Source organism: Azospirillum soli, from assembly GCF_017876165.1.
GTDB classification, from domain to species: Bacteria; Pseudomonadota; Alphaproteobacteria; order Azospirillales; family Azospirillaceae; genus Azospirillum; species Azospirillum soli.
Genome location: NZ_JAGINQ010000002.1, coordinates 112,254 through 223,875, shown reverse-complemented (window position 1 = coordinate 223,875; position 111,622 = coordinate 112,254). Strand labels below are relative to the sequence as shown.

The following is a 111,622-nucleotide window of genomic DNA, read 5'->3' as shown; positions in this document are numbered from 1 at the left end:
CCGCGAACAGCGGCAGGGCCAGGGTGGCGATGGCGCCCGTCTCGCCCCGCTCCACAAAGCGCAGGGCGGCCAGCGGCAGGGCGGAAATCCCGAAGGTGTAGGCCCAGTAACCGGCCCCGAACGGCTGTTCGCGCAGCCAGGGCAGCAGGCGCGTCATCACCGCCGCTTGAAGCAGCGCGTAGCCGAACAGCAGATGCGCCAGAACGTCCGGCGGTCCGCTGGTGGCGCTGAGATAAGCCACGCAGCCCACGGCGGGCGGCGCCAGATGGATCCCCAGCGTCGCCCGCAGCCCCACGGGCAGTGCCGGTTGCGTCAACAAACGCTGAACCACCAGGCCCTCCAGCACGATCCAGGACAGGAAGGCCGCGCCGAAGAACAGGATGCCCCAGTCGGCGTGGCCGAAGCTAGACAGGGCCATGGCGCTGACGAACCCGCCGCCCACCGTGGGCATGTAGAGCACGGGCGTCGTCGCGTCGTGGGACCGTCCGCCCTGCCACGCACCACCCATGGCGAAGGCGGCGAAGGCGACCTGCGCCAGCACGCCGGCGATCATCATGCCCCGCGCGACGAGCGGCAGATGGGGCGCCAGCAGCACCGACGCGATCATGGTGGTGACCGGCACCAGCGCCAGGAAGAAGCCCTGGACCGGATGGCGCGCCTCGGCCAGCGCCGCGTTGCGCGCCCACAGCCACTTGCCGGCGTACAGAACGAGCAGAACGGCCCAGATTGTGGCGGCAATCACCGCCAGCACCTCGCCGACGATACCCGGCACCGCGTCCCAGATGCGGGCGGCGGTGCGCCAGCCGTTCGCCAGCCCGCCGATCCCCAGGACCATGCCCAGCAGGGTGACGGGAATCCTCACGGCTTCACCAGTCCGCGCAGCCGGTACAGTTCCTCCAGCGCTTGACGCGGGGTCAGGCTGTCGGGGTCGATGGACTTCAGCGCCTCTTCCACCGGCGACGGTTCCGCCGCAACGGCCACCGCCGTCGGCGCGGCCGGGGCCGGGCGCTTCAAGGCGGCGCTGAACAGCGGCAGATCTTCGGCCAAGCGGTGGATGGCGGCGTTCTGCTCACCCGATTCCAGGATGGTCAGCACCTCCTCCGCCCGGCCGACGACGGCGCCCGGCAGGCCGGCCAGCTTGGCGACGTGGATGCCGTAGCTGCGATCCGCCGAACCCGCCGTCACCTCGTGCAGGAAGACCACGTCGCCCTGCCACTCCTTGATGCGCATGGTGTGGCAGCTGAGCGCCGGCAGCTTGGAGGCCAGCATGGTCAGCTCGTGGTAATGCGTGGCGAACAGCGCGCGGCAGCGGTTGACGTCGTGCAGATGCTCCACGCAGGCCCAGGCGATGGACAGGCCGTCGAAGGTCGCCGTGCCACGCCCGATCTCGTCCAGAATGACCAGCGCCCGCGCGCCGGACTGGTTCAGGATGGCGGCGGTCTCCACCATCTCCACCATGAAGGTGGAACGCCCGCGCGCCAGATCGTCGGCGGCACCCACGCGGCTGTAGAGGCGGTCCACCACGCCGATGTGCGCACTCTCCGCCGGCACGAAGCCGCCCATCTGGGCCATCACGGTGATCAGCGCGTTCTGGCGCAGGAAGGTGGACTTACCCGCCATGTTCGGGCCGGTCAGCAGCCACAGCCGGTTGTCCGGGGCGAGGTCGCAGTCGTTCGCCACGAACGGCCCGGCGTTGGCGGCGTCCAGCACCGCCTCCACCACCGGATGCCGGCCGCCCTTGATGGTGAAAGTGAGGCTGTCGTCCACCTGCGGTCGGACATAGCGCCGCTCCACCGCCAACTCGGCCAGCGAGGTCGCCACGTCCAGCGCCGCCAGCGCGTGCGCCGCCTGGGCGATGGCGTCGGCCCGCGTGGTGACCTCCTCCACCAGATCGTTGAACAGCCCCAGCTCCACGGCTAGCGCCTTGTCGGCGGCCTCGGAGATGCGGCGCTCCAGGTCCGACAGCTCCACCGTGCCGAAGCGCACGGCGTTCGCCATGGTCTGGCGGTGCATGAAGACCTCGCGCCCGGCACCGGTCATCAGCTTGTCCGCGTGGGTCGCCGTGACCTCGATGTGATAGCCCAGCACGTTGTTGTGCTTGACCTTCAGCGAGGGCACCCCGGCGAGGTCGGCGTATTTCGCCTGCAAGCCGGCGATCAGCCGCCGGCTCTCGTCGCGCAGCGTCACCAGCTCGTCCAGCGCGTAGGAATAGCCCGGCGCGATGAAGCCGCCGTCGCGGGCCAGCAGGGGCAGCTCCGCCGCCAGCGCTTGCGTCAACTGGTTGACCAATTCGCTGTGCTCGCCCAGCCCCTTGGCGACGGCACCCAGCCCGTCCGGCAAAGGCCCCAAGGCCCCGCCGTTCAGCAGCATCCGGATCGCCGAGGCCTGCGCCAGCCCATCGCGCACCGCCGCCAGATCGCGCGGGCCGCCGCGCCCCAGCGTCAGGCGCGACAGCGCGCGCTCCAGGTCGGGGCTGCGGCGCAGAAGCTCGCGCACGTCGGCGCGCAGCCGTTCCTCGTTCAGGGCGAACGCGACCATGTCGTGGCGTTTGGCAATCGCCGACGGGTCGGTCAGCGGCGCCGCCAGGTGGGCGGCCAGCAGGCGCGCGCCGGCTCCCGTCACCGTGCGGTCGATGGTCGCCAGCAGGCTGCCGCGCCGCTCGCCGGTCAGGGTGCGGGTCAGCTCCAGATTGCGCCGGGTGGCGGCGTCGATCTCCATGACGGCGCCGGGGCCGAGCCGGCGCGGCGGCGACAGGCGCGGCACGCGGCCCTTTTGCGTCAACTCCACATAGGCGACCAGGGCACCGGCCGCCGCGACCTCTGCCCGGCTGAACTGGCCGTAGGCGTCCAGCGTGCCGACGCCATAGACGCTCAGCAGGCGCTGCTTGCCGTTTTCGCTGTCGAAGCGCGGGTTGGGCTGGACGGTCAGCCGCTCCTTCCATTCGGCCCACAGCTCATACAGGTCCGGGCTCTGGCACAGCTTTTCGGAGACCAGAACCTCCTGCGGGTCGAGTCGGCCCAAGGCCGCGCCCAAACCCGGACGCTCCACCGGCTGCACCACAAGTTCGCCGGTGGACAGCTCCAGCCACGCCAGCCCCAGCCCGCCGGCCGTTTCCGCCACGGCGGCCAGCCAGTTGGAGGAGCGCGCGTCGAGCAGCGAATCCTCGGTCAGCGTGCCGGGGGTGACGATGCGGATGACGCCGCGCTTCACCACCGACTTGGCTCCGCGCTTCTTGGCCTCGGTCGGGTCCTCCATCTGCTCGCAGATGGCGACGCGGAAGCCCTGGCGGATCAGCCGTTGCAGGTAGGATTCGTGGCTGTGGACGGGGACGCCGCACATGGGGATGTCCTCGCCCAGATGCTGGCCGCGCTTGGTCAGCGCGATGTCCAGCGCGCGGGCGGCGTTCACCGCGTCCTCGAAGAACATCTCGTAGAAGTCGCCCATCCGGTAGAACAGCAGGCAGTCGGGATGGGCCTGCTTGATCTCCAGATACTGCGCCATCATCGGCGTGGCGTCAGGGGGAATGGCGGCGGCAATCGCTTCGGACACGGAACAGACCGGATGTGTGTTGGGATCAGGGCGGGAGGCGGCACCCTAGCACGGGACAGGTCCCGCGCGCACCGGCACCATGGCATCGCGAAGCGCGGTTCGTTAGACTGCGTTCGTCAAACTGCCCACGCTCATCGCGAAGTCTGCGGAGGAAAAGACCGTGACGCAACCGTCCGACAGCAACACCGCTCCCGATGGCGTCCGGCCCGAGGGTGTCCGGGAAGTGCGCGAGGTCGTCGCCCTGTTCGAGCGGCGCGAGGATTTCGACCGCGCGGTGGCCGCCCTGCTGGACGCCGGCTTCGAGCGCGGCGACCTGTCGATCCTGGCCAGCCACACCTCGCTGGAGGCCGCCGACCGGCGCCCGCCGACCCCGCGCGACGAGGCGCTGACCGGTCTGGTGGGCGAGCTGAAGTACGCCTTTCCCCTGACCACCGCCGGCCTGCTCGCCATCGTCGGCGGCCCCATCGCGGCACCCTTGGCGGCGCTGGTTGCGGCGGGCCTGGGCGGCATCGCCATCAAGGATTACCTGGACGAACTGACCAGCCACCCCGACACGGACGAATTCACCCGCGCGCTGGAAGCCGGCGGCGTGATCCTCTGGGTCCGCGTGCCCGACCGTTCGGCCGAGATCAAGGCCGGTTCCATTCTCGACCGCGAAGGCGGCAGGAACGTGCATCTGGCGGTGCGCGAGGAGTAGGGCGGGCGATGCCTGCCCCGGCCTGATCAGACTAATTTGTGATCAGGCCAATTTGGCCCGGCGCGTATCGGTTTGCGTCACGTCCGCGTTGCCGACGATGGCGCGCAGTTCGTCCAGGAACGCGCGGCCCTTGTCGGTCAGCGTGACGATCTTGCGGCGGCGTTCGCGCGGGTCTTCCTGGGCCTGGACGAGGTCCAGCCCGGCCTTGCCGAAGCTGTGCCAGCGGCTGAGCGCCGCGACGTTGCGCGAGGCGGAGGATTGGGCGATGCCCAGGCGTTCCGCAAGCTCGCCAATCGAAATCCCTTCGTTCCGCGCGATGGTCATGAACGACAGCGCGTATTGGATCGGCAGGTCGGGATCGAGCGTGCGAAACGCCTCAAGCACATGGACGACGGTGGCTACCTCGTCATGACGGACGCGGGCCGGCATCAGCAAGCCCTCCGGAACGAGGCCCCCATCGGGCCGGTGTGTAGATGATGTGCAGGCGTCCAAGCCATATCACGAATTCCCCGTTTTCCCGCCGAAGGTCGAAGAAACCTTCCGGAGAAGCCCAGAGGGCGTGCTCAACGAAGACTGATCGGCCGCAAAAGCCCAGAAAGACACTCATGGGATCCTCTCGATATCCGGAATTCACTCGACTGGCTGGGCCCTTGCGCATGGCGCGGGGTGGTATGGCGCGGAATAGCTCGCATCGCGGGATCGCCGTATCGGCGATTCCAGGTGGTAAGTACGGTGGCTTTCATGGTGGTCTCCATGGGTTGAAGGATGTGCCGGCTCACAGATTGCCGACGGAGTCAGCTATCGCCGGTCAGCGGTACGCGTGCAAGGTCAAAAATGTCCGGGCGTCCGAAAAGTTCCGTTCCCGGATGTGTTCGGCCCGATGATGGTCCCGAAGATGGTCGTTATCGGCGTTCATCAGGCCCACATCGCGCCGCAGGTGGTCGCACAGGTGCTCCACCCCGGCGTCATCGCCGGAATCGAGCCATCTCCGCCGCAAGGCGTTCCACAAGGTCTGCATTGGTTTTCTCCTGGGTTCCTCTCCCGTTTGCAGGAGAGCAATACATCCGTGATCGGATGATTTGCGTCAAGCCGCCCGTGTGGAGCTGACCAAAGGATTCGGGCCGCTCCGAAATCCGCGCAACCAATCCGAAGCTTCGTCGGCCGGCTGCGACATATGTGCAATGATGTTCGTCGGGAAGGCTTTTGACGGCCGCTGGGCCGGGACGACTCGGATCGGACCTTGGAGACGTCGTTCTGATCGCAACCATTCGGCCGGATCGCCGAATGGAGCGGGCGAAGGGATTCGAACCCTCGACCCCAACCTTGGCAAGGTTGTGCTCTACCCCTGAGCTACGCCCGCAATGTGGCGCGAGTGACGGGACTTGAACCCGCGGCCTCCGGCGTGACAGGCCGGCGCTCTAACCAACTGAGCTACACCCGCGCAATGGCTCCGGATGCTGGACTCGAACCAGCGACACGCGGATTAACAGTCCGCTGCTCTACCGACTGAGCTAATCCGGAACGGAGGCCGGCTTATACGGAGCCGCGGCCGCGGATGCAAGCACGAAAGTGATCGGGACCGAAAGAATGCTGCCTCGAAGCGCGAGCGCGGCCATCTGGACCTGGCGTCGCACCGTCCCCAAATTCAAGGAAACGTCCCAGGGATCGCCGGTGCTCACCGACGTGTCCATGACCGCGTCGAAGCGGTCGAAATCCTGGACAAGCCCCGCCCGCTCGTCCAAACAAAGGAGCCTCGCCGCGTCGTCCGGACGAAATCCCGCCGTGCCTTCCCGCGTCTTCCGCCCGCTGCTCACGGCTCTGCTGGTCGCTGCCCCGCTGATTGCCGGGACCCCGCCAGCGCTGGCCGATGCGCGTTTCGTGCCCGGCCCCTGCTGGTTTTCCGTGCCGGAGGGGGAAGCGGCGCTGTGCGGCACCGTGGCCGTGCCCGACCGCCGCGACCGCCCGGCGGCGCGGACCTTCCGCCTGCCGGTCGCCGTGCTGCTCAGCACCGCCCGGCAGCCGGCACCCGATCCCGTCCTGTTCCTGGAAGGCGGCCCCGGCGCCTCGCCCTTCGGCAGCGGCGAGGCCATCGAGGAGCGGATGGAGGTGTGGTGGGACCTGTCCGCCCCCTTCCGCCGCACGCGCAACGTGGTGCTGTTCGACCCGCGCGGCGTCGGCCGGGCGGAGCCGGACACCGACTGTCCCGAACTGGACGTGCTGGGCGCCTCGCCGCGCTCGCGCCCGGTGTCGCGGGAGCGCCGCGCCGCGCTGGAGAACGCGGCGGTGACCGTCTGCGCCGAGCGTTTCAAGGCGAACGGCCTGGAGGGTGCTATGTTCTCCAGCCCCATCGCCGCCGACGACGCCATGGACATTGCCAGCGCGCTGGGAGCCCAGCGGGTCAACCTGTTCGCTGTGTCCTACGGCACGCGCGTGGCGCTGGAGGCGTTGCGCCGCCACGGTCCCCGCGTGCGCACCGCCGTGCTCGATTCCGTCTACCCGCCCGACGTGAACGCGCTGGAGGAGACGCCCTGGCTGGCGCAACGCGCCTTCCGGCGCCTGTTCGACGACTGCGCGGCCAACCGGTCCTGCCGCGCCGCCTACCCGAACCTGGAGCGCCTCCTTCTCGATCTGGTGAACCGGCTGGATCGGGCGCCGGTCGAGGTTTCCATCGGCGACCCGGACATCCCGCAGTCGGTGCGCCTGGACGGTGGCGCCGCCCTGTCCGCCCTATTGGAGGCGATGGCGTCCGGCGATGCCGTGCCGCGCCTGCCGGCGCTGATCGAGCGTGCCTCGCGCGGCCGCTACGACCGGCTGGCGAGTTGGGTTCCAACCTCCTGGCTCGGCGACCCGGACACCGCCGACGGCCTCGCCTTTTCCATCGAGTGCCGGGAAACGGTGAACCCGGCTGATCCGGACAAGGTCGCCACCAACGCGCGCCGCTTCGCCCCTTATGGGAAGGTGATCACCGACGACCCCGGCCGGCGCGTCTGCGCGGCGTGGCCCGCCGCCCCCCAGGAAATATACGAGCGGCTTCCGGTGGCGAGTCCCGTCCCGACGCTTCTGCTGTCCGGCGCCTACGACCCGGTGACCCCGCCCGAGTGGGCCGACCGTGCTGCCGTCACCCTGCCGAGGAGCCGCCACATCGTCTTCCGCAACGCCGGCCATCTGGTGACCTCGGCGGAGGACTGCGCCATAGCCGCCGCCGCCCTGTTCATCGAGGCGGAAACCCTCGCCCCCAACAGCTGCCCCGGCGCCTCCAAACCCCCGAGGTTCGAGGGGCCTTAGTTCCCTCCCCCGCCGCAAGGTGGGGGAGGGTTAGGGTGGGGGCCCGCCGGCCGGCGCTTCACCGCCCCGGCGCGATCCGCCGGTAGCTCAGCGCCTCGGCGACGTGCAGGCGGCGCACGGCCTGACTTCCTTCCAGATCGGCCAGGGTCCGCGCCACCCGCATCACCCGGTGATAGCCGCGCGCCGACAGCTTCAGCCGCTCCGCTGCCTCGGTCAGCAGGGCGCGCCCGGCCTGATCCGGCCCAGCGACCTTCTCCAGCAGTTCGCCATCCGCCTCGGCGTTCGTCCGCACCTCGCGCCCGCCGGGATAGGGACCCAGGCCCGCGTAACGCTCCGCCTGGATCGCGCGGGCGACGGCGACGCGGGCCGCCACCTCCGCGCTGCCCTCGGCTGGCGGCGGCAGGCTGAGGTCGGCGGGGCTGACCGCCGGCACGTCGATGTGCAGATCGATGCGGTCGAACAGCGGCCCGCTGATCTTCGACTGGTACTCACCCGCGCATTTCGGCGCGCGGGCGCAGGCCAGCGACGGGTCGTCGAGATGCCCGCACCGGCACGGGTTCATCGCCGCGACCAGTTGCACGCGGGCCGGATAGGTGACGTGGGCGTTCACCCGCGACACGGTGACCCGGCCGGTTTCCAGCGGCTGGCGCAACGCCTCCAGCGTCTGCCTAGGGAATTCGGGGAGTTCGTCGAGGAAGAGAACTCCTTGGTGGGCCAAACTGATTTCCCCCGGCTTCGCCCGTGCGCCGCCGCCCACCAGCGCCGGCAGACTCGCGGAGTGATGCGGGTCGCGGAAAGGCCGCCTGCGAAGGAGCTTTCCGCCTTCCAGCTTGCCGGCGACGCTGTGGATCATCGACAGTTCCAGCGCCTCCGCAGCGTCGAGCGGCGGCAGCAGTCCCGGAAGCCGCGCGGCCAGCATCGACTTGCCGGATCCGGGAGGCCCGATCATAAGAAGATTGTGCGCCCCGGCCGCCGCGACCTCAAGCGCGCGCTTCGCCGTCTCGCGGCATGGTGGCGCAGACACACCCAGCCACACGGCGGTGCCTTGATCTAATCTGACCCCGGTTTGTTCTCCGGGGGGGGGCAGGTATGGACCGATCATGCGAAGGGTGTGGCTATTGGGCACCCCGTAACTCACGGGCACGGGGGCTGTGCCGGCGGAACGCACCGCGCACGATCATCTCATCCCTGGGTGAAGAACCTGACCTCCGCGCGGTGTGGCCGGAAACGGATGCCACGGATTGGTGCGGCCAATTCTGCCCCGTAGGTGTGGTCGCGTCACGTCATGCCGGGTAGCTCCCACCGCAAACCCTACGTTAAGCGAGAGCGTACGGGCGCGGCGAAACAAACCACCTCACTGTCAGTCCCTTCCAGCGAAATGTCCCTGGAGACGATGCTGGAGCGCCGCCGCGAGTTGGTCGGCCGCCTCACGGAGCTGCGCGAGATGGCAGAGCAGTGCTTGGCCAAGGTGAGGCACGTCGAAGCGACCATCATAATGCTTGCCCCTGGCTTTGAAATGGACGGTGAGGAAGCCGGCGGGATCGTGCCCTATGCTGCGGTGTTCCGGTATGGAGACATCTCCCCGACCGTACAGAAGGTCCTCCGCCAAGCAAAATGCCCAGTATGCACGGTGGAGATCATCGACGTGATCCTGGAGGAGCGGGGCCATCCTCGCCTGAGTCGAGAAGATCGGAAGCGGCTTTCGAGGGCCGTTTTTGCCGTGCTGAAGTGGTTTTTGCAGCGTGGGGATGTCGCGCGCAGGGGACGATTGAGAAAGCACGCCAAGGGTGCGGCCGGTTCCATGAGCTGGGTCTGGACCGGTGAAGGCCTGGATGCGAGACGGAGATATAGCGGGAAAGGCTGCGAATGACCGAAGAGACCATTGCCATCCTGGTTGCGCAACGTCGCGAGCTGCTGCGCGATCTTGCAACGCTTCAGATCGAGGCTCGCCGATGTGAGACCGCTATCGATCATGTCGAGGCGACCATCCTGCTGCTCTCTCCGGAGTTCGAATGGTCGGCGGCGGATGAGGCTGTTCGCGCTCTAGACGAAGTACTCTTTCAGCCAGGGGAAATCCCCTTGCTTGCGGCGGATATCCTCCGCGAATCCGATACAGCCTTGAGCACCTCCGATATCATCAACCGAATACTGGCCCGCAAGGGGATAGCCAAGTTAACTGTGGCGGAGCGGAGGAACGTTGCCAGACGGCTTCACTCAGTGCTCTCCGCGCGCGCGAATGACGGGGTGGTGCGGAAGGTTGGGCGAACGCAGGGCGGCGGCATGGGGCGGCCCGCATGCACCGTCTGGGCTTTGGTTGATGTCTGATGTAAGCGATCAGCAGTATGTTCTGAGGAGACATGACTTGCACATCGTGCATCCAGGAATTCCATAACCTGAGGCACCTGCCGTCTTGTTCTCTGAAGGGTCTTTTGCTGACGTGGTATGAAAATCATTGAGAGTTTTAACAAAACGTAATCCAAGAACAATTATCACCGCAAACCACCACGCAAGCATTCTAACATCATGAGTTGGGTGCATGTCTGATGATAAAAGATTGTTATACTTGGCTTCCGCTTCAGACGCCTCTTTAAGAGCCCTGAAGAAAATGGAAAATTCAGCATCAGCCAGACTTGTCGCATAATATTCGAGTGATGCAAGCTCTTGGGTATTGATAGGTCGCAGATTGGTTATTTTCTCTTCAAACTTTTTCAGCAACGAGCAAAGCTCTGCATTAGTGGAGTTTCGCACGCTCGGCCCGCAGTGCGATGCATGTACCTTCTGATAGTCACGGTCAGCATGCATAGAGTTATGCAGAGCAAGATGGGAGCTTTCCATGGCCTGCGTCACAGCAAGCTTGTATTTTAGATCATTTTCTGATTTTGCAGATGTGATTACAATTCCGACCGCAGCCACAAGCAGCCACGCCCCATCAAATGCCGCAAGAACCCTTTTGTTTTTTAGAAATTTATTCGGAGCGGTGTAGTATTCCATCACACATACAAATATAACCATTATGATAGCAGCCGTTATATTGGCGGATATTTCATCGAACACAGAAATTTTAGCAATAAAATCAACCACATCCCTCATGTAGTACATGTATGTGAACAGAATGACCATTGACGAAAAGGCCGCAATTCGAGAGACTTTTGTAGACATCACTTCCTCTTGACGGTGGTGTAGCTAGCGCGCATTCTTCGGGATAGTTATCGAAATTAGTTATTAAGCTTCATTAGCACATCCCGCATATAAGCCACGCAGTCACAAAGAGGGTCTGCCAAGCTTTCCATTGAGTACGTATCTTTGATAAATTGAGTAAGGCCAGCATCTGTATTATAGTAAATCCGATTTTGTTTGAGGCGCTCTTCCGTTGTCACAAAAAATCGTTTCGGCCCACAGCATTCCGCGCCGGGTTTGGCCCCCCGGTGAAACCAATGATAAGAAAGGTCTATTAAATATGGAGTGCCTTCATGCTCGACGCCAGCCCACGCATGAAAGCCTCCCGTCAAAAGGTTCGGAGACTTGACGTCGGGAGGCATGAAGTAGTGCCCGTCTGCTCGCCCTCGAATACCAAGCGCGATGCCGCCTACGGCAAGCCCACTTGGGCTATTGGTAAGAAGGTCGAGGATAGCTTTGGTCATTGTTGCGAAGAACAAGCATTTACCAAATTCTCCAGGGATACTCCCCCTTATGAATGGGCCAGTGACCCCCACTGGTATGTAGTTGTCCGACGTAAACAGCAGTGCGTCGTAGATTTCGCTCCACAAAGGCGGTCGTGGAAGACGGCAATTTCGCAGGCGAGCGTGATCTATTCGTAATTCCTCAAAAGAAAGGTCGATCAAATCATCGCCATTGAAGTCGACCCATGCAGTGGTATCCGTCAGCGACCCTGAAGCGCGTCGTCCTGCTCGTGATAATCGCCGAAAAAACGAATAAATATTCATTCTGTATGGCCTCGAACCTTTTCATTGACGTCGGAGGTGTTCTGTAGTCTCAAGCAGAGCCTTTGCATAGCTGGTCGAGCATCGCTGCACCCACGCCTCGCCAACCCAGAAAATCCAGCCGGCCAGCATGATGCCGACCGACCCACCAGCCACCAGCATCAACGCCGTCGGTTCGCTCGTGCCACACGCTGGGTCGGGCAGCCCGCGCCAGGCGATCGCGACAAGGGAAAGCAGGCAGATCAGAATGCCGTAGGGCTTGAGGCCGTACAGGTTGCGCGCCAAGCCGTAGTTGATGTTCTCGGTCAGCACGAGCGGATAGTCCTTCGCCGACCGCGTGGCGCTCCGCAGATAGTCGATGGCGCTTTCGTAAACCTGCATGGCCCCCCGTGGGTCGCGGCGTTCCTCCTCGGCGCTCGGCATCGGGTGTCCGAGTACCCCGGCCAGGAACGCGCGGTAGCGTTCCTTCGTCGGCACGGCGAACGTGGTGTCGGTGTGCCGGAGCAACAGCGCGGTCGGGTTCCCTCCCCACTTCGCCCACATCCGGTCCTGCTGCCGCTGGCCGACATACCGGGCGAACTTCGCCAAGACGATCTGGGCACCAACGGCGGTCGCGATGGTCAGCAGGGACTGCACGGACTTCCATTGCTCGGGCCCGGCGGCGGCCAAGGCGAGGGCGGCGGGAAGCAACGTGAAAAGCGCTGGAACTTGGCGCGCCGTGAGTTCGTACTTCATTGGTCGTCACCACCACAGGAAAGGGCAATCGCCGGCCACGGGCCGTCGGCCTGGATGAGCATCAGAGTGGGCATGCCGATGATTCGGTTGTCCGCCGCCATTGCCGACATGGTGACCACATCCTTGCCCGAGGGCCTGGGGCAGCCATCCGGGTGGCTGTGCCACGTGCCGACGAGGTGGAGCCGTCCGGCGCTCCGGCGCAGCAGCGCCGCCGCCGTCGGGCACTGGTCCACGCTCGCCAAAGCGAGGTCCGATGCCGTGCCGGAGGTCCCCGGCGGCGCCGGCGTCACCGCGACCACGGTCACGCGCTTCAGATCACGGTCCCAGCCGCCGAACAGGTAGCCACCGGTCTCGGCTGGAAGCGCGGCGCCGCGCAGGGTGCGGATCCGTTCCAGCGCCTCGGGATGGACGCGCACGGACCAGCCGATATCGGGCCTGACAAACTCATGGAAAGCCGGCACGTCGTACCAACGCCAGCCGCGTGGCTGCAGCCGGTCGTTCAAGGCGTTGATGCCGACCCCAGCTCCCGGAACCGCGCCTTCGGCACGCATCGCGTCGACCAGCGAGGGCATGAACGCCGTAGCGTGCAGGTCCACCGCCCACTTCGGCAAGCGCACCGTGGTCGACGCGCAGCCGAAGCCCACGATCATCTCTTCGAGTCCAACCTGGCCGGCGTGCTCATTCCGGAGCCATTCCTTCACGGCATCGTCGCGGCCGTACAGCGTGCAGAGCACATGGTAGAGGTCAAAGGGGTCCGGATTGTGCGTGGCGGCCCCCACGCACAATACCCCAAGGCGCCCTTGGTCGAAGATCTCCGCCCGTATCACCCGACGGGCCGGCGTCAAGGCGCACAGTCGCGACCGGACCAAGGCGTTGGCCGTCGCGTCGACCAGCACCCGGGCGGAGGTCAACTTCGACTTCAGCTCTTCGTCCGTCGCGCTGATCACGTCGAGAGTGTGCCCGCGCACCCAAAATTCAGCTTTACGGCCGAGGAGATCCGGAGCGCCCTCGGCGGCAACGGGACCGAGGGCCTTGGCGAAGCCTTCCGCCCATTTGGCCTTGGGACTGCCGATGTCGGCGAAGAGGGCGCCGTGGCGGGCAAGGTTGTGGGGCTCGATGAAGTCCTTGTCGAAAACGCTGAGGTCGTCGAGGCCCGCCCGCAGGCCGAGGTCGACTAGGGCGCTGCCCAGCGCGCCGGCGCCGAAGACCGCCACGCCGGCCAGCGGGGGCACGCCACTGGTGTGACGGAAGACAGCCGGGCTGGCCCACGACCTGGGCGCACACTGGATCACCGCGTTGGCTTCGTCGGCCATGCCACGCTCCGTGGGCCCCGTGATCAGATAAGCAGCAAGCTCGTAGGAGCGGGCGAGTGGGTCGGAGGACAGCCCCTGCATGCCCGGCATCAGCGGGCGCGGACGCCGGATGGCGACCAGCAACAGCATTGCCTTGTCATGGTTTTTGATCCGGCGCACGACGTTCTGGGCCTCGACGCTCACGATGGCCGCCGTCGCCCGCTCGCGCAGGCCAACCGGCGCGAGCCGCTCCAGCAGGTCGCCGAGCTTTTCCACGTAGCCGAAGGTCGGCGCTTCCGTCGCCTCGTGGTTCCACACGAGCGCCCAGGGAAAATGCTCGCACCGCAGGCCGGCCTGACGCTCGTCCTCGATGTAACGACTTCGGGCTTCGGCCAGCGGAGAAGGACAGCCGCGCCCTCCCTCCACCGCATGCACGGCCGGAATCGCATAGGTCCAGTGCTCGGTTCCACGCGCCACGCCGGCCACGAAGCCATCTGCCGCTCCTCCGGCGGCCAGTTCCTGGACAAAGGCCGGATCGACCAGGAGCGCGACGGCGCGGCGGCCCTGCGGCAACGACGCCAGGGGCACGGGGTGCCAGCCGTCGGCGTCCAGCGACCCGGCCGCCGCATCGACCAGCCATTGCCGCAAGCGTTGGACGACGCCGACAATGCCGAAACGCTGGTAGATGTCGTTTAGCCCGGCCAGGGAAAGGCAGAAGCTGGCCGGCCAGCCCTCCGGAAACGGGTTGAGATGCTTAAGGTCGCGCGGAAAGTCGTCACGCCCGCTCAGAACCACCGGGGCCATGCGCCCAACCTGCCCCGCATCGGACCAAGCCAGGATGATGGGCTCGGGGTTCTGGAAGGACACGACCGGCTCCGGCAGGCCCGGGGCGGCCATGCCGAAGCGGATGTGGAAACGCCCCCACGGCGCCTCCGCGTCCGCTTCGGCGCGCCACACCTCCGCCGTGCCGCTCACCACGCCGTCGACGCGCTCGATTCCGGCGATTTCGTAGCGGGCGGCCGCCGGCCACGCCTCCGGGGCGAGCTTCAGCCAGGCGTCAGCCATAGCCCCCACCCCGGCCGACCGAGGAGGCGACCGCCGGCGCGGCGACGGCCTTGGTTTCGGCTCGGAGGGACGGGCCGAGGATCGTCAGGTCGAACACCACGTGCTCGGGCGCATTCTTCGAGTCGCCGCCGGTGACCAGGAAGCGCTTGCGGTCCTCCTCGGTGACCTTCTTGAGATCGTCGGTGCGCGCCAGGATCTTGTGATACCGGTTGCGGGCGTGCGTGCTCGGCGGCGTGGCCCCCCGTCCGAACTTGCGGCTGGACGACACGATGAAACCGTTGCCCTGCTGGCGTCCGAGGGCGTCGAGCGCCTTTTTCGACTCCTCGAACTCCTCGTCCTTGTTGGGGTTCGAGACGCGCCCGATGGAGCGCCGCGAACAATGATGCGGGGCGAGGAGAATGTGCCAGTCCAGCGCATTCGGGTCTTCGGTGAAGATCTCGTCATGAATGCGTTCCAGGACGTCCACCGTGGCGTCGCCGAGCAGGAGGATCTTGTTCGCCCCGCCCCAGACGTTGACCGTCCACTGGATGCCGAGGCTGGTGCGGTTGCAACTCTCCCGCTCCTCGCCCTCCTTGGGCTCCGGGATGTCCGCTTCCGCTTTGGTGGGCGCGAGGACCCGCCACTGGGCGTTGCCGATCGTTCCGCTCACCTCCTCGTCGTCGACGCTGCGGATGGCGAGGCGATTGCCGTCCTTCTTGCCCTCCTCGGTGCCCATCAGCTCCTTGCGCCGCTTGATCTCCTTCAGCAGCGGCTTCGATTCGTCGGTTTCGTAAGCGCCGTTGGCCGCGTACGGGCTGCACCAGATCTCCTTGATGAGAATCAGGGGATCGCCCTCGTCGGGGTCCTCGTCCCAATCCTCAGGCTTGCCGAGATGGAAGATGTCGCCGGCGCCGCGCACATGGTCCTTATCGGGATGGGTCAGCACAAACAGGTCGAGTTTGTTGTCCGTGCAGGCTTCACGGATTTTCGGCGCAAAGTCCGGCTTCTCGTCGTCGTTCGGATCGGCGTTTCCCTTGCAGTAGTGGATGTCGGTCATGATCGTCGTGCCACCAGCCTCCAGCAGCACGCTGTCGCCGTTGCCCGATGCGAAAAAGCTCACCTTGTGGGCGGCCATGGTTGCTCGCTCCATTCGATTAAAAAGCCAGTTCGGTCTCAGGTTTCGGCGGGACGGTCAAAGGCCCGAATTAGGGCCGGCCCCTGATTTCAACCTGCCGGGCCACACAGTCCGTGAGCCCGGAAAAATCGACCGCGGTGGTCCTACCACCTTGGCGCGGAACATAGCAGCAACCTGGGCCGGCCGCAAGATGTTGAGTCTAGAGACGTAAGAACGGCACAACATATCGTGTACGTATCATACATTCGTATGTGTCGGCTGCGCGGCGCATACAAAATTCAGCAAGCGCCACCCGTCGCCGCAGCCCCACCGGACACACCCGGCGGCTTGTCAATCCCCGGCGCCCTCTTCTGCCAATACCCCTTCCATTCCCGGGACACTGGATGCGACAAAGCCATTTGCCCCAGTTCCGTATAGGTCGCACCGTTGTCGACACGCCGTCGGTCGGACCGGTACGCCATCTCGAAGGCGTAGCGATGCAGCAGCCGGCCACTGATCCGGTGATACTGGCCGATCTCCCCGCGGCGCATGCGCGAATGGAACGACTCGGCCTGGTTGGTCGAGACATCGCCCTCGGCGTACTTCAGGCGATGATTGATCCGGTGCATCTCGTAGCGGGCGTGCAGCGCGTCGTAGGAGCCATGCTCGTCGGCATAGACCTTGGTGTCCGGAAGCAGATGCTTCGCGGTGGCGGCCAGCACCTCTTCGGTGTTCTCCGATCGGACGACGACTGGCACGGTCGCCCCGCCGCGCGCAACCATGGTCAGCACGCACTGTTTGCGGGTCTTTGCGGTCTTTGCGTCGGGACGCTTGCCTTCACGGCCGGTGTTCGGCGGGCGCACATGGCCGCCGTAGTAGGCGCCGTCGATCTCCACCTCGCCGCCGAGTTTCAGCCCGTTGCGGGCGTGGTCTATCGATTCGCGCAGCTTGTGCAGCAGCACGAAGGCGGCTTTGTAGGAGATACCGATATCGCGTGAGATCTGCAGCGCCGAAATGCCCTTCACCGCGTTCACGAACAGGGCGATCACGCCCAGGTAGTCGCGGAGTTCGAGCTTGGCGGAATGAAAGATCGTGCCCGAGGTCACCGAGAAGGTCTTGCGGCAGGCCGAGCACTTGAAGATCTTGCGAGTCCGGATGTTGTAGCAGCGCGGGCAGTCGCAATGGGGGCAGACCGGCTCACCATTGGTGTCGGGCCATCGCAGCTTCTGAAATTCGGCGACGGCCTCCTCCTCGGTCATGCGCATCACGCGCTTGACCGAGAGGGTGCGGGCCTTGGCCGTTTTCAGGAAGTGCAGCGGCATCGGGCAGTTGGCGTCATCGATTTCGATGACGTTATACCGTCGTTCTCGTTCCGTTCCAAGTCCGAACGTCATCGATTTCGATGACGTTCGGACTTGCTCAGGAGGCCAAGCGTGGATCTCAGTACCCTTCCCGAGGATGCCTGGCGGGAGGCGGTGGTCAACTATCTGAAGGAGGCCATGCGCGCTAAGGGCGTCGACTACCCGGAGCTTGCCCGGCGGCTGAGCGCCGCCGGGCTGGAGATGGACCGGGTTTCCCTGGCGAACAGGATCAACCGTAAGGGGTTCACGGCTGCATTCTTGCTGCAGGTGATGGCGGCGCTCGACGAACGGCCAGAGTGGCTCGCTCAGGTGGCGGAGCACCGACCGCAGGATACCAAAACCTGACATGCTCAGCCCTCCGAATTGGTGCCGCTGGGGCGCGGTAAGCCCTGCGGCAAAAACGCCGAGAGTTCGGACACCACCTCGGTTTGATCACCATCGGCCCGAATGAGTTGGTACCGGTGACCGATCTGCTTGGCGAGGCCACGGCGGACGAGGCGCTGCATCACCTGAATCACCGTTGGACGTAGGGGATCGAGGCCATGGGACCTCAAGGTCCGCATCAGCTCGCTGACTGTGATCGGCTCGCCGAGGTCGCGCATGAGATCCAGAATCGGCCGTTGCGTCGGTTGTCGCTGTGAGCGGTATTCGCTGCGCGGCGGCGGTGAGGGCTCGCTGGCCGGAGGCGTGTCGCCCGCAGAATAGTTGGCGGCATAGTCGATCCCGGCGGCCATGCCCGCTAGGAATGTGCTGGCTTGGCGCAGCTCGTCCGCCACCTCCCGTAGCTTTGGCGGCTCGGCGCTCATGACCGCCTCCATGCGGCGACGCGCACAAGCGTGCCGGCGCGATCCGAGTCGTCGAACTCGATCGGCCCCTGCCACGCGATAAACGGGTATTTCCCTGGGTTTGCCAGTTTGGAGGCCCACGAAACACTGACCCCGAAGAACTCGGCTGTTCTGGTCGGCTGCCATCCCTTACGCCATGCCGCGCAACGAATCATTCCGACGAGTACTGGATTGGCACGGATTATTTTGGACACGGAACAAATACCTCCTCGGCGCGTCAAGCCGTAGACTTGACACGGCAGGTGTGTTCAGCGATTGTTCCGATTACGTAACTGACGCGTATCGGACCTTACCGCTTGGTTGAGGTCGGGCGAGGGCTGGCCGGTGGTACGGCTGGCCCATCTGCCTCCATGAGGCGCTGCTGCGCTCCGGCTCGGCTACATGCCGCCTCTCCTATATGTAAGGAAATCAGGGTGCGCACCGCTCACGGTGCGTGGCGGATTCTGACTGCGCTTAGCAATTGAAACAGCAGAAACGGCGTTTGTTAAGCCGAATCTTCGGGCATATCCCGCAATTTTTCAATCGTCAGCGCCGCGCTCACCCTCAATGACGTAATCTGCAAAGGCTTATGAGAGCCTGATTTTTGCAAATTTCACTGTTAGCGAGCGCCGCTCCGTCATGGGTATTGTACCTATGCGGGTATAGGAAATGCCACGTCTTAGAGACAGTCAATGGGATACTATCCGATACAGTGTTCGGAATGAACAAGGGATGGAAAAAGTGCGGCCGTGGCGAACGCCGTTCGCATGGGGCCAGGACGGCGATTGCCACATTGAATGGCACGCCGCCGCGACGGATATTGGAACGGTTTTGGGAACGGTTTTGAGACGTCGAAGGGAACGGTTTTGGAACGTCGAAAGGAACGGGAATGGAGACGGGAAAGAACGCCCACGGCTTTTCCCTCGCCGTTTTAAAAGAACCATCGTTTTGAGATCGCAATGAATGGTGCGTGCCGTCGCAACGCTGCGCTTGTTTCTTAGCGAATGTACGCTGACGGACCTGCTGGCATCGTTGCCAAGATGTGCAAGGATTCCTGAACTCGACGCGCGAACAATCTTCGGCAAAAGACGCCGCACACCCTAACCGATTCCAACGACTCCTCTTTCTCGACTCAAGGGGCTTGACCGTCGCAAGGAACGGAGTCACATCTAAGGCTGACTTGCTGAGTGGAGTTGTCAGGCATGTCGGGAGCCCCACAGAATACGACGCTGAACGAGCCCGTCAGCCCCTATGAGGCTGCGCTCGGCAAGGCGTTGGATGATCTGGCCCAGGCTCGCGCCGACATCGAGCGCGCGCAGGAGGAGATCGCTTTCGCAGAGAGAAGGCAGTCTGACCTCGCGCAGCTTGTCAGCCATCTGATTGAACTCATCCCGGCGGGTCGACGCGCTGCGTATCTGACGCGCCTCTCCGAGGTGAAGGGAGGCCAGCCGGCATCGGCTCCGCGGGGCGGCGCTGTTTTTGACAACGTCGTGCGTCTTTTCCGTCAAACCGACCAGCGAGAATGGTCGGTGACGGAGGTCAAGAAGGAGTTGGAAAAGCAGTCCGGCCCCGTCGATGCGAAGGCGCTGCACAACGTGCTCTATTACCTGTACCGTCGCGGCGATCTCCGCCGCGTCGGGCGTGGCATGTACCGCGTCATGAGCACTGGCGTCGGCGTCTACAGCGATGATCCGCTGCTGGACCAGATGACCCGGACGGAAGGAGAATTCGAAGACTGAAACGGCCAAGCAAGGTTGCCCTTGCTTGGCCGTCAACGAGATGCCGTTGCGTTGGTTCGAGCGCTTCTGACGCGACCGTCCCGCCCCTTCAGCAATCCCGTGGGTCGCATCACGAGAATTATGCCGAAGGTGCTTGGGGGGCAAGGGAAAATAGCGCTTACCACCCGTCCTAGAGGAGGGTCGCGTGAGCGATCTGCCCGAGGCGCCGCCCGGCAAAGTGTGGATTTGCCGGCCTTTCATTACCGTGAAGGGCCGTAGGATCTACGCCGCTGCTTATGGCAGGCGAGCTTTTTGCTTCCTGGTGGACGCATAAGGCTGACGGGGTGAGTTCCACTCACCCCGTCCCCCCGCCTGATCGCGAAACAGGTTGCGCGCTTCAAACCCGGCTAGGTTGGCCGGCTTGAGTCCCCGTTTGTCTCATCACCAAAGGTATGATCAATGGCAAAGCAGCCGAAACACCACGGGCAGCCGTGGACCGACCAGCAAGTGGATCAACTCCGCGACTTGGCGAAGGGGAACACCCCGACCCGCGTCATGGGCCTGAAGCTGGGGCGCACCCCTGAAGCTGTGCAGAGCAAGGCGACGCAGGAGGGGATCAGCCTCAAGCCGGTCAACCAGCGCCCCTACGGCACGAAACCCCGGTGAAGTAAGATCCCAGAACTTCATCTCGGTATCCCCTTCCTGTCCGTGCGGATAACGAGTACCGAGAACGTCAGACCATATAAGGCAAGGAATAAATCTAGATCAAGCTTGGTAAGATTGGGGCAATATCCGCCGCAAAATCAACAAGTAAACAATCATGAGCATTATAACCACAAAAGGTGCTTGACCATGGGCGTTGGCGAAGATTTTAAGTTCTTTTGTGACAGCATACGCATTGGTAGCGAAGAAAGGACAACGATATCAGATCGTTGCGGACGAATAACCCGTCGTCTCAATCTGGACTTCCGCTCGGCAGTATCGGATACTGCAAACAGCTTGTATGTCGGTTCATACGGGCGCGGCACCGCAATCAGTGGACTATCCGATGTGGACCTTCTCTACGAGTTGCCCAACGCAGTTTACCATCAATATGATAAGTATCAAGGAAACGGGCAATCAGCTCTGTTGCAGGCTGTTCGAAATTCCATCCTGAACACCTACGCCAATACATCTGTTGGCGGTGATGGGCAAGTCGTAGTTGTTAGCTTTTCGGATGGCATGAAGGTTGAAGTGGTTCCTGCATTCCTGAATCAGGATGGAACAAGCTTTACCTATCCAGACTCTAACAATGGGGGTTCTTGGAAGGTTACCAACCCACGCGCAGAAATACAAGCCATCTCGGACCGTGATAAGAGTTGCAATTGGAACCTTCGGGAACTCTGCCACATGGCGCGATCCTGGAGAGATTATTGCAGCGTTCCGCTATCTGGGTTGCTTATTGACACGCTTGCTTACCAGTTTATTGGGTCGTGGGAGTATCGAGATAAATCGTATCTATATTATGACTGGATGAGTCGGGATTTTTTTGCGTACCTAATGTCTTTGAACGGTGAGCAGCTCTATTGGCGAGCGCCTGGCTCTAATCAATATGTGTGGAGTCGAGGAAACTTTACTCACAAAGCAAAAACCGCTTACAATAAATCGCTTGAAGCAATAAAGGCTGCTTCGGACAACTATATTTGGACCGCACGGACACGGTGGCGAGAGATCTATGGAACAAGTTACCCCACGCCCTGACGAGGAGGCTGCGTACGACCTGCTGGAGCAGCAAGTGCGTGAACTTTATGGCCGAGTCATTTACAGTCATAAGACACACGAAAAGGCTGCCGAATCAGACCGAAACAAGGCCAACGCCGCTAAAGTGCTGCAGATTAGCCTTTCCGCACTCGTTACGGCTGGCGCCGTAACAGCCCTTGTGGTCAAGGATTGGGCTCCGATGGTCACGGCGCTGCTTTCTGCAACCCTGACAGCCCTCAACGCTTATCTGAAGAATCTTGATCCTTCAGCAAGCGCCCAGAAGCATCGGGGAGCCGCTGCGGAGTTGTGGACAGTTCGGGAAAGCTATCTCTCGCTCATCACCGATTTGGCAATGCGAACGATTTCCATTGATGACGCTCGCCGGCGGCGTGATGAGTTGCAAGATCGTTTGGGGGCAATCTACAACACGGCCCCACCGACGGACGCTTCTTCTTATAAGAAGGCGCAGAAAGGTTTAAAGCAAGCTGATGAGCTTACCTTCTCCGAGGAAGAAATTGACAAATTTCTCCCTCAGGCCCTCCGGAAAGCGGGACGTCAGCGCAAATAATAGAGAGCTTGGGAGGTCAATCGCTTATCAGGAAGAGCGCATATTGACTGTTTTGTGTGTGGCAATGCTGACGCCAGTATTCTATTTCTCATAGCATACAGGAAAAAAGGTGGGTAAAAATGCTCCAACAAAAGTCCGTTAAACTATCGATGGCGCAAAAATTCGTTCTAGCATTCCTTTGTGTTGTACTTGTTATGATAATGGCATTCGTTGTCAAAGAGCTTCGTGGATTTGTTTTTGCAATGCCCGGCGCTGTCGCGAGCGGGGTATTGATAGAAAACAATTGGGAGCCATGGCAGCTATATTTTGGACTGACAGCTTGCATTGCATTTATCGCTGCGGTTCTTTTTTTTATGAGCCGATACAAATACCTGGAATCGGTGTGCCTCGTCCCTGCGATGCTCATGTCGTTCTCGTCTGTGGCAGCCGTCCTGATTGTTGTAGCAGATTACGCGCTCTCGGAACGACCGGATGACATGGAGGTTGACATAACGAAAAAATATGCTTTCGTGTCCGTTAAGTATTCCCGTAGCACAGAGAACGGTTATCAGCAGCTGGTCTTCATCGGTCAGCAGCACATCGCCGATCTAGAGTATTATAGATCGCTTAATAGCGAGGTATCGCGGTTGTTAGCCGATGGATACGTCTTTTTTTATGAAGACACAGATGCGCTTGATGCGCGTCCTAGCGTAGCGGATAAATTCAACACCATTTGGTACAATGAATTATTCCGCCATCGCTTACGCATTGATGTGCTTCGTCAGCCTGTTCATTGGCCGGGTATGGATATGGCGCGATGGGTGAGAAGGGATTTGGGAAAAAGCTCTCCAGAGGTTGCCTCTCTTTCATCAGATCTGACCGACAATGAGTGGTGCGAGGCCGTTTTTTCGGCGCGTGATAATTTTCTTCTTCAAGGGATTATTAACAATAAAGAGAAAAAACTTGCCATCGTTTATGGGTACCATCACTTTCATATGTTGCGCAATCGACTTGCTGCGGGTGGTTGGGTTGAAGAACAGCCACCTCAATTGCGCCCAGAGGGAAGAATAGAACCTAAAGTTGATGAAAAGTATTGTAAAGGCATATAGAATTCTGAGCTCTGAACGTGTCGAGAACTGGCTTGCTCATATCCGATAAGGTTGATTTGTCATGAAACAATGGCGGTAGATGTAAATGGTTTTGACGTCTTCCTCTGTTCGATTCTTCGGTCCGCTAACCACACCTACGTGTGAACCGGCGACCTATGGTGTCGATGCCGGTGAAGTTCCGGCCCCTCCCCAACCCTGGTGGTTAGGTTGATGCTGCTTTGTTGCTCTCGGTTTTCCAATAATAATGGAGTTTCCAGCCATGCGAATTTCGAAATGGATTGCGCTCGTTTGCACATCGCCAGGGAAGAGTGAGGCGGGTTTTATCCTGTGCGTGGCGATTGTCGCGTTCTTCGGTTGGTCCTGGAAATTTTTGGTTTTTCCTTTTTTGCTGATGGTTGCTTTTGAAGTTTCCAAATACTGGCCACGGCGGATGAGCAAGGAGATGTCGGAAGTCGTCATGAAGCAGCCGGTCGTCCATTTCACGACACCAGCGCAGGCACTGAAAATGGCTCGTGACGGTGCCAGCCTTCCGGGCGGCAAGCCCGGTTGGGTCCATATCCGCCCATCGGCGGGCAGATTGGATGCGGTGGGACTTGGCGGCCGGAAAGCCACCTACGCCTTCTCCGGCTTTCCGACCCCGAACGTTTGGCTCCGCAACGTCGGCAAGCATGCTACAGCGGCCATCGTAATCCAGCCCTCCGCCCTTAAGGAGGTGAGATACCGCACCGGTGACGGTGGCCTCATGCTCCTCGGCGGATATCATGGCCCCGCCGAGATACGGATGGTCCGGCCGGACCGAAAAGGTCAGCGCATGGTCTTGGAGCCCACCTGATGCGGAATGCCGTTCGTCGCACGCCCAAACCTACGGACCAAAGCATGCCAGCACCCTATCCATCTCCCACCCCCATTGCCCTGATCCGCGAGCGCATGCGTGAGTGCCGGGTCTCGTTATTGGACACGGAGGTCATGCTCGACAGCTACTCTCCGGAGCCATTCAGCCTAGGGGCATTTCGGGAACTCGTGCACCATCCTGGTGCCCCTGTGCTTTGCGGCTGCATCGATGTTCCAATCCAGGCTGTGGTCGCGCTGGGCAGGGCGGACAAACTTCTGGGGAACCGGGACACTTGGCGGACGATCGTCAACAAGGGGGTTCACGGCCGCGGCTGGACCCATGGCGTCTTCGACTATTTCGACGGCGACATCATGGATAAGGATTTCCCCGCCGACGGAGCGACGGGAATGCTGAAGCTTTCCTGCATCGGCGGCGCCGTCACGTGTGCGAATGGCAACCATCGCCTGGCGGGGGCCGTGGCCTGGATCGCGTCCACCCGGCCGCACGATTCCGTGCTCCGTAAGGTGTGGGTTGACGCGACTCCGGTCCGGCGAAACCTCGTCGCCAGCATCCTTGAACTCAGATCCCGCGGCGCGAAATTCGCATGCGCCCACGGCTTTGTGGAGGGGCGCCATGAATACGTTCTCCGGGTGACGCGATGGGGCATTGCCAGGACCTACTGCATCCGCGGAGGCGTGCTTGAACGCTGCTACGACTGGCGGGAGCGTTCTGCTCGGTGGCGCCGTCCTCTTGACCATGAAGGAAGCTGGCACTGGTGGGCGATTCCGGACTCGGTCCTGAACGCCTGGTCCAACAGCAGTTGGCTGGACCGGCAGGCCGCGAGCCTGAGCGAGAGAAAATACGCCTGATCGGGTAGGCGATCGTGCTCTCGATGCTCAGGCAGCCTTAGCCGTGTTGCCGCTCCGTCTTGATGCCGCGTCTTGGGCTCGATGCAGGGCGGCGATCAGAACGCAGCCCGACCCCAATCAGGTTACGGGCGCCCCTACGGGGACGGTGGAAGCCGACGGAACGATCGGGGCCACGTTCCAGTAATGGGCGGCGAACTGGAGCGCCCGGATCGTCGGGAACACCTCCGGCACTGCTGCGTGCTCGATTGCCCGGCCCGAGAGCGCGATGCGGATCTCGGCCATGAACTCGACCATCGGGACGATACGACCGCCGCCGATGGTCCGCCGGTTGGCCGTCGAGCCATAAACGAGAAGCGCCACTTGCTCGATGTCCTCGGGTAGGTCCATCCCAGCGAACAGCCGGGGGATGTGGCGTCGCCCGGCTTCGAACTTCTTCGCATACCGCTCCTCGCGCTTGGCCCAGCTGTTGCTGTCCATGGAGGGCTCGACGTGGACCAGCCTGCGCTTGCCCGGGTGGTAGGCGACAACATCGAGCTCGCAGTCGTGGCCGCCGTTTGGGCGCGGGCCCACGAGGACGTTCCGGCGAACGAAGTAGCCGGAAAACTCGAACCACTCGGCGACGAGGGTCTCGAGAAAGTTGGACATGACGGCTCCGCCTTGATTACCGGCTTTTTTTACCCTTCCAACGGCGCCGGGGCGAGGGGCTCGGCCCAACGTTTGCGTGCTGCGGCAGATCCGGTCCCTGCAACCGCCCGGCACCGGCGTCCTGAACGACTGGTCTGCACGCTGAACGCCGCGTTCCTGGCCTTGCGGTCACAAACACCGCAGCTACCGTTGGCGGTCGTCCTGCACCCGCTGCCTCCCGGAACCCTTGCGATGCAGAAGGTGAAGCCCTTCGATCAGATGAAGCGCCACCTCCGCTTCCAAATCGGAAAGCCCCCGAACGGCGTCCCGGATGCGGGCTTCAACGTCGGCCCTGGCCGGCGTGATAGTGAAACCGTCATCGAAGAAATCTGAGATCGGCGCGCCCAGGAACCGGGCGATGCGTTCCAGCGTGTCGACGGCCACGAGCGTTTGACCGCGCTCGATGTTGCCGACGGTCTCCACGCTGCGGTCGATGCCCTCGGCAAGCTGCTCCTGCGTCAGCCCCCGCCGCTCCCTGAGCGCGCGCACCCGCCGCCCAATGCGCAGTTTCAGGTCATCACTCATCGGCGGGAGTGTCGCCGCCGGCCTGCGCCTTGACCACCAAAGACCTTACAGAAATCGCGCGTAATCTGTATGATCTTGCAGGCGCGGCGGGAGATTCCGTAATTCGATGCCGCCCCCGCGGGTGGCCGCCGCGCGGCACGGTGAGGGAGTCCTTGGCATGACCATCGAGTTTTGGATTCTTCTGGCGTTCGTGTTCGTCCTGTTTGGCCTGGCGCCGAAGATCAATCGCGATGGGCTTCCCACGTCGGTCCCTTCGAGCCGACAGACGCAGCGGGTCGAAGCCGACCAGGACGACGATGACGACGAGGTGATCTGGCACACCCCGGTGTCGGGAGCGCCTCGCCACCACATGAGCCCCGGCGCCCGCATACAGGCGATGAGCTCGGACAGTCTGTTCCATTGACCGGCCGTGGTTGACCCCTTGGCGGCGATCATCAGGCGTCCGATCAGGACCATGCGGTTGCGGATGAGCGTGCTCGCGCTCTCGGCCGCCGCGGCCGGTTTGGCGGGGTGCGTGACCCGCGGGAACGAAGGGCCGGCGTTGCGGGCACGCGACGCGCGGGAGTCGGAGGCGCTGCAGCTTGTCAGGGCGGCCGACCTGCTCGGGCTGAGGGATGCCGACGCACCGAAGGACACCGCGGCCCCGGGAGGCGGTTCGACCTTGCCCAGCGCCGCCGTGTTCGGCGGACTGAACTACCTGAGTCCGCCTCCCGGGTTCACATCGGCAGCGGCTGGCGCCCTTGGCTTCGCCACCCTCTTCTTCGCCGGCCCCACCCCGGAAGACGCGTCCCGATACACGCGGCTGCTGGTCTGGATGCCGCGCGAGGAAGCCGGCACGGCGGAGGAGGCCCGGCGGAAGCTGGACGAGTTGGTGCAGCGCGAGCTGACGGCCGTGCTGGCTGAGGTCGCGCTGCCTTCGGGCTATCGGCTGGAGAAGGACCAGCGTCCGTTCACCGCCCATCGGCCGGACGGCGGCTTGATAACCACGCGCTACACCACCACGCAAACCATCTGGCGCATTCGTGGCGGCGAATGCGACGAGCCGAAGGTGACGTGCCAGTATCAGGTGTCCATGCCGTTGCCGCCCGTTGAGGGGACGGCGCCGACGCTACTCGGCGGCTATCCCGCGTGGACCTACGTCCGGACCGAAGGGCTGACGGGCATTTCGCCGTCCTTTATCGACCGCCGGCCGTTCCAGGAGACACGCCGTGCCGCCTTCCCGGACATGGAGGTGCTGCGCAAGCTGTCCGCGCGCTTACCAGCGTGGACGGCGATCTACGTCGCTCCGGGGACGATGGCTTACCTGCACGACGAGTCCGGAAACCCAGCACTGCTGGGCTACCCGGTGGTGCTGCGCGGCGGGACCGTTTCCTATTTCGTCCGGCACCAATAGGGTATCCATGATGACCCCTGGGCGCTGTGCGGCGGTGTACCCCAGCCGGGCGCTTGGGGGCTTGTAAAGGCCCTGCCGTTTCGGCAGGGCCATTCTTGTGGACGGCGGCGGATTCGGCCACGCCGGTCGTTCACGAGGTCGGTTGCGGCTGAAGCTGGACCGAGATCGGGCAATGGTCGGACAGCAGTTCCTTAGCACGCGGCCCGCTCTCCGAATAGACAAGCTGGCGGAAGGTCTGCGCCCCGACCAGCGATGCCGCCTTGGGGCTGAGGACGATGTGGTCGATGTACTTCGGATACTCGCCGCCCCAGCACTCCGAACGCCGGCCCTCGGTCACGCGGACGAGTTGGGCCTGCGGCGCACCGATCGCCACCCAAGCCGGGTCCGGCTGACCCTGAGGCGTGGGCTCGAATCGGCGGTTGAAGTCACCGAGGATCGCGAACGGTATGCCTTCCCGCGTCCGTTCGGCGATCCAGGTGCGCAGCACCGGAAGCTGGCGGCTCAACGAGCGGCAGGCGTCGGCCGCGCTCGTGATCGGTGCGTCGAAGCATCCGGACTTCAGATGCACCGCCAAGAGTCGGAGGGGTTGGCCGTTCAGGTTGACCGTCACATCGACCCCACGGCGCAGTGAGCCGGTTGGATCGAGCCCGACCACATCGGGATTGCGCGTGTAGGAGAGGCCATTCCGGATCGCGAATCCGACGCGCTGGACATCCCGCTCGTCAGCGATCTCGATCTTGTAGTGGCTGGGATTGAAGACACGCGCCGCGTTCTCCGCACCATCGACCTCCTGGAAGGCCACGATGTCGCCGTTGAGCTGGGCCGCGTACCGCTGGAGTGCGTCGAACGCTGCGGCGGGGCGCGGGCGGACGTTGGAAGGAAGACCCTGCTGTCGAGTGGTTAGCCACTCCAGGTTCCAGGTGGCGAGGGTGAGCGCCGGTGCCGTGCGGGCGATCCGCGCCGCCGCTTCCGGCTGGGGTGCCGTTGGGGATGCCGAGGGCGGTTCAGGTTGCTGCGCGCATGCGGACAGCAAAGCCAGGGCGACAAGCGTTGCTCGAAGTGGAAGACGCATCGTGTATCCCCCCGATGTTGTGCCACACGCTCTGAAGATTGAGCGCGCCTTAGGGAGGATGCTTCAAGCAACCGGGAGGTAACAATTACCAACAAGTAATAAAGAGTAATTCTCTATGAATGCAATCGTGTGTTACGCCCTGTTTTTCAGGCGCTCCTGAAAATCAAGGTGGCCTGCGGTCGAAAACGCGTATTCGCTGATTAGACATGCCCAGGTTGGTTGGTTGATCCTCAGGCGAACCTCGGCCCCAACACATAATCAGTTCAAAGCTGCTTCGAGGAAGTTTATGGCGGACCATTCTGGGCGAAATTCGCGGATTCATCAAGTGGTCAGAAAATTGGCGGGCCACCGATCTCCTTCCAAAGTTCAGATACCAATACCCGTTTGATCTAGCCCATTATATTTATTTCCTTATATTGCTCCTTGATCATATTCAAGAAAGCGGAAATGGACTGGAAGTCCGTAATCCATAATGAGCGATTTTTACGGAGGGCTCAATGTCTGGCGCTGCAATTATTTTAATATTAGCGTCGTTTTTCACGTATGTTGCGATTACGATCCTCGCACGCTACATATTAATATGGATATTTCCTGCTCTGCAGGTTAGGCCTCTCTTGGCGATTATCGCTGCATCCTCGCTTGTTAATGTTTGGCTTGTATCGGCCTTGATTTTGAATGTTACAGTTGATAGAGCGCCTCCGCCAAATTCTGTTGAATCATCCAGTGTAGAGCCTCATACGGCTGATCTCGTTTTCATAGTTCCTCCCAAGTTAAACAAAGATGACCAACACGATGCTCGAGCTAGGCTCAGCGTTAATGTGCCTGCAATAGAAATCGAACGGGCTTTGTTGGCGGAAGGGCGTCCTGATGTTGAATATAAGTCTATTGTTGCTAAAGTGCGAACCGAGATGGTGATGGCAGCGGAGCTAAGCGGAGGTAAAGTTTTCGATATTGAACCAAAGGGGCAGCAGCTGCGTGAGTTTGGAGTCACTGGCGAGGCGGACTGGGCTTGGCGCATTACACCACTCAAACGTGGTGAGCATTACTTGACATTGACGGTTCTTGCAATGGTGCCTGGACATACTTCAGGCCTTCCACGATTCCATAGAGTGCTGGAACGAAAAATCCTCGTCGAAGTTTCTCCGTTGGAGCGTGTCGGAGAGTTTCTCGAAGAGGTGACTAAACCGCTCGGCAATTTGCAGTCGCTTTGGGCCGCTATGATTGTACCAATTGGAGCCGCCTTGTATGGATTCTATCAATGGCTCAAAAGGCCAGCCAAAAGAAAGCCGAAAAATGGCCCTAAAAGTGGACCAAAACGCCCGCGAAAATGAAGTTATTGATGTCGGAGAGGCGCTCCAGATTATTGATGGCGACGACGATTGCTCAACGCTTTGCACGGGTCGCCATATACATTTGTTCATTGTAGTGGATTGATGAGTGTCAGGCAAAAGTGATCGCAAATCTGGACGCTACAATCCGGTTTCAATTAGTGAATTGGCACTATACCAGCCAACATGCACCTGCTCGATCGATGATCAGTGATCGTTCGAGGCCGCCAGAAACTCTCTCCATTGTGCCTGCATCGACCACAGCTTCCGATCTGCGAATATTTTTTCATGTTCCCTTTACACAAGCTCCCAGATCACAGAACGATTGCTTCCCTGGACACGGCCATTTTTGCGCAGCATGCCGATGCGGAACTTTGAATTTAGTCGTGCGCTGACCTTTCGGTTCAGGGTCTCGAACTGATGGCGGGTCACCTGCGGAGAGCCTTTCTTCTGCAGAATGGCCTGGGTGATCTCGGTCGTGCTCATCGGGCGGCGGTTCTCCCGGAGCACGTCGAGGGCCATCACGGATGCCTCCCCTGGACGGAAGATCTGATCCTCCTTGTAAGGGCGCTTCGGCGCGAGCCCATCCAGGGGGTAGTGGGGATCGAGAAGCCGAATCGTCTCGTCGAGGTGCTCGATGGCCTTTTCGTGGTCCTTCAGTTCGGCCTGAAGCACTTCCATCTCGCGCATGATGGTGCGCCGACGGTCAACGAGCGTAGTGATTGCGTGGGACGTCATCGGCCATATCTCCGGAATCGATCCGGATCAGGCTACAGCGGGGCCGGCTCGCCCTCACCAACTTGCTGGGTGCGTCTGCGCCACCATGCCGCCGTCTCGTTGCCCTTCACGTCGCGAAGGTCGAGACGCGCGCCCTCGTCGTCTTCCCGGATGCGGGGCTTTGGCCGGGTGAGGACCTGCGTACCCTTGAAGTGATTGATTAGGCTAAGCAAATTTGCAGGCGCGATCACGTCCAGACCATCGCCCGCCCAGGCGGCTTCCCCGCCACACCCTTCCGGGCAGATCAGCCCACGGTCCTGCGCCAGCGCGTTAATCGCCGCCGGCAGCACCCCCGCCACCGGTGTCAGCGCTCCGTCCAGCGCCAGTTCCCCCAGCGCGCAGTAGCGCTGCATCTCGATGTCGGGCAGCACGCCCATGACGGTCAGCAGGGCCAGCGCGATGGGCAGATCGAAGTGGCTTCCCTCTTTGAGCACGTCGGCCGGTGCCAGATTCACTGTGATGCGCTTGGCCGGTAGGGCGAGGCCCAGCGCGTGCAGGGCGGCGCGCACCCGTTCCCGGCTTTCCGCCACCGCCTTGTCGGGCAGGCCGACCACCGTGAAGGCGACGATGCCGCCGGACATCTGCACCTGAACGTCGATGTCCAGAACCTCGATGCCCTGGAACGCCACCGTCTTGATCCGCGCAACCATGCCGAACGCCACCCGATTCGAGATGCACGCGACTGTATGCGATGCCCAGAGGATATGCCAGCGGTGCGGGCGGGCGGGCCAAAAACCGCGGGGAGCATCCCGTTGAACGCGTGTCGGAACCGGGGCGATCTGCCCTAAACTCTCTCCCGCACACCAAACAAGAGGGACAGGGACCGTGCAGCTTCTTCTCAGCACCTGGGCCGAGGCCGAGGCCTATTTGAAGACGTCCAAGGGCATCATCATGCCCATCGGCTCCACCGAGCAGCACGGGCCGAACGGGCTGATCGGCACCGACGCCATCTGCGCGGAGTTCATCGCGCGCCGGGTGGGCGAGGCGACCGGCGCCATAGTCGGCCCGACGATCCCCGTGGGCATGGCCGTGCACCACATGGAGTTCCCCGGCTCCATGACGCTGAAGCCCTCCACCCTGCTGGCGCTGCTGCGCGACTACGTGTCGTCGCTGGCCGAGCATGGGTTCGAGCGCTTCTTCTTCATCAACGGCCACGGCGGCAACATCCCGACCGTCCGCGCCGCCTTCTACGAGATCTACGCCGAACAGCGCGCGCTGAAGGGCAAGGACGCCCCCGACCTGCGCTGCACGCTGGTGAACTGGTGGGAAAATGCCGACGTCGGCCGCCTGTCCAAGGAGCTGTTCGGCGCCAGGGAAGGCTCCCACGGCACGCCCAGCGAGGTGTCGGTAACCCAGTACGCCTATCCGGAGGCGATCAAGACGGCGGCCATGGATCCGGAAACCGCCCCGGCCGGCAGCTTCTACGACGCGCGGAATTTCCGCAGCCGCTACCCGGACGGCCGAATCGGCTCCGCCCCCGGCCTCGCCAGCCCGGAGCACGGCCAGCGCCTGACCGAAGTCGCGGTCAGCGCCATCGCCCGCCAGTACAAGTCCTTCATGGACGAGGCGTAACGACGCCGCGTGGGCAGGGTGGGCCGGGCGAGCGCTCGGCCCATCTCGCACTATAAGGCCGCAGTCCCGGCCGGTTCACCCTTCGTTTGTCATTCTCTGCTAGGCTTCGACGCATCGACGGCCGGACCGTGCCTGCATGACCCCACGCAGCATTCCCTGAAACTGTGTTGAAGCCATGCAGCTTGCGCATCCATTCGCGCACGATTGGTTGTGCAGCCGATGCACAATGGACGTTTGCGAACAAATCGTCGCAACCCGCTGATTTATCTTTGCGAACGGCGGATTTTCGCCATTGTGCAGATCCGCGCCCCTGCACAATCCGCGCAACGCGGCACCATGGCGTGCCGACAGCGGCCACCCCGGTCATGCGATGAACGCAAGTCAGATGCGGTCCAAATATGATGCCTTTGTAATCTAATATATCGTCTTTGACAAAAAAATCGCACGATTCCGTCTCCGAACCGCCATCGCACGCTGGCGGGGAGCGGCGGAGCGGGCTAACATCGCCGCCCTGCCGCCGGCACCCCTTCAGAAAAAGACCGGCGCATCAGCTTTCCTCAGGATGCGAACTCCCATGGCCGAACCCGATACCAAGCGCGTCACCGACGAAGAAGCCCTTCTGCTGCACTCCTCCGGCCGGCCGGGCAAGCTGGAGATCACGCCGACCAAGCCGCTGACCACCCAGCGCGACCTGTCGCTGGCCTACTCGCCCGGCGTGGCGGTTCCCTGCCTGCGCATCGCCGAGGATCCGTCGCTGGCCTACGACTACACGGCCAAGGGCAACATCGTCGCGATCATCTCCAACGGCACGGCGGTTCTGGGCCTGGGCGACCTCGGCGCGCTGGCCGGCAAGCCGGTGATGGAGGGCAAGGCCGTCCTGTTCAAGCGCTTCGCCGACGTGGACGGCATCGACCTGGAGGTCGACACCAAGAACGTGGACGAGTTCGTCAACTGCGTGCGCTTCCTCGGCCCCAGCTTCGGCGGCATCAACCTTGAGGACATCAAGGCCCCGGACTGCTTCATCATCGAGGAACGGCTGCGCGAGCTGCTGGACATCCCCGTCTTCCACGACGACCAGCACGGCACCGCGATCATCGCCGCCGCCGGCCTGATCAACGCCTGCGACATCACCGGGCGCAACATCAAGGACGTGAAGATGGTGGTGAACGGCGCCGGTGCGGCGGGCATCGCCTGCGCCGAGCTGTTCACCGTCATGGGCGTGCCGCGCGAGAACATCATCCTGTGCGACACCAAGGGCGTCGTCTATCGCGGCCGGACCGAGGGCATGAACCAGTGGAAGTCCGCCTTCGCGGTGGACACCGACCGGCGCACGCTTGAGGAGGCCGTCGCCGGCTCCGACGTGTTCGTCGGCCTGTCGGCCAAGGGCGCCATGACCCAGGAGATGGTCAAGTCGATGGCGGCCAAGCCGATCATCTTCGCGCTGGCCAACCCCGACCCGGAGATCACACCGGAGGAGGTGAAGGCCGTGCGCAGCGACGCCATCGTCGCCACCGGCCGCTCCGACTACCCGAACCAGGTCAACAACGTCCTGGGCTTTCCCTACCTGTTCCGCGGCGCGCTCGACGTCCGCGCGACCACGATCAACGAGGCGATGAAGGTCGCCGCCGCCAAGGCGCTGGCCGCACTCGCCCGCGAGGACGTGCCGGACGAGGTGGACGCCGCCTATTCCGGCCGCCGCCTGCGCTACGGGCCGGAATACATCATCCCCGTGCCCTTCGACCCGCGCCTGATCGTGACGGTGCCCGCCGCCGTGGCCCAGGCCGCCATGGAATCGGGCGTGGCGCGCAAGCCCATCGTGGACATGACGGGCTACAGGGCGACTCTGCGCACCCGCCTCGACCCGACCGCCGACAGCCTTGAGCTGATCCTGGAGAAGGTCCGCGCCAACCCGCGCCGCGTCGTCTTCGCCGAGGGCGAGGAGGAACGGACCATCCGCGCAGCGCTCGCCTTCCGCGCCGCCGGCTTCGGCACCCCGGTGCTGATCGGCCGCGAGGCGATCATCAAGGAGCAGCTGGCCGCCATGGGTCAGCCCGGCGTTTCGCTGGAAATCCACAACGCCCGCGTGTCCGACGCGAACCGGCGCTACACCGATTTCCTCTACCGCCGCCTTCAGCGCAAGGGCGCCCTGTTGCGCGACTGCCAGCGCATGGTCAACCAAGACCGCAACGTCTTCGCCGCCCTGATGGTGGCGCAGGGCGACGCGCACGCCATGGTGACGGGCGTCACCCGCACCTTCGGCGTGGCCTTTGAGGAGATCCGCCGCGTCATCGACGCCAAGGCGAACGAGACAGTATTCGGCCTGCACGTCTTCCTGACGCGCAACCGCACGGTCTTCATCGCCGACACCACCGTGCACGTCCGCCCGGACGGCCAGACGCTGGCCGACATCGCCATCGGTGCGGCGGCCAAGGCGCGCCAGATGGGGCACGAGCCACGCGTGGCGCTGCTGTCCTTCTCGAACTTCGGACAGAACCCGCATCCCAACACGGACCCGCTGCGCGAGGCGGTGTCGATCCTCGACAGCCGACGCGTGGATTTTGAGTATGATGGCGAGATGTCGGCGGACGTCGCGCTCGACTACCAGCTGATGAAGCGCGTCTACCCGTTCTCCCGCCTGTCGGGTCCGGCCAACGTGCTGATCATGCCGGGCCTGCACTCGGCCAACATCTCCGCCAAGCTGCTGAGCAAGATGGCCGGCGGCCAGATGATCGGCCCCCTGCTGATCGGCCTCGACAAGCCGGTGCAGATCGTCACGATGGGCTCCGCCGTCGGCGACCTCGTCACGGCGGCAGCGTTGGCCGCGCACGACTCGCTGCCCTGGTAAGAAGAACCTGTCCCCTTCCCCGTGTCGCTGCGGGGAAGGGGACGTTCCCCCAGTAACGAATGAATGCAAGTGTATGCATTGGGCGAGCAAAGCTCTTAAATATTTCTTGTCATTTCAATTCCGCAACAACGTCCGATCCTGAATATTACAGGATTGGCGCAACAATGTTGTTGACCGAATCCGCTTATCTCTGGCGCCATGACGCTCGTTCCGATTGTCTCGGCGCGAAAAGGCACCGCTTACCCGTGTTGAACGGGGCGGCCGAAAACGGGGATGGAGGACGGTCTTGGCTATCATCAACGGAAACGAGTTCGCCAACTGGCTCGTCGGAACGGCGGATGCCGACGAACTGTACGGCTTCGAAGGCGCCGACACGCTGGACGGCGGTCTCGGCGCGGACACGCTGGTCGGCGGGCTGGGCGACGACGACTATTATGTGGACACGCTTGCCGACGTGATCGTGGAGGATGCGGTTCCCGGCATCGACGAGGTGTTCACCGCGCTGAACCAGTACACGCTGTCGGCCAACGTCGAGAACGTGATCTTCACCGGCACCGGCAACTTCATGGGCGTTGGCAACGGCATCTCCAACTTCCTGAAGGGCGGCGCCGGGGCCGACACGCTGGACGGCGGTTTCTTCAACGACACCATGATGGGCGGTGCCGGCGACGACGACTATTACGTGGACAACAGCTGGGATCAGGTCTGGGAAGACGCGGTTCCCGGCATCGACGAGGTGTTCACGACGCTCAACAGCTACACGCTGCCCGCCAACGTGGAGAACGTGATCTTCATCGGGACCGGCGACTTCGCGGGCACCGGCAACGGCATCTCCAACCTCCTGAAGGGCGGATCCGGCAACGACACGCTGGATGGGGGCGCCTTCAGCGACACCATGTGGGGCGGCACGGGCAACGACGTCTACTATGTGGACAACAGTTGGGATCAGGTCTGGGAAGACGCGGGCCAAGGCACGGACGAGGTCCGCACCACCCTGTCCGACTACACGCTGGGCACCCACGTCGAGACGCTGACCTACATCGGCACCGGCGACTTCATCGGAACCGGCAACGCGCTGGACAACATCCTGGCGGGCGGGACCGGCGACGATCGCTTGGACGGCAAGGGCGGCGACAATGTCGTGATCGGTGGGGCCGGCGCCGATGTCTTCGTTTTCGACACCGCCGGCAACCAGACCGTCACCGATTTCGGCATCGCCGATGACCGGGTCGAGGTCACCGGCTTCGCCAGCGCGCAGGAGGTTCTGGGCACCGTCCAGCAGGTCGGCAGCGACGCGGTGCTGTTCTCCGGCACTTCCACCCTGACCCTGCTGGGGGTGAACGCCGACGACCTGACCGCCGCGAACTTCACCGGTTTCGCGGTCTGAATGAGAAATCCGCCGGGGCAGGGGCCTTCCGCTCCCGTCCCGGCGGACTCCCCGCAGCATCAAAGGCAGCATTAAACTTTCGTGACGCGCGCACCGCCGCTTTGGAAATGGTGTAATAAGGCCGGATCTGTCCACATGGGAAAGCACCGCCGCCCATGAGTCCCAAGGTGATGCCGCCGCTCCGGTTGATTCTCGCCGCCGCTCTGATGCTGGCGCCGCTCCTGGGGGCTCTGGCCCTGCTCGTCCGGCATGGGGAGATCGCGCCGGGTCTGGCCATCGGCGGCGCGCTGCTCGCGCTGGCCGGCGCCGTGTTGACGCTGCGCTTCTATTATCTGGACGTGCGGGCGGTCGCCGACTGCGTCACCCAGCTCGCCGAGGATCCCGACGCGGCCCCGCCGCCGACCGCCGGGTCGGGGCCGGTGCGGGCGCTGACGGCCTCCGTGGCCCGGCTGCACCGCGTGATGGCGCGCCGCACCGAACAGGTCCAGGCGCAGCTGGAGGCCAACGAGTCGATCATCGAGGCTCTGCACGACCCCTTCGTCCTGGTCGCCTTCGACCGGACGGTGGTGCGGGCCAACCAGGCGGCGCGTGGCCTGTTCGGCGAGCGCATCCTCGGCCGCGACCTCGCCGCCAGCTTGCGGAACCCCAGCGTGCTGGAGGCGGTGGACGCGGTGCTCGGCGGAGCGGCGTCGCGCAACCTCGAATTCAGCCTGCCGGTCCCGGTGGAGCGCATGTTCGAGGTGCGCGTGAAGCCCTTCCAGCGCCGCCTGCCGCAGCCGGTCGCCGCCGCCGCCGACCGCGACGACGGGGAGTTTCCGCCGCCGGAACCCGGCTCGTCCAAGATGGTCATCCTGACCCTGCACGACATCACCGCGCTGCGCCGGTCGGAGCAGATGCGCGCCGACTTCATCGCCAACGCCAGCCACGAGCTGCGCACACCGCTGTCCTCGCTGCTGGGATTCATCGAGACTCTGCGCGGTCCGGCCCGCGAGGATCTGGACGCGCACGAGCGCTTCCTGTCGATCATGCACGATCAGGCCAGCCGCATGGCCCGCCTCGTCAACGACCTGCTGTCCCTGTCGCGGATCGAGCTGGACGAGCACATGCCGCCGGCCGGCACGGTTGATGTGCTGGACCGGCTGGACAGCGTCATGGCGTCGCTGGAACTGAAGGCCGCCAGCCGCCGCATCCGCCTGACGCTGGAAGCGCCGGACGGTCTGCCCCCGGTCATCGGCGACGAAGACCAGTTGACCCAGGTGTTCCAGAACCTCGTCAGCAACGCCATCAAATACACGCGGGAGGGCACCGACGTGACCATCGCCGTATCCGTCGCCGACGGGACGGTGGTGGGCTTCGCCGGCATGGTGCCGTTGCCGGGGCGGGGAGGGCGCGGGCACCCCATGGTGGCGGTCGCCGTGCGCGACCAGGGCGATGGCATCGCCCGCACTCACCTGCCGCGCCTGACCGAGCGCTTCTACCGCGTGGACGCCGCGCGTTCCCGCGCCATGGGCGGCACGGGCCTCGGCCTCGCCATCGTCAAGCACATCCTGAACCGCCACCGGGGCCGCCTGACCATCGAGAGCGAGGTTGGGGTGGGCAGCACCTTCACCGTCTACCTGCCGGTCGCCGAGTCGGCGGAAGCCTCGATTCCCGCGCGTCGGCAGGCCTGAAGCGTCGGCGTGACGGAAAACGGACGCCGTCACGAAACTGTCATAAAACCGTAATCAACGAGTCGCGTTCCCCGACTAACGTCCGCCCCGCACGCAGCCAAGCCAATTGGTCGCGGCAGGGCGTGGGCGCACGGCGTCCCCCCGCACAAGAGGCAATCGGGTTCATCGGAGGGATTTCCGTGATCATCAAGAAGCTCGCGCTCGCCGCCACCGCGGCCGTGGCCATCTCCGCCGCCCTGACGGGCGCGGCCAACGCCCAGTCGCGCGACCAGATCCGCGCCGTCGGTTCTTCGACCGTGTTCCCCTTCACCACCGCCGCCGCCGAGGCTTTCGGCAAGGATGGCAAGTTCAAGACCCCGGTCGTGGAGTCCACCGGCACCGGCGGCGGCCTGAAGCTGTTCTGCGCCGGCGTCGGCCCGCAGCACCCGGACGTCGCCAACGCGTCCCGCCGCATCAAGAAGTCCGAGGTCGAGCAGTGCGCCGCCAACGGCGTCACGCAGATCACCGAACTGCGCATCGGCTTCGACGGCATCGTCTTCGCCTCGGCCAAGACGGCCGCGCACGCCGACTTCTCCCGCGAGCAGGTCTGGAAGGCGCTCGCCAAGGAAGTGCCGGTTGATGGCAAGATGGTCGCCAACCCCTACAAGAAGTGGTCGGACATCGACCCGAAGCTCCCGAACAAGGAGATCGAAGTTCTCGGCCCGCCCCCGACGTCCGGCACCCGCGACGCCTTCAACGAGCTGGTGATGGGCGAGGGCTGCTCGAAGGAGGTCCACAAGATCCTCACCGACAAGAAGGCCGCCGAAAAGGCCTGCCTGACCATCCGTGAAGACGGCGCCTTCGTCGAAGCCGGCGAGAACGACAACCTGATCGTCCAGAAGCTGACCGGCAATCCGGACGCCTTCGGCATCTTCGGTTACAGCTTCCTCGACCAGAACCGCGACAAGCTCCAGGCCGCCAACATCGACCAAGTGACCCCGGCCTATGAGAACATCGCGTCGGGCAAGTACCCGGTCGCCCGTTCGCTGTACGTCTACATCAAGAATGCGCATGTCGGCGTCATTCCGGGCATCCGCGAGTACGTTGCCGAGTACACCTCGGAGCGTGCGATGGGCGACGAGGGCTATCTGGCCGACAAGGGCCTGATCGCCCTGCCGAAGGCGGACCGTGACGCGGCCCGCTCCGCGGCGGTCAACCTGACCCCGTTGCAGCTCTGATCCAACCGATGATGGCCGGCGGTTTCCTCGGAAGCCGCCGGTCTTGTTCGTGACGACTGGTGCGCTTTCCGGCCGGCATCGCCGCGCCGCCCTTCTCCCCCGCTTTTGCATGGCGGATGGGCGCGTGAAAGGCGGGCGGCAGCCGTCCAGATCCGGTAAGAGAACCAGTCAACAGCCCTAATTCGGCGGGTTCGCATGCAGCTCACGGTACTTGTTCTTATCCTGGCCCTGCTTACGGTCATAGGCTTCCAAATGGGCCGGTCGCGCGCCGCCGGTTCGGTCGGGGGGCGCATCGTCGAGCTTCATTCGGTGCCGTCGTACCACGGATTTTACGTCGCGCTCTGGGCTGGCCTTCCGGCCCTTCTGCTGTTCGTGCTCTGGAACGCGTCGGAAGGCTGGCTGGTCATGCAGATGACCCTGGCCGGACTTCCGGACCGCCTGACGCAGGTGAACGAGCAGGCGCTGAACCTGCTGCGCGCCGACATCCTGAACCTCGCGCACGGCATCTCGACGGGCCGCGACTCCGACCCGGCGGTCATCGCCGCGGCCGAGCAATACGCGCGGCTGCGCGCGATCGGCAGCTGGAGCCTTCTGGTCATCGGGACCTGCGTCGCCATGGGCGGGCTGCTTTACGCCCGCCGGCAGATCAGCCCGGACCTGCGCGCCCGCAATCGGGTGGAGCGCGCGGTCAACATCGCGCTGGTGGTCTGCTCGCTGGTCGCCATTCTGACGACCGTCGGCATCGTGCTGTCGCTGCTGTTCGAGGCGGTGCGCTTCTTCACGGTGGTTTCGCCGATCGACTTCCTGTTCGGCCTGCACTGGAGCCCGCAGACGGCCATCCGCGCCGACCAGGTCGGCTCGTCGGGCTCGTTCGGCGCGGTTCCGCTGTTCGCCGGCACCATGCTGATCACGGTCATCGCCATGCTGGTCGCCGTGCCGGTGGGCCTGATGGCGGCGATCTTCATGTCCGAATACGCCAACCCGAACCTGCGCACCTGGCTGAAGCCGATCCTGGAGATCCTGGCCGGCATCCCGACCGTGGTCTACGGCTTCTTCGCCGCCCTGACCATGGCGCCCTTCGTGCGCGGCGTGGGGCAGAGCCTGGGTCTGGGCGTCAGCTCGGAATCGGCGCTGGCGGCGGGCATCGTCATGGGCGTGATGATCATTCCCTTCGTCAGCTCGCTGTCGGACGACGTCATCAACGCCGTGCCGCAAAGCTTGCGCGACGGTTCCTACGGTCTCGGCGCCACCAAGTCGGAGACGGTCCGGCTGGTCGTTCTGCCGGCCGCCCTGCCGGGCATCGTGGCCGCCATCATGCTGGCGGTCAGCCGCGCCATTGGCGAAACCATGATAGTGGTCATGGCCGCCGGCCTGACGGCCAACCTGACGGCGAACCCGCTGGACGCGGTGACCACGGTGACCACGCAGATCGCCACCCTTCTGGTCGGTGACCAGGAATTCGACAGCCCCAAGACGCTGTCGGCCTTCGGCCTCGGCCTCGTGCTCTTCGTCGTCACCCTGACGCTCAACATGGTCGCCCTCCGGGTGGTCCAGAAGTATCGAGAGAAGTATGACTGACCTCGTGGAACAGGATACGCGGGCCATGTCGGTCGCCGCCTCCAAATCTCGCTACCAGAGCGAGGAATTCGCCGCCCGCCTGCGCCGTCGCTACGCCGCGGAGCAGCGCTTCAAGCTGGCGGGCATGCTCGCCGTCACCCTGGCGTCGATCATGCTGGTGGTGCTTCTCGGCTCGATCGTCTCGAAAGGCTACACGGCCTTCCTGCAGACGAAGATGAGGCTGGAGGTGACCATCGACCCGGCTCTGGCGCAGGAGCGGAACTACATGGCGATGCTGCGCCAGGCGCTCTACGCCCAGGTGCCGGAGATCACCGACCGCGCGTCGCGCCGTTCGCTGAACGAGCTTCTGTCCTCCGGCGCGCCGTACGAACTGGAAGCGATGGTCAGCAAGAACCCGTCGCTGATCGGCACCAAGCAGACCGTCTGGGTGCGCGCCGACGACGAAGTGGACCAGTTCGCCAAGGGGGCGATCAGCCGCGACGTGCCGGAATCCGAACGCCGCCTGAACGACATCAAGATCAAGGCCATCGACACGCTGACCGCGCAGGGTGCCATCTCGACGGGGTTCAACACCACGCTGTTCACGGCCGGCGACAGCCGCGAGCCGGAGCAGGCCGGCATCTGGGGCGCCATCGTCGGCTCCTTCCTGACGCTGGTGGTGACCATGCTGCTGTCGGTTCCCATCGGCGTCGCCGCCGCGGTCTACCTTGAGGAGTTCGCGCCCAAGAACCGCTGGACCGACCTGATCGAGGTGAACATCAACAACCTCGCGGCCGTGCCCTCGATCATCTTCGGTCTGCTGGGTCTGGCGGTCTTCCTCGGCTTCTTCGGCCTGCCGCGTTCGGCCCCGGTGGTCGGCGGTCTGGTGATGGCGCTGATGACCCTGCCGGTCATCATCATCGCGTCCCGCGTCGCGCTGAAGTCGGTGCCGCCGTCGATCCGCGAAGCCGCACTCGGCATCGGCGCCTCGCCGTTGCAGACGGTGACCCATCACGTGCTGCCGCTGGCTCTGCCCGGCATCCTGACTGGCACGATCATCGGCATGTCGCGCGCGCTCGGCGAAACGGCCCCGCTGCTGATGATCGGCATGGTGGCCTTCATCGTCGACATCCCCGGCGGCTTCACCGACAGCGCGACGGTCCTTCCGGTTCAGATCTTCATGTGGGCCGACAGCCCCGAGCGCGCCTTCACCGAGCGCACCTCGGCCGCCATCATGGTCCTGCTGGGCTTCCTTATCCTGATGAACGGCCTGGCCGTCTTCCTGCGCAAGAAATTCGAGAGGCGTTGGTAAACCCATGAGCGTCCAGACTCAAATCCCGGCCGGTGCAGCCATGACGCGTTCCGCCTCCGCGGGTGGTCCCCCGATCAAGATGGTCGCCCGCGACGTGAAGGTCTATTACGGGGCCAAGCAGGCGCTGAAGGGCATCAACCTGGAAATCCAGGAAAACCGCGTGATGGCCCTGATCGGGCCGTCGGGCTGCGGCAAGTCCACGTTCCTGCGCTGCCTGAACCGCATGAACGACACCATCGAGAACTGCCGGGTCGAAGGCCTGATCGCGCTCGACGGCGAGGACGTCTACGGCAAGAACATCGACGCCGTGCAGCTGCGCGCCCGCGTCGGCATGGTCTTCCAGAAGCCGAACCCCTTCCCGAAGTCGATCTACGACAACATCGCCTACGGCCCGCGCATCCACGGCATGGCCACCCACCGCGACGAGGTGGACGAGATCGTCACCAAGTCGCTGGAACGCGCCGGCCTGTGGAACGAGGTGAAGGACCGCCTGCGCGAGCCGGGCACCGGCCTGTCCGGCGGCCAGCAGCAGCGCCTGTGCATCGCCCGCGCCATCGCCGTCAGCCCCGAGGTGATCCTGATGGACGAGCCCTGCTCGGCGCTCGACCCCATCGCGACCGCGCACATCGAGGAGCTGATCGACGAGCTGCGCGAGAACTACACGATCGTCATCGTCACCCACAACATGCAGCAGGCGGCCCGCGTGTCCCAGAAGACCGCGTTCTTCCACCTGGGCGACATGGTGGAGTGCGACGACACCGAGGAAATCTTCACCAACCCGCGCGACGAGCGCACCCAGGGCTACATCACCGGCCGCTACGGCTGAGCCGGGCCGGTGCTGCCCGCCGGAGAAGGAGCGGAGCATGCGCACAGACCACATCGTCCGCTCCTTCGCCCAGGAGCTGCAACGCCTCGCCAACCTGGTCACCCAGATGGGCGGGGTGGCCGAAGCCCAGGTGGACGCCGCCGTCAAGGCGGTGGCCCGGCGCGACGTCGGGCTCGCCGCCCAGGTGATGCAGGCCGACCAGCGCATCGACGCGTATGAGCGCGACATCGACGCCGAGACGATCCGGCTGCTCGCTCTGCGCCAGCCGCTGGCCCAGGACCTGCGGGAGATCGTGTCGGCGCTGAAGATCTCCTCCGATCTGGAGCGGATCGGCGACTACGCCTCCAACATCGCCAAGCGGTCGCTGGCGCTGGCCCAAGTGCCGGTGGTGCGCCCGGCGGTGGCGATCCCGCGCATGGGCAAGCTGGTCGAGCAGATCATGAAGGACGTGCTCGACGCCTACACCGAGCGGGACGTCGCGAAGGCCATCGCCGCGTGGGAGCGGGACGAGGATCTCGACGACCTCTACACCAGCCTGTTCCGCGAGGTCCTCACCTACATGATGGAGGATCCGCGCAACATCACGCCGTGCACGCATCTGCTGTTCATGGCGAAGAACCTGGAGCGGATCGGCGACCACGCGACCAACATCGCGGAGACCATTCATTTCCTGGTGGTCGGTGCTCCGCTCCGCGGCGAGCGGCCGAAGAGCGACGGCAGCAGTTTCGCGGTGGTGTCGCCGGAATCGGACGATAAGGGGGCAGGCCATGCCGCGTGACGGCGAGACGCGTAGCGGGAGCGGAGGAACCATGAATTCGGCGTTGAAGCCGCTCGTCCTCATCGTCGAGGACGAAGCCGACATCGTGACGCTGCTGAAGTACAACCTGGAAAAGGAAGGCTTCCGGGTGAACGCCGCCAGCGACGGCGAGGAAGCCCTGCTCCTGGCCGGGGAGCAGACGCCGAACATCGTCCTGCTCGACTGGATGCTGCCGCTGATGTCGGGACTGGAAGTCTGCCGCCAGATGCGCCGCAACGCCAAGATGCGCGACATTCCGATCATCATGCTGACGGCGCGCGGCGAGGAAGGCGACCGGGTGCGTGGCCTGAATTCGGGCGCCGACGACTACATCACCAAGCCCTTTTCCCCGACCGAGTTGGTCGCCCGCATGCGCGCCGTGCTGCGCCGCGCCACGCCGGGGATCACCGACGAGACGCTCCAGTTCGCCGACGTGACCATGGATCTGGCCGCGCATCGTGTCCGCCGCAACGGTCGCGACGTTCATCTCGGCCCGACCGAGTTCCGCCTGCTGCGTCATTTCATGCAGCATCCCGGCCGAGTCTTCTCGCGCGAACAGCTTCTCGACATCGTCTGGGGCCACGACGTCTATGTCGAGCCGCGCACCGTGGACGTCCACATCCGCCGCCTGCGCAAGGCCATGAACGAAGACACGGACATGGACCTGATCCGCACCGTGCGCTCGGCGGGATACGCGCTGGATACCAAGTCAATCTGACGGGGCATCGCAACGGGCCCCCACCCAACCCTCCCCCATGCTGCGCACGGGGGAGGGCTTCCTAACCTGCCCCCACGCAGTGGGGGAAGGAGGGGCCCACGCGAAGCGTGGGAGGAAGGGGGCTCGTCGCAACCCCTTTTTGCTATAGATGCAGCAAGTGGATTGCCTCGCGCAGGATCGCCACCTTCGGCGCGAATCGCCGTGCCTTGTCGCTGTCCTCGATGAAGCCGATCATAATCCCCAAGGCATGCGCGACCCCGGCTGCAAGTCCCGGCTGCGCCTTCACGCGCCGCACCAGATCGGTCAGGTCGGCCTCGTAAGGCTTGCCCTCGAACCCGTCCGCCGCGATTGCCTCGAACCGGTTCGCATACTCGATCACCAACCCCGTATCGGTCATCGCGGTCACACGAACAGCATGGTGCCCGCCTGCGGGGCGTCGTTCAGGAAGGTGACCACGCCGCCGGTCTTCACCGGCACATCCGCGCGCAACGGCGTGCCGGTGGGCAGGCCCAAGGCCTTCACGCCCATTTCGCAGACCATGAAGGTCACGTTCAGCGCCACGCAGGCGCCCAGCAGTTCTTCGAACCCGGCCAGCCCGTTGGAGCCGAACCACTGGTCGCGCTCGGCCGGGGCGCTGCCGTCGTCCGCCGGGTCCAGACCGTGCCAGCCCGGCGCGCCCGCCCCGCTCTCCGCCAGCAGCGTCCGCAACGCGCGGCCGGTGAAGAACAGCGTGACCTTGCGGTTGGTCGCCGCCGCCGCGCTCGCCATCACCAGGGCGTAATGCACCCGGTCGAAACCGCCGGCGAAGACGACGATGGACAGGCTTTCGGGTCCCTGCATGGGAGGACGCCCCTATCGTGCGCCGCTCAGTGAGCGGAAAGGTCGTGGATGGTCGGGTGGGTGCCGCACAGCGGGCATTCGGGGTCGCGCTTGACCGTGATGCGCTGGTAGGACGCGTACAGCGTGTCCATCATCAGTAGGCTGCCCGACAGGCTCTCGCCGATGCCCAGCACCTCCTTCAGCACCTCGGTCGCCTGGAGCGAGCCGATGAAGCCGGCCAGCGCGCCCAGCACGCCGCCTTCGGAGCAGGACGGCACCATGCCGCGCGGCGGCGGTTCCCGGAAGATGCAGCGATAGCAGGGGTGCGGGTCGCCCAGATGCGCCTTGAAGGTGGACACCTGCCCGTCAAAGCGCAGGATCGCCGCCGACACCAGCGTCTTCTTCGCCAGATAGCAGGCGTCGTTCAGCAGGAAGCGTGTGGCGAAGTTGTCCGACCCATCGGCGACGATGTCATAGCGCTGGATCAGGTCCAACGCGTTGTCGCGGGTGATCCGAGTCTTGTGCGTCTCCACCGTCACGTCCGGGTTCAGCGTCCGGATGCGCGCGGCCGCACTTTCCACCTTCGGAACGCCAAGCGACCCTTCGTCGTGGATCACCTGCCGTTGGAGGTTCGACAGGTCCACCGTGTCGTCATCGACGACGCCAATGGTGCCCACCCCCGCCGCCGCGAGATAGAGCAGCAGCGGCGCGCCAAGGCCCCCGGCCCCGACGACCAGGACGCGCGCGCGCAGCAGCGCCGTCTGCCCGGTGCCGCCGACCTCCGGCAGGATGATGTGGCGAGAATAGCGGTGGAGCTGGGTTTCGGTGAAGTCCATGACCGGCAGAATAACGCGGAAGCCCCCACCCCACGCAAGCCTTCATCCCCTTCGGGCGGCCCGATCTCAGGCCAGCAGGCTCATTTTGTAGGGGGTGCTGCCGGTTGTCTTCTTGGAGGAGTCTTCCGCCGCCCACTTGCGCATGCGCTCCTCACGCTCGCGCATGATCTTATCGATGGGGCGCTCCTCCGGCTCGTCGCCCTGAAGGCCGGCGACCTTGGGAACGAAGTTCAGCTGGTAGGGCACCTCGCCCACCACGTTCTTCGGCGGCACGATCACCATTTCGTACTGCCCGGGCTCAAGCTTGAAGCTGGGCTTTTTCAGGATGTCCTGGCCCATGGTTTCCGGCTTCATGGTGTCGCCGGAGGCCACGACCTTGCCGTCCTTGCTCATGACCGCCCAGCGCGAGTAGGGCAGGGTCATGTTGGCGGTGAACTCCCCGCCCTGGACGACGTTCAGCGTGTGCTTCTGCACGCCGGGATCCTGGCCGACGACGGCGCGCGCCGTGCCCTTCATCATGGCGCCGGAACTCAGCATCATGACGTTCTGGCGCTCGGTCACCTCCATCGTGTATTCGCGGTTGTTCACGCCGCGCTGCGACTGCGAGATGACCGCCGTGTAGGTGCCCGGACCGAGCTTGGCGTTGGCCTGCGCGATGTCCTGCTGTGACTTCGCTTCCGCGACGACCTTGTTGTTCTGGTCGACGATCTTGATGTTGGTGTAGGAGTTGTTGATCTTGAAGTTGAACTCACCCGGCTTCGTCACCACGAACTTGCGATAGTCCGTGGACGCGCCGTTGGGACCCCATTCGTTGGTGATGCCCCGGAACTGGAACCAGTTCATCGTGGAGGCATTCGGCAGCGAGACGCCCATGGTGATCACTCCCGATCAGCGTGCACCGAACCACGCCCGGAACAGTGGGGTGGGTGCGCGGTGGCTCGTAACGCAGGCTTCCTAAATTACTAAAATTCAATCTATCTGTCAAATTTCGCCCCTTCTGTGAAAAAGGGCGGAGCATTACCGGCCAACTCTACATCAGGCTGCCGGGTTGCGCAATGTTCGCTGCCCGGTTGCAAAGCCCGCTGGGCCGCGCGAGGTGCGCGGCCCAGCGGGATTCAGCCGTTACTCCAGCCCTTCGAACAGGGCGGTGGTCAGGTAACGCTCGGCGAAGGACGGCAGGATGACGACGATCAGCTTGCCTTCGTTTTCCGGGCGGGCGCCGATCTCCAACGCGGAGGCCAGCGCGGCGCCGGAGGAGATGCCGACCGGAACGCCTTCCAGGCGGGCGACCTTGCGGGCGGTCTCGAAGGCGCGCTGGTTGGAAATGCGCACGACCTCGTCGATCAGATCCTTCTTCAGGATGTCCGGAACGAAGCCGGCGCCGATGCCCTGGATCTTGTGCGGACCGGGCATGCCGCCGGACAGGACCGGGCTGTCCTCGGGCTCGACCGCGACGACTCGGAAGCCGGGCTTGCGGCTCTTGAGAACCTCGCCCACGCCAGTCAGCGTGCCGCCGGTGCCGACGCCGGACACCAGGATGTCCGCCTTGCCGTCGGTGTCCTTCCAGATTTCCTCCGCCGTGGTGTTGCGATGGATTTCCGGGTTGGCGGCGTTCTTGAACTGCTGGAGCATGTAGGCGTTGGGATCGGTGGCGACGATCTCCTCGGCCTTGCGGATGGCGCCCTTCATGCCTTCCGGCGCCGGGGTCAGCACCAGCTCGGCGCCCAGCAGCTTCAGCATCTTGCGGCGCTCGATCGACATGCTCTCCGGCATGGTCAGGATCAGGCGATAGCCCTTGGCGGCGGCGACGAAGGCCAGCGCGATGCCGGTGTTGCCCGAGGTCGGCTCGACCAGGGTGGTGCGGCCCGGCTCGATGGTGCCGGCGCGCTCGGCGGCCTCGATCATGGCGAAGCCGATGCGGTCCTTGACGCTGGCCAGCGGGTTGAAGAACTCCAGCTTGCCGACGATCTGCGCCTTCACGCCGGCATCGGCGGCCAGACGGTTCAGGCGCACCAGCGGCGTGGCGCCCACGGTGTCGAGGATGCTGTCGTAGATTTTGCCGCGGAATTCGGAAGTCGGCATTTTTTCACCCCTCAGCTGTGTGGTTCCGCCCGGTTTTACAACATAAGCGGAATTTACCCGCTTTCCAGGTAGGATTAAATGGTAAAGTCGATGCGGTCTTCCGTCTCGCTCTCCACACCGGCGGTGCGGGCGCGCAGGCAGAGATCCTCGATGGTGATGTCGTCGAGCTTCTTCATGCACTCTTCCTGAAGCTCGGTCCAAAGCGGGCGGACCACCTTGTGGCCGAGAATGGAGCCCGCGGGCTCCTCGATCGGGTCGGTCGCCGTCTCCATGGAACGGACCACCGTCACGATCTCGCCCAGCGTGATGCGCCGCCGCTCCCGCGCCAGACGGTAGCCGCCGCGCGGACCCCGCACGCCGGCCAGGATGCCATCGCGGACCAGCTGTTGCAGCACCTGTTCCAGATAGCGCTTCGGGATGCCCTGGCGGCGGGTGATCTCGCCGGACTGCACCGGTTCGGTGCCGGCGTTGTAGGCGATGTCCAGCACCGCCTCGATGGCGAACATCAGCTTTTTGGAGATGCGGAGCATCACGGGAACTCCTGGCTGAATTGGCCTGCGGGGTTTGTGGGGCCGACGGCTGATCTGTGGTTCGGAATGTTTTTACACTCTGGCATCGGTATTTCGCAAGGTCATTTAGCCGTGCTTTTATCCCCGTTCAAGGGCAAAGGCGGCGGTGCCGTCGTTGAATTCTTCCGGGCATCCACAACGCATTGCACAACGAATTAGCGTGCGAATGCGAGTCGTTCGCAGTATAAGGGCTGCAACGACCGAATGGATTTGAGCTGGAAGGCCTGACCGCCGATGCCCAACGCGTCCCCTTTCCGACCCGCCGCCCTTCTTGCCACCGCGTCTCTCGCCATCGGCGCGCTGATGGCTGCGCCCGTCTGGGCGCAGGAGGCCGCCCCCGCCACGGCTCCAGCGGCAGCCCCCATGGCCGACCCCGTAGCGACCGCGACGCTGCCGCACGACCTGTCCCCCTGGGGCATGTTCATGGCGGCCAGCCCCGTGGTGCAGGCCGTCATGATCGGGCTGGTGCTCGCCTCCGTCGCGACCTGGACCGTGTTCCTCGCCAAGTCGATGGAACTGGCCTCGGCCAAGCGCAAGGCGCGCGCCGCGCTGGCGGCGCTGGACCAGGCGCGTTCCCTGACCCAGGCGGCCGATACGGTCGGCTTCGACACCGGGCCGGCCGGTTCCATGCTGCGCGCCACCTTTGCGGAGGTGCACCAGTCGGCCGATGCGCCGTCGCTCGACGGGCTGAAGGAGCGGACGGAATCCCGCCTGCAGCGGATCGAGGCGGCGGAGGGGCGGCGCATGATGCGCGGCACCGGCATCCTCGCCAGCATCGGCTCGACCGCCCCCTTCGTTGGCCTGTTCGGTACGGTCTGGGGCATCATGACCAGCTTCATCGGCATCGCGAAAACGCAGACCACCAACCTTGCCGTCGTCGCGCCCGGCATCGCGGAGGCGCTGCTCGCCACCGCCATCGGGCTGATCGCGGCCATTCCGGCGGTGGTCATCTACAACGCCTTCTCCCGCTCCATCGGCGGTTACCGGGCGCAGCTGGGCGACGCGTCGGCGGCGGTGCAGCGGCTGCTCAGCCGTGACATCGACCGGCACGCCCTGCCGCGCGCCTCGGCCGCGGCGGAGTAAGGCGCCATGGCCGCCCGCCTGGACAGCGGTTCGGACGGCGACGATCTCGCCGAGAACCACGACATCAACGTCACGCCCTTCATCGACGTGATGCTGGTGCTGCTCATCATCTTCATGGTGGCGGCGCCGCTGGCGACCGTGGATGTGCCGGTGGATCTGCCGGCCTCCACCGCCCAGCCGCAGGCCCGCCCCGACAAGCCGCTGTTCCTGACCATCCAGGCCGACCGCACGCTGTCTGTCGGCGACGCGCCCGTGGCCCGCGAGGCGCTGGCCGGCGCGCTGGATCAGGCCACCGGCGGCGACAAGACGTCCCGCGTGTTCCTGCGCGCCGACCGCAGCGTCGATTACGGTGAGCTGACCGAGGTGATGAACGCTCTGCGCGCCGCCGGCTATCTGAAGATCGCCCTGGTCGGGCTGGACGGCGCGAGCGCCCGATGAGCGCGCCGGCCTTCGATTCGACCATGGACCTTGATGAGCGGCCCATACCGGTGCTGACGCGCTGGGGCAGCAGCCTGGTTCTGGTGCTGGGCGTGCACGCTGTGGCCTTTGTCGGCATGCTGGCGTGGCAGGTGCCCATGGAAGCGATCGCCCCGCCGCCCGCCGCCGTGATGCTGGAGCTCGCCCCGCTTCCGGAGGCCCCGCCGCCGGCCGAGCCGATGGAGCCGCCCCCCCCGACTCTGGAGTCGATCGTTCCCGAGCCGGAACCGCCGCCGGAACCGATCATCGAGCCCATCGTGGAACCGGAGCCTCCGCCCCCCGTGCCGGCGGAGGTGGCGCTTCCCGAACCGCCGAAGCCGAAACCCAAGCCGAAGGAACCGCCGAAGCCGACTCCGCCCAAGGTCGTCGAGCGTCCGCAGCCCCGTCCGGAGGCAAAGGCCGCTCCCCAGGCCACGCCCACGCCGGCCCCGCCGGCTCCCGTCGCGGCGGCACCGGCGCCGGGACCGACCTCCGCCACGGTCAGCCGCAACGCGATGCCGTCCTGGCAAGGTCTCGTGCTGGGTCATCTGGAGCGGCACAAGCGCTACCCCCGCGCCGCCCAGGCCCGCCGCCAGCAGGGTGTCGCCCACGTTCGCTTCACGCTGGACCGCCAAGGCCGCGTGCTGTCGGCGAGGCTGGAAAAGACCTCCGGCCACGAGTCGCTGGACGAGGAAACCGTGGCGATGGTCGAGCGCGCCTCGCCCCTGCCGCCTCCGCCGCCGGAGATGGCTCAGGACCGCATCGAGCTGGTCGTGCCCGTGCAGTTCTTCCTGCGCTGACGCGGGTGTTTGGTGTTACGAAACGCCGGTGGAGCCGAATCCACCGGCACCCCGGTCCGTTTCGTCCAGGCTGTCCACCTCCGCCAGCGTGAACTGCGGGGCGGCGGCGATCACGGCCTGGGCAATGCGGTCGCCACGGCTGATCGGGAACGGTTCGGAACCGAAATTGATCAGGCAGACCGCCACCGGACCCCGGTAGTCGTGATCGACGGTGCCGGGGCTGTTCAGCACGGTCACGCCATGCTTGGCCGCCAGCCCGGAGCGGGGGCGGATCTGCATCTCGTACCCTTCGGGCAGGCCGACCGCGAAGCCGATGGGCACCAGCAGGCGCTGGCCGGGCGCCAGCATGGTCGGATCGCCTTCGGGCACCGCCGCCCGCAGGTCGAAGCCGGCGGCGCCGCCGGTGGCGTAGCTGGGGATCGGCAGGTCGTGGTTGCCCGCAAGCCGCAGGAATCGGACGACCCGCGAACCGCTGTCGTTGCTCACCCGGAATCTCCCTTATGGGGTTTTGTTCTGGAAATGCTGGGCGATGGTATCGGCCAGCCGGGCCGCCACCGCGTCCTTGCCCATGGTCGGCCAGTTCTCGACGCCGCCGTTGCGGATCAGGTGCACGGTGTTGTCCGCGCCGCCAAAGGTCGTCGTGCCCAGGGACACGTCGTTGGCGACGATCCAGTCACAGCCCTTGCGGGCGCGCTTGGCCGTCGCGTACTCCACCACGCTGCCCGTTTCGGCAGCGAAACCAACGACTAACGACGGGCGCTTGGCCCCGGCGTTGGACAGCGTCGCCAGGATGTCCGGGTTCTCGGCCAGCGACAGGGCCGGCGGGCCGCCGCCGTCCTTCTTCAGCTTGCGGTCGGACTCGCCCGCCACGCGCCAGTCGGCCACGGCGGCGGCGCAGACCGCGATGTCCACGGGCAGGGCCGCCTCGCAGGCCGCCAGCATTTCGCGCGCTGTCTCGATGGGGCGCACCGCGCAGCCGGGCGGGTCGGGCAGGTGGGTCGGGCCGGTGACCAGCGTCACCTCGGCGCCCAGCCGGGCCAAGGCCTCCGCGATCGCGTGCCCCTGCTTGCCGGAGGAACGGTTGGCGATGTAGCGCACCGGATCGATGGGCTCATAGGTCGGGCCGCTGGTGACCAGCGCGCGCTTGCCCTTCAGGGGCTTGGGGGCGTCGCGCTCGGTGAAATAGCCGGCGATGGCCTCCAGGATCTCCATCGGTTCGGCCATGCGACCGGGACCGTATTCGCCGCAGGCCATCTCGCCCTTGTTGGGGCCGACCCGACGCACGCCGCGCTTTTCCAGCAGAGCCATGTTGGCCTGGGTCGCGGGATGCTCCCACATGCGCACGTTCATGGCGGGGGCGACCAGCACCGGCTTGTCGGTCGCCAGCAGCACCGTAGCGGCCAGATCGTCGGCCATGCCGGCGGCCATGCGGGCCAGCAGGTTGGCGGTCGCCGGCGCCACCACCAGCAGGTCGGCGTCGCGCGACAGCTGGATGTGGCCCATCTCCGATTCGTCGGTCAGCGACCACAGGTCCTGATAGACGGTGTCCTCGGTCAGCGCCTGCACCGACAGCGGCGTGACAAACTCCGCCCCGGCCTTGGTCAGGACCGCGCGCACCGACGCGCCGCGCTCCTTCAGGCGGCGGATCAGCTCCAGGCATTTGTAGGCCGCGATGCCGCCCGCGATGACGAGCAGGATGCGCTTGCCGGACAGGACGGATGTTTCGGCCATGGATTCCTCGTCCAGAAAGCGATGAAGCAAGAAGCGATGTCGGTTTGATATTCCATCCCCGGAGCCGGGACAAGCGCCGTCCAACCCTATTATTACACGCACATACGTGTGAAATCCTGTTTCAGGAAGGAAACATGGCGTTGCATTTCGTGACATTTCGTTACGGGACACCATTCCGGGTCTTTCGCGGCGGTGGTGGCATCGCGTAGAGTGCATTTTAAGGATTTGGTGCTACCCACCATATCCCCGCTTTCCGTCCCGACCGCCGACCTCCCCAGCATCGAACGGCCCATGGCCCCTGGCACCACGCCCGTCCTGCTCGTCGAAGACACGCCCTCGCTGGCGCGCGTCTACGCGGAATTCCTGAAGAAGGAATCCCATGCCGTCGTCACGGTGGAGACGGGGGCGGAGGCGTTGGACCAACTGGCCGACGGCGCGCCCCGGATCGTGCTGCTGGACCTGCAGTTGCCGGACATGCACGGGATGGAGGTGCTGAAGCGCATCAGCGCCCAGGCGCTTCCCTGCGCGGTCATCATCATCACCGCCCACGGCTCGGTCGGCGTGGCGGTGGAGGCGATGCGCTACGGCGCCTACGATTTCCTGGTGAAGCCCTTCTCGTCGGACCGCCTGACGATCACCGTGCGCAACGCCATGGAACGGCTGCGCCTCGCCCAGATCGTCGATACCTATCAGAAGGATCTGGGCCGCACCCGCTATCACGGCTTCATCGGCTCGTCGCTGTCGATGCAGGCGGTCTACCGGATCATCGACAGCGCCGCCTCGTCCCGCGCCACGGTCTTCATCACCGGCGAATCGGGCACCGGCAAGGAGGTCTGCGCCGAGGCCATCCACCGGCAGAGCCCGCGCGCCGACAGGCCCTTCGTCGCCATCAACTGCGGGGCCATCCCCAAAGACCTGATGGAAAGCGAGATCTTCGGCCACATGAAGGGGTCCTTCACCGGGGCGGTGGCCGACCGCGAGGGGGCCGCGGCGCGCGCCAACGGAGGCACCCTGTTCCTGGACGAAATCTGCGAACTGGCGCCCGACCTTCAGACCAAGCTGCTGCGCTTCATCCAGACCGGCACCTTCACGCCCGTCGGCGGGTCGAAGCTGGAAAAGGTGGACCTGCGCATTGTCTGCGCCACCAACCGCGATCCCCTGCGTGAGGTGGAGGAGGGGCGCTTCCGCGAGGATCTGTATTACCGCCTGCACGTCATCCCCATTCACCTTCCGGCCCTGCGCGAGCGCGAGGACGATGTGCTGGAGATCGCCCGCCACTGTCTGGCCGATTTCGTGCGGGAGGAAGGCAAGGGCTTCGTCCGCTTTGCGCCGGAGGCGGAGCACGCGCTGCGCGTCTACCACTGGCCGGGCAACGTGCGGCAGGTGCAGAACGTGGTGCGCAACATCGTCGTGCTGCATGACGGCGATACCGTGACCCCGGCGATGCTGCCGCCGCCGCTCGGCACCCCGGCGGCGCCGGTGGCAGCGGCCGGCCACGGCCATGGCGCCCACCATCATCCCGCCATCCCCACACCCAAGGCCGTCAAGCCCCTGTGGGAGGTGGAACGCGACGCCATCGAGGAGGCCATCGCCGCCTGCGACGGCAACATTCCGCGCGCCGCCACGTTGCTTGGAATCAGCGCTTCGACCATCTATCGCAAGCGCTTGGCGTGGCAGGCGGAAGGGAAGCTCTGAGAAAAGAGCTTCGTACTCAGTCAATCAGCGCAAGACCATCGAAAGTCTTGGCGAAGCAATGCCAGCCGCTATTGGCTTATTTCTTTGTGACAGTTGTGGCGGCATTGGGCATATGCCCTGAAGCCGCCTTGCCCGTAGGGGCTTTCACCGGCTAGCCTCCCTTCACGTCGTCCTGGTTCGCCAGACTGATACGCCATGATCGGGCACACCGTGATCGGGCACACCGTGATCGGGTACGCCATGATCGGGTGTCGTTCGTGTCCGGCCCCCCGCTAACGATCATCGTTTCGGCCCCAGCCGATCCGCGGCCGTGCGTTTTCGCGCGCGCCGTATCCGACCGCCACCGACCGACTGAGGAGCAGGGAGTACGCTTATGGCCACCGGTACCGTGAAATGGTTCAACACCACCAAGGGTTACGGCTTCATCGCGCCGGAGGCCGGCGCCAAGGACGTGTTCGTCCACATCACCGCCGTGCAGCGGTCGGGTCTGCACGGCCTGTCCGAAGGCCAGCGCGTCCAGTTCGAGGTCGCTCGCGGCAACAACGGCAAGGACGCCGCCGTCAACATCAGCGTGATGGAGTGAAATACCCCTTCGTCCGGTACGCCTCCACGGCTTCGCGGGCCAGGCGGGGGATGTCGCCGCGCAGCGACTCGACCTCGCCGACCGCGTTGTCGCGGCAGGCCTTTTCCAGCGCACGGGCGGCGGCGGACAGGTAACGGGCTCCGAAGGTCCCCGCCGTGCTCTTCAGCGTGTGCGCCTCGTTCGCGAGGCTGGTCAGATCGGCCCCACCGGCCGCGATCCGCTCGGCCCGCGCCAGTGTTTCCTCCACGAATTCCCGGATCACGTCGGCCAGCAGCTCCGCGTCCAAATCCTGGGCGAGCTGGTCCAGAACCTCCGTGTCCAGCAAGTCCTCCTGCACGACCGGCGCGACGGGCCGCGGCGGCAGCCAGCGAGCCACCGTTTCCAGCAGATGCGCGCGGTCGACCGGCTTGGCGACGTGGTCGTTCATGCCGGCGGCGAGGCAGCGCTCGCGGTCGCTGTCCATGGCATCGGCGGTCATGGCGACGATCGGCACGGTCCCGACCGGCGGCGGCAGCCCGCGCAGAACCTGCGTCGCCATGAACCCGTCCATTTTCGGCATGGCAAGGTCCATCAGAACCAGATCGTAGCGCGCGGCCTCGCCCCCGAACGCCTCCCCGAACGCCTCGATAGCCTCGATCCCGTTGCCGGCCACGTCCACGTGGTAGCCGGCCCCGCGCAGCAGCGCGGCGGCCACCAGTTGGTTGGTCGGGCTGTCCTCCACCAGCAGAATGCGCCGCCCCTGGCCGGCGGCGGGCGAGGCCGGAAGCGCTGGTGGCGCCGGTTCGGGCTGGGCGACGCCGGTGAGCGCCGTCAGCAGGCGCGCCGGGCGGGCCGGCTTGGTGACGACGGCGTCGATCCCCGCCGGTCCGGAGATGAACGGGTGATGCGGGGCAAGGCGGACGATCCGCCGCACCCCGGCGGCGCGCAGCCGCTCCACCTCAGCCTCCAGGGCGGGCGATTCGATGCCGCCGACGACTGCCAGATCGGCCGCCAGATCGGCCATGGGCAGGGGCTCTCCCGGACCCTGGGCGGTCACCATGGCCCCCCAGGACCGGATCTGCTCCACCAGCGCCCGCCGGGTGACTGGGTTGGTTTCCAGAACCACCACGCGCCGTCCCGCCAGCGCGTCCCGGCCCGGCGGCGGCGCGGCGGCGGCCTCCACCTCCAGCGGCAGCGTGAACCAGAAGCGGCTGCCTTGCCCGGCGGCGCTTTCGAACCCGATGCCGCCGCCCATCAGCTCGACCAGCCGCTTGGAGATGGCGAGCCCCAGACCCGCGCCGCCGTGCTGGCGCGACAGGCGTGGGTGGACCTGTGAGAACTCCGTGAACAGCTCCGCCTGTGCGTTCGCCGGGATGCCGACACCGGTGTCGGCGATCTCGAAGCCCAGGCACGCCCGATCCTCCCCCGGCGGCGCATCCATTCGCGAAACGGTGACTGCGACGCCGCCCGCGTCCGTGAACTTCACCGCGTTGCCGACGAGATTCAGCAGCACCTGCCGCAGCCGCCCGGCATCGCCGCGCAGCACGGAGGGCAAGCCGGCGGGCACGCAGACGGCCAGTTCGATCCCCTTGGCGCAGGCGCGGGCCGTGTGCAGCTCGACCACGCTTTCCACCAGATCGGCCAGCACGAAACGGCCGGTCTCCAGCGTCAGCTTCCCGGCCTCCATCTTGGAAATGTCGAGGATGTCGTTCAGCATGGACAGCAGCGCCTCGGCCGACTCGCGCGCCGTGCGGGCGTAGGTGCGCTGTTCCTCGCCCAGCGGGCCGTCCAGCAGCAGCCCCAGCATGCCCAGCACGCCGTTCATGGGCGTGCGGATCTCGTGGCTGATCATGCGCAGGAAATCGGACTTCGCCTGGCTCGCCAGCTCCGCCTGCTCCTTGGAAAGGCGGAGCTGCGCCTCGGCGCGGCGGTGCTCGGTGATGTCGCGGACCGAGACCATCGCCATGCTCCGCCCGCGATAGGGGACGTAGCGGGTCTCTCCCCGCACGATCAGGCGGCTGCCGTCGCGGCGCACGCAGCTGGCTTCGAAGGGCGACTCGTCGCGGGCGCGCATGCGCTGCCACGCGAACTCCTGATCCTCGGGCGCCATCAGGCCGGTGACGGCCTGCCCGACCAGCTCTTCCGGGCTGTAGCCCAGCATGGCGGCGGCGGCGCGGTTGGCATCGACGATGACGCCCAGCTCATGCACCAGAATGCCGTCCATGGCGGCGTCGGACAGCTTGCGGAACCGGTCCTCGCTGTCGCGCAGCGCCGTTTCCACGCGGCGGAAGTCGGTGATGTCGGTGTAGGCGATCAGCGCCGAGCCATCGGCCAGCCGGCTGGTGGCGATCTCCAGCACCCGGCCGTTGGGGCGGACACGTTCGGTGCGGCCGTTGCCGTTCAGGTCGACGGCGTCCATCCGCCGGGCCACCAACTCGTCCGGGTCGCCGGACCCGAACTCCCCCCGCACGGCGAGGAAGCGCAGGAAGTCCGTCATGCCGAGCCCCGGCGCCATCAACCCGTCCGGCAGGTCCAGCATCTGAAGAAGCCGCCGGTTGCAGGCGAGGAAACGCCCCTCCGCGCTCCACACCAGCAGCCCTTGCGCCATGGCGCTGAAGGTCGCCTCCAGAAGCTCCGACTTGTGGGCCAGCTCCTCCTCGCGCCGTTTCAGTTCGGTGATGTCGGTGCGGATGCCGACGAAGCCGCCGTCGCTGGTGCGCCGCTCGTCGATCTTGAACCAGCGCCCGTCAGCCATGCGCTGCTCCATCGGCCCTTGCGGGTCGCGGTGGCGGGCGAGGCGGGCAACCACCCACGCGTCGATCCCGTCCGGCGCGCAGTCGGCGAACTGTCGCTCCTCCGCCCCCCGGCGCAGCAGATCCTCGAACCGGACGCCCGGCTCCACCGGTCCGTAGGAGGCGCAGATCTCACGGTAGCGCGCGTTGCACTGGACAAGCCGGTCGTCGGCGTCGAACAGGGCGAAGCCCTCGTTCATCACCTCGATGGCCTCGGCCAGACGGCGGTGCGCCTCGGCCGCGCGCACGTCGGCGGCCTGGGCCTCGGCCCGCGCGCGGTCGGCGGCCTGGCTCTCCCGCCACAGCGCCTGGACCACCAGCAGGGTGGCCGCCAGCATGCCGATCAGCGACCACAGCTGGTCGGCCGACTCGTCGCCAATGATGTGGTTGAGGGTGTGCGCGGCGCTGGCCACGAACAGCAGCAACGCCAGCAGCGTCAGGCCGCTCCAGCGGCGGAGGAAACTCACTTGCGGGGCTCCGCAGGGGAAAGCCCGACAACTTTACGGTCTCCGCCCGTCGGCGGCAACGGCATCGGTTGTGACCAGAGTGCGCAGCCGCCCCACCGCGCGGCGTTTGCCCAGGATGCCGTGCGTCGGCCCGAACAGCACGGCCAGCGCCAGGATCAGCCCGGCCGCGACCGCGATCATTCCGGCGGCGTTCAGCGAATGCTCGGCCCCCAGCCACAGCGGCCCGAACGCCGCCGCACCATAGCCGACGACCGCCGCCAGCACGCCCAGCGCCACGCTCAGCACAAGCTGCACGGCCATCCGGTCGGTCAGCAGCCGCGCCGAGGCCGGCGGGGCGATCAGCATGGCGATGACCAGGATGGAGCCCACCGCCTCGAACGCCGCGATGGCCGTCGTGGCGACCAGCAGCACGACCCCGTAATGAAACAGCCCCGCCGGAATGCCGAGCGTCGAGGCCAGCGCCGGGTCGAAGGTGGTGATCTTCAGCTCCTTGTAGAACAGCACGACCAGCGCCAGACACAGCGCGAACACCGCACCCAGCGTGACCACCTCGCGCGGCATCGCCGCCCAGGCCGCCGGGTCGAGCAGCGAGGCCCAGCCGGTCGGCGCCAGCCACAGGATCGTCTCCAACTGGCCGTACAGCACGCAGTCGGCGTCCAGATCGACACCGCTGGCCGCCGCGCGCTCGATCATCACGACGCCGGCCGCGAACATCACCGTGAAGACCACGCCCATGGCCGCCCCGGACTCCAGCCGGCCCAGCCGCCTTATCGCCTCGATCAGCACGCCGGCCAACGCCGCCGCCGCCAAGGCGCCCAGCATCATTGGCAGCGTCTCGCGCGTTCCGGCCACCAGAAAGCCGGCGACGATGCCCGGCAGCACCGCGTGGCTGACCGCGTCTCCCATCAACCCCTGCCGCCGCAGCACCAGAAAGTTCCCGACCAGCGCGCACGCTGCGCAGACCAGCACCGCCGCGAGCAGGGCGGGGACGTCGATCTGCAAGAATTCCTGGACGGTCAGGGTCATGACGCGCCTCGCTCTTCCAGCATCCGCACCATGTCCACCGGCAGCACGTCGTCGATGGGATCGACGCCCCAGTTGACATGCGCCGGGATCAGGGTTGGATAGTCGGTCAGGAACCGGTCCCACAGGCGGCGGTTGCGCTCGGCGGCCCGCGCCGCTTCCCGTCCGCGTTCGGTCAGCGTTCCGGTGCGGACAAACCCGCGCAGCCCCAACCAAGCCCCCAACATCCCCTTCACCGATCCCCCGCCCAGCAGGACGGACAGCGCCCGCCGCTCGGCGAAATCCAGCCGCAGTCGCGCCTGCCGCAGGGCCACCGCGACCAGCCCGCGCGCCGGGGCGAACAGGAAGCTGACCAGGAAGATCGCCCCCGCCACCAGCACGATGACCGCCCCGGCCGGCAGCTTGGGCAGCAGCGCCGACAGCGTCGCCCCCAGCCACCCGGACAGCGCGCCGATCAGCGCCGCGACGACCGTCAGCGTGGACAGCCGGTCGGTCCAGAACCGCGCGGCGGCCGGCGGCACGATCAGCAGCGCCACCACCAGAATCAGCCCGACCGTCTGCAAGCCGATCACGGTGACCAGCGCCGCCAGTCCCATCAGCAGCAGATCCAGCCGCGCCACCGGCCAGCCCTGCACGGCGGCAAATCCGGGATCGAAGGCCAGCACGCGCAATTCCTTGAACAGCAGCGCGACCGCCGCCGCCGCCGCGGCCGCCAGCAGTCCGATCCCGACCGCCTCCCCCTGCGCCATGGCCGCCGTCTGGCCGAGGATGAAGGTCTTCAGCCCCGCCTGTCCGCCCAGCTCCAGATTCTGGATCAGGCTCAGCAGCACGATCCCCAGCCCAAAGAACACCGACAGCACCGCCCCGATGGCTGCATCCTCGGTCAGCCGCGTGTGGCGGACCAGCGCCTGGATGGTCAGCAGGCCCAATACCCCGCTCGCCACCGCGCCGGCCAGCAGCAGCGGCAGCGACCGCCCCGGCAGGCCCAGCGCCGCCCCGATCAAGAAGGCGATGGCGATGCCCGGCAGCGTGGCGTGGCTCAGCGCGTCGCTGACCAGCGCCCGGCGGCGCAGCAGCAGGAAGGTGCCGACCGTCCCGCCGGCCAGCCCCAGCGCCGCCGTTCCGGCCACCACCACGGCGCTGTTGAAACCGGCCTGGAAGGTCAGGATGCGCCAAGCCTCGTCCATTATAGCGGGAATCACCGGGCCGCCTCCGTGAAGGGCACCGGCTGCCCGCCATAGGTCCGCGCCAGCAGTTCCGGCGTCAGCGTGCGCGACACCGTCCCGTGCGCGACCACCCGCGTGTTCATCAGCAGCACATGGTCGAAATAGTCGGCGACCGTCTGAAGGTCGTGGTGCACGCAGATCACCGTCCGTCCGGCGGCGTCCAGATCGCGGAGAACGTGCAGCACCGCGCGCTCCGTCGCGGCGTCCACCCCGGCGAAGGGCTCGTCCATGAAGTAAAGCTGCGCCTCCTGCGCCAGCGCGCGGGCCAGGAAGACGCGCTGCTGCTGGCCACCCGACAGCTGCCCGATCTGGCGCTTGGCGAAATCGGCCATGCCGACGCGCTCCAGCGCGTGCAGGGCGGCTTCCTTGTGGGCGCGGCTGACCGGGCGGAACCATCCAATTTTGCCGTAGCGGCCCATGGCGACGACGTCCAACGCCGACACCGGGAAGTCCCAATCCACGCTCTCCCGCTGCGGCACGTAACCGATCAGGCGGCGCTGTTTGTCGATGGGACGCCCGAACGCCTCGACCGAGCCCGACACCTTGGGCACCAGCCCCAGGCACGCCTTGATGAGGGTCGATTTGCCGGCCCCGTTCGGCCCGACCACGGCGATCAGGCCGCCCGGCGGGGCCACGTAATCCACGTTCCACAGCACCGGCTTGCGGTGATAGGCGACGGTCAGGTCGCGGATGACCAGGGGGCTCGGCGAGATGGGGCTTGCCTCCTCGGGTGTGGTGCGGCTGCCGGGGGTGCGCCAGAGATACTGCATGGGGATGGCCCTCCGGTCAGCGCTGCGCCAGGGCGAGCTTGCCCTGGAAGCCGGAGGCGGGAGCCTCCCCGCCCAGCGCACGGGCGATGGTGGTGACGTTGTGGTCGATCATGCCGATGTACGTGCCCTCGTACGTGCCCGGCGCACCCATGGCGTCGGAGAACAGCGCGCCGCCCAGCGTCACCGCATGCCCGCGCGCCGCCGCCCCCTCGACCAGGGCGTGCACGTTGCGGTCGGACACGCTGGTTTCCGGAAAGACGGCCGGAACCCGGCGGTCCGCCAGCAGCGACACCAGCCCCTCGATGGCCTTAAGCCCGGCCTCCGACTCCGTGCTGATGCCCTGGATGCCGCGCACCTCGATGCCGTAGGCACGGCCCAGATAGTTGAAGGCGTCGTGCGCGGTCACCAGCACGCGGGCGTTGGCGGGGATGGAGCCCAGCACCCGCCGGGCGTACGCGTCCAAATCCTGCAACTGCTTCCCGTACGCCTCCGCGTTGCGGGCGTACGCGTCGGCGCCCTCCGGGTCGAGGCGGGCCATCGCGTCGCGCACGGCCGGCAGCGTCCGCGCCCACAGGGCGGCGTCCATCCACACATGCGGGTCGTGGGCGCCTTGGAAGTCCGGCGGGCTGAGCAGCCGATCCTCCGGCAGCGTTTCCCCTACGGCAACGACCGTCTTGCCGGACTCGCGCAGCCGGGCGAAGGCGTCGGTCATCTTGCCTTCCAGCAGCAGCCCGTTGACGAACACCGCGTCGGCGCGCAGCAGCCGGGCGGTGTCCGACCGTGTCGGCTTGTACAGGTGCGGGTCCACCCCTTCGCCCATCAGGGCCGATACATCCGCCCGGTCGCCGGCCACCGCGCGCACGAGGTCGGCCACCATGCCCGTGCTGGCAACGACGTTCAGCCGCTTTTCCGCCGCGTGTGCGGTTCCCGCGAACAGTAACGCGGCCAGCGACAACGCCAGCCCCAAACCCCGCAAAACACTGGCGAGGGTCTGTTTCGCAATGGTTTCTGAACATGTGTTCATATTCATGGGTGTCGTCATCGGATTTCAATCGATCAGACGCAAGGCCAAGTAAACGTCGCGCGCAGCATTTGCGTTCCACTGGATATATGAAGCGCATGCGCAGCCCCGCAAGGCCGGCCCTGCTAAAGCTTGCGGCTTACCGGGGGCGGAGACGCGCGCTATATTGGTACGATGATCGTGCTGTTTACGGATTTCGGCCTTGCCGGCCCCTACACCGGACAGGTCAAGGCGGTGCTGGCGGCCTCGGCGCCCGGTGTGCCGGTGATCGACCTGTTCGCCGACGCGCCCGCTTTTGATCCGCAGTTATCGGCTTATCTGCTGGCCGCCTACGCCGTGGAGTTTCCGGCAAGCAGCGTCTTCGTCTGCGTGGTGGACCCCGGCGTCGGCACCGACCGCTGGCCGCTGGTGCTGGAGGCGGACGGGCGCTGGTTCGTCGGTCCGGATAACGGCCTGTTCGAGCTTCTGCGCCGTCGCGCCTCGGCCGTCCGGGCCTGGACCATCGACTGGCGGCCGGAGCGTCTGTCCGCCAGCTTTCATGGCCGCGACCTGTTCGCCCCCGTGGCGGCGCGGCTGGCGAAGGGCGAAGCGGTGCCGGGTTCTCCCATCGATCCGACCCTGATCGCGCGGCCCGACTGGCCGGACGAACTGGCGCGCATCGTCTACGTGGATGTCTACGGCAACGCTATGACCGGAATGCACGCCGCGACGCTGCCGGAAAACGCGGTTCTTCGTGCCAACGGTCGCATCGTCCGGCGCGGCCGGACCTTCGCCGACGTCCCGCCGGGCGAGGCGCTGTGGTACGAGAACTCCAACGGTTTGGCGGAAATCGCCGTCAACCGGGGCCGCGCCGACCGCGATTTCGGCCTGTCGGTCGGTATAGAGGTTGAGGTTCTTTCGTCCTGAAAACGTGGTCGTTTTGGGCCCCCACCCCAGCCCTCCCCCATCTTCGACGGGGGAGGGAGCATAAAAAGCCCTCCCTCGCCGTCAGGTGGGGGAGGGCCGGGGTGGGGGCCGACAGCGACACGTCTTGTTTACGACGACAACCCGTCCAGGCAGCGGTCCAGCAGAGCCAGGTCCACTGGGCGAGACAGAACGGTGAAGGGGCTGTCCTCGGGCACCAGATCGACGTGGTTGGCGGTCAGGATGATGCGGGTGCGCGGGTAGAGCATGGAGGCCAGCGCCGCCGCGCGTTCACTGTCGTCCTCCACCAGCCGGCGGCGCAGCAGCGCGACGGACGGCGCCTCCTCCCCGATAATCGACAGGGCCTCGAAGCCGTCCAGGACTTCCGACACGGCGAAGCCGCGCCCGGCCAGATGGCGCGCCAGGGCGGCGCGCTGGTCCAGGTCGTCGTCGGCGACCACGGCGCGCCGGCCGCCGGACTTCGGCGACGTGATGCGGGCCTCAATGGAGAACATGCTCCGGCCTCCCAACAATTCCTGACCGTTTTTGTACGCTATAGCGGGATGGTTGTAAATCCCGTGGGGCGGTGCATCAAATCTTGACCACCACCCGCCGGTCGAGCAGGGCCAGCATCGGCAGGTCGCTCGGCCGGTTGCCGTAACCCCAGGTCTCGCCGCAGGGGCCATGTTCGGCTATCCAGGCGCGCACCCGCGCCGCCTTGTCCAGCCGCACGCAATTGCCGGTGCTGAGGCGTCCGGTCAATGTGCCGTCCACCACCTCCAGCCCGGTCGCCAGCAGATCGTCGATGTCCAGCCCGCGCAGCAACGACGGCATGTAGATGTCGAGAGCGCCCGTGGCGATGACCACCCGCCGCCCCTCGCGGCGATGGGTCTTCAGCGTTTCGACCAGCGGTTTGTGCCAGCGGATGCGGTGGACCAGCCGGTCGGCCGCCGCCAGCGCGTCCGCCACGGGCACGCCGCGCAGGGTCCGGCGCAGCAGGATGGTCTTCACCGATCCCGGAAAGTCCACCCCCGGCCCGCGCCGGCGCACATGGCGGTGCAGGCCGGAACGCAACGCGTCCATGAAGGCCAGCTTGGCGCGGCGGTGGCCGATGACCTCGCCGATGAACATCAACAGGCTGTCGCCGTGGATCAGCGTGCCGTCGAAATCGAAAAAGGCGACGCCCGTGCCAATGTCGGCGGTGGGTTTGCCGGGAAGGACGGAAGAGGGCAATTCGGCGCTGATCTGCATGGTGAATGCCGTTATCCGGCCGAACGCCCTCCGCCGACAAGCTCAATCATGCGGCATCACGATGACGCATGCTCAGTGCAGAGACGGGCCGGGTGCGGGGGCTTCCTCGGCCTCGTCGGGTTCGACCAGCAGGTCGCCGGTGCATTCCTCCAGCCCCGCCTTCACGGCGATCAGGAGATTGATGATTTCCCCGTTGTCCTGCTCCAGGCTGCGCAGACGCTCCTCCAGCTTGTCCAGGCGGCGGGTGACCAGCTCCGAGAGGCGGTCGAGGCGGGCGAAAACGGGGTCTTTGGTCGTGTCGTCCATGGGGGCGGCCGGTTCCCGTCGTGATTCTATGCTGTCCTAAACCTAGGATCCCATACCGGCAACGGACAGGCCCGCACCCGGTGCACCACGCAATCGATGGGAAAACCGTCCGGGGGATGCCCCTGCGGACAGGTCATGAGTCGTCAGGATCCCTCCGACGCGCCCGTCCGGCGGCCCAGCGGGACTCCATAGAGTTCGAGTCTATGGCCCAGAAGCTGGTACCCAAGCTCGCGCGCTATGACTTCCTTCAACCGCTCCAGCTCGTCGTTGGTGAACTCCACCACCTTGCCGGATTCAAGGTCGATCAGATGATGGTGGTGCTCCGCCCCGGCCTCTTCATAGCGGGCGCGGCCGTCGCCGAAGTCCAGCCGGTCGATGACGTTGGCTTCCTCGAACAGCCGCATGGTGCGGTAGACCGTGGCGATGGAGATGCGCGGGTCGATGGCCGAGGCGCGGCGGTGCACCTCCTCCACGTCCGGATGGTCGGTCGCGTCCGACAGCACGCGCGAAATCACACGGCGTTGCTCGGTCATTTTCAGCCCCTTGTCGATGCAGAGCTGTTCGAGGCGCGAAAGCATGATGCTCCCCTGATTGTTCTTGTCTCTACCGATTCCCGGACAATGCCCGACCAGCATAGTGTGATTCGGAACCATTCTCAAACCTTGCCGTTGCGTGCGGGCCATCGAAGGGGAGCGGCGCCATGATGACCCTGGATATCCGCCACACGACGACCTACCGCTACGCCCGGCCGGTGACGTTCGGGGATCATCGGCTGATGTTCCGGCCGCGCGACAGCCACGACCTTCGTCTGATCGAAACGGGGCTGGTCATCACCCCGACGCCGGCCAAGGTGCGCTGGCTGCACGACGTGTTCGGCAACTCCATCGCGGTGGCGAGCTTCGACCAGCCGGCGGACGAACTGCGCTTCCAAAGCCACATCCGGGTCGAGCACTACCCGCTGGACGCGCCGGAGTTCCCCATCGAGGACTACGCCCGCACCTACCCCTTCAGCTACACGGCGGAGGAGGTGCCGGACCTCGCCCGCACCACGCAGCGGCACTATCCCGACCCGGACCACCGGGTGGACGACTGGGCCAAGCGCTTCGTGCTGATCGGCGAGAACGGCCCGCCCGACACGCAGGACATGCTGGTCGCCATGACCCGCAGCATCAAGGAGAGCTTCACTTATCAGGCCCGCGATGACGAAGGCACGCAGAGTCCCGTCGAGACGCTGGAGAAAGGCACCGGCTCCTGCCGCGACTTTGCGTTGTTGATGATGGAGGCGGCGCGGTCTCTGGGCTTCGCGGCGCGGTTCGTGTCGGGCTACCTGTACGATCCCGCGCGCGACGGGGTGGAGGGCGGCTGCGTCATGGGCGGCGGGGCGACCCATGCCTGGGTGGAAATCTACCTGCCGGGCGCCGGCTGGGTGGAGTTCGACCCGACCAACGGCATCATCGGCAACAAGAGCCTGATCCGCGTGGCCGTGGCCCGCGATCCGTCGCAGGCGATTCCGCTCTCCGGTTCCTGGACCGGGGCGCCGGCCGACTATCTCGGCATGACCGTGGACGTGCAGGTGACGTCCGCATCCTAAGCGGCCGATTCCCGATCGATTGGTGTCTGAACGCTCTACTCTGGCAACCAATTGCTCATAAACCGCTGTTATCGTTTTTTCGTGCGCATTCCTCGCACGAAAAGACGAGAGGGCGGTTTGAATCTGTCCGAACCCACCAGTGGCGCCAGGAACGGCACGCCGGACGAGGACGCGGCCTACACCGCGGCCCTTCTGGCGGTCCGCGTGCCGCCGGTCGGCCCGGACACCCTCTGTGGCGAGCTTCTTGACCTCTTCGCCGCCGTCCCCAACCTTCCCGCCGTCGCGGTGGTGGGGGAGGGCGGGCGCATTCTGGGCCTTCTGGACCGCACGGGCCTGACCGGCACCTTCGCCCGGCCGCTGATGGCCGACCTCTACGCGCGGCGCCCGGTCAACCTGCTGATGGACCCGACCCCGCTGGTCGTCGATGCCGCGCTGACGCTTGGCGAGGTCGGCCGCCGCATCGCCCGCGACAAGCCGGGCGCGCTGACCGCCGGCTTCGTGGTGGCGGAGGATGGGCGCTATCTTGGCATCGGTTCGGCCATGGAGCTGATGGCGAAATCGGCCGAACAGGCCGAGCTGCGCACCCGCCAACTGGAGGAAGCCCGCTGCGCCGCCGAGGCCGCCAACCGCGCCAAGACCGGCTTCCTCGCCAACATGAGCCACGAGATCCGCACGCCCCTGAACGCGATGATGGGCTTCGCGGAACTGCTGGAGCAGGAGGTTCTGGGGCCGCACGCCAACCCGCTCTACCGCGACTACGCCCGCGACATCGCCGAGAGCGGCCGGCACCTGATGGAGCTGATCAACGACCTGCTCGACCTCTCCAAGGCGGAGGCCGACCGGTTGGAGCTGAACGAGGGCACCGTGGACGTGCCGCACGTCGCGGTCATCTGCGCCCGCCTGCTGGCCGAGCGCGCCTCCCGCGCCCACGTCCGCATCGAAACGGCGGTCCCGCGCGGCCTGCCGGTGCTCCGCGCAGACGAGCGCAAGCTGCGCCAGATGCTGCTGAACCTGCTGTCGAACGCTGTCAAGTTCACCCCCGCCGAGGGCACGGTGACGCTGTCCGGCTGGGTGGCCGGGGACGGCTCCCTGCTTCTGTCCGTCCAGGACACCGGCATCGGCATGACGCCCGAGGAACTGTCGAAATCCCTGGAACCCTGGGGCCAGATCGACAGCGCGCTCAGCCGCAAGCACATCGGCACCGGCTTGGGCCTGCCCCTGACCAAGCGCCTGATCGAACTGCATGACGGTCGCCTGGACATCGACACCGCCCCGGACCGGGGGACGACCATGACGCTTGTCTTCCCGGCGGTGAGGGTCGAGGCCGCTCCCGCAAGCACAAGTTAAGCCTGGGCAGATGATTGAACGTCAGACGCTCCGGCTGTTATTCATTCGGAGATGAGCCAGATCCGTCATCTCACCGTCGGCAAGGACGTTTTCGCCTACACCGATACGGGCGTCGGCACCCCGGTCCTGTTCCTGCACGGGGCGCTGGGCGACCTCCGGACGTGGCGGCGCCAGTGTGCTGCGCTCTCGGCGCGCTTTCGGTGCATCGCCTACACCCAACGTTATTTCGGCACGAATCCCTGGAGCCCAGACGGCCCGCCCTTCGGAACGAGGACACACGCCGCCGATCTGATCGCTTTCTGTGAAGCGCTCGGCACCGGGCCGGTCGCCGTGGTGGCGTGGTCATACGCTGGGCACGCGGCGCTTCAGGCGGCGCTGGCGCGTCCCGAGCTGTTCAGCCGGATGTTGGTTTTCGAACCCGGCGTGCCGACCTGCGTCAGCGATCCGGATGAACTGGCCGCCTTCGGGCAGGACGCGCAAGCCATGTTCGGGCCGGTTTTCGAAGCGGCCGGCCGAGGCGATCTGGACGAGGCAGTCCGCCGCCTGATCGACGCGTCGGGCGGTGAAGCCGGCTATTTCGACCGCCAGTCGGCTGAACGCCGGGCCATCGAACGCGACAACGCCCACAGCATGCCGCTGCTTCTCGCGCAAGAGCCTCCGCCGCCCATCGCCTGCGAGGAGCTGGGCGCTCTCCGCATTCCCGTGTCGATCGTCTGGGGTGGGCGTTCGCGCCCGGTCTTCACGGTTCCCTCGCGCGCCGCCGCGCGCTGCATTCGCACCGGCAACCACACCGAGATCCCCGACGTCGGCCACCTCTGGCCCGACGAGGACCCGGACGGCTTCGCTGCCAAAATCGGGGAGTGGATGGACGGCAGGCTCTGAAGGAAATCCCTCCCCCGGCCGGGCCGGGGGAGGGAATGCCGGGTCCTTACACCGCCAGACCCTTTTCCATCGCGCTCGCCAGACGGCGGGCGAAGGCGGCGGGGTCGGGCAGGGCTTCGCCCTCCACGATCCGCGCCTGGTCCAGCAGCAGCCACGCCGCGTCGTCCAGCGAGGTCGCCGCACCGTCCGCCTTGGCGCGCTCGGCAAGCCGCTTGATCAGCGGGTGGGCGGGGTTGACCTCCAGGATGCGCTTGGCCGCTGGGGCGTCCATGCCCAGCTGCTTGTGCTGCTTCAGAAGGCGCTCCAGGTGCATGTCCATGTCGTTCTCGTCGGCGACGAGGCAGACCGCGCTGTCGGTCAGGCGCTCGGACGGGCGGACATCCTTCACCGCGTCCTTCAGCGTCAGCTTCAGCAGTGCCAGCAGGTCGGACAGCTCGCCCTCATTGGCCTTCTCCTCGGCCGGCTTGTCCTCGCCGCCGACGATTTTGCCCAGGTCGGCGCCGCCGCGCGTGACCGACTTGAAGGGCTTGCCCTGGAATTCCCCAACCGCCGGGACCCAGAACTCGTCCACCGGGTCGGTCAGGAACAGCACCTCGACGCCCTTGGCGCGGAAGCCCTCAAGCTGCGGGCTGCGCTTCAGCGTCTCGATGTCGTCGCCGCTGATGGTGAAGATGGCCTCCTGGCCCTCCTTCATGCGGCCGAGATACTCTTCCAGCGAGACCAGCTCGTCACCCGCCGTGCTGCGGAAGCGCATCAGCTTCAGCAACTCTTCGCGGTGCTCGTAGTCGTCGTAGAGCCCTTCCTTCAGCACCGCGCCGAAGTTTTCCCAGAAGGCCGCGTACTCCTCCGCCTTCTCGGTGTCCTTGGCCTTCTTGCCCAGCTCCGACAGGACGCGCCGCGTGATGCCCGCGCGGATCTTCGCCAGCATCGGGTTGTGCTGGAGCATTTCGCGGCTGATGTTCAGCGGCAGATCCTCGCTGTCCACCACGCCGCGCAGGAAGCGCAGGTAGGGCGGGATCAGACCTTCGGCTGCGTCGGTGATGAACACGCGCTTGACGTACAGCTTCACCCGGTGGGCGCGCTTGGGGTCGAACAGGTCGAACGGCTTGGTCGAGGGCACGAACAGCAGGTTCGTGTATTCGATGGCGCCCTCGGCCCGCCAGTGCAGGATCAGCCACGGATCGTCGAAGGCGTGCCCGACGTGGTGGTAGAATTCCTTGTACTGGTCCGGCTTGATCTCGTTCTTCGAGCGCATCCACAGCGCCGACGCGCTGTTCAGCGCCTTGGCGTCGTCACCCTCTCCGAACAGGATCGGGATGGCGATGTGGTCGGAGTATTTGCGGACGATGGTGGCGAGCCGGTGCTCTTCCAAATACTCGTCGTCGCCTTCGCGCAGGTGCAGGACGATGCGGGTGCCGCGCGGCAGGTTCTCGGCCTCGCCGATGGTGAACTCGCCCTTGCCGTCCGACAGCCAGCGCCAGCCCTGGGCCTCTCCGGCCTTGCGGGTCAGCACCTCGACCTTCTCGGCGACCATGAAGGCCGAATAGAAGCCGACGCCGAACTGGCCGATCAGGTTGACGTCCTTCTTGGCGTCGCCGCTGGCGCTGAGGTTGCGCATGAAGGCGGCGGTGCCCGACCGCGCGATGGTGCCGAGGTTCTCGACCAGATCCTCGCGGTTCATGCCGATGCCGTTGTCGGCGACGGTCAGGGTCCGCGCCTCCTTGTCCACCAGCAGCCGCACCTTCAGGTTCGGGTCGTCGGATGACAGTTCGGGCTGGGTCAGCGCCGCGTAGCGCAGGCGGTCGCAGGCGTCGGACGCGTTCGAGACCAGCTCGCGCAGGAAGACTTCCTTCTCGCTGTAGAGCGAGTGCGCGACGATGTCGAGCAGCCGGCTGACCTCGGCCTGGAAGCTGAGCCGTTCCTCGGTCATGGGTTCACCATTGATCGTTCTTGTTGGTGGTAGGGGTAAGGACGGCGCAGATATGTGAAAGTGCGCCGTCCTATGCAAGAGCGTTCAGCGGTGTTCCCGGTTGTGGAGGCTCAGTTCTTTTTCCCGCCCTTCTTCGGCGCCGGCTCCTCGGCGGCACCGCCGCCCATCATCGCGCTCATGTCGGCGCCGTTCAGCAGCATCTGGCCGGTCTCGTTCACGTCGATCTTGTAGGTGCGCACGTCGGCGCCGGCTTCGTCCTGGCTGACCTGCCCCATGGCTTGGAGCATGGCGAGCATACCCAACGCGTCCTGCGTCTCCTTGTCGGCCTTCTGCCCGGCCTTGGGCTGCAACGCCTTGGCCGCCGCGTCCAGCCCGCGCAGCAGGATGGTCGCCCCGCCCACCGCGCCGAAGGCGGCGTTGGGGACGTAGCGGGCGGAGCCGGTGGCGCTGCCCGTGGCGACCGGCGTGTCGATGTCCAGCTTGTCCAGGCGCAGTTCGCTGCCGGCCTCGGTCAGGGCGGCGGAAATCCGCTGGAACACGGCGTCGGACGGATTGCCGGCGGCCTCTAGCGCCTTCTTGTCGCCGGCCTTGGCCTTCTTGACCGGAGCGGCCTCCTTCGCCTTCTGCTCCGCCTCGGTGATCGCCGCCAGATCGGCGAAGCCCTGCCACAGCGCGGCGTTGGGCAGCTTGGCGAGCGACAGCTGGACGTCCAGCCGCTGCGGCATGAAGGCGGACGGGGCGGGGTTCGGGGTGATGCCGAACTCGCGCGCCTCGACCGCCAGCGACGCCGTGGACTGCGCCTGATCCAGATCCTCCATGCCGCCCCGGATGGCCAGCTGGCCGAGCGCCACCTTGGTGCCGTCCTCCGGATTCTGCCCCGTCAGACCGGACAGGCGCACCCGGAAGCTTCCGCCCCCGACGATGCCGCGCAGCGCGGGCAGCAGTTCCGCAACGGTGGGCGTGGTGCCGGCGGCGGTGTGGCGCTGCGACAGCTTCTGCAGTTCGGTGATCCGCGTCAGGTCGGCGCGGCTGACCGTGTTCTCCACCGCCAGCCCGGCCAGCGTGAAGATGTCGCGCTTTGTCTCATCCTTCATGGACAGGTTGCTGATCGCCAGGGCGCCGGGGCCGCTCCAGGTCGTGGCGCCGTCCGGCTTCATCTCCTGCATCAGCGTGACCGAGCCGACCGAGATCGCCCCCTGCCCATCGGTGGCGGTCAGCGCCAGATCGCCATAGGCCGCGTCCACCGTCAGCAGCGTTTCGAAGGCCGACGACCAAACGCCCTTGAAATGCTGCCGGCCGATGGCGAGCGTGGCGGCCTCGACATAGTCCTCGCCCTCCTCGTCAGCGTTCAGGATTTTCATGCGCTCCGGCAGGGTGGCGGTCACCGCGAAGGTTCCGCCCTCCTGCGGGGCGACGGTCATCAGCACCGTGCCGACCTCGATCACCGTGCCTTCCGCGTCCTCGACGGACAGCTTGGGCAGGGCCACCGTGTAGTGGGCACCGGTCGGCGTCACCACCGGTTCGCCCTCCCATGTCACCAACGGGGCCTCCGAATCCTCGGCGGGCGCGGGGAACCAGCGGGCCAGCCCGTCCTTCAGCACCGAGGCCAACGCCTTGGCGCCGTTCGCGTCCACGGTGGGCGCCTGGGCCTGTGCGGGCGACCAGGCGGCGGCCAGCAGAAGAAGGCCGAGGGCGAGGGGACGGGCGGGAACGCGGCGCATGGGGCCTCCTCAGGAATGGATGAACCAGTAAAGCCTGATACTCATGCCCGGTCCATCCCCCCGAGGTTCTATCCACGCTGCCCGGTCAAGCGTCGCCGCGCGAACGGTTCACCACGAAGACACAGAGACACGAAGAATTTCACAAAGGAGCGCCGGCACCACCGAGGCGTGCGGGGTGGCCGAACGCCTTTGTGCCGATCTTTGTGTCTTTGTGGCGAAAATCCGCTAACGCTATGATCCGTATAGCCAACTGGAGGAGCCTGCCGACAGCCGCCCTCACGCTTGCATTGAAGGCGGTCAGGCCCAATGCTTACCCCTATGACCTCTGTCCTCGCTTCGTCCGGGGGCGGTCTGGGCAGCGGTGGCCGCGTGGTCGCCGTGCTGGGGCCGACCAACACCGGCAAAACTTATCTCGCCATCGAGCGCATGCTCGGCCACAGGACGGGGATGATCGGGTTTCCGCTGCGCCTGCTGGCGCGCGAGAACTACGACCGCATCGTGTCCATCAAGGGCAAAAACGCCGTGGCGCTCGTCACCGGCGAGGAAAAGATCCTGCCGCCGAACCCGTCTTACTGGGTGTGCACGGTGGAATCCATGCCGCTGGACCGGGCGGTGGATTTTCTGGCGGTGGACGAGGTCCAGCTCTGTGCCGACCCGGAACGCGGGCACATCTTCACTGACCGGCTGCTGAACGCGCGCGGGTTGGTGGAGACGATGTTCCTCGGCTCCGACACCATGCAGCCGCTGATCCGTCGGCTGGTCCCGCGCGCGGAGTTCATCAGCCGCCCGCGCTTCTCGCAGCTGACCTACGCCGGCTACAAGAAGCTGACGCGCCTGCCGCCGCGCTCCGCCGTCGTCGCCTTCTCGGCGACCGACGTGTACGCGATGGCGGAGCTGATCCGACGCCAGCGCGGCGGCACTGCCGTGGTCCTCGGCGCGCTCAGCCCGCGCACCCGCAACGCGCAGGTCGGGCTCTATCAGGCGGGCGAGGTGGACTATCTTGTGGCGACCGACGCCATCGGCATGGGGCTGAACATGGACGTGGACCATGTCGCCTTTGCCCGCATCGTGAAGTTCGACGGCTTCGCCCCACGCCGCCTGCGCGCGCCGGAGGTGGCGCAGATCGCCGGCCGCGCCGGCCGCCACATGCGCGACGGCACCTTCGGCACCACCGACGAGGTGGGGGAGCTGGAAGCCGATGTCGTGGACCGCGTCGAGAACCACGAGTTCGAGACCGTCAAGACCCTGATGTGGCGCAACAGCAAGCTGCGCTTCGATACGCCGGGCTTCCTTCTCAAATCCCTGGAAGAACGCGCCCCCATCCCCGAACTGCACCGCGCCCGCGACGCCGACGACCATCTGGCGCTGCAAGCCCTGGTGCGCGACCCGGAAATCATGGACCTCGCCAAGGGCCGCGACAACGTGCGCCTGCTGTGGGAGGTCTGTCAGGTCCCCGACTTCCGCAAGGTGCTGTCCGACGCGCACACCCGCCTGCTGGCCCAGGTCTTCCGCTACCTGCGCACCGGCATCGGGCGGCTCGACGAGGATTGGGTGGCCAAGCAGATCGCCCGCCTCGACCGCACCGAGGGCGACATCGACGCGCTGGTGGCGCGCATCGCGCACATCCGCACCTGGACCTACATTTCCAACCGCCCGGCCTGGCTGAAGGACCCCGTCCACTGGCAGGGCCAGACCCGCGCCATCGAGGACAAGCTGTCCGACGCCCTGCACGAGCGGTTGACGCAACGCTTCATCGACCGCCGCTCGGCCACGCTGGTCCGCACGCTGAAGGACGGGCGCGAGCTGCTGGGCGGCGTGCGCGCCGACGGCGAGGTGGTGGTCGAAGGCCATCCGGTCGGCCGGCTGGAGGGCTTCCGCTTCGTCCCCGACGCGCCGGAGCGGTCCGAGGAGGCCAAGTCGCTGCTGACCGCCGCCCGCCGTGCGCTGCGCGACGAGGTCGCCTCGCGCCTGCGCGCCTTCGAGGAGGAGCCGGACGAGGCCTTCGCGCTGGGCCTCGACGGCGTGCTGACCGCCAACGGCCTGGCCGTGGCGAAGCTCGGCCCCGGCCCGTCCGTCCTGACCCCCGCCGTGATCCCCTTCGACGAAGGGCTGCTCGACCAGGGGCAGCGCGACCGCGTGCGCGCCCGTCTCGAACGCTGGCTGAAGGAGCGCGTCGCCCATCGTCTGCGCCCGCTGCTCGCGCTTCGCGACGCCGCCGACCTGACCGGCACGGCGCGTGGCCTCGCCTTCCAGCTGGTGGAAAACATGGGCGCGCTGCCCCGCGCCCCCGTCGCCTCCCTGGTCGAAGGGCTGGAAAAGACCGACCGCAAGGCGCTGGCCCGGCACGGCGTCCGGCTCGGCGTCTCGCACATCTACCTGACGGCTCTCGCCAAGCCCGGTGCCGTGGAGATGCGTGGCCTGCTCTGGGCGGTGAAGCACAAGCTGTCCCTGCCGGTGCCGATCCCGCCGCCCGGCCGCGTGTCGGTCGAATCGGCGGGTGCCCCGCCGGCCTTCTGGGAGGCCATCGGCTACCCCGCCGCCGGCCCGCGCGCCGTGCGCGTGGACATGCTCGACCGGCTGGAGACGGAGATGCTGAAGCGCGCCAAGGAGGGTGGGGCGGTCGCCGAACCCGCGCTCGGCCAGATGATCGGCGTTTCGCCGGAGGAATTGGGCGGTGTGCTGAAGGGGCTTGGCTACACGCGCTCGGTGGCGGAGGATGGGGCGGTGACGTGGCGACGCCGGCGCGGCCACCACGCCAAGCCGCGCCGCGAGAAGCCGATCAACACCGACCACCCCTTCGCCAAGCTGCGCCAGCTGTCAGGAACCGGATGAGCGACCTGTCTGCGACGGGCCCCCACCCCGGCCCTCCCCCATCTTCGACGGGGGAGGGAGGATTTGGCGTCAATTCCCTCCCCCGCCGCAGGTGGGGGAGGGTTAGGGTGGGGGCTCACCACAAGGACCAATCCATGCAAAGCTGCATTGTATGACCGACGACCGCGACGACTTCGACGACGGCCCCAACGACGGCTTGCCCGACCCAGGCCCCGGCCGGCTTCGGATCGACAAGTGGCTGTGGTACGCCCGCTTCTTCAAGACGCGCAGCCTCGCCGCCAAGATGTGCAACGGCGGTACCGTGCGCGTCTCCGGCGCCGTCATCACCAAGGCGCATTTTGCGGTGAAGCCCGGCGACGTGCTGACCTTCCCGCAAGGGCGGCACATCCGCGTCGTCAAGGTGGTCGCGCTCGGCAGCCGGCGCGGTCCGGCCGATGAAGCGCGCACCCTCTACGAGGATCTGTCCCCGCCGGTACGCGAGGAAGCCATCCGGGACCCTTATCTTCCGCCCGACCGCGCCCCCGGCGCCGGCCGCCCGACCAAGCGCGAGCGGCGCGAGTTGGACCGCCTGCACGGCGAGGAGTAAGAATACGGTCTCGCGGAAAGCATGAGCGCGGCCATTGAGTTCCCGGAACGGCGACCATATCTGCGCCGTTACCATCGCGTTCGCGGCTTCCGGAGCCTTCAATTCCCATGCTCGACCTTCTCGCCGACCCGCAAGTCTGGGCCAGCCTCCTGACGCTGACCGCGTTGGAGATCGTGCTGGGCATCGACAACATCATCTTCATCTCGATCATGGCGGCGAAGCTGCCGGCCCACCAGCAGGACAAGGCGCGAAAGGTGGGCTTGGCACTGGCGCTGATCACGCGGCTGATGCTGCTGGCCTCCATCGCCTGGGTGGCGACGCTGACGCAGCCGCTGATCACCCTGCTGGGCATGGAGTTTTCGGGGCGCGACCTGATCCTGATCGGCGGCGGCCTGTTCCTCCTCGCCAAGGGCACCATTGAGATCCACCACACGGTGGAGGGCGAGGAGGACGAAGGCGGGGTCGCACCGAAGGTCGCCTCCTTCGGCGGGGTGGTCGTTCAGATCATGATTCTCGACATCGTCTTCTCGCTGGACAGCGTCATCACCGCCGTCGGCATGTCGAATCATCTGCCGGTGATGGTCACGGCGGTGGTCATCGCCATGGCGGTGATGCTGTTCGCCTCCGGCCCGGTCGGCGATTTCGTCAACCGGCACACCACCGTGAAGATGCTGGCGCTGTCCTTCCTGCTGCTGGTCGGCGTCGCGCTGGTCGCCGACGGCCTCGGCTTCCACATCCCCAAGGGCTACCTGTACTTCGCCATCGCCTTCTCGGCGCTGGTGGAGGCGCTCAACCTCATGGCCTCCGCCCGCCGCAAGCGCAGGCGGGCGGAAGCCCCATGAGGATCAGGCGGCGGCCTCTTCGGTGATGTGCTCGTAGGCGAGCTTGAACAGGTCGCGGACGGACACGATGCCGACCGCCCGCTTGCCCTGGGTGATCGGCAGGTGGCGGTAATGCTTGGAATGCATCAGGGCCAGCGCTTCGGTGGCGTCGGCGTCCGGCGGCAGGGTGTCGGGGTCGCGGGTCATGATCTCCGACACCTCGGTCGCGAACGGATCGATCTCGCGGGACAGGACCTTGTTGTTCAGGTCGCGCTCGGTGACGATGCCGACCAGGGCGCCGTGGTTGACCACCAGCACGGCGCCGATGTTCTTCTCGGCCATCAGCTTGGAGACGGTCAGGACCGACGTGTCCTCCGGCACCAGAATGAGTTCCTGAGACTTCACCACGTCAGGAACCAGCTTCCGCTTCATCGCTTCCCCCAAATTGAAATTTGTGTGCAACTTTTTGCGTTGCGGGGAAACAATAGCAAATCTCCGAAGCCCGTCTCTGCGGCGGAACACCGCACTTGCTGGCTGTCTAAGCGCGGCGCAGCACGACCGTCAGGTTGTTGGCGGGCATCTCCACAACGTCGGCCAAGGTGAAGCCGGCGGCGGCACGCTCCACCTCGCCCAGGTCGCGTACGCCCCAGGCCGGGTTGCGGGCCTTCAGGCTGGCGTCGAACTCGGCGTTGCTGGGCGCGGTGTGGCGCCCGTCGCGCATGAAGGGGCCGTAGAGCAGCAGCGGCGCTCCGGTGGGCAGCAGCCGTGCCGCTCCCTTGAACAGGCCAAGGCCGGCTTCCCACGGGGCGATGTGGATCATGTTGATGCAGACGACCGCGTCGGCCCGCTCCACCGGCCAGTCTTCGGCGCTGGCATCAAGCTCCAGCGGCGGACGCACGTTCCCGATTCCCGCCGTCCAGGCCCGGATGCTGGCGCGCAGTTCCGGGTCCGGGTCGCTTGGTTGCCATGTCAGCCCCGGAAAGGCCTCGGCGAAGAAGGCGGCGTGCTGCCCGGTGCCGCTCGCCACCTCCAGAATCACGCCCTCGTCCGGCAGCACGCGGCGCAGCACCTCCAGGATGGGCGCGCGGTTGCGCTCCGTCGCGGGGGCGTGCTTGCGGGCGTCGTCGGGATTGAACGGATCGAACAGGCTCATGGGGAAAAGGCTACCCGCCTCAGGTCCGAACGGCAACCTCCGGCGCCGGCCGGGTCAGCCAAGCGCCCACGGCCAGCAGCACTGCCCCGGCCAGCACCGCCGCCGCCGCGCCGATCAGCGCGGAATCGAAGCTGCCCGTGTTCGCCACGACGAGTCCCGCCGGCAGCGGCCCAATGATCTGCCCCAGCCCATAGACGGCAGTCAGCGCGCCGATGACCCGCGCCGACGCCCCGCCCGACAGCTGCCGCCCCAGCGTGAAGGACAGCGTCACGATGCCGATGAAGGTGCCCCCATACAGCGCCGCCGAAATCACCGACGCGACCGGCGCCCCGGTCATCGGCAGGACGATGCCGACCGCCTGCACCAGATGCCCCAGGATCAGCGCCCGCCACGGCCCCATCTTCCGCCCCGCCGCCGCCCAGATCAGGCCCGAGGGCATGGCGGCGAGACCCGTGACCATCCAGGCCGCCTCGCCCAGCTTGGCCGTCTCCGGCATGGTCTTCAGGATGGCGACCAGGAAGGTGCCGGTGACGATGTAGCCGCCGCCCTCCAGGAAATAGGCCAGCGTCAGCAGCACCAGCGGCGCCGACAGCGCCGCCTTCGCGCCGTTCCCCGCCGCCGTCGCGTGATGCGCGGCCGGCGGCGGGTCGGTGACCCACAGCCACGACAGCGCGCCGAAGCCGGTGCAGATCAGCCCCAGCCACAGCCAGTCGCCGCGCCAGCCCAGCCGCTCGCCCATGATCGCGACGAACAGGCCGCTCGACGCGATGCCGATGCCGACGCCGGTGTAGAGCCAGCCGGTCCACGCCTCCCGCCCGGCGCGGGCCAGCGCGTCCAGCACCATGGCGATGCCCAGGATGAACATGCCCGCACTCGCCAGCCCCGAGACGAAGCGCAGCACGCCCCACACCGCCATGCTCTCGGTGAAGCCCATGCCCGCCGTGGAGGTGACGCTGGCGATCAGCGCAGTGCGGAACACGGCGGTGCGCACCGACCCGTGCGGCACCAGCCCCGCGCCCAGCGCGCCGACGAAATAGCCCAGATAGTTCAGCGAGGCGAGGAACCCGGCCCCGTCGGCGCCCAGCCCGGTCGCCGCCTGCATGGCCGGCAGGATGGGCGTGAAGGCGAACCGCCCCACCCCCATGGCGATGGCCAGCGCCAGAACGCCGCCGATCAGCACCCGGATCATCGTCACCCCCCTCACACTCTTCTTCTGCGCATCCTCGCGCGGCACATCCCTCATTTCCAATGAAATGTTCGGATGCTAACCTTCACTTGTAGTGATGGGAGGGAAGCCATGGACCTCGCGGGCCTGCGTGTGGTGAAGGCGGTCGCGGACACCGGCAGCGTCAGCCGCGCCGCCGAAACGCTGAACTGCGTCCAGTCGAACGTGACGGCGCGCCTGAAGCGGCTGGAGGAAGACCTCGGCGTCGATCTCTTCCGCCGGCTGAGCCGCGGCATGGCCCCGACCCCGGCCGGCCGTGTCCTGGCCGACTACGCCGACCGCGTTCTCCGTCTGGTGTCCCAGGCCCGCGACGCCGTCGCCGACGCGGCGGGGCGGGGCGGCCGGCTCAGCATCGGCACCATGGAAACGACCGCCGCCGTGCGCCTGCCGCCGATCCTCGCCCGCTTCCACGCCGACAACCCGGAGGTCGAACTGACCATCGTCCCCGGCCCGACCGAGCATATGCTGGGGGAGGTGCTGGCCGGTCGCGTCGATGGCGCCTTCGTTTCCGGCCCGGTCGAACACCCGGAACTGGTCAGCCAGCCCGTTTTCGACGAGGAACTGGTCCTCGTGGAATCCGTCGCCGGCATCACCGCCGAGTCCGGCCGCACGACCCTGCTGGGCTTCCGGCGCGGCTGCGCCTACCGCGCCCGCGCCGAAACGGCAATGCGCGAGTCCGGTCGCGTGCCCTACCGCGTGCTGGAGTTCGGATCCCTCGAAGCGATCCTCGGCTGCGTCGGCGCCGGCATGGGCGTCACCATGCTGCCCCGCGCGGTGGTGGAGCGGGAGCCCTGGCGCACCATGTTCATCACGCGCCCCCTGCCGCCGGACATCGCCCGCATGCCGACCCGCTTCGTGCGCCGGGCGGACGCGATGGAAACGGCCTCGCTCCGGGCCTTTCTGGCGGCGGTCGCCGAACCGGGTGCGGTGATACAACCGACGGGGTTGCACCTTTTATAGACGGCGTGCTAGGCAAGCCCCGCCGTCGGGCATTGGTCTTTGTCGAGGCCGCGCGCGAGAACATCCATCGAAGCGACTCGGACCCCGGCGCGAGAACACCGCCGGAACTGGCGAGAACAGCGGAGAACGAATCATGCCCTACGTCGTCACGGAAAACTGCATCAAGTGCAAGTACACCGACTGCGTCGAGGTGTGCCCCGTGGACTGCTTCTACGAGGGCGAGAACATGCTCGTCATCAACCCGGATGAGTGCATCGACTGCGGCGTGTGCGAGCCCGAGTGCCCGGCCGAGGCCATCGTCCCCGACACTGCCGGCGACGTCGAGAAGTGGCTTGAGATCAACCGCGACTACTCCGCCCAGTGGCCGAACCTGACCCGCAAGAAGGACGCCCTGCCGGACGCCGACCAGTGGAAGGGCAAGCCGGGCAAGCTGGCGGATCTGTCCCCGAAGCCCGGCGGGGGAAGCTGAGTCGCGGCAGTTCCAGGGCCGGCGGCGTTTTATGCCGCTATGCAAAAACGACAGGTCGGGTATAGGCGGGCAGCAAAAGAATCCGGACGGCTGCCCGCGCGTAACCTTTGTAACTGGACCTTAACATCGCTATAATACGCGCCCGGAGCCGGCCTCAGCGTCATTGCCGGTTTTCCCATTGATAAAAGGGCTCATGGCAACCTTAAGCGTCGTGGCGGACTCCATCCCCACGGTGCCTTGGTCGTCGTAGGGTCCTTTTCGCTCCGTTCCACCGGGGCGGCAAAATGGCGCGATCGCGAGAAGTGAGAGCCAACCCACATGTCGAACAAGCTTGACTTCGAGGCCGGTGACTTCGTCGTCTACCCGGCCCATGGCGTCGGTCGGGTCGAGGGTATCGAGACCCACAGCATTGCTGGCCAAGACATTCAGCTCTACGCGATCACGTTCGAAAAAGAGCGCATGACGCTCAAGGTTCCGGTCACCAAGGCCCGCAACGCGGGGCTGCGCCGGCTGTCCACCAAGGACCGCATCAAGGTCGCGCTTGAGACGCTTCAGGGCCGCTCGCGCGTCCGCCGCACCATGTGGAGCCGCCGCGCCCAGGAATACGAGGCCAAGATCAACTCCGGCGATCCGGTGTCCATCGCGGAGGTCGTGCGCGACCTGTACCGCGGCGCCGACCAGTCCGACCAGTCCTACAGCGAGCGCCAGATCTATCAGGCCGCGCTGGAGCGTCTGGCCCGCGAGCTGGCCGCCGTCGAGAAGATCGACGAGCTGAAGGCGACCGAGCGTCTCGAACTGGTCCTGAAGAAGGCCGCCTGATCCCCCGTTGGGCCGACCATCGGGCGGACCAACAATCAGGCTTTTAAAAAGTCGATTTTTAAAAAATCGGTGTTTCGGCGGGGCGCGGCCTTTCGGTCGCGCCCTTGCCTTATGTTTTCACCTTTCTTCCGCCCCGGGCCATGCCTACACTCCGCCCCCGAAACTTTTGAGGCCGGACTGAGCGTGCGCCCGCATGGCTGAACCGCAGAAATTCATCGACCTCCGCCGTCCCCGGCGCGTCTGGGCCATTGGCGCCGTGCACGCGCAGCCCGACCACCTGAACGCGGTGCACGAGGTCGTCGCGTCGCGCTTCCTGCCGGGCGACCGGCTCGTCTATCTCGGCAACATGATCGGCCGGGGCGAACGGGTCCTGGAAACCATCGACACGCTTCTGTACTTCCGCCGCGCGCTTCTCTCGATGCGCGGTCTGGCCGCGACCGACATCGTCTATCTGCGCGGCGCGCAGGAGGAGATGTGGCAGAAGCTCCTCCAGCTGCAATTCGCCCCCGATCCGCAGCAGGTGCTCGACTGGATGATGAAGCAGGGCGCGTCCACGACGCTGGCGGCCTACGGCGGTTCGGTCGAGCATGGCATGGCGGCGGCGCGCGGCGGGACGGTGATGCTCGGCCGCTGGACCCAGGGGCTGCGTCAGGCGATGCAGGCGCGGCCCGGTCACGAAAATTTGTTCAGCGCGCTGCGCCGTGCCGCCTACTCCGGCAGCCCGGACCAGGGCCCGGATCAGAGGGAGCCGAACACCCTGCTGGTCAGCGCCGGCATCGACGCGCGCCGGCCGCTCAACCACCAGGGCGACGCCTTCTGGTGGGGGGCGCCGGGTTTCTCGCGGATTTCAGCGCCTTACCAGGGTTTCGCGCGCGTCGTGCGCGGTCATGACCCGGCCCGGCAGGGCTTCGCGGTGACGGATTTCACCGCCACCTTCGACGGCGGCTGCGGTTTTGGGGGGCACCTCATCTGCGGCTGTCTGGCTCCTTCGGGTGAGATCCTGGACCTGTTTCAGGTCTGAACCCATCTCCCTTCATCTTCCTGGCTTACCACGCCGCGATCATCCGCCACCGATTCCCTTCCGGTGGCGGTGATCCGATGCACCCCCGTCGTGCGTATCAGCATGCAACAGGGCGAAGGAACGGCTGTTGTCCCAACCGTCGGCATCCCGTGAAGAACCGACGGACCGAAGACTCCTCCTAAGGAGTCCACCCAAAGGACGAAGGCCGCCCAGACGGGAAGGAAGGGACGTATGGCTTATATCGACGATCCCGAGACTCAGCGAGCGAACCTGAGTTTCATCAAGGCGTCCATGCGCGAGCCTCTGCTGACTCGTGACCACGAATTCGATCTCGCCCGCAAATGGCGGGAGGTGGGCGACGAGCGGGCGCTGCATGAGCTGGTGCGGGCCTACACGCGGCTGGTGGTGGCGACGGCGGCGCGCTTCCGCAATTACGGCCTGCCGATGGGCGACCTCGTGCAGGAAGGCAACGTCGGCCTGATGCAGGCGGCCAGCCGGTTCGAACCGGACCGCGAGGTGCGCTTTTCCACCTACGCGGCTTGGTGGATCCGCTCCGCCATGCAGGACTACATCCTGCGCAACTGGTCCATCGTGCGCACCGGCACGACCGCCGCGCAGAAGTCGCTGTTCTTCAACCTGCGGCGCCTGCGGGCTAAGATCGACAGCGCCAGCCAGGGCGGCAACGGCAGCGGCGGCAGCCTGACCAAGGAAGGCCGCGAGTGGATCGCCGGCGAACTCCAGGTGGACGTGACCGAGGTCGAGGCGATGGAGATGCGCCTGTCCGCCTCCGACCAGTCGCTGAACTCCCCCGTGGCCGACGGCTCCGACGAGGATTGGCAGGACTTTCTCGCCGACCAGCGCCCCTCGCCGGAGGAGGTGGTGATCGGCATGCGCGACAGCCGCACCCGCTCCCAATGGCTGGCCGAGGCGCTGGGCGAACTGTCCCCGCGCGAGCGCACGATCATTCAGGAACGCCGTCTGCGCGAGGAAGGCGCCACCCTGGAGGAACTCGGCCGCGAACTCGGCGTCAGCAAGGAACGCGTGCGCCAGCTGGAACACCGCGCCCTTCTGAAGCTCCGCCAGTCCATGCTGAAGCGCGTCGAAGGCTACGACGACCTGCTCGCCGACGCCTGACCCCCCGCGAAGTCCTTCTCCCCCCAATCATATGAAATGGGCGGAGAAGGGGTGGGATGAGTTCACCCGCGGCGGACAAGGTCGAGGAGGGAAGGGGGAGCGGTGCTAGGCCAGCGCCGCGTCCTTCTCGGCCAGCACCTTCTCGATGGCGGCGCGGTCGGCGGCGGACAGGCGCACGGACGCGCTTTTCAGCTGGCCGCAGGCCGCCATGATGTCCTCGCCGCGCGTGGTGCGCACCGGGCTGGCGTAGCCGGCGTTGTTGACGATGTCGCCAAACACCTGGATCGCCTTGTCGGTCGAACGCTCGTACGGGGCGCCCGGCCAGGGGTTGAAGGGGATCAGGTTGATCTTCGACGGGATGCCGTCCAGCATCTTCACCAGCGCCCGCGCGTCGGCCGGGCTGTCGTTGATGCCCTTCAGCATGACGTATTCGAAGGTGATGCGCCGCGCGTTGTTCAGGCCGGGGTAGTTGCGGCAGGCGTCCATCAGCTCCTTCAACGGGTATTTCCGGTTGATGGGCATGATGATGTCGCGCAGCTCGTCCGTCACGGCGTGCAGGCTGACGGCAAGGTTGACGTTCAGCTCCTCCCCGCAGCGCTTCATCGCCGGCACGACGCCCGAGGTGGACAGGGTGATGCGGCGCTTGGAGATGGAGATACCGTCGCCGTCCATGACGATCTTCAGCGCCTTGGCGACGTTCTCGTAGTTAAAGAGCGGCTCGCCCATGCCCATCATGACGATGTTGGACAGCATGCGCCCGTCCGGCGGGGCCGGCCACTCACCCAGCGCGTCGCGGGCGAGCATGACCTGCGCCAGGATCTCCGAGGCGTCCAGGTTGCGCACCAGACGCTGCGTGCCGGTGTGGCAGAAACGGCAGGTCAGCGTGCAGCCGACCTGGGAGGAGACGCAGAGCGTGCCGCGATCCTCCTCGGGGATGTGAACGCTCTCCACCTCCTGGCCGTCGGGCATGCGCAGCAGCCACTTGCGGGTGCCATCCACCGACTTCAGGTCGCGCACCACGGTGGGCCGCGCGACGGCGTAGGACTCCGCCAGCTTCTCGCGCACCGGCTTGGCAAGCGTGGTCATCACCGCGAAGTCGGTCGCTCCGCGATGGTAGATCCAGTGCCACAGCTGGCGGGCCCGGAACTTCTCCAGGCCGATGGACAGCATTTCGGCTTCCAGCTCGTCGCGGGACAGGCCGACAAGGTTCTTGCGCCCGTCGGCATCGGTCGCCGGCAGGGCAAAGGCAGCAGCATGATTGGAGGCGCTCATGGCCCACTAGATAGGGCCATGAGCGTAAAGAGTCAAAAGACCAAGTGAATCGCTTTAGCGCTTCACGTCGCACGCCTTGTTGATGGCGGCGTAGGCGTCGGCGACACCGTCGGTGCTGTAGGTGTCGGTGGTCTTGGTGCCGCGCGTCGAGGTGCCCTTGACGACCATCGGCTTGCCCTTGGCCTCGCGGAGCGCAGCGGTGATGGCCTTGTCGGTTTCCGCGTCGCGCGCCCAGGCGGTCTCGCCGTCGGTGAACAGCTTGAACGACTTGCCGGCGATGTCGACCGTCGTGTCGGCGTCCTTCTTGAAGGGATAGCCGATGATGAAGCTGACCACGTCCAGCGTCTTCTCCGCCGGGCGGTGCGTCACCAGCACGTAGACGTCGCCCCGCTTGGCCGCGGCGGGCTCCTTCTTCTTGGGCTGGCTGGAGATGTAGCAGACCTTGTGGCCGCTCTCCTCGAACGCGAAGGCGTTCCAGTCCTTGAAGGTGCCGAGCAAGCGCGGATCGGCCGCGCCCGCGGTGGTGGCCGAAGCGACCAGAATGGAACCGGCCAGGATCAAAGCCGATCCCGCGGCGCGACGGATGGTGCGGAAAGGCAACATCGTTGTGCGACTGCTCAGTGGTTTTTCGAATGGCGCGGACACTACCCCAAATCGGAGAGTGATGCCAGGGCCGCCGGGTCGTCGGTCGGAGAAGGTCACGGCAGGCCGATGATCCAAACAGCCCGATGATCCAAACGGCAAGACTTCGCGTAGAACGCGACATCATGACCCAGCGCAGCCTCCGCCACCGGGAATCACGCTTTGCACAGAACCGACGCGCGCACCATGTTGAGTCGGGTGGGGTTGAATTGGGTAGGGTTGAGTCGGGTGGGCTTCGGATGTCCGGGCTCGTGTCGGCTGGGCCCGTGTCGTCTGGGCTTGTGTCGTGCGGGCGCTTCGCCTTCAATGCGCGCATGCAGAACACGGGTTCCCCGGCGGCCGGATCGGCCCAGGCGCTTGAGGCGTTGCTGCTCGCGGTCGGGCGAGAGAGGGACCGTGCCGCCTTCGCGGCGCTGTTCGGCCATTTCGCCCCGCGCCTGAAGACCTACCTGCGGCGCCAGGGCTGCGACGCGGGCGGGGCCGAGGAACTGGTGCAGGAGGTGATGCTGCTGGTCTGGCGCCGCGCGGAGACCTACGACCCGACCCAGGCGTCGGCAAGCACCTGGGTGTTCACCATCGCCCGGAACAAGCGGATCGACGTGCTGCGCCGCGAACAGCGGCCGGAGATCGATCCGGACGACCCGGCGCTGGTCCCCGACCCGGTGGAGACCGCCGACCATAAGGTAGAGACACAGGAGACCAACGGCCGCCTGCGCGCGGCCCTGAAGGAACTGCCCCCGGAACAGGCCGAGCTTTTGCGCATGGCCTATTTCGAGGACAAGCCGCACAGCGTGATTTCCGCCGAACAGGGAATCCCGCTCGGCACCGTGAAGTCGCGCCTGCGGCTGGCGATGGAGCGCCTGCGCAAGGCCCTGAGAGATGCAGTATGACCGGGGACACCGTATGACCGTGCCGAGCCACCATCCCGGCGACACGCTGCTGATCGACTACGCCGGCGGGGCCCTGGGCGAGGCGGCGTCGCTCATCGTCGCGACACATCTGGCGCTGTGCCCCTGCTGCCGGCTGAACGTCGCGGAGATGGAGGCCGTCGGCGGCGCGCTCCTCGACGAGATCGAACCGGACGAGATCGACCCGTCCTGCCTGGACGCCGTTCTGGCCCGCCTGGACGAGCATCCCCCCATGCCCCGCGCCGCCCGTCCCGTGCGCCCCGCCAAACCCGTCGAGACGCCGCTGCTGCCCGAACCGTTGCGCCGCTACATCGGGGACGACCTGAACGCGCTGCGCTGGAAGACGCTGATGCCCGGCATGGCCTGCGTGGACATTCCGACCGGCGATTCGGCGCGAGCGCGGCTGATGCGCCTGCGCGGCGGCGTCGGCCCGCCGCACCACACCCACGATGGTCTGGAACTGACGCTGGTGCTGGACGGCGGATTCACCGACGAGCTGGGTCAATTCGCGCGCGGCGATCTGGCGGTCGGCGACGATTCGGTGCGCCACCGTCCGGTCGCCGACCCGGAAGGCTGCCTGTGCCTCGCCGTCGTGGACGGCCGCCTGAACCTGACCGGCGCGCTGGGTCGCTTCCTGAACCCGTTCATCAGGTTCTAAATTCCCTCTCCCGGGGCGGGAGAGGGAAATAGGGCTCACTCGTCATCATCCGCGATGACCGGCTTCTGGATCCCGCGCATGCGCCGACGGCGGTCGGCGTTGCGCATGATCTGCCGGCCGTGCTTGTGCTCGCGCAACGGCTCGGTCGGGCCGCCGACGCGCACCGGGCGCTCGGCGAAGCGGCCCAGGCTGATCATGCGGTCGTACATCACGATGGCCCCGGCCACGCCCACGTTGATGCAGAACTTCATGGGAATCTTGATGATGTGGTCGCAGCGTTCCTGCAGAGGCTCCGACAGGCTGCCCCGCTCCGGCCCCAGCACATAGGCGGCGCGCGTCGGGTGGCGGAAGCTCGGCAGATCGACGGCGTCCTCGGTCAGCTCCACGCCCACCAGTTGGCAGTCCCTGGGCAGGGCGAGGTCGGCCACCCGGTCGTAGACGTACATCGGCAGATGCTCCGCGGCACCCGAGGTGTCGACGAAGCGCATCTCCCGCAGGTCCGGCTCCGGGTCGATGGCGAAGAAGAAGGAGGCCCCGAAGGCATGGGCGGAGCGCATCAGGTTGCCGACGTTGCCCGGCTTGCTGATCCGCTCGACTCCGACGGCGAAATATCCACGCATGGCTGCAAATCATCACTGGTTTCGGCCCGCGCACAGGCATCATGGCGGGTCTGACGGTGCGGCACCTTGCCTCGGGGCTCGGCCCGAGGCAAGGTTTCCCCTATGAGCCACGATCATTCCTCCTGCTGCGGCGGCCACGGTCATTCCCACGGCCACGCCCACGACCAGCCCCCAACCGAGGGTCACGCCGATCTGTCCGGCCCGCCCGAGGCGCCGATCCTCGTCGAGGTGACGCGCGGCGGCATGGTGGAATCCGTCCACCGTGGCCGCGCCTGCATCGTCGATGCGGGCGGGCGGGTGCTCGCGCAATGGGGCGACATCCAGGCGCCGGTCTACCCGCGCTCGGCCATCAAGGCCTTGCAGGCGATCCCGCTGGTGGAGACCGGCGCGCTGGACGCTTATCAGCTGACCGACGCGGAGCTGGCGCTCGCCTGCTCCTCCCACAACGGCGAGATCCGCCACACCCGCCTGGCCGAAGCCTGGATCAAGCGCATCGGCCTGACCGTGAACGATTACGAGTGCGGAACCCATCTGCCCTACGACACCGAGACCGCGCACGAGCTGATCCGCAATGGCGAGGCGCCGACCGCTTTCCACAACAACTGCTCGGGCAAGCACGCCGGCTTCCTGACCACCGCCGTCCACAAGGGCGAGCCGACCAAGGGCTACGTCCGCTTCGACCATCCGGTGCAGCAGCGCATCCTGGGCGTGATGGAGCAGATGACCGGCCAGGATCTGTCGCACGCCCCCTGGGGCATCGACGGCTGCGCCATCCCGACCATCGGCATCCCGCTGGGCGCCATCGCCTACGCCATGGCCCGCATCGGCAACCCGAAGGATCTGCCCGACGCCCGCGCCGAGGCGGTGACCCGCATCCGCCGGGCGTGGCGCGCCCACCCCTACCTGATCGCCGGCAAGGACACCTTCGACACGGCGATGATGCAGGCGTCCGGCGGCCTCGTTCTGGTCAAGGGCGGCGCGGAGGGCGTCGGCTGCGCCGTCCTGCCGAAGGAGGGCATCGGCATCGCCCTGAAGATCGACGACGGCACCCCCCGCGCCCGCGAGGTCGCCATGGCCGCCCTGATCCGCGCCACCAAGGTGCTGAGCGAGGAGCAGTGGTCGCGCGCCGCGAAGCTGCTCAACACGCCGATCACCAACCGCAACGGGCGGGAGGTCGGCATGGTCCGCCCGGCGGAAGGGTGGGCGGTTTAAGTCCGCAAGCGCGATCAAAAGGCCTCCCGCTAGGGTGCTCGGGTACGGAGGAACCATGACCAAGCCCGACACCCTGCTGGACTATGGCCGTCGCATCGAGCGCGTCGTGACGCACATCGGCGCGCACCTTGACGAACCGCTCGATTTGGAGCGGCTGGCGGCCATCGCGTGCTTCTCGCCTTACCACTTCCACCGCATCTACCGCGCCATGACGGGAGAGACGGCGGCGGACACGCTGCGCCGCTCCCGTCTGCACCGGGCCTCGGGCGATCTGGTGCGCGGCACGGACGAGATCGCCCGCATCGCCAGGCGGGCCGGCTACGGCAGCGTGGAGGCGTTCACCCGCGCTTTCGGCCAAAGCTACGGCATCAGCCCCGCCGCCTATCGGCGCCAGGGCCGCCTGGTTCCTCCGGTTCCCACCGACCAGAACCCGGAGGCCATCATGCACGACGTGACTATCCGCGACCTTCCCACCGTCCGCGTCGCCGCCATCTCCCACGCCGGCCCCTATATGGAGATCGGCACGGCGTTCGAGCGCCTGTACACCTGGGCCGCCGCCCGCGGACTGATGGGGCCGCAGGTCCGCTCCTTCGCCATCTACTATGACGACCCGGAAGCCGTTCCACCGGAGAAGCTGCGCTCCAAGGCCGCCCTGATGCTGGACCTGAAGGCCGTGGAGGACGGCGCCGTTCAGATGATCGAGATCCCCGGCGGCAAGCACGCCGTGCTGCGCCACAAGGGGCCCTACGCGGAGCTGGAAGGCGCCTACCGCTGGCTCTACCGCGACTGGCTGCCGACCAGCGGCCACACGCCGGCCAACCGTCCGTGCGTCGAGGAGTATCTGAACAGCTGCCGGTCCCTTCCTCCCGAAGAGTGGCTGACCGACATCTGCCTGCCGCTGGAGGAGAGCGCCTGACGGCGGGGCGGGCGCGGTGCTATTGTCCCGCGCCCGCCCCTCCAGACCGGCTGCTCAATTCATGAGCATCGCCCCATGAGCCCCCTTCCATGAGCATTGATGATCTGCGCGCCCAGTACGAGGCCTACCCCTATCCCGCGCGCAACCCGGCCGACGAGAAGAAGCGCCTGATCACCGGCTCGCCCAGCCACTTGGACGAGGTGAACCACTTCGTCTTCGGTGGGCGGCTCGACCATTCCAAGCCTCTGAATGTGCTGGTGGCCGGTGGCGGGACCGGGGACGGGACGATCATGATCGCCCAGCAGATGGCCGACGCCGGCAATCCGGGGCGCGTCACCTACATCGACCTGTCGGAATCCTCCCGCGCCATCGCGGAGGCGCGGGCGAAGGCGCGCGGGCTGACCAACATCGACTTCCGCCGGGGCTCGCTGCTCGAACTCGATGGGCTCGGACCGTTCGACTACATCGACTGCTGCGGCGTTCTGCACCATTTGGACGATCCGCCCGCCGGCCTGCGCTCGCTCGCCGGCGCCCTGAAGCCGGGCGGCGGCATCGGCATGATGGTCTACGCGCCGCTGGGCCGCACCGGCGTCTACCCCATGCAGGCGGCGTTGCGCGCCATCGCCCACGACCTGCCCCCGGCCGAGAAGGTGGCACTCGCCAAGCGCCTGATCGGGCAGCTGCCGCGCTCCAACTGGCTGCTGAACAATCCCTTCATCGGCGACCACAAACAGGCCGACGCCGACCTGTTCGACCTCCTCCTGCATTCCTGCGATCGCCCCTACACGATCCCCGAACTGGCCGAACTGGTCGGCGGCGCGGAGCTCGCCATCGCCGCGCTGATCGAGCCCGCCCGCTACGAGCCCTCCGTCTGGATCAAGGACCCGCGCGTGCTGAAGCGCCTGGAGGGCCTGTCCTGGCTGGAGCGCGCCGCCTGGGCCGAGCAGGTCACCGGCAGCATGACCAAGCACATCGCCTATCTCGTCCGTCCGCAGGATGTGGAGACCGCCATCGCCCGCCCCGACGGGCCGGACGTGGTGCCGGTCCTGCGCGACCTCGACGGCCCGGCCATCGCTCGGGGGCTTCCGCCCGGCGGCGCCCTGGAGGCGGATCTGATGGGCGCCGTCATTCCCCTGCCACTGCCCCGCCTCGCCGGCCCGATCCTGGCGCGCGTGGACGGCAAGGCGTCGCTCGGGGACATTCACAGGGCCGTCGCCGAGAAGGCCGGGGACCTGTCCTGGGACGCCTTCATGGTCCAGTTCGGCCAGCTCTTCGCCGCCCTAAACGGTGTGGGAAAGATGTATCTGCGGCGTTCCTGACCGATTCTCCAAAAAGAAAGCCGCCGCCGGGGAGGCCCCGGCGGCGGAAGTCATGGAGGAAACAACCAGGCGGTACTAACGCTTGATACGGAACGCTTAGTGGATGGTCTCGCCGTGCAGGGCGAGGTCCAGACCGTCGCGCTCCACATCCTCGTCCACGCGCAGGCCCATCACCACGTCGATGACCTTCAGCAGGATGAAGGAACCGACGGCCGAGTAGGCGATGGTGGCGACGATGCCGACGAACTGCGTCCACACCTGGCCGGCGTTGCCTTCCAGAAGACCGGCGGTGCCGCCGATGGCTTCCTGGGCGAAGACGCCGGTCAGGATGGCGCCGACGATGCCGCCCACGCCGTGCACGCCGAACGCGTCCAGCGAGTCGTCATAGCCCAGCATGCGCTTCAGACCGGTGGCGCCCCAGTAGCAGACGACGCCGGACACCAGACCGATCACCAGCGCGCCCATCGGGCCGACGAAGCCGGAGGCCGGGGTGATGGCGACCAGACCCGCGACGGCGCCGGAGATGATGCCCAGGACCGAGGGCTTGCCCTTGGCGGCCCACTCGGCCAGCAGCCAGGACATGGCGGCGGTGGCGGCGGCGATCTGCGTGACCAGCATGGCCATGCCCGCACGGCCGTCGGCGGCCAGGGCCGAACCGGCGTTGAAGCCGAACCAGCCAACCCACAGCATCGAGGCGCCGATGAGGCTCAGGACCAGGTTGTGCGGAGCGAAGTTCTCGTTCGGGTAGCCCTTGCGCTTGCCCAGCACGATGGCGGCCACCAGACCGGCCACGCCCGCGTTGATGTGCACCACCGTGCCGCCGGCATAGTCGAGCACGCCGTCGCCCAGCAGATAGCCGCCCGGACCCCACACCCAGTGGGTGATCGGCGCGTAGACCAGCAGCGACCACAGGCCCATGAAGACCAGCATGGACGAGAACTTCATGCGATCGGCGAAGGCGCCCGTGATCAGCGCCGGGGTGATGATCGCGAAGGTCATCTGGAAGGTGATGAACACCGTCTCCGGGATCGTGCCGGACAGGCTGTCTTTGGCGACGCCGGCCAGCAGGGCCTTCGACAACCCGCCGAAGAAGGGCGTGCCCTCGGTGAAGGCGATGCTGTAGCCGGCGACGACCCACAGGATCGACATCAGGCAGCAGATCGCGAAGCTCTGCATGACGGTCGCAAGCACATTCTTCTTGCGGACCATGCCGCCGTAGAACAGCGCCAGACCAGGAATGGTCATGAACAGCACGAGGGCGGTGGCGATCAGCATCCAGGCGGTATCGCCGCTGCTGAGCGTCGGCGCGGCGGGGGCGGCCGCATCCTGGGCAAGGGCGGCGGCAGGCAGACCGGCCGAGCCCAGAATCGCCGCCATCATCGGCGCGGCTTTGTGGAACAGACGGCTCATCGAGGCTCCTCTTTCTTCGAAGTGTGCTTCTTCGGCCCGGTCGCCCCGTCCCCGGTGAAAGACGGGGCGGCGGGCGGGACCAAGGACGCCAGTTCACTTACAAGAAGCGTGCCAACCCAAAAGGGCTAGGAATCGTATGAGTTGTGTCGGAGGAAGCGACCGGGAACAGCACCACACCCCGAGTCGCAAGGCTTGTTTGCACAAATTTCAGGCAGTTATTTGGCGTCACACCGTCTCCGCACATTTGGCGGATTCGGCTGTTGTCAGCGTGAAGAGCGCCCCGTTGCCACGCACCGCCGGCCGGCCTCCTGGGCGCTTGTCTAATTTTTAGGCAGTCTGGTGTGCCGCTTTCCTGCACAGGGCTTAGCCCGTGGGCCTATTCCGCCCCCTTCCCCCTCCGCCTATTGGCCCGGTGGGGAGGAATGTGGCACGGTCACGCTTGGCGCCGCCCATTCGGGGACTCTCGCACCCCCCGTTGGGCGGCCTCCGATGGTCGGCGACAAGAAAAATCAAGGGAAACTCCAATGCTCGACAAACGCGATCTGCGTCTGGCGCCGCGCCGCGCGGTGGCTCTGGTTCTGGCCGGCGGACGCGGCAGCCGCCTGAAGCAGCTGACCGACCGGCGCGCCAAGCCCGCCACCTATTTCGGCGGCAAGTTCCGGATCATCGATTTCGCGCTGTCGAACTGCATCAATTCGGGCTTCCGCCGCATCGGCGTGCTGACCCAGTACAAGTCGCACAGCCTGCTGCGCCACCTTCAGCGCGGCTGGAACTTTTTCCGCGGCGAGATGAACGAGTTCTGCGACCTGCTGCCCGCCCAACAGCGCATCAGCGAGACCGCCTGGTACCAGGGCACCGCCGACGCCGTGTACCAGAACCTGGATATCCTGCGCGGGCACGACCCGGAATACATCCTGATCCTGGCCGGCGACCACATCTACAAGATGGATTACGGCGCGCTGCTGCTGGACCACATCGCCAAGAAGGCCGACGTCACGGTCCCCTGCATCGAGGTCCTGCGCGAGCAGGCGACCGGCTTCGGCGTCATGCACATCGACGAGACCCAGCGCGTCATCGACTTCGTGGAAAAGCCCGCCGACCCGCCGGCCATCCCCGGAAAGCCCGACAAGGCGCTGGCCAGCATGGGCATCTACGTTTTCAACGCCGAATTCCTCTACAAACAGCTGGAACGCGACTTCAACGAGCCGGGATCGAGCCGCGACTTCGGCAAGGACATCATCCCCTGGATGGTGAAGAACGGCTGCCGCGTGATGGCGCACGACTTCGCCGATTCGGCGATTCTCAACGGCCCGGATTCCGAACCCTACTGGCGCGACGTCGGCACCATCGACGCCTATTGGGAGGCCAACTTGGACCTCTGCCACGTCACGCCGCAGCTGAACATGTACGACCGCGAGTGGCCGATCTTCACTTACCAGGAGCAGCTGCCCCCCGCGAAGTTCGTCTTCGATGACGAGGACCGGCGCGGCATGGCGGTGGACAGCCTCGTCTCCGGTGGCTGCATCATCTCCGGTTCGCTGGTGAAGAACTCGCTCCTGTTCAGCGAGGTGCGCGTCAACTCCTACAGCGAGCTGCACGAGGCCGTGATCCTGCCGGACTGCGACATCGGCCGCCACTGCCGCCTGCGCAAGGTGGTCATCGACCGTGGCGTGACGATCCCCGAGGGCCTCGTCGTTGGCGAGGATCCGGAGCTGGACGCCAAGCGCTTCTACCGCAGCGAGGGCGGCGTCTGCCTGATCACGCAGGACATGATCGACCGCCTGGAAAGCGCCGATCCGGCGAAATAACGCCCTGCGCCCTGTCCCACGAGGAATGAGCTTAGTCCGCTAGCTTAGTCCGATAAGAAGACCAAGAAGCCGAAAGACCGACCCGTTATGCGCGTCCTGTTCGTCACGCCGGAATGCTACCCGCTCGTCAAGACCGGGGGGCTGGCCGACGTGTCCGCCGCCCTGCCTCCGGCCCTCAACCACGCCGGCGCGGACGTCCGCCTCCTGCTCCCCGGCTATCCGGCGGTGCTGAACGGCCTGACCAACCTGCACGAGGTCGGCGATCTCATCACCGACCTGCCCGGCTGCGACCGCGCCCAGCTGCTGATCGGCCGCACGCCGGACGGGGTCCTGGCCTACGCGCTGGACGCGCCGTCGCTCTACAACCGGCCGGGCAACCCGTACCTGGGTCCGGACGGCAACGACTGGCCAGACAACGCCCAGCGCTTCGCCGCGCTGGCCTGGTGCGCGTCGGGCTTCGCGGCGCACGACGCCTATGACCCGTGGTGGCGGCCGGACGTGCTGCACGGGCACGACTGGCAGACCGGCCTGATCCCGGCCTACCTGACGCTCCGCCCCGACCGGTTCGACGGGCCGTTCCGCCCGGCGACGGTCATGACGATCCACAACATCGCCTATCAGGGCCAGTTCGGTGCCTGGATGATGGGCGACCTGGGCCTGCCCTCCTCGGCCTACCGGATCGACGGGGTCGAGTATTACGGCGGCATCGGCTACCTGAAGGCCGGCTGCCTCTACGCCGACCGCCTGACCACGGTCAGCCCGACCTACGCCCACGAGATCCAGACCGACGAGCACGGCATGGGCCTGCAAGGGCTGCTCGCCGGGCGGGCCGACTCGCTGACCGGCATCCTGAACGGCGTGGACTATCACATCTGGGATCCGACCACCGACCCGCACATCGCCGCCCGCTACAGCGCCGAGGATCTGGGCGGCAAGGACCTGTGCAAGGCCGACCTTCAGGCCGCCTTCGGCCTCGACCGCCGGCCCGACGCGCCGCTGGCCGGCGTGGTCAGCCGCCTGACCTGGCACAAGGGCCTGGACCTCGTGCTGGAGGCCGCGACGCAGTGGGTCGCCTGGGGCGGCCAGCTGGCCGTTCTCGGCAGCGGCGACCACGCGAGCGAGGCCGGCTTCCGCCACCTCGCCGCTTGGTACCCGCACTCGGTCGGCGTCACCATCGGCTATGACGAGGCGCTGTCCCACCGCATCCAGGCGGGTGCCGACATCCTGCTGGTCCCCTCCCGGTCCGAGCCCTGCGGGTTGACGCAACTCTACGCGCTGAAATACGGCACCCTGCCTCTGGTCCGCCGCACCGGCGGCCTCGCCGATACCATCGTGGACGCCAACCCGGCCGCCGCCAACGACGGCAGCGCCACCGGCTTCCAGTTCGTCAACCCGACGGCGCAGGAACTGACCTGGGCCTTGCGCCGCGCCGCGACCCTCTACCGCAAGCCCGAGCGCTGGCACGCCATGCAGCAGCGCGCCATGACCCGCGACTTCGGCTGGCACGGCCCGGCGGAGGAGTACATGGAGCTTTACCGGGAAATTGCGCCCGCGCTGGTGGCGTGAAGGAGCCGGGATTGGGGCAACCGACGGCTCTTGTCCACGCCATCATTGCACCAATCCCCCGTCCGCCCTATGTTCCGGCCCAAACCAGGGCTCCGGGCACCGATGACTGACCTTTCGCACATCCGCAATTTCTCGATCATCGCGCACATCGACCACGGCAAGTCGACCCTTGCCGACCGTCTGATCCAGCAGTGCGGCGGCCTCGACGCGCGCGAGATGCGCGAACAGGTGCTCGACAGCATGGACATCGAGCGCGAGCGCGGCATCACCATCAAGGCGCAGACCGTCCGCCTGCTCTACAAGGCCAAGGACGGGCAGCAGTACACGCTGAACCTGATGGACACGCCGGGCCACGTCGACTTCGCCTACGAGGTCAGCCGCAGCCTCGCCGCCTGCGAGGGCTCGATCCTGGTGGTGGACGCCTCGCAGGGCGTGGAGGCGCAGACGCTCGCCAACGTCTATCAAGCGATCGACAACAACCACGAGATCATCCCGGTCCTCAACAAGATCGACCTGCCGGCCGCCGAACCCGACCGCGTGAAGCAGCAGATCGAGGACGTGATCGGCCTCGACGCCTCCGACGCCGTCGAGATCTCGGCCAAGACCGGCCTGAACATCGACGCCGTGCTGGAAGCCGTCGTGCAGCGCCTGCCGCCGCCGAAGGGCAACGCCGACAGCGAACTGAAGGCCCTGCTGGTCGACAGCTGGTACGACCCGTACCTGGGCGTCGTCATTCTGGTGCGCGTGGTGGACGGCAAGCTGAAGGTCGGCCAGAAGGTCCGCTTCATGTCCACCGGCAGCGCCCACGACGTGGACCGCGTCGGCGTCTTCACACCGAAGGCCCTGCTGACCGGCGAGCTTGGGCCGGGCGAGATGGGCTTCATCACGGCCGCCATCAAGGACATCACCCAGACCAAGGTCGGCGACACCATCACCGAGGACCGCCGCCCGGCGCCGGAGCCGCTGTCCGGCTTCAAGCCGTCCATCCCCGTGGTGTGGTGCGGCCTGTTCCCGGTGGACGCCGCCGACTTCGAGCGCCTGCGCGACAGCTTGGGCAAGCTGAAGCTGAACGACGCCAGCTTCCATTACGAGGCCGAAACGTCGGCGGCGCTGGGCTTCGGCTTCCGCTGCGGCTTCCTCGGCCTGCTGCATCTGGAGATCATCCAGGAGCGGCTGGAGCGCGAGTTCAACCTGGACCTCATCACCACCGCGCCTTCGGTGGTCTACAAGCTCTACATGACCAACGGCACGGTCATGGACCTGCACAACCCGGCCGACATGCCCGATGTGATGAAGATTGATCGCATCGAGGAGCCGTGGATCAAGGCCACCATCATGCTGCCCGACGAGTATCTGGGCGGCGTCCTCCAGCTCTGCACCGAGCGGCGCGGCCAGCAGATCGAACTGACCTACGCTGGCGCCCGCGCCATGCTGGTCTACCGCTTGCCGCTGAACGAGGTGGTCTTCGACTTCTACGACCGCCTGAAGTCGATCAGCCGGGGCTACGCCAGCTTCGACTACCAGATGGACGGCTACGAGGAAGGCGACCTCGTGAAGATGTCCATCCTGGTGAACGCCGAGGTGGTGGACGCGCTGTCCATGATCGTCCACCGCAGCCAGGCCGAGCGGCGCGGCCGCCAGCTCTGCGAGCGCCTGAAGGAGCTGATCCCGCGCCAGCTGTTCAAGATCGCCGTGCAGGCCGCCATCGGCGGCAAGATCATCGCCCGCGAGAGCATCAGCGCCATGCGCAAGGACGTGACCGCCAAGTGCTACGGCGGCGACATCAGCCGCAAGCGCAAGCTGCTGGACAAGCAGAAGGAAGGCAAGAAGCGCATGCGGCAGTTCGGCCAGGTCGAAATCCCGCAGAGCGCCTTTATCGCCGCGCTCAAGATGGGCGACGAGTAAGGCTCCGGCCGGATTGCTTCGCCAAGGAAAAGGGGGCCGCCGGCCCCCTTTTCAATTCCCCCGGCCAGGGCCGGCGGCCCTGGACCCAAAAACCTTCGACGACACAGGCTCAGCGGCGCTTGCGGGTGCGCTTGACCGCGTACATGGACTGGTCGGCTCGCTCCAGCAGCACGTCCAGTTCCTCGCCGTCGTCGGGGAACACCGCCGTCCCGATGCTGGCGTCGAGCGGCAGCGTCCGGTCCTCGAAATGGAAGGGCGAGCGGATCTCCTCGGCGATCCGTTCGGCGAACATGTCGGCGCTCCGGCGGTCCTCGATGTCGGGCAGGATGATGCCGAACTCGTCGCCGCCCAGCCGCGCGGCGGTGTCCGACTGCCGCACGGCCCGTCCGATGCGCGAGGCCAGTTCGCGAATCGCCGCATCCCCCGCCCGATGGCCGTGGGTGTCGTTGATCGGCTTCAGCCCGTCCATGTCCAGGTTGAGGATGCCGATCTGCTTGGATTTGCGGCGGGCGAGCGCCAGCCCCTGGCGCAGGCGATCATAGAACAGCGCCCGGTTGGCCAGCCCGGTCAGCGCGTCGTGGGTCGCGCGGTGGTAGAGTTCGTTCGTCTCGTACTGTGCGGAATGGAACATGGCGGCCGCGATCAGCCCGGACATGAGTTCCAGAACCTTCAGGTGCTGCTCGGCGAAGGCAACCGGCAGGGGCGAGGCGATCTTCAGAACGCCGACGACGTTCTTCGCATGGATCAGCGGGGCCACGACCATCGACCGCAGCCCCACCTTGCGGCAGGCTTCCCGATCGACGCGGTCGTCGGTTTCGGAATCCTCGCAGTATAGGATGTGCCCTTGCTCGACGCACATGCCGGACAGGCTTCCGACCCGGTTCAGCCGCAGCCCGAGCTGGGGGGCCGCCATGCCGACGGCGGCGCGATAGACCATCTCTCCGCCCTCGGCCAGCTCGACGATGGCGCCGGCCGCCCCCGTCAGATGCTGGACGCGATCCGCGACGAACTCCATCACCCCGCCGAGGTCGTGCCCCAACTGGGCGACTTCGGTCTGGGCCTTGATGATTTCCATGAGAACGGAGGGATCGAGGGGCGCAGGGGAGGACGTGTCCGTCATACCGTCAATTCTCCGTCCGCCCAATTCCCCGTCCATCCGATTCTCCGTCCATCGCGTCGCGCCGAACGATCGGCCGCTCCCGTGGCCATCAGTAGATTTGTATGCGAATTCGCCGGAATATTGCGGCTTCCCTTCGCATTGTCAAAGAGCGTTTTCCGGCGCGGCCCTGCGACCTTCCGCCCAATCCTGACCAGGGTTCGAAAATTGTCGGATGACTCCGGCAACCGGATCGCCTATCACACCGGCTGGCTTTCAAGCGGATGGTTTCCCGTGTCGCGATCCGTCACGTCCGGCCTGTGCGCCGTCATCCTCGCCGGCCTCGCCGCAGGCTGCTCCCCCAGCTACTCTCCGACCACCTACTCCGCCACCGCGGTTCAGCAGGCGAACAAGGTGGAGCGTGCAGAGGTCATCGGCTTTCGCCAGGTGCAGATCAGCGCCACCGGAACGGTCGGCGCGGTTACCGGCGGCGCGGCCGGCGGCGTGCTTGGGTCGCAGTCGGGCCAGTTCGGCATCAACTCCGCGCTGGGCGCGGTCGGCGGCACGGCCATCGGCAGCCTGCTCGGCACGTCCATCGAGCATGTGACCGGCGACACCACGGGCTGGGAATACATCGTCCGCAAGCCCGACGGCGATCTGCTGTCGGTGACCCAGCGGGAAGAAGCCCCCATTCCCGTCGGCCAGAAGGTGCTGGTCATCACCGGCAGCCAAGCCCGCATCGTCGCCGACTACTCGGTCCTGCCCGACCCGGAACCCACCAAGAACGGGACCAAGGAAGCGGCCAAGGACACGCCGAAGCCGGACGACAGGAAGCCCGACGAGACGATCGAGGCGAAGGAACTTCCCGCCCCGCCGCCGGGCGATCCCGCGCCCCCGCCGGCACCCGTCGCGACGCCAGCCCCGGAGAGCCCCCAGCCTCCGGCCGTCCAACCCGCGCCCACCCAGCCTTCGCCCACACAGCCTTCGGACTCCTCGGCCGAGGTCTCCACCTGAGGTGGGTCACCCCCCAAGGCCACCCACCGCGCCCACCACGATCAGCAACCCCATCACCATTGGCAAGGCCGGCATGTAGGCCAGCCGGAACCGCCAAGCCTTTTCCTCGACCGGCGCCGGGGCAGGCTCCGGCACCCTCCGGTTCGTCCGCCCCGCCTCCAGAACCACACGCGTCATCGCGCCCAACACACCCATAACACGACCCTCCGTTTCGTGGAGGGCACCCTGCGCCCGCGCGAAAAATCTTGGAAACGAATAGGCTTTATGAGGATCATCACAAATCGTGATGATGGTTTGCCCGCGACGACTGGCTGCGACGACCAGCCCCGCGTTGAACGGCACCCGCTACTCGGCCCGACACCTTGGATAGAATGCCCCCATGCCGGCCAACCTCGACACCGACCTGTTGCGCGCCTTCGTCGCCGTCGCCGACGCGCGCAGCTTCACGCGCGCGGGCGAGGTGCTGTTCCGCACCCAGGCGGCGGTCAGCCAGCAGGTGCGCCGGTTGGAGGAGGTCGTCGGCAAGCGCGTGTTCGAGCGCGACACCAAGGGCGTCCGCCTGACCCGTGACGGTGAGGTGTTGCTGACCTACGCCCGGCGCATGCTGACGCTCAACGACGAGGTCATGTCCCTGATGCAGCGGCCGGTCCTGGCGACCACGGTGCGCATTGGCACGCCGGACGACTATGCCACCATGCTGCTGCCTGACGTTCTGGCGCGCTTCGCCGCCTCCTACCCCGAGGTGCCGGTGGAGGTGATCTGTGACAACAGCCCCGACCTCGTGGCCGAAATCGACAAGGGCCGCTACGACCTCGCTCTGGTCACACGCCACCCCGACACCAAAAGCGGCGAACTGGTGCGGCGCGAACCCGTCGCCTGGGTGGCGCCCCCGCACGGCGCCATCGAGCGGGAAAACCCGCTGCCATTGGCCCTCTTCCCCAAGGGCTGCGTGGTGCGCGACCTCGCCGTTGCGGCGTTGGAAGGAATGGGACGTGACTGGCGTGCCGCCTTCATCAGCAAGAGCGTCGTCGCCGTGCACGGCGCGATCCTGGGAGGTCTCGGTGTGACGGCGATGGAGGCCTGCACCGTGCCGCCCGCCTTGCGCCGCATCGGCCGGGCGGAAGGCTTCCCCGACCTGCCGGACATCGACATCGCCCTGCACCGCGCCCCCGGCGTGGCGGCCAAGCCCGTCCGCCTGCTGGCCGAAGCCATCCACGACCTGCTGGGCCACCCGGTCTGACGTCTCTTCTGATCTTTGTTGCTTCGTGTTTCCGAGCCCCAAGGGCCAGCGTAGCGCGATCCGACGCTCCTCGGGCGTGGCAGAGTGCTGTTAAGATGCCGCTTCCGCCGTCGCCTCCTCGGCCGGGACCCGCACGGGTGGGAAGAGGAGGGTGACGGTGGTGCCCTCGCCGACCGTGCTGTCGATGGTCAGCGAACCGCCGTGCAGTTCCATCAGATTGCGGCTGATCGACAGGCCGAGTCCGGTGCCGCCGAAGCGCCGGCTGATCGAGTTGTCGGCCTGCCGGAACGGCTCGGCGATAACGTGCAGGGCTTCCGGCGCGATGCCGATGCCGGTGTCGGCGACGGTGACCGAGAGGCTTCCGTCGTCAAGCATCCTAGCAGCCATGGCGACCCGGCCGCCCTTTGGCGTGAACTTGACCGCGTTCGACAGCAGGTTCAGCACCACCTGACGCACCGCCCGTTCGTCGGCGTTCAGGTTCGGCAGGCCGGGGGCGGGTGCGATGTCCAGCGTGACGCCGCCCTGCTGGGCCGACACGGCGGCGAGATCCGCGCAGTCGTGCAGCAACGCCATCACGTTGATCCGCCGGTCTTCCAGCGCGTAGCGCCCGGCCTCCAGCTTCGACATATCGAGCACGTCGTTGATCAGGTCCAGCAGGTGCGTGCCGCTGCTCTGGATGTGCTGGGCGTAGGAGAGATAGCGCGGGCTGCCGAGCGGCCCGAACATCTCGTGCACCATGATGTCCGAAAAGCCGATGATGGCGTTGAGCGGCGTGCGCAGCTCGTGGCTCATGGTGGCGAGGAAGGCGCTCTTGGCCTGGTTGGCGGCCTCGGCCAGTTCCTTGGCGGTGGCGAGGCGTTCGGCCGTCTGCACGCGGTCGGTCACGTCGCGGACCAGAAGCAGGACCTTGGGCGTCGGGGCGAAGCCCGGCGGCAGTGCCTGGGTCCGCCCTTCGAACCAGCGGGCACCGGCCGGCACCAGCAGCTGATACTCGATGAGCTGCGGCTGACCGGTCTCGATGGTCCGGCGCAGGGCGGTGATCAGTGTTTCGGCCAGATCGGCGGGCATCAGGTCGCGGATGCTCTGCCCGACGATCCCTTGCGCGGGGGCGATCAGAAGGGATTCGTCGGCGTTGGCGATCACCTCGCGGTACACGCCATCGCCGTCCAGGATGAAGGCCAGATCGGGCAGAGCGTGGACCAGGGCGGTCAGGCGGCTGGTGGTGGCGTGCAGCGCCTCCTCGGCCCGCCGCCGCTCGGTCACGTCGCGGATGACGCCCAGATACCGCCCGTCGTTCAGCCGGACCGCGTTGACGTCGGCCAGGATGGCGCCCTGTTCCTTGTGGCGCAGCACCATCTCGCCCCGGAACAGCCCGGCCCGGCGCACGGTGCGAAAGCCCTCGCGGCTGGCCTCGGTCAGCGGATGGCCGTCGGGAACGATGTCCGGTACGCGCCAGCCCAGAATCTCCTCCCGCGCATAGCCCAGCGTCTGGCAGGCGGCGCGGTTCACGTCCACATAACGGCCCTGCCCATCGGTGACGAAGAAGCCCTCCATCGCCGCATCAAGGTAGGAGCGCTGGCGCGCCTCGCTTTCACGCAGGCTGTCTTCAATGCGCGAGCGTTCGGCGACGCTGTCGTGCAGGGCGCGGGTGGTCGCTTCCAGCCGCTTCAGATGGCGCAGCAGCAGCGCGGTCAGCACGACGACCAAGGCCGACATGCCCAGCATTTCCAACAGGCCCTGGCGCGTGGCGGCGCGCCATTCGGCCAAGAAATCGACCGACGCGACGCGCACCGCGACCGACAGGGGAAGCCCCTTCACCGCCCGCACCGTGACGATGCGCTCCGTCCCATCGACCGGGGATGGACCTTCCAGCGTCTCCTCGGAAACGCCTTCGGTGATGCGGGGAATATGGTCGATGCGGTCTTTGCCGCTCCCGTCCCCGCTGGCGGCCAGCCGCTCGTCCCGGGGATGGCGGGCGAGCGCCGTGCCGTCCCGGCTCCACAGCGTGAGGGTGCCGTTGGGTCCGACGTTCAGGGAGGAGTAGAAGCGCTCGAACCGGCCGAGATCGACGACCGCGACGACGACCCCGGCGAAGGCGCCCCGCGCGTCGTCGAGCCGCCGGCTGACCGCCACGAACCAGCCCCGCCCGACGCGGCTGAGCATCGGGCTGGAGATGTAGGACCCGGCGTCCACCCGGTCGCGGTGGACGGTGAAGAAATCACGGTCGGCGATGTTGAGTTCGGGCGACGAACCAACCACGTCCAGCCGGATGCCCCCAGTGGCGTCGGTGACGATGAGGTTGCGGAAGACCACGCCACGGGCAAGCTGGTCGCGCATCAGCGCCAGCGCGGCATCGTCGTCCAGCGCGGCGGCACCTTGTAACGCCACGTCGTCAGGGCGCGGGGTGAGGGCGTCCGCCACGGCCAGCACCGCCTGGTCGGCGGAGCGGAAGGTGCTTTCGGCGTCCACCTCCAGCGCCAGCGCGAGATTGCGCGTCTGCCGCACGGCCTCGGCGACCGCGCGTTCGCGCCCGCGCTCCATTTCGTAATAGGTGGCGGCGCCGAGGCCGCCGATGACCAGGGCGACCAAGGCAAGCAACACCGCGCGAAAGCGCAGGAACACGGTCGCGCCGGACGGCTCGGCTGCGGAAAAGGGCAGCCTCTTGGCGGCAGCCTCGCCGGTTTCGGGTGACGTGACCAAGATGGCCCGGAGTAAGCGTCGATCGGAGGCGCACCCTACCACTTATGATGCCGCGCCGCACCAATCGGGGATGCGGCGCCGTGATTTTGTCCCCTTGCGGTTTTGCCCCTTGCGGTTTTGCCTCGACAACGGGCCGCCGCCGCGCTCATCTTCGCGCGGCCGAACGGAGCCCGTCTGGAGATTGACCCCGTGCCTGCTTTCGCCGTCGAACCCGGCTTGATTCTGTTTCTGTTCAACGTGTTGGCGGTGTGGCCGCTGATGCGCATCTTCCGCCGCGCCGGCTTCGCGCCCTGGTGGGCGTTCGTGATCTTCGTGCCGGTGGTCGGCTACGTGGGCGTGCTGGGGCTGCTGACGCTGCGCCGCTGGCCCGCCCGCCCGGACCGCGCGGCTCCGCAGCGCAAGGCCCGGAGGACCGCATGATCGAGCTTCTGAACGCCGTCTATTGGGAGCCGTGGCAGGCCATCCTGTCGCTGGACGCCTGGACGACCAACCTGATCATGGCGATCCTGCTGCTGGCGAAGATGGTCTTCGGCGGCTGGGTGCTGGCCAAGGGCGGACGCAGCCCGTTGTGGGCGCTGATCCTGCTGATCAACGGGGCCGACATCCTGGCGCTGTGGGTCTACGCCTACGTCCGCTGGCCCTTTGTCGACCGCTCCGGGAATGCGGAGCCGGTGCAGGCGGCCGACAATTCCGGCAATTGATAATCGCGGCGGCGGGGGCTACTGTCCCGCACCGTCCTTTTCCCTTCCGCATGAGCGTTCCCATGAGCGGTGCCTCCGGCAAACAGATCAAGAAAGTGGTGCTCGCCTATTCGGGCGGCCTCGACACCTCGGTCATTCTGAAGTGGCTGCAGGAGACCTATCAATGCGAGGTGGTGACCTTCACCGCTGACCTCGGCCAGGGCGAGGAGCTGGAGCCGGCGCGCAAGAAGGCCGAACTCCTGGGCATCAAGCCGGAGAACATCTTCATCGACGACCTCCGCGAGGAGTTCGTCCGTGACTTCGTGTTCCCGATGTTCCGCGCCAACACGCTGTACGAGGGCACCTACCTGCTCGGCACCTCGATCGCCCGGCCGCTGATCGCCAAGCGCCAGATCGAGATCGCCAACATGGTCGGCGCCGACGCGGTCGCCCACGGCGCCACCGGCAAGGGTAACGACCAGGTGCGGTTCGAGCTGGGCTATTACGCGCTCCGCCCGGACATCAAGATCATCGCGCCGTGGCGCGAGTGGAACCTGAACAGCCGCACCACGCTGCTCGACTACGCCGAGAAGCACCAGATTCCGATCGCCAAGGACAAGCGCGGCGAGGCGCCGTACTCCACCGACGCCAACCTCCTGCACATCTCCTACGAGGGCAAGGCGCTGGAGGACCCGTGGGTCGAGCCGGACGAGGACATGTTCACCCGCTCCGTCGCCCCGGAGAAGGCGCCGGACACCCCGACCTACGTCGAGATCGAGTTCAAGCGCGGTGACGCGGTGGCCATCGACGGCAAGGCCCTGTCGCCGAAGGACCTGCTGACCGAGCTGAACCGCCTGGGCGGCGAGAACGGCATCGGCCGCCTCGACCTCGTCGAGAACCGCTACGTCGGCATGAAGTCGCGCGGCGTGTACGAGACGCCGGGCGGCACCATCCTGCTGGTGGCCCACCGCGCCATGGAGAGCATCACGCTCGACCGCGGCGCCGGCCACCTGAAGGACGAGATCATGCCGCGCTACGCGGAGCTGATCTACTGCGGCTACTGGTGGAGCCCGGAGCGTCTGGCGCTCCAGGCGCTGATCGACCAGACGCAGGAGACGGTGAACGGCGTGGTTCGCCTGAAGCTGTTCAAGGGCAACGTCAGCGTGGTCGGCCGCAAGTCGCCGAACTCGCTCTACCGCCTGGACTACGTGACCTTCGAGGAAGACAGCGTCTACAACCAGAAGGACGCGGAAGGCTTCATCAAGCTGAACGCGCTGCGGCTGCGGCTCGGCTCGATGGCGAAGGCCAACGTGAAGTGAGCGTGACTGTTTGAGTGTGACGCGAGGGGGCTTAGGCCCCCTCGTTTCGTTTTCGGGATTCGCTTCAGGGCGGCAGTTGCAGGCTCCCGTCCTCGGCCAGCGGGGCGAAGGGGTTCCAGGCGACCTCCCACGGGTGGCCGTCAGGATCGGCGAAGTAGCCGCTGTAGCCGCCCCAGAACACATCCTGCGCCGGCTTCAAAATGCGTCCGCCGGCCCGTTCGGCGAGAGCCAGCACCGCGTCCACCTCCTCACGGGTGCGGACGTTGTGGGCGAGCGTGATGCCGCCGAAGCCGGAGGTCGGGCCGGATTCTGCCAGATGAGCGTCCTCGGCCAGCGCCTCCCGGCCGTACAGCGCAAGGCCAATGCCGCCGAGCTGGAAGAAAACGATGCTGTCCTGGCTGGCGGAGGACGGCGTCCAGCCCAGACCGTCCTCATAGAAGTGGCGGCTGCGAGGGAGGCTGGCGACGCCTAAGGTGATTAGGCTCAGCCTTTGTTCCATGGGGCGTTGCTCCATGACGGTTAGTCCTTCTTTTCGACGGCTTCCACCGGCAGGCCGGCGTCCTTCCAGGCCTTGAAGCCGCCTTCCAGATGGCAGACGGGTTCCAGCCCCATGCCCTGCACCGTGTCGGTGGCGAGCGCCGAGCGCCAGCCGCTGGCGCAGTAGAAGACGAAGCGCTTGCCGGACGCGAAGACCGGCTTGTGATAGGGGCTGTCGGGGTCCACCCAGAATTCCAGCATGCCGCGCGTCGCCGGGAAGGCACCGGGGATCTTGCCGTCGCGGGTGATCTCGCGCGGGTCGCGGATGTCCACGAACACCACGTCGGGGTTGCCGTGCAGGGCCTGCGCCTCGCCGGGGGTGATCGCCTGAATGCGGGCGTTGGCCTCGGCCAGCAGATCCTTGTAGCCCTTCTTCATCGCCATGGCGGTGCTCCTCCTGCATTTTGGGATTGTTGGCGCTGTTGCGCTGTTGGTCGAGCGATAGCACCTTTGTAACAGATTGCCGCAGCCGGAATGATGCGGCGTTTGGGCCAGAGATTTAGCAGGCTAGGGAGATCCCATGCAGACCGCCACCGACGCGGGCACCGCCGGAAGCACCGACCTGACCGTCATCGATCCGATCCGGGTCGAGCGGGACGAGACCTACGTGCGCCGCCGCTTCTGGGACAAGCTGCGCGCCAACCTGCACCGCGTGCCGTTCCTGGATCAGGCGCTGGCCGCCTTCTACTGCGCCACCGATCCGGCGACGCCGATGAAGGCCAAGGCGATGCTGCTGGCGGCGCTGGCTTATTTCATCATGCCGGTGGACGTTGTGCCGGATTGGCTGATCCTGGCCGGCTTCACCGACGACGCGGCGGTGCTGGCCGCCGCCATCCAGGCCGTGCGCATGAACATGAAGCCGGAACATCTGGAGCGCGCCCGCGCCACGCTGGAGGCGGAGCGGAAGAAGGCCGAGGCGGCCTGACGGCAGCGGTTTGACGGTGCGGGCTCAGGCGGAAACGTTCAACGGCACCTGCACCGAGAAGCGGGTGCCCGGCTGGCGCGGTTCCACGGTCAGCGTGGCGCCGAGCTGGCTGGACAGCGCGTGGACCAGACGCATGCCCAGGCTGGCACCGCGGCGCCAGTCGAAGCCCTCGGGCAGGCCGACGCCCCGGTCCTCCACAGTCAGGCGCACGGTGTCGCCGACGCGGACAAGACCCACGGAAAGCGGCTTCGGCCCATCGCCCGGATAGGCGTGCTTGACCGCGTTCATCAGCAATTCGTTGGCGATCAGGCCGAGCGGGACGGCCTGATCGGTCGGCACCTCCACCGGTTCCACCGCCAGTTCCAGCCGCCAGTCGCCGCTCTCCGCCAGGGCCGAGCGCTCCACGTCGCGGCAGAGCGCCGTCAGATAGTCGTGGAAGGGGATCACCTGCACGTCCTCCACCTTGTAGAGGAGCTGGTGAATGTCGCTGACGGCGCGGACGCGGCGCCCGGCCTCGGTCAGCTGGGCGCGCAGTTCCGGATTCTCAATGCTCTGGCTTTGCAGGGCCAGCAGGCTGGAGACCACCTGAAGGCTGTTCTTGATGCGGTGGTTGACCTCCCGCATCAGCAGGTCCTTCTGCGCCAGCGCCTCGTTGCGCTGGTCGAGGGCGGCTTCCAGCGAGGCGGTGCGCTGGCGCACGCGCTCCTCCAAGGCGTTCTGGACGAGGCGGGCGGTCCGCGCCTGCCGGAAGCCGAAGGCGGACAGGGCCAGCAGCGCGGCGGCGGCGGCGGCGGCCAGGGCGGCGTAGGGGGCGAGCTGCCATCGCCACGCGGCCAACACTGGGGCCAGTTCGGTGCGGACGGCGACGTGGATGGGCCAGGGCTCGACACGGCGGTGGGCGAAAATGGCGTCCTCGCCCATCATGATGCCGCTGACCGGGTTGGCCTGCACCGCGCGCTGCCCGAGTTCCCGCACCGGCGGGGGGGCCTGCGGGTTCGGTTCGGGATGGCGCACCAGCACGCTGAAGTCCGGGGTGCGGAACATCAGGATCGTCGGGTCGTAGGGCAAGTCCAGCCGGCGGTAGAACTCCGCGAAATAGGCCGGGTCCACGGTCACCGACGCGATGCCGAGAAAGCCGCCGTCCCGGTCGCTCAGGCGGCGGCTGACCAGGAAGGTCGGTTTCCGCGTCACGCGGCCGACGATCACCTCGCTGATGTAGGGCCGGTCGGGGGCCGAGAGATGGGCGCGGAAAAAATCCCGGTCGGCGGCGTCGGACTGGGGCACCGGGAAGGCCATCGTGGACAGGCGCAGCCGGCCGGTCGCGTCGTTCAGCCAGACGGCGTCGAGGAAGGGCAGGCGCTCCTCCTCATGGCGCAGGCTTTCCCAGATGGAGCGCGACGATTCGATCTCGTCCCAGCTCAACTCCTGCGTCCAGTGGGCGGCGTGTTCGACCAGCAGGTCGGCGGCGTCGAACAGGCGGGCGGCGTGCTCGGCCAGAATGTGGGCGGCGGACTCCGCGCGCTCCGACGCCTCGCTGATGAAGCGCTGCCGCGATTCCACGGCCAGGACCGCCACCGCCGTCAGAAGGAACACCAAGCCCGCCGCAGCCAGCCAGCCGATGGCCGCTTCCAGCCGGGGGCGATGGAGCGGAGAACGTGCCGTCGCGGACGGTGCGGCGCTGGAGGCGGCGTCATAGGGCATTAAGGGTGTGGACCGGCTGAATGGATTGCGCGCTATCCTAGCGCGGAGGGCAATCCGACGGACTCAGCCTTTCGTTCGCCTACATATGGCCTATCCCGTCTTCCTGCGGGACGTTGGAGGCGGCTGATCGTCGTGCGAGCCTCTTAGATGGTCTGCCGGGTTCGGGCTTTTCAGCGGCGATGCTGTGACAATTAAGGGGGTGGAAGGGGCGGGGCTGTCGGAACCTTCCGTCAACCCCGCCCCGGCATCAACCTCAGCCTCCAGCCTTCAGGGCATCCAGGCGGGCGCGGATCAGGGCGTATTCGGGGTCGCTGGGCTGGAACTGGGCGAGCAGGCGGCCCCAAAGGTCCGACGCTTCGGCAGTCTGGCCGGCGTCGGCGGCGTTGAGGCCGAGCAGCCACAGCGCGTCGCGGTTGTCCGGCTCGGCCGTCAGCGCCTGGCGGAGCGCGTCCACCGCCTCGGTGGGCATGGTGGAGGAGGGCTTGTCGGATCGGGCCTCGGCCGACAGCAGGGCCGTGGCGTAGGCGACCAGCACGTCGGGGCGGTTCGGCGCCTGGGCCTTGGCCTTGAGCGTGGCCTCCACCGCCTTCTGCCGCTCGCCGAGGACGGAGTAGGAGCGGGCGAGCTTCAGCCAGCCGTCCACGTCGGCCGGGTTGGTCTCCAAGCGGGCGGCCAGAGAGTCCACCATGCCCCGGATCATCTTTTCCTGGGCCGGCGGGGGGCCGCCGTTGGGCGCCTGACTCTCGGCGACCGGCGGCTGTTCCGGGGGCAGCGGCTGCGGCGTGACGGCGGCCGGGTCGAGGTTGAGAGCCTTGGCGGTCTGCTGGATCTGCGCCAGCACGACCGGCACCCACGGCGCGTCGGACGGGGATTCGGCCATCAGACCGCGCCAGCGCTCCAGCGCGTCCTTGAGATCGCCGGCCTGGAAACGAGCCAGCGCGGCGTAGAAGCGCGCGCGTGGCTCCTTCGGGTCCTTCTCCAGGATGCCGTCGAAGGCGATGCGGGCTTCCTCCGGCACGGTGCCGCCGTTGGCGCTGGTCAGCACCTCGGCGTAGCTGCCCAGGATGTCCACGTCGCCTTTGGACAGGCCGACGGCCTTGCGCAGCGCGTCGGTGGCCTCCGTATAGCGGCCCATCTTGGCGTAGGCCTGGCCGAGGATGGCCCAGCCCTGCGGATCCGCCGGGTTCTGCTCAAGCTGGGCGCGCAGCTTGTCCATGGCCGCGAGGACGTTCTGCGGCGGGGCACCGCGTTCCTGCTCCAGATTGCGGGAGGCGAGCGGCTGGGCCGGGGCGTCCGGGCGTCCGGTCTTGCCGTAGATGGCCAGCGCGCCCAGCGGCAGGGCGACGGCGAGCAACGCCGCCAGAACCTTGGCGCTGCGCGGGGTGGCGGCGGCCGGAGCGGCCTTTTCGTCCGCCACGGCGAGCATGCGACGACCGATCTCCGCCTTGGCGGCGGCGGCCTGCGCCTCGCTGATGAGGCCGCGCGCCTGCTCGCGTTCCAACTCGCTCAGCTGGTCGCGGTAGACCTCCAGGTCGTAGGCGGAGCGGGAGTCGGCCTGCGTGCGCGGCTTCAGCAGCGGCGGCACGATCAGCAGCACCACGCCCGCCGTCATGGCGGCGGCGACGATCCAGAACAGCATCAGGCGTCTTCCTTGCCCAACTTGTTTTGATTGAGAAGGGCGTCGAGACGCCGGCGCTCGTCCTCGGTCAGGGGGGCGGTGTCGGCGCCGCCGGCCCCGACGGCAATGCCGTCAGTGCCCTTGCGGCCGCGCAGGTAAAGGGCGGTGACCACCGCGCCGATGGCCAGGATGATGAAGGGGCCGATCCACAGGAACAGCGTCGTCGCCTTGAAGGGCGGGCGCAGCAGCACGTAGTCGCCGTAGCGGTCGGTGACGAAGCCCAGCACCTGTTCGTTGCTGTCGCCGGCCTTCAGCCGCTCGCGCACGAGGACGCGCAGGTCGCGGGCCAGCGGGGCGTTCGAATCGTCGATGGACTGGTTCTGGCAGACGAGGCAGCGCAGATCCTTGCTGATCTCGCGCGCGCGGGTCTCCATGGCCGGGTCGGGCAGAACCTCGTCCGGCTGGACCGCGTGCGCGGCGACCGGGGTGAGGGCCAGGGCAAGGGCGAGGAGCACGCCTTTCAGGATCGGGACCTTCACGACGCTGCCCTCAACTGCTTGACGAGGGGGAGGATCTGCTCCTCGACCACCTGCGGGGTGAGGGGGCCGACGTGCTTGAAGCGGATGCGGCCCTGGCGGTCCACCAGGAAGGTCTCCGGCACGCCGTAGACGCCCCAGTCGATGGACGCGCGGCCGTCGAGGTCGGCGCCGATGCTGGCGTAGGGGTCGCCGTTGCGCTGAAGCCAGGCCAGCGCGTCCTCCGCCTTGTCCTTGTGGTTGATCGCGCGGACGGTCACGCCCTGCTCCCGCGCCAGGCGGGTGATGACCGGGTGTTCCACCTTGCAGGGGATGCACCAGGAGGCGAAGACGTTCACCAGCGTCACGTCGCCCTTCAGCGTGGCGTTCGACAGCCCTTCCTTGCGGCCGGGCAGGGGCGGCAGGTCGAACGCCGGCACCGGCTTGTCGATCAGGGCCGAGGGGATGTTGCGCGGGTCGCGCTCGAACCCCAGGAAGAAGGCCACGCCGACGCCGACGAACAGCAGCAGGGGCAACAGGAAGATCAGGCGGCGCATCGGGTCGTCCCCCAGTTCCTTACTCGGCGGGCTGCATGGCGGGTTTCGGGGTGCGGCGGCGTTCCGGCACGCCGATCCGGAAGCGCCGGTCGGTCAGGCTGACGAGGCCGCCGGCCATCATCCCCATGGCGCCGATCCAGATCCACGGCACCAGCGGGTGGTGGTAGAGGCGCACGATCCAGGCCGTGCCGTTCTGGGTGGGGTCGCCCAACGCGACGTAGACGTCCGACAGCCAGGTGGTGTGGATGGCGGCCTCGGTCGTGGT

General features: G+C 66.5%; 107 protein-coding genes, 3 tRNA genes and 3 pseudogenes (2 of these 113 only partly in view). 57 read left to right on the top strand and 56 right to left on the bottom strand.

Annotation, left to right across the window (positions count from 1 at the left end):
* Nucleotides 1-862 carry the 5' portion of a dicarboxylate transporter/tellurite-resistance protein TehA gene (tehA, locus tag J2852_RS04055; protein WP_209871321.1) on the bottom strand. The gene continues 98 nt to the left of window position 1, outside the view, so the window shows 862 of its 960 coding nt (coding positions 1-862); the start codon lies at nt 860-862; the stop codon falls past the left edge of the window.
* Entirely contained in the window at nt 859-3,504 is a 2,646-nt protein-coding gene (gene mutS / locus J2852_RS04050) for a DNA mismatch repair protein MutS (protein ID WP_209872095.1), read from the bottom strand. Before mutS ends, tehA begins: the two co-directional genes overlap by 4 nt.
* A 205-nt stretch (nt 3,505-3,709) precedes the next feature.
* On the opposite strand from mutS, the gene J2852_RS04045 reads away from it, so the two are divergent.
* Entirely contained in the window at nt 3,710-4,246 is a 537-nt protein-coding gene (locus J2852_RS04045) for a hypothetical protein (RefSeq protein ID WP_209871318.1), read from the top strand.
* A 42-nt stretch (nt 4,247-4,288) separates the two neighbouring features.
* On the opposite strand, the gene J2852_RS04040 is transcribed toward J2852_RS04045, so the two are convergent.
* Nucleotides 4,289-4,675, bottom strand: a complete 387-nt coding sequence (locus tag J2852_RS04040) for a MarR family winged helix-turn-helix transcriptional regulator (protein WP_209871315.1) — start codon at nt 4,673-4,675, stop codon at nt 4,289-4,291.
* Nucleotides 4,676-5,126: 451 nt separating this feature from the next.
* Here J2852_RS04040 and J2852_RS04035 point away from each other — a divergent pair, with 451 nt between their 5' ends.
* Complete coding sequence (locus J2852_RS04035; RefSeq protein WP_209871312.1) at nt 5,127-5,324, top strand: hypothetical protein; 198 nt, start codon at nt 5,127-5,129, stop codon at nt 5,322-5,324.
* 207 nt (nt 5,325-5,531) lie between these two features.
* On the opposite strand, the gene J2852_RS04030 is transcribed toward J2852_RS04035, so the two are convergent.
* The 4 genes from J2852_RS04030 to J2852_RS04015 form a co-directional block, all read right to left on the bottom strand.
* Nucleotides 5,532-5,606: transfer RNA gene (locus J2852_RS04030), tRNA-Gly, on the bottom strand.
* Between the two features lie 4 nt (nt 5,607-5,610).
* Nucleotides 5,611-5,687: transfer RNA gene (locus J2852_RS04025), tRNA-Asp, on the bottom strand.
* 4 nt (nt 5,688-5,691) lie between these two features.
* Nucleotides 5,692-5,767 (bottom strand) — tRNA-Asn (locus tag J2852_RS04020).
* The gene (locus tag J2852_RS04015; RefSeq protein ID WP_209872141.1) at nt 5,758-5,988 is read right to left on the bottom strand and encodes a hypothetical protein; all 231 of its coding nucleotides are present in this window, start codon (nt 5,986-5,988) and stop codon (nt 5,758-5,760) included. The genes J2852_RS04020 and J2852_RS04015 overlap by 10 nt, the downstream gene beginning before the upstream one ends.
* A gap of 40 nt (nt 5,989-6,028) precedes the next feature.
* On the opposite strand from J2852_RS04015, the gene J2852_RS04010 reads away from it, so the two are divergent.
* Nucleotides 6,029-7,531, top strand: a complete 1,503-nt coding sequence (locus J2852_RS04010; protein ID WP_343206676.1) for an alpha/beta fold hydrolase — start codon at nt 6,029-6,031, stop codon at nt 7,529-7,531.
* Between the two features lie 58 nt (nt 7,532-7,589).
* Here the strand turns inward: J2852_RS04010 and J2852_RS04005 are convergent.
* Nucleotides 7,590-8,537, bottom strand: a pseudogene (locus J2852_RS04005) (YifB family Mg chelatase-like AAA ATPase); the annotation flags it as partial.
* 387 nt (nt 8,538-8,924) lie between these two features.
* On the opposite strand from J2852_RS04005, the gene J2852_RS04000 reads away from it, so the two are divergent.
* Both J2852_RS04000 and J2852_RS03995 read left to right on the top strand, forming a co-directional pair.
* Nucleotides 8,925-9,401, top strand: coding sequence for a hypothetical protein (locus J2852_RS04000; protein ID WP_209871306.1), 477 nt, complete (start codon nt 8,925-8,927; stop codon nt 9,399-9,401).
* Nucleotides 9,398-9,856: a hypothetical protein gene (locus J2852_RS03995; protein ID WP_209871303.1), complete on the top strand. Its 459-nt coding sequence runs from the start codon at nt 9,398-9,400 to the stop codon at nt 9,854-9,856. The genes J2852_RS04000 and J2852_RS03995 overlap by 4 nt, the downstream gene beginning before the upstream one ends.
* A gap of 9 nt (nt 9,857-9,865) precedes the next feature.
* Here the strand turns inward: J2852_RS03995 and J2852_RS03990 are convergent, their stop codons facing one another.
* The 6 genes and pseudogenes from J2852_RS03990 to J2852_RS03965 all read right to left on the bottom strand — a co-directional run.
* The gene (locus J2852_RS03990) at nt 9,866-10,690 is read right to left on the bottom strand and encodes a hypothetical protein (RefSeq protein ID WP_209871301.1); all 825 of its coding nucleotides are present in this window, start codon (nt 10,688-10,690) and stop codon (nt 9,866-9,868) included.
* A 56-nt stretch (nt 10,691-10,746) separates the two neighbouring features.
* On the bottom strand, nt 10,747-11,475 hold the full coding sequence (locus J2852_RS03985) for a hypothetical protein (RefSeq protein ID WP_209871298.1): 729 nt from the start codon (nt 11,473-11,475) through the stop codon (nt 10,747-10,749).
* A 21-nt stretch (nt 11,476-11,496) separates the two neighbouring features.
* On the bottom strand, nt 11,497-12,207 hold the full coding sequence (locus J2852_RS03980; protein WP_209871296.1) for a hypothetical protein: 711 nt from the start codon (nt 12,205-12,207) through the stop codon (nt 11,497-11,499).
* Nucleotides 12,204-14,564 carry an anti-phage 6A-MBL system cap2_3 protein gene (cap2-3, locus tag J2852_RS03975; protein ID WP_209871293.1) on the bottom strand — a complete coding sequence of 787 codons (2,361 nt, stop codon included), beginning with the start codon at nt 14,562-14,564 and terminating at the stop codon, nt 12,204-12,206. Before cap2-3 ends, J2852_RS03980 begins: the two co-directional genes overlap by 4 nt.
* Nucleotides 14,557-15,678 (bottom strand): anti-phage 6A-MBL system MBL-fold protein, encoded by a 1,122-nt coding sequence (gene mblB / locus J2852_RS03970; RefSeq protein WP_209871290.1) that lies wholly within the window; start codon nt 15,676-15,678, stop codon nt 14,557-14,559. The genes cap2-3 and mblB overlap by 8 nt, the downstream gene beginning before the upstream one ends.
* A 344-nt stretch (nt 15,679-16,022) precedes the next feature.
* Nucleotides 16,023-16,979: pseudogene (locus J2852_RS03965) on the bottom strand (IS1595 family transposase); the annotation flags it as partial.
* A gap of 111 nt (nt 16,980-17,090) precedes the next feature.
* Between J2852_RS03965 and J2852_RS03960 the strand changes: the two are divergent.
* Nucleotides 17,091-17,363, top strand: coding sequence for a DUF6471 domain-containing protein (locus J2852_RS03960; protein WP_209871286.1), 273 nt, complete (start codon nt 17,091-17,093; stop codon nt 17,361-17,363).
* Between the two features lie 5 nt (nt 17,364-17,368).
* On the opposite strand, the gene J2852_RS03955 is transcribed toward J2852_RS03960, so the two are convergent.
* Nucleotides 17,369-17,824 (bottom strand): hypothetical protein, encoded by a 456-nt coding sequence (locus J2852_RS03955; RefSeq protein WP_209871283.1) that lies wholly within the window; start codon nt 17,822-17,824, stop codon nt 17,369-17,371.
* Between the two features lie 1,220 nt (nt 17,825-19,044).
* On the opposite strand from J2852_RS03955, the gene J2852_RS03950 reads away from it, so the two are divergent.
* The 7 genes from J2852_RS03950 to J2852_RS03920 all read left to right on the top strand — a co-directional run bounded on the left by J2852_RS03950 (nt 19,045) and on the right by J2852_RS03920 (nt 24,657).
* Complete coding sequence (locus J2852_RS03950) at nt 19,045-19,581, top strand: hypothetical protein (RefSeq protein WP_209871281.1); 537 nt, start codon at nt 19,045-19,047, stop codon at nt 19,579-19,581.
* A 438-nt stretch (nt 19,582-20,019) separates the two neighbouring features.
* The gene (locus J2852_RS03945) at nt 20,020-20,226 is read left to right on the top strand and encodes a hypothetical protein (protein ID WP_209871276.1); all 207 of its coding nucleotides are present in this window, start codon (nt 20,020-20,022) and stop codon (nt 20,224-20,226) included.
* Between the two features lie 186 nt (nt 20,227-20,412).
* Complete coding sequence (locus J2852_RS03940; RefSeq protein ID WP_209871273.1) at nt 20,413-21,300, top strand: SMODS domain-containing nucleotidyltransferase; 888 nt, start codon at nt 20,413-20,415, stop codon at nt 21,298-21,300.
* Nucleotides 21,275-21,868 carry an SLATT domain-containing protein gene (locus J2852_RS03935; protein WP_209871270.1) on the top strand — a complete coding sequence of 198 codons (594 nt, stop codon included), beginning with the start codon at nt 21,275-21,277 and terminating at the stop codon, nt 21,866-21,868. The genes J2852_RS03940 and J2852_RS03935 overlap by 26 nt, the downstream gene beginning before the upstream one ends.
* Before the next feature lie 119 nt (nt 21,869-21,987).
* A complete protein-coding gene (locus J2852_RS03930; protein WP_209871267.1) occupies nt 21,988-22,956 on the top strand; it encodes a hypothetical protein in 969 nt (322 codons plus the stop codon).
* Nucleotides 22,957-23,215: 259 nt separating this feature from the next.
* The gene (locus J2852_RS03925; RefSeq protein WP_209871263.1) at nt 23,216-23,788 is read left to right on the top strand and encodes a hypothetical protein; all 573 of its coding nucleotides are present in this window, start codon (nt 23,216-23,218) and stop codon (nt 23,786-23,788) included.
* A gap of 134 nt (nt 23,789-23,922) precedes the next feature.
* Entirely contained in the window at nt 23,923-24,657 is a 735-nt protein-coding gene (locus J2852_RS03920) for a hypothetical protein (RefSeq protein ID WP_209871259.1), read from the top strand.
* A gap of 117 nt (nt 24,658-24,774) precedes the next feature.
* Here J2852_RS03920 and J2852_RS03915 read toward each other — a convergent pair whose 3' ends face one another.
* Both J2852_RS03915 and J2852_RS03910 read right to left on the bottom strand, forming a co-directional pair.
* The gene (locus J2852_RS03915; protein WP_209871256.1) at nt 24,775-25,302 is read right to left on the bottom strand and encodes a hypothetical protein; all 528 of its coding nucleotides are present in this window, start codon (nt 25,300-25,302) and stop codon (nt 24,775-24,777) included.
* A gap of 183 nt (nt 25,303-25,485) precedes the next feature.
* Nucleotides 25,486-25,866 carry a helix-turn-helix transcriptional regulator gene (locus J2852_RS03910; RefSeq protein WP_209871253.1) on the bottom strand — a complete coding sequence of 127 codons (381 nt, stop codon included), beginning with the start codon at nt 25,864-25,866 and terminating at the stop codon, nt 25,486-25,488.
* Nucleotides 25,867-26,023: 157 nt separating this feature from the next.
* Between J2852_RS03910 and J2852_RS03905 the strand changes: the two genes are divergently transcribed.
* Both J2852_RS03905 and J2852_RS03900 read left to right on the top strand, forming a co-directional pair.
* Nucleotides 26,024-26,269 carry a hypothetical protein gene (locus tag J2852_RS03905; protein WP_209871251.1) on the top strand — a complete coding sequence of 82 codons (246 nt, stop codon included), beginning with the start codon at nt 26,024-26,026 and terminating at the stop codon, nt 26,267-26,269.
* 18 nt (nt 26,270-26,287) lie between these two features.
* Nucleotides 26,288-27,259 carry a hypothetical protein gene (locus J2852_RS03900; RefSeq protein ID WP_246499285.1) on the top strand — a complete coding sequence of 324 codons (972 nt, stop codon included), beginning with the start codon at nt 26,288-26,290 and terminating at the stop codon, nt 27,257-27,259.
* Between the two features lie 130 nt (nt 27,260-27,389).
* On the opposite strand, the gene J2852_RS03895 is transcribed toward J2852_RS03900, so the two are convergent.
* A complete protein-coding gene (locus J2852_RS03895; protein ID WP_209871248.1) occupies nt 27,390-28,331 on the bottom strand; it encodes an endonuclease/exonuclease/phosphatase family protein in 942 nt (313 codons plus the stop codon).
* 497 nt (nt 28,332-28,828) lie between these two features.
* On the opposite strand from J2852_RS03895, the gene J2852_RS03890 reads away from it, so the two are divergent.
* Nucleotides 28,829-29,662 (top strand): hypothetical protein, encoded by an 834-nt coding sequence (locus J2852_RS03890; protein WP_209871244.1) that lies wholly within the window; start codon nt 28,829-28,831, stop codon nt 29,660-29,662.
* Between the two features lie 294 nt (nt 29,663-29,956).
* Here the strand turns inward: J2852_RS03890 and J2852_RS03885 are convergent, their stop codons facing one another.
* Together J2852_RS03885 and J2852_RS03880 are read right to left on the bottom strand one after the other, a co-directional pair.
* Nucleotides 29,957-30,397 carry a hypothetical protein gene (locus J2852_RS03885; protein ID WP_209871241.1) on the bottom strand — a complete coding sequence of 147 codons (441 nt, stop codon included), beginning with the start codon at nt 30,395-30,397 and terminating at the stop codon, nt 29,957-29,959.
* A gap of 89 nt (nt 30,398-30,486) precedes the next feature.
* Nucleotides 30,487-31,086 (bottom strand): annotated as a pseudogene (locus J2852_RS03880) (magnesium chelatase domain-containing protein); the annotation flags it as partial.
* Between the two features lie 175 nt (nt 31,087-31,261).
* Here J2852_RS03880 and J2852_RS03875 point away from each other — a divergent pair.
* The 10 genes from J2852_RS03875 to phoB all read left to right on the top strand — a co-directional run bounded on the left by J2852_RS03875 (nt 31,262) and on the right by phoB (nt 44,336).
* Nucleotides 31,262-32,008 (top strand): creatininase family protein, encoded by a 747-nt coding sequence (locus J2852_RS03875; RefSeq protein ID WP_209871238.1) that lies wholly within the window; start codon nt 31,262-31,264, stop codon nt 32,006-32,008.
* A 574-nt stretch (nt 32,009-32,582) separates the two neighbouring features.
* Nucleotides 32,583-34,853, top strand: coding sequence for an NADP-dependent malic enzyme (locus J2852_RS03870; protein ID WP_209871235.1), 2,271 nt, complete (start codon nt 32,583-32,585; stop codon nt 34,851-34,853).
* A gap of 286 nt (nt 34,854-35,139) precedes the next feature.
* On the top strand, nt 35,140-36,240 hold the full coding sequence (locus J2852_RS03865) for a calcium-binding protein (RefSeq protein WP_209871232.1): 1,101 nt from the start codon (nt 35,140-35,142) through the stop codon (nt 36,238-36,240).
* A gap of 155 nt (nt 36,241-36,395) precedes the next feature.
* On the top strand, nt 36,396-37,910 hold the full coding sequence (locus J2852_RS03860; RefSeq protein WP_209871230.1) for an ATP-binding protein: 1,515 nt from the start codon (nt 36,396-36,398) through the stop codon (nt 37,908-37,910).
* A 179-nt stretch (nt 37,911-38,089) separates the two neighbouring features.
* Nucleotides 38,090-39,127 carry a PstS family phosphate ABC transporter substrate-binding protein gene (locus J2852_RS03855; RefSeq protein ID WP_209871226.1) on the top strand — a complete coding sequence of 346 codons (1,038 nt, stop codon included), beginning with the start codon at nt 38,090-38,092 and terminating at the stop codon, nt 39,125-39,127.
* A 195-nt stretch (nt 39,128-39,322) separates the two neighbouring features.
* Nucleotides 39,323-40,705 carry a phosphate ABC transporter permease subunit PstC gene (pstC, locus tag J2852_RS03850; RefSeq protein ID WP_209871223.1) on the top strand — a complete coding sequence of 461 codons (1,383 nt, stop codon included), beginning with the start codon at nt 39,323-39,325 and terminating at the stop codon, nt 40,703-40,705.
* Entirely contained in the window at nt 40,698-41,996 is a 1,299-nt protein-coding gene (pstA, locus tag J2852_RS03845) for a phosphate ABC transporter permease PstA (protein ID WP_209871220.1), read from the top strand. The genes pstC and pstA overlap by 8 nt, the downstream gene beginning before the upstream one ends.
* Nucleotides 41,997-42,036: 40 nt before the next feature.
* Entirely contained in the window at nt 42,037-42,822 is a 786-nt protein-coding gene (pstB, locus tag J2852_RS03840; protein ID WP_209871217.1) for a phosphate ABC transporter ATP-binding protein PstB, read from the top strand.
* A gap of 37 nt (nt 42,823-42,859) precedes the next feature.
* Nucleotides 42,860-43,600 (top strand): phosphate signaling complex protein PhoU, encoded by a 741-nt coding sequence (gene phoU / locus J2852_RS03835; protein WP_209871214.1) that lies wholly within the window; start codon nt 42,860-42,862, stop codon nt 43,598-43,600.
* Nucleotides 43,601-43,631: 31 nt separating this feature from the next.
* Nucleotides 43,632-44,336, top strand: a complete 705-nt coding sequence (gene phoB, locus J2852_RS03830; RefSeq protein ID WP_209871211.1) for a phosphate regulon transcriptional regulator PhoB — start codon at nt 43,632-43,634, stop codon at nt 44,334-44,336.
* A gap of 142 nt (nt 44,337-44,478) precedes the next feature.
* Here phoB and J2852_RS03825 read toward each other — a convergent pair whose 3' ends face one another.
* The 6 genes from J2852_RS03825 to J2852_RS03800 form a co-directional block, all read right to left on the bottom strand.
* Nucleotides 44,479-44,733 (bottom strand): hypothetical protein, encoded by a 255-nt coding sequence (locus tag J2852_RS03825; RefSeq protein ID WP_209871207.1) that lies wholly within the window; start codon nt 44,731-44,733, stop codon nt 44,479-44,481.
* 5 nt (nt 44,734-44,738) lie between these two features.
* A complete protein-coding gene (locus J2852_RS03820) occupies nt 44,739-45,176 on the bottom strand; it encodes a DsrE family protein (protein WP_209871204.1) in 438 nt (145 codons plus the stop codon).
* Nucleotides 45,177-45,202: 26 nt separating this feature from the next.
* Nucleotides 45,203-45,991, bottom strand: coding sequence for a HesA/MoeB/ThiF family protein (locus J2852_RS03815; protein ID WP_209871201.1), 789 nt, complete (start codon nt 45,989-45,991; stop codon nt 45,203-45,205).
* Nucleotides 45,992-46,057: 66 nt separating this feature from the next.
* Nucleotides 46,058-46,864 carry a hypothetical protein gene (locus J2852_RS03810; RefSeq protein ID WP_209871198.1) on the bottom strand — a complete coding sequence of 269 codons (807 nt, stop codon included), beginning with the start codon at nt 46,862-46,864 and terminating at the stop codon, nt 46,058-46,060.
* A 249-nt stretch (nt 46,865-47,113) separates the two neighbouring features.
* Nucleotides 47,114-48,073, bottom strand: coding sequence for a cysteine synthase A (gene cysK / locus J2852_RS03805; protein ID WP_209871196.1), 960 nt, complete (start codon nt 48,071-48,073; stop codon nt 47,114-47,116).
* A 74-nt stretch (nt 48,074-48,147) separates the two neighbouring features.
* Complete coding sequence (locus J2852_RS03800) at nt 48,148-48,603, bottom strand: RrF2 family transcriptional regulator (protein ID WP_209871192.1); 456 nt, start codon at nt 48,601-48,603, stop codon at nt 48,148-48,150.
* A 273-nt stretch (nt 48,604-48,876) separates the two neighbouring features.
* On the opposite strand from J2852_RS03800, the gene exbB reads away from it, so the two are divergent.
* Genes exbB through J2852_RS03785 form a run of 3 tightly spaced genes read left to right on the top strand, consistent with a single transcriptional unit; the run spans nt 48,877 to nt 50,981 of the window.
* Entirely contained in the window at nt 48,877-49,725 is an 849-nt protein-coding gene (exbB, locus tag J2852_RS03795; RefSeq protein ID WP_246499284.1) for a tonB-system energizer ExbB, read from the top strand.
* Nucleotides 49,726-49,731: 6 nt separating this feature from the next.
* The gene (exbD, locus tag J2852_RS03790) at nt 49,732-50,163 is read left to right on the top strand and encodes a TonB system transport protein ExbD (RefSeq protein ID WP_209871189.1); all 432 of its coding nucleotides are present in this window, start codon (nt 49,732-49,734) and stop codon (nt 50,161-50,163) included.
* Nucleotides 50,160-50,981 (top strand): energy transducer TonB, encoded by an 822-nt coding sequence (locus J2852_RS03785; protein ID WP_209871187.1) that lies wholly within the window; start codon nt 50,160-50,162, stop codon nt 50,979-50,981. Before exbD ends, J2852_RS03785 begins: the two co-directional genes overlap by 4 nt.
* 15 nt (nt 50,982-50,996) lie before the next feature.
* On the opposite strand, the gene dut is transcribed toward J2852_RS03785, so the two are convergent.
* Together dut and coaBC are read right to left on the bottom strand one after the other, a co-directional pair.
* Nucleotides 50,997-51,467, bottom strand: a complete 471-nt coding sequence (gene dut / locus J2852_RS03780) for a dUTP diphosphatase (RefSeq protein ID WP_209871184.1) — start codon at nt 51,465-51,467, stop codon at nt 50,997-50,999.
* 12 nt (nt 51,468-51,479) lie between these two features.
* Entirely contained in the window at nt 51,480-52,712 is a 1,233-nt protein-coding gene (gene coaBC / locus J2852_RS03775) for a bifunctional phosphopantothenoylcysteine decarboxylase/phosphopantothenate--cysteine ligase CoaBC (protein ID WP_209871181.1), read from the bottom strand.
* Nucleotides 52,713-53,003: 291 nt separating this feature from the next.
* On the opposite strand from coaBC, the gene J2852_RS03770 reads away from it, so the two are divergent.
* Entirely contained in the window at nt 53,004-54,407 is a 1,404-nt protein-coding gene (locus tag J2852_RS03770) for a sigma-54-dependent transcriptional regulator (RefSeq protein WP_209871178.1), read from the top strand.
* 373 nt (nt 54,408-54,780) lie between these two features.
* Nucleotides 54,781-54,990, top strand: a complete 210-nt coding sequence (locus J2852_RS03765) for a cold-shock protein (protein ID WP_209871175.1) — start codon at nt 54,781-54,783, stop codon at nt 54,988-54,990.
* On the opposite strand, the gene J2852_RS03760 is transcribed toward J2852_RS03765, so the two are convergent.
* From J2852_RS03760 to J2852_RS03740, 5 genes are read right to left on the bottom strand one after another with little or no spacing between them, the layout of a single operon-like run.
* Entirely contained in the window at nt 54,974-58,228 is a 3,255-nt protein-coding gene (locus tag J2852_RS03760) for a PAS-domain containing protein (protein WP_209871172.1), read from the bottom strand. The genes J2852_RS03765 and J2852_RS03760 overlap by 17 nt on opposite strands.
* Nucleotides 58,229-58,261: 33 nt before the next feature.
* Nucleotides 58,262-59,254, bottom strand: coding sequence for a metal ABC transporter permease (locus J2852_RS03755; RefSeq protein WP_209871169.1), 993 nt, complete (start codon nt 59,252-59,254; stop codon nt 58,262-58,264).
* Nucleotides 59,251-60,453: a metal ABC transporter permease gene (locus tag J2852_RS03750; protein ID WP_209871166.1), complete on the bottom strand. Its 1,203-nt coding sequence runs from the start codon at nt 60,451-60,453 to the stop codon at nt 59,251-59,253. Before J2852_RS03750 ends, J2852_RS03755 begins: the two co-directional genes overlap by 4 nt.
* Complete coding sequence (locus J2852_RS03745; RefSeq protein WP_209871163.1) at nt 60,450-61,247, bottom strand: metal ABC transporter ATP-binding protein; 798 nt, start codon at nt 61,245-61,247, stop codon at nt 60,450-60,452. Before J2852_RS03745 ends, J2852_RS03750 begins: the two co-directional genes overlap by 4 nt.
* A gap of 16 nt (nt 61,248-61,263) precedes the next feature.
* Entirely contained in the window at nt 61,264-62,202 is a 939-nt protein-coding gene (locus J2852_RS03740) for a metal ABC transporter solute-binding protein, Zn/Mn family (protein ID WP_246499283.1), read from the bottom strand.
* A 240-nt stretch (nt 62,203-62,442) separates the two neighbouring features.
* Here J2852_RS03740 and J2852_RS03735 point away from each other — a divergent pair, with 240 nt between their 5' ends.
* The gene (locus J2852_RS03735) at nt 62,443-63,174 is read left to right on the top strand and encodes an SAM hydrolase/SAM-dependent halogenase family protein (protein WP_209871157.1); all 732 of its coding nucleotides are present in this window, start codon (nt 62,443-62,445) and stop codon (nt 63,172-63,174) included.
* A 128-nt stretch (nt 63,175-63,302) separates the two neighbouring features.
* On the opposite strand, the gene J2852_RS03730 is transcribed toward J2852_RS03735, so the two are convergent.
* The 4 genes from J2852_RS03730 to J2852_RS03715 form a co-directional block, all read right to left on the bottom strand.
* Complete coding sequence (locus tag J2852_RS03730) at nt 63,303-63,686, bottom strand: response regulator (RefSeq protein ID WP_209871154.1); 384 nt, start codon at nt 63,684-63,686, stop codon at nt 63,303-63,305.
* A 76-nt stretch (nt 63,687-63,762) separates the two neighbouring features.
* Complete coding sequence (locus J2852_RS03725) at nt 63,763-64,422, bottom strand: HAD family hydrolase (protein ID WP_209871151.1); 660 nt, start codon at nt 64,420-64,422, stop codon at nt 63,763-63,765.
* A 72-nt stretch (nt 64,423-64,494) separates the two neighbouring features.
* Nucleotides 64,495-64,728 (bottom strand): hypothetical protein, encoded by a 234-nt coding sequence (locus tag J2852_RS03720; RefSeq protein ID WP_209871148.1) that lies wholly within the window; start codon nt 64,726-64,728, stop codon nt 64,495-64,497.
* Between the two features lie 143 nt (nt 64,729-64,871).
* Nucleotides 64,872-65,306, bottom strand: a complete 435-nt coding sequence (locus tag J2852_RS03715) for a Fur family transcriptional regulator (RefSeq protein ID WP_209871145.1) — start codon at nt 65,304-65,306, stop codon at nt 64,872-64,874.
* 122 nt (nt 65,307-65,428) lie between these two features.
* Between J2852_RS03715 and J2852_RS03710 the strand changes: the two genes are divergently transcribed.
* From J2852_RS03710 to J2852_RS03700, 3 genes are all read left to right on the top strand, one after another.
* Nucleotides 65,429-66,319 (top strand): transglutaminase family protein, encoded by an 891-nt coding sequence (locus tag J2852_RS03710; RefSeq protein ID WP_209871142.1) that lies wholly within the window; start codon nt 65,429-65,431, stop codon nt 66,317-66,319.
* A gap of 117 nt (nt 66,320-66,436) precedes the next feature.
* Complete coding sequence (locus tag J2852_RS03705) at nt 66,437-67,666, top strand: ATP-binding protein (protein ID WP_209871138.1); 1,230 nt, start codon at nt 66,437-66,439, stop codon at nt 67,664-67,666.
* A 51-nt stretch (nt 67,667-67,717) separates the two neighbouring features.
* On the top strand, nt 67,718-68,548 hold the full coding sequence (locus tag J2852_RS03700; protein WP_209871133.1) for an alpha/beta fold hydrolase: 831 nt from the start codon (nt 67,718-67,720) through the stop codon (nt 68,546-68,548).
* Between the two features lie 46 nt (nt 68,549-68,594).
* On the opposite strand, the gene htpG is transcribed toward J2852_RS03700, so the two are convergent.
* Together htpG and J2852_RS03690 are read right to left on the bottom strand one after the other, a co-directional pair.
* Nucleotides 68,595-70,478, bottom strand: a complete 1,884-nt coding sequence (htpG, locus tag J2852_RS03695; protein WP_209871131.1) for a molecular chaperone HtpG — start codon at nt 70,476-70,478, stop codon at nt 68,595-68,597.
* Nucleotides 70,479-70,588: 110 nt separating this feature from the next.
* Nucleotides 70,589-72,199, bottom strand: coding sequence for a hypothetical protein (locus J2852_RS03690; RefSeq protein WP_209871128.1), 1,611 nt, complete (start codon nt 72,197-72,199; stop codon nt 70,589-70,591).
* A gap of 318 nt (nt 72,200-72,517) precedes the next feature.
* Here J2852_RS03690 and J2852_RS03685 point away from each other — a divergent pair, with 318 nt between their 5' ends.
* The 3 genes from J2852_RS03685 to J2852_RS03675 all read left to right on the top strand — a co-directional run bounded on the left by J2852_RS03685 (nt 72,518) and on the right by J2852_RS03675 (nt 76,459).
* Nucleotides 72,518-75,031 (top strand): helicase-related protein, encoded by a 2,514-nt coding sequence (locus tag J2852_RS03685; RefSeq protein WP_209871125.1) that lies wholly within the window; start codon nt 72,518-72,520, stop codon nt 75,029-75,031.
* 151 nt (nt 75,032-75,182) lie between these two features.
* Entirely contained in the window at nt 75,183-75,617 is a 435-nt protein-coding gene (locus tag J2852_RS03680; protein ID WP_209871122.1) for an RNA-binding S4 domain-containing protein, read from the top strand.
* Nucleotides 75,618-75,724: 107 nt separating this feature from the next.
* Entirely contained in the window at nt 75,725-76,459 is a 735-nt protein-coding gene (locus tag J2852_RS03675) for a TerC family protein (RefSeq protein ID WP_209871119.1), read from the top strand.
* A 3-nt stretch (nt 76,460-76,462) separates the two neighbouring features.
* Here the strand turns inward: J2852_RS03675 and J2852_RS03670 are convergent, their stop codons facing one another.
* The 3 genes from J2852_RS03670 to J2852_RS03660 all read right to left on the bottom strand — a co-directional run bounded on the left by J2852_RS03670 (nt 76,463) and on the right by J2852_RS03660 (nt 78,780).
* A complete protein-coding gene (locus tag J2852_RS03670) occupies nt 76,463-76,870 on the bottom strand; it encodes a CBS domain-containing protein (protein ID WP_209871116.1) in 408 nt (135 codons plus the stop codon).
* A 106-nt stretch (nt 76,871-76,976) separates the two neighbouring features.
* The gene (locus tag J2852_RS03665) at nt 76,977-77,591 is read right to left on the bottom strand and encodes a DUF938 domain-containing protein (protein ID WP_209871105.1); all 615 of its coding nucleotides are present in this window, start codon (nt 77,589-77,591) and stop codon (nt 76,977-76,979) included.
* A gap of 19 nt (nt 77,592-77,610) precedes the next feature.
* Nucleotides 77,611-78,780 carry a YbfB/YjiJ family MFS transporter gene (locus J2852_RS03660; RefSeq protein ID WP_209872085.1) on the bottom strand — a complete coding sequence of 390 codons (1,170 nt, stop codon included), beginning with the start codon at nt 78,778-78,780 and terminating at the stop codon, nt 77,611-77,613.
* 108 nt (nt 78,781-78,888) lie between these two features.
* On the opposite strand from J2852_RS03660, the gene J2852_RS03655 reads away from it, so the two are divergent.
* The 5 genes from J2852_RS03655 to J2852_RS03635 all read left to right on the top strand — a co-directional run bounded on the left by J2852_RS03655 (nt 78,889) and on the right by J2852_RS03635 (nt 83,219).
* Nucleotides 78,889-79,776, top strand: coding sequence for a LysR family transcriptional regulator (locus tag J2852_RS03655; protein WP_209871102.1), 888 nt, complete (start codon nt 78,889-78,891; stop codon nt 79,774-79,776).
* 133 nt (nt 79,777-79,909) lie between these two features.
* Complete coding sequence (fdxA, locus tag J2852_RS03650) at nt 79,910-80,245, top strand: ferredoxin FdxA (protein ID WP_209871100.1); 336 nt, start codon at nt 79,910-79,912, stop codon at nt 80,243-80,245.
* A 318-nt stretch (nt 80,246-80,563) separates the two neighbouring features.
* The gene (locus tag J2852_RS03645) at nt 80,564-81,064 is read left to right on the top strand and encodes a CarD family transcriptional regulator (RefSeq protein WP_209871097.1); all 501 of its coding nucleotides are present in this window, start codon (nt 80,564-80,566) and stop codon (nt 81,062-81,064) included.
* Nucleotides 81,065-81,257: 193 nt separating this feature from the next.
* Nucleotides 81,258-82,085 (top strand): metallophosphoesterase family protein, encoded by an 828-nt coding sequence (locus J2852_RS03640; RefSeq protein ID WP_209871095.1) that lies wholly within the window; start codon nt 81,258-81,260, stop codon nt 82,083-82,085.
* 231 nt (nt 82,086-82,316) lie between these two features.
* Complete coding sequence (locus tag J2852_RS03635; RefSeq protein WP_209871093.1) at nt 82,317-83,219, top strand: RNA polymerase factor sigma-32; 903 nt, start codon at nt 82,317-82,319, stop codon at nt 83,217-83,219.
* Nucleotides 83,220-83,324: 105 nt separating this feature from the next.
* Here the strand turns inward: J2852_RS03635 and rlmN are convergent, their stop codons facing one another.
* Nucleotides 83,325-84,491 carry a dual-specificity RNA methyltransferase RlmN gene (gene rlmN, locus J2852_RS03630; protein ID WP_209871090.1) on the bottom strand — a complete coding sequence of 389 codons (1,167 nt, stop codon included), beginning with the start codon at nt 84,489-84,491 and terminating at the stop codon, nt 83,325-83,327.
* A 54-nt stretch (nt 84,492-84,545) separates the two neighbouring features.
* A complete protein-coding gene (locus tag J2852_RS03625; RefSeq protein ID WP_209871087.1) occupies nt 84,546-85,094 on the bottom strand; it encodes an invasion associated locus B family protein in 549 nt (182 codons plus the stop codon).
* A 353-nt stretch (nt 85,095-85,447) separates the two neighbouring features.
* Between J2852_RS03625 and J2852_RS03620 the strand changes: the two genes are divergently transcribed.
* Both J2852_RS03620 and J2852_RS03615 read left to right on the top strand, forming a co-directional pair.
* Complete coding sequence (locus tag J2852_RS03620; RefSeq protein WP_209871084.1) at nt 85,448-86,023, top strand: sigma-70 family RNA polymerase sigma factor; 576 nt, start codon at nt 85,448-85,450, stop codon at nt 86,021-86,023.
* Nucleotides 86,024-86,036: 13 nt separating this feature from the next.
* Nucleotides 86,037-86,699, top strand: coding sequence for a ChrR family anti-sigma-E factor (locus J2852_RS03615; protein ID WP_209871082.1), 663 nt, complete (start codon nt 86,037-86,039; stop codon nt 86,697-86,699).
* A gap of 35 nt (nt 86,700-86,734) precedes the next feature.
* On the opposite strand, the gene J2852_RS03610 is transcribed toward J2852_RS03615, so the two are convergent.
* Entirely contained in the window at nt 86,735-87,319 is a 585-nt protein-coding gene (locus tag J2852_RS03610; RefSeq protein WP_209871079.1) for an RNA methyltransferase, read from the bottom strand.
* Nucleotides 87,320-87,421: 102 nt separating this feature from the next.
* Here J2852_RS03610 and J2852_RS03605 point away from each other — a divergent pair, with 102 nt between their 5' ends.
* From J2852_RS03605 to J2852_RS03595, 3 genes are all read left to right on the top strand, one after another.
* Nucleotides 87,422-88,531 (top strand): asparaginase, encoded by a 1,110-nt coding sequence (locus J2852_RS03605; RefSeq protein ID WP_209871076.1) that lies wholly within the window; start codon nt 87,422-87,424, stop codon nt 88,529-88,531.
* A gap of 55 nt (nt 88,532-88,586) precedes the next feature.
* Entirely contained in the window at nt 88,587-89,447 is an 861-nt protein-coding gene (locus J2852_RS03600) for an AraC family transcriptional regulator (protein WP_209871073.1), read from the top strand.
* An 89-nt stretch (nt 89,448-89,536) separates the two neighbouring features.
* A complete protein-coding gene (locus J2852_RS03595; protein ID WP_209871069.1) occupies nt 89,537-90,766 on the top strand; it encodes a class I SAM-dependent methyltransferase in 1,230 nt (409 codons plus the stop codon).
* 96 nt (nt 90,767-90,862) lie between these two features.
* Here the strand turns inward: J2852_RS03595 and J2852_RS03590 are convergent, their stop codons facing one another.
* Nucleotides 90,863-92,176, bottom strand: coding sequence for an ammonium transporter (locus tag J2852_RS03590; RefSeq protein WP_281418405.1), 1,314 nt, complete (start codon nt 92,174-92,176; stop codon nt 90,863-90,865).
* 524 nt (nt 92,177-92,700) lie between these two features.
* On the opposite strand from J2852_RS03590, the gene glgC reads away from it, so the two are divergent.
* The 3 genes from glgC to lepA all read left to right on the top strand — a co-directional run bounded on the left by glgC (nt 92,701) and on the right by lepA (nt 97,455).
* Entirely contained in the window at nt 92,701-93,984 is a 1,284-nt protein-coding gene (glgC, locus tag J2852_RS03585) for a glucose-1-phosphate adenylyltransferase (RefSeq protein WP_209871066.1), read from the top strand.
* Nucleotides 93,985-94,071: 87 nt separating this feature from the next.
* Entirely contained in the window at nt 94,072-95,550 is a 1,479-nt protein-coding gene (gene glgA / locus J2852_RS03580; RefSeq protein WP_209871063.1) for a glycogen synthase GlgA, read from the top strand.
* A 102-nt stretch (nt 95,551-95,652) separates the two neighbouring features.
* On the top strand, nt 95,653-97,455 hold the full coding sequence (lepA, locus tag J2852_RS03575; protein ID WP_209871060.1) for a translation elongation factor 4: 1,803 nt from the start codon (nt 95,653-95,655) through the stop codon (nt 97,453-97,455).
* A gap of 109 nt (nt 97,456-97,564) precedes the next feature.
* On the opposite strand, the gene J2852_RS03570 is transcribed toward lepA, so the two are convergent.
* Nucleotides 97,565-98,575, bottom strand: coding sequence for a sensor domain-containing diguanylate cyclase (locus J2852_RS03570; protein WP_209871049.1), 1,011 nt, complete (start codon nt 98,573-98,575; stop codon nt 97,565-97,567).
* Between the two features lie 270 nt (nt 98,576-98,845).
* Here J2852_RS03570 and J2852_RS03565 point away from each other — a divergent pair, with 270 nt between their 5' ends.
* Nucleotides 98,846-99,565, top strand: coding sequence for an outer membrane lipoprotein (locus tag J2852_RS03565; protein WP_211112089.1), 720 nt, complete (start codon nt 98,846-98,848; stop codon nt 99,563-99,565).
* A 6-nt stretch (nt 99,566-99,571) separates the two neighbouring features.
* Here the strand turns inward: J2852_RS03565 and J2852_RS03560 are convergent, their stop codons facing one another.
* Complete coding sequence (locus J2852_RS03560) at nt 99,572-99,742, bottom strand: hypothetical protein (protein ID WP_209871048.1); 171 nt, start codon at nt 99,740-99,742, stop codon at nt 99,572-99,574.
* Nucleotides 99,743-99,944: 202 nt separating this feature from the next.
* Here J2852_RS03560 and J2852_RS03555 point away from each other — a divergent pair, with 202 nt between their 5' ends.
* Nucleotides 99,945-100,805, top strand: coding sequence for a LysR substrate-binding domain-containing protein (locus tag J2852_RS03555; RefSeq protein WP_209871044.1), 861 nt, complete (start codon nt 99,945-99,947; stop codon nt 100,803-100,805).
* A 90-nt stretch (nt 100,806-100,895) separates the two neighbouring features.
* Here J2852_RS03555 and J2852_RS03550 read toward each other — a convergent pair whose 3' ends face one another.
* The gene (locus J2852_RS03550; RefSeq protein WP_209871041.1) at nt 100,896-103,505 is read right to left on the bottom strand and encodes an ATP-binding protein; all 2,610 of its coding nucleotides are present in this window, start codon (nt 103,503-103,505) and stop codon (nt 100,896-100,898) included.
* 189 nt (nt 103,506-103,694) lie between these two features.
* Here J2852_RS03550 and J2852_RS03545 point away from each other — a divergent pair, with 189 nt between their 5' ends.
* The 3 genes from J2852_RS03545 to J2852_RS03535 all read left to right on the top strand — a co-directional run bounded on the left by J2852_RS03545 (nt 103,695) and on the right by J2852_RS03535 (nt 105,504).
* Entirely contained in the window at nt 103,695-103,925 is a 231-nt protein-coding gene (locus tag J2852_RS03545) for a hypothetical protein (RefSeq protein ID WP_209871038.1), read from the top strand.
* Nucleotides 103,922-104,206 carry a hypothetical protein gene (locus J2852_RS03540; protein WP_209871035.1) on the top strand — a complete coding sequence of 95 codons (285 nt, stop codon included), beginning with the start codon at nt 103,922-103,924 and terminating at the stop codon, nt 104,204-104,206. Before J2852_RS03545 ends, J2852_RS03540 begins: the two co-directional genes overlap by 4 nt.
* Before the next feature lie 62 nt (nt 104,207-104,268).
* Nucleotides 104,269-105,504 (top strand): argininosuccinate synthase, encoded by a 1,236-nt coding sequence (locus tag J2852_RS03535; protein ID WP_209871032.1) that lies wholly within the window; start codon nt 104,269-104,271, stop codon nt 105,502-105,504.
* Between the two features lie 64 nt (nt 105,505-105,568).
* On the opposite strand, the gene J2852_RS03530 is transcribed toward J2852_RS03535, so the two are convergent.
* Nucleotides 105,569-106,003, bottom strand: coding sequence for a VOC family protein (locus J2852_RS03530; protein ID WP_209871029.1), 435 nt, complete (start codon nt 106,001-106,003; stop codon nt 105,569-105,571).
* Nucleotides 106,004-106,023: 20 nt separating this feature from the next.
* Nucleotides 106,024-106,425: a rhodanese-like domain-containing protein gene (locus J2852_RS03525; RefSeq protein ID WP_209871027.1), complete on the bottom strand. Its 402-nt coding sequence runs from the start codon at nt 106,423-106,425 to the stop codon at nt 106,024-106,026.
* A 136-nt stretch (nt 106,426-106,561) separates the two neighbouring features.
* Between J2852_RS03525 and J2852_RS03520 the strand changes: the two genes are divergently transcribed.
* The gene (locus J2852_RS03520) at nt 106,562-106,966 is read left to right on the top strand and encodes a YkvA family protein (RefSeq protein ID WP_209871024.1); all 405 of its coding nucleotides are present in this window, start codon (nt 106,562-106,564) and stop codon (nt 106,964-106,966) included.
* Between the two features lie 24 nt (nt 106,967-106,990).
* On the opposite strand, the gene J2852_RS03515 is transcribed toward J2852_RS03520, so the two are convergent.
* The 5 genes from J2852_RS03515 to J2852_RS03495 form a co-directional block, all read right to left on the bottom strand.
* Nucleotides 106,991-108,667 carry a sensor histidine kinase gene (locus J2852_RS03515; protein ID WP_209871021.1) on the bottom strand — a complete coding sequence of 559 codons (1,677 nt, stop codon included), beginning with the start codon at nt 108,665-108,667 and terminating at the stop codon, nt 106,991-106,993.
* A 253-nt stretch (nt 108,668-108,920) separates the two neighbouring features.
* A complete protein-coding gene (gene ccmI, locus J2852_RS03510; RefSeq protein WP_209871018.1) occupies nt 108,921-110,306 on the bottom strand; it encodes a c-type cytochrome biogenesis protein CcmI in 1,386 nt (461 codons plus the stop codon).
* Entirely contained in the window at nt 110,306-110,824 is a 519-nt protein-coding gene (locus J2852_RS03505; protein WP_343206675.1) for a cytochrome c-type biogenesis protein, read from the bottom strand. Before J2852_RS03505 ends, ccmI begins: the two co-directional genes overlap by 1 nt.
* A complete protein-coding gene (locus J2852_RS03500; RefSeq protein ID WP_209871014.1) occupies nt 110,821-111,357 on the bottom strand; it encodes a DsbE family thiol:disulfide interchange protein in 537 nt (178 codons plus the stop codon). The genes J2852_RS03505 and J2852_RS03500 overlap by 4 nt, the downstream gene beginning before the upstream one ends.
* Nucleotides 111,358-111,376: 19 nt before the next feature.
* A protein-coding gene (locus tag J2852_RS03495) for a heme lyase CcmF/NrfE family subunit (RefSeq protein ID WP_209871011.1) crosses the window boundary here: on the bottom strand, nt 111,377-111,622 show its 3' end. 1,746 nt of this gene lie beyond the right edge of the window; 246 of the gene's 1,992 nt are visible here — the last part of the coding sequence; the start codon falls outside the window, past its right edge — the gene reads right to left on this strand; it ends in the stop codon at nt 111,377-111,379.

Bases quoted from the DNA above. Each gene is read 5' to 3' on its own strand.
- J2852_RS03600 (WP_209871073.1), top strand. From the start codon at position 88,587: ATGACCAAGCCCGACACCCTGCTGGACTATGGCCGTCGCATCGAGCGC.
- J2852_RS03890 (WP_209871244.1), top strand. From the start codon at position 28,829: ATGTCTGGCGCTGCAATTATTTTAATATTAGCGTCGTTTTTCACGTAT.
- J2852_RS03800 (WP_209871192.1), bottom strand. From the start codon at position 48,603: ATGCTCCGCATCTCCAAAAAGCTGATGTTCGCCATCGAGGCGGTGCTG.
- J2852_RS03615 (WP_209871082.1), top strand. From the start codon at position 86,037: ATGACCGTGCCGAGCCACCATCCCGGCGACACGCTGCTGATCGACTAC.
- pstB (WP_209871217.1), top strand. From the start codon at position 42,037: ATGACGCGTTCCGCCTCCGCGGGTGGTCCCCCGATCAAGATGGTCGCC.
- J2852_RS03525 (WP_209871027.1), bottom strand. From the start codon at position 106,425: ATGGCGATGAAGAAGGGCTACAAGGATCTGCTGGCCGAGGCCAACGCC.
- J2852_RS03945 (WP_209871276.1), top strand. From the start codon at position 20,020: ATGGCAAAGCAGCCGAAACACCACGGGCAGCCGTGGACCGACCAGCAA.
- J2852_RS04040 (WP_209871315.1), bottom strand. From the start codon at position 4,675: ATGCCGGCCCGCGTCCGTCATGACGAGGTAGCCACCGTCGTCCATGTG.
- exbD (WP_209871189.1), top strand. From the start codon at position 49,732: ATGGCCGCCCGCCTGGACAGCGGTTCGGACGGCGACGATCTCGCCGAG.
- J2852_RS03825 (WP_209871207.1), bottom strand. From the start codon at position 44,733: ATGACCGATACGGGGTTGGTGATCGAGTATGCGAACCGGTTCGAGGCA.
- J2852_RS03885 (WP_209871241.1), bottom strand. From the start codon at position 30,397: ATGACGTCCCACGCAATCACTACGCTCGTTGACCGTCGGCGCACCATC.
- J2852_RS03870 (WP_209871235.1), top strand. From the start codon at position 32,583: ATGGCCGAACCCGATACCAAGCGCGTCACCGACGAAGAAGCCCTTCTG.
- J2852_RS03645 (WP_209871097.1), top strand. From the start codon at position 80,564: ATGTCGAACAAGCTTGACTTCGAGGCCGGTGACTTCGTCGTCTACCCG.
- J2852_RS03690 (WP_209871128.1), bottom strand. From the start codon at position 72,199: ATGCGCCGCGTTCCCGCCCGTCCCCTCGCCCTCGGCCTTCTTCTGCTG.
- J2852_RS03515 (WP_209871021.1), bottom strand. From the start codon at position 108,667: ATGCCCTATGACGCCGCCTCCAGCGCCGCACCGTCCGCGACGGCACGT.
- J2852_RS03680 (WP_209871122.1), top strand. From the start codon at position 75,183: ATGACCGACGACCGCGACGACTTCGACGACGGCCCCAACGACGGCTTG.
- pstC (WP_209871223.1), top strand. From the start codon at position 39,323: ATGCAGCTCACGGTACTTGTTCTTATCCTGGCCCTGCTTACGGTCATA.
- J2852_RS04000 (WP_209871306.1), top strand. From the start codon at position 8,925: ATGCTGGAGCGCCGCCGCGAGTTGGTCGGCCGCCTCACGGAGCTGCGC.
- J2852_RS03625 (WP_209871087.1), bottom strand. From the start codon at position 85,094: ATGTTGCCTTTCCGCACCATCCGTCGCGCCGCGGGATCGGCTTTGATC.
- J2852_RS03860 (WP_209871230.1), top strand. From the start codon at position 36,396: ATGAGTCCCAAGGTGATGCCGCCGCTCCGGTTGATTCTCGCCGCCGCT.
- J2852_RS03815 (WP_209871201.1), bottom strand. From the start codon at position 45,991: ATGGACTTCACCGAAACCCAGCTCCACCGCTATTCTCGCCACATCATC.
- J2852_RS03820 (WP_209871204.1), bottom strand. From the start codon at position 45,176: ATGCAGGGACCCGAAAGCCTGTCCATCGTCGTCTTCGCCGGCGGTTTC.
- J2852_RS03605 (WP_209871076.1), top strand. From the start codon at position 87,422: ATGAGCCACGATCATTCCTCCTGCTGCGGCGGCCACGGTCATTCCCAC.
- J2852_RS03980 (WP_209871296.1), bottom strand. From the start codon at position 12,207: ATGAAGTACGAACTCACGGCGCGCCAAGTTCCAGCGCTTTTCACGTTG.
- mblB (WP_209871290.1), bottom strand. From the start codon at position 15,678: ATGGCCGCCCACAAGGTGAGCTTTTTCGCATCGGGCAACGGCGACAGC.
- glgA (WP_209871063.1), top strand. From the start codon at position 94,072: ATGCGCGTCCTGTTCGTCACGCCGGAATGCTACCCGCTCGTCAAGACC.
- rlmN (WP_209871090.1), bottom strand. From the start codon at position 84,491: ATGAGCGCCTCCAATCATGCTGCTGCCTTTGCCCTGCCGGCGACCGAT.
- J2852_RS03935 (WP_209871270.1), top strand. From the start codon at position 21,275: ATGGAACAAGTTACCCCACGCCCTGACGAGGAGGCTGCGTACGACCTG.
- J2852_RS03765 (WP_209871175.1), top strand. From the start codon at position 54,781: ATGGCCACCGGTACCGTGAAATGGTTCAACACCACCAAGGGTTACGGC.
- J2852_RS03500 (WP_209871014.1), bottom strand. From the start codon at position 111,357: ATGCGCCGCCTGATCTTCCTGTTGCCCCTGCTGCTGTTCGTCGGCGTC.
- J2852_RS03920 (WP_209871259.1), top strand. From the start codon at position 23,923: ATGCTCGACAGCTACTCTCCGGAGCCATTCAGCCTAGGGGCATTTCGG.
- J2852_RS03590 (WP_281418405.1), bottom strand. From the start codon at position 92,176: ATGAGCCGTCTGTTCCACAAAGCCGCGCCGATGATGGCGGCGATTCTG.
- fdxA (WP_209871100.1), top strand. From the start codon at position 79,910: ATGCCCTACGTCGTCACGGAAAACTGCATCAAGTGCAAGTACACCGAC.
- J2852_RS03520 (WP_209871024.1), top strand. From the start codon at position 106,562: ATGCAGACCGCCACCGACGCGGGCACCGCCGGAAGCACCGACCTGACC.
- J2852_RS03685 (WP_209871125.1), top strand. From the start codon at position 72,518: ATGACCTCTGTCCTCGCTTCGTCCGGGGGCGGTCTGGGCAGCGGTGGC.
- cap2-3 (WP_209871293.1), bottom strand. From the start codon at position 14,564: ATGGCTGACGCCTGGCTGAAGCTCGCCCCGGAGGCGTGGCCGGCGGCC.
- J2852_RS03530 (WP_209871029.1), bottom strand. From the start codon at position 106,003: ATGGAACAAAGGCTGAGCCTAATCACCTTAGGCGTCGCCAGCCTCCCT.
- ccmI (WP_209871018.1), bottom strand. From the start codon at position 110,306: ATGCTGTTCTGGATCGTCGCCGCCGCCATGACGGCGGGCGTGGTGCTG.
- J2852_RS03720 (WP_209871148.1), bottom strand. From the start codon at position 64,728: ATGGACGACACGACCAAAGACCCCGTTTTCGCCCGCCTCGACCGCCTC.
- J2852_RS03905 (WP_209871251.1), top strand. From the start codon at position 26,024: ATGACCATCGAGTTTTGGATTCTTCTGGCGTTCGTGTTCGTCCTGTTT.
- J2852_RS03635 (WP_209871093.1), top strand. From the start codon at position 82,317: ATGGCTTATATCGACGATCCCGAGACTCAGCGAGCGAACCTGAGTTTC.
- J2852_RS03535 (WP_209871032.1), top strand. From the start codon at position 104,269: ATGAGCGGTGCCTCCGGCAAACAGATCAAGAAAGTGGTGCTCGCCTAT.
- J2852_RS03570 (WP_209871049.1), bottom strand. From the start codon at position 98,575: ATGACGGACACGTCCTCCCCTGCGCCCCTCGATCCCTCCGTTCTCATG.
- exbB (WP_246499284.1), top strand. From the start codon at position 48,877: ATGCCCAACGCGTCCCCTTTCCGACCCGCCGCCCTTCTTGCCACCGCG.
- J2852_RS03640 (WP_209871095.1), top strand. From the start codon at position 81,258: ATGGCTGAACCGCAGAAATTCATCGACCTCCGCCGTCCCCGGCGCGTC.
- J2852_RS03670 (WP_209871116.1), bottom strand. From the start codon at position 76,870: ATGAAGCGGAAGCTGGTTCCTGACGTGGTGAAGTCTCAGGAACTCATT.
- phoU (WP_209871214.1), top strand. From the start codon at position 42,860: ATGCGCACAGACCACATCGTCCGCTCCTTCGCCCAGGAGCTGCAACGC.
- htpG (WP_209871131.1), bottom strand. From the start codon at position 70,478: ATGACCGAGGAACGGCTCAGCTTCCAGGCCGAGGTCAGCCGGCTGCTC.
- J2852_RS03955 (WP_209871283.1), bottom strand. From the start codon at position 17,824: ATGAGCGCCGAGCCGCCAAAGCTACGGGAGGTGGCGGACGAGCTGCGC.
- J2852_RS03915 (WP_209871256.1), bottom strand. From the start codon at position 25,302: ATGTCCAACTTTCTCGAGACCCTCGTCGCCGAGTGGTTCGAGTTTTCC.
- J2852_RS03925 (WP_209871263.1), top strand. From the start codon at position 23,216: ATGCGAATTTCGAAATGGATTGCGCTCGTTTGCACATCGCCAGGGAAG.
- J2852_RS03930 (WP_209871267.1), top strand. From the start codon at position 21,988: ATGCTCCAACAAAAGTCCGTTAAACTATCGATGGCGCAAAAATTCGTT.
- coaBC (WP_209871181.1), bottom strand. From the start codon at position 52,712: ATGGCCGAAACATCCGTCCTGTCCGGCAAGCGCATCCTGCTCGTCATC.
- J2852_RS03895 (WP_209871248.1), bottom strand. From the start codon at position 28,331: ATGCGTCTTCCACTTCGAGCAACGCTTGTCGCCCTGGCTTTGCTGTCC.
- J2852_RS03940 (WP_209871273.1), top strand. From the start codon at position 20,413: ATGGGCGTTGGCGAAGATTTTAAGTTCTTTTGTGACAGCATACGCATT.
- J2852_RS03700 (WP_209871133.1), top strand. From the start codon at position 67,718: ATGAGCCAGATCCGTCATCTCACCGTCGGCAAGGACGTTTTCGCCTAC.
- lepA (WP_209871060.1), top strand. From the start codon at position 95,653: ATGACTGACCTTTCGCACATCCGCAATTTCTCGATCATCGCGCACATC.
- J2852_RS03745 (WP_209871163.1), bottom strand. From the start codon at position 61,247: ATGCAGTATCTCTGGCGCACCCCCGGCAGCCGCACCACACCCGAGGAG.
- J2852_RS03735 (WP_209871157.1), top strand. From the start codon at position 62,443: ATGATCGTGCTGTTTACGGATTTCGGCCTTGCCGGCCCCTACACCGGA.
- J2852_RS03985 (WP_209871298.1), bottom strand. From the start codon at position 11,475: ATGAATATTTATTCGTTTTTTCGGCGATTATCACGAGCAGGACGACGC.
- J2852_RS03785 (WP_209871187.1), top strand. From the start codon at position 50,160: ATGAGCGCGCCGGCCTTCGATTCGACCATGGACCTTGATGAGCGGCCC.
- J2852_RS03620 (WP_209871084.1), top strand. From the start codon at position 85,448: ATGCAGAACACGGGTTCCCCGGCGGCCGGATCGGCCCAGGCGCTTGAG.
- J2852_RS03660 (WP_209872085.1), bottom strand. From the start codon at position 78,780: ATGATCCGGGTGCTGATCGGCGGCGTTCTGGCGCTGGCCATCGCCATG.
- J2852_RS03665 (WP_209871105.1), bottom strand. From the start codon at position 77,591: ATGAGCCTGTTCGATCCGTTCAATCCCGACGACGCCCGCAAGCACGCC.
- cysK (WP_209871196.1), bottom strand. From the start codon at position 48,073: ATGCCGACTTCCGAATTCCGCGGCAAAATCTACGACAGCATCCTCGAC.
- J2852_RS03810 (WP_209871198.1), bottom strand. From the start codon at position 46,864: ATGGGCGTCTCGCTGCCGAATGCCTCCACGATGAACTGGTTCCAGTTC.
- J2852_RS03540 (WP_209871035.1), top strand. From the start codon at position 103,922: ATGATCGAGCTTCTGAACGCCGTCTATTGGGAGCCGTGGCAGGCCATC.
- J2852_RS03655 (WP_209871102.1), top strand. From the start codon at position 78,889: ATGGACCTCGCGGGCCTGCGTGTGGTGAAGGCGGTCGCGGACACCGGC.
- J2852_RS03770 (WP_209871178.1), top strand. From the start codon at position 53,004: ATGGCCCCTGGCACCACGCCCGTCCTGCTCGTCGAAGACACGCCCTCG.
- J2852_RS03595 (WP_209871069.1), top strand. From the start codon at position 89,537: ATGAGCATTGATGATCTGCGCGCCCAGTACGAGGCCTACCCCTATCCC.
- glgC (WP_209871066.1), top strand. From the start codon at position 92,701: ATGCTCGACAAACGCGATCTGCGTCTGGCGCCGCGCCGCGCGGTGGCT.
- J2852_RS03725 (WP_209871151.1), bottom strand. From the start codon at position 64,422: ATGCAGATCAGCGCCGAATTGCCCTCTTCCGTCCTTCCCGGCAAACCC.
- J2852_RS03675 (WP_209871119.1), top strand. From the start codon at position 75,725: ATGCTCGACCTTCTCGCCGACCCGCAAGTCTGGGCCAGCCTCCTGACG.
- J2852_RS04035 (WP_209871312.1), top strand. From the start codon at position 5,127: ATGATGGTCCCGAAGATGGTCGTTATCGGCGTTCATCAGGCCCACATC.
- J2852_RS03610 (WP_209871079.1), bottom strand. From the start codon at position 87,319: ATGCGTGGATATTTCGCCGTCGGAGTCGAGCGGATCAGCAAGCCGGGC.
- J2852_RS03990 (WP_209871301.1), bottom strand. From the start codon at position 10,690: ATGTCTACAAAAGTCTCTCGAATTGCGGCCTTTTCGTCAATGGTCATT.
- J2852_RS03995 (WP_209871303.1), top strand. From the start codon at position 9,398: ATGACCGAAGAGACCATTGCCATCCTGGTTGCGCAACGTCGCGAGCTG.
- J2852_RS03710 (WP_209871142.1), top strand. From the start codon at position 65,429: ATGATGACCCTGGATATCCGCCACACGACGACCTACCGCTACGCCCGG.
- J2852_RS03560 (WP_209871048.1), bottom strand. From the start codon at position 99,742: ATGACGCGTGTGGTTCTGGAGGCGGGGCGGACGAACCGGAGGGTGCCG.
- mutS (WP_209872095.1), bottom strand. From the start codon at position 3,504: ATGATGGCGCAGTATCTGGAGATCAAGCAGGCCCATCCCGACTGCCTG.
- J2852_RS03730 (WP_209871154.1), bottom strand. From the start codon at position 63,686: ATGTTCTCCATTGAGGCCCGCATCACGTCGCCGAAGTCCGGCGGCCGG.
- phoB (WP_209871211.1), top strand. From the start codon at position 43,632: ATGAATTCGGCGTTGAAGCCGCTCGTCCTCATCGTCGAGGACGAAGCC.
- pstA (WP_209871220.1), top strand. From the start codon at position 40,698: ATGACTGACCTCGTGGAACAGGATACGCGGGCCATGTCGGTCGCCGCC.
- J2852_RS03950 (WP_209871281.1), top strand. From the start codon at position 19,045: ATGTCGGGAGCCCCACAGAATACGACGCTGAACGAGCCCGTCAGCCCC.
- J2852_RS03910 (WP_209871253.1), bottom strand. From the start codon at position 25,866: ATGAGTGATGACCTGAAACTGCGCATTGGGCGGCGGGTGCGCGCGCTC.
- J2852_RS03715 (WP_209871145.1), bottom strand. From the start codon at position 65,306: ATGCTTTCGCGCCTCGAACAGCTCTGCATCGACAAGGGGCTGAAAATG.
- J2852_RS03755 (WP_209871169.1), bottom strand. From the start codon at position 59,254: ATGACCCTGACCGTCCAGGAATTCTTGCAGATCGACGTCCCCGCCCTG.
- J2852_RS03555 (WP_209871044.1), top strand. From the start codon at position 99,945: ATGCCGGCCAACCTCGACACCGACCTGTTGCGCGCCTTCGTCGCCGTC.